At 52.6% G+C, this 115,343-nt stretch carries 94 protein-coding genes and 4 tRNA genes (1 of these 98 only partly in view); 31 read left to right on the top strand and 67 right to left on the bottom strand.

What is annotated here, in order from left to right; translation table 11 throughout:
• The 3 genes from K0H79_RS05080 to K0H79_RS05070 all read right to left on the bottom strand — a co-directional run.
• Window positions 1-32, bottom strand: the 5' portion of a protein-coding gene (locus tag K0H79_RS05080; protein WP_220077534.1) for a DUF2955 domain-containing protein. It extends 1,045 nt beyond the left edge of the window; only the first 32 of its 1,077 coding nucleotides appear in the window; the start codon lies at window positions 30-32; its stop codon lies beyond the left edge, outside the window.
• Window positions 22-1,086, bottom strand: coding sequence for an HlyD family secretion protein (locus K0H79_RS05075; RefSeq protein ID WP_220077533.1), 1,065 nt, complete (start codon window positions 1,084-1,086; stop codon window positions 22-24). The genes K0H79_RS05080 and K0H79_RS05075 overlap by 11 nt, the downstream gene beginning before the upstream one ends.
• A gap of 141 nt (window positions 1,087-1,227) precedes the next feature.
• On the bottom strand, window positions 1,228-1,740 hold the full coding sequence (locus tag K0H79_RS05070; RefSeq protein ID WP_220077532.1) for an SCP2 domain-containing protein: 513 nt from the start codon (window positions 1,738-1,740) through the stop codon (window positions 1,228-1,230).
• Between the two features lie 143 nt (window positions 1,741-1,883).
• Here K0H79_RS05070 and K0H79_RS05065 point away from each other — a divergent pair, with 143 nt between their 5' ends.
• Together K0H79_RS05065 and K0H79_RS05060 are read left to right on the top strand one after the other, a co-directional pair.
• Window positions 1,884-2,885: a peptidase U32 family protein gene (locus tag K0H79_RS05065; RefSeq protein ID WP_220067057.1), complete on the top strand. Its 1,002-nt coding sequence runs from the start codon at window positions 1,884-1,886 to the stop codon at window positions 2,883-2,885.
• Window positions 2,886-2,896: 11 nt separating this feature from the next.
• Window positions 2,897-3,733: a U32 family peptidase gene (locus tag K0H79_RS05060; RefSeq protein ID WP_220077531.1), complete on the top strand. Its 837-nt coding sequence runs from the start codon at window positions 2,897-2,899 to the stop codon at window positions 3,731-3,733.
• On the opposite strand, the gene K0H79_RS05055 is transcribed toward K0H79_RS05060, so the two are convergent.
• Window positions 3,717-4,421, bottom strand: a complete 705-nt coding sequence (locus tag K0H79_RS05055; RefSeq protein ID WP_220077530.1) for a DUF998 domain-containing protein — start codon at window positions 4,419-4,421, stop codon at window positions 3,717-3,719. The genes K0H79_RS05060 and K0H79_RS05055 overlap by 17 nt on opposite strands.
• A 319-nt stretch (window positions 4,422-4,740) precedes the next feature.
• On the opposite strand from K0H79_RS05055, the gene K0H79_RS05050 reads away from it, so the two are divergent.
• The 10 genes from K0H79_RS05050 (at window position 4,741) to torD (ending at window position 19,775) form a co-directional block, all read left to right on the top strand.
• Window positions 4,741-6,294, top strand: coding sequence for a methyl-accepting chemotaxis protein (locus tag K0H79_RS05050; RefSeq protein WP_220077529.1), 1,554 nt, complete (start codon window positions 4,741-4,743; stop codon window positions 6,292-6,294).
• Window positions 6,295-6,675: 381 nt separating this feature from the next.
• A complete protein-coding gene (locus K0H79_RS05045) occupies window positions 6,676-8,034 on the top strand; it encodes a YjiH family protein (protein WP_011759110.1) in 1,359 nt (452 codons plus the stop codon).
• 110 nt (window positions 8,035-8,144) lie between these two features.
• Complete coding sequence (locus tag K0H79_RS05040) at window positions 8,145-11,897, top strand: two-component regulator propeller domain-containing protein (RefSeq protein ID WP_220077528.1); 3,753 nt, start codon at window positions 8,145-8,147, stop codon at window positions 11,895-11,897.
• 100 nt (window positions 11,898-11,997) lie between these two features.
• Window positions 11,998-12,846 (top strand): UDP-2,3-diacylglucosamine diphosphatase, encoded by an 849-nt coding sequence (locus K0H79_RS05035; RefSeq protein ID WP_220067052.1) that lies wholly within the window; start codon window positions 11,998-12,000, stop codon window positions 12,844-12,846.
• Between the two features lie 13 nt (window positions 12,847-12,859).
• Entirely contained in the window at window positions 12,860-14,620 is a 1,761-nt protein-coding gene (locus K0H79_RS05030; RefSeq protein WP_220077527.1) for a GNAT family N-acyltransferase, read from the top strand.
• A gap of 36 nt (window positions 14,621-14,656) precedes the next feature.
• Window positions 14,657-15,079 carry a CBS domain-containing protein gene (locus K0H79_RS05025; protein ID WP_220067050.1) on the top strand — a complete coding sequence of 141 codons (423 nt, stop codon included), beginning with the start codon at window positions 14,657-14,659 and terminating at the stop codon, window positions 15,077-15,079.
• A gap of 111 nt (window positions 15,080-15,190) precedes the next feature.
• Window positions 15,191-15,355, top strand: coding sequence for a periplasmic nitrate reductase, NapE protein (locus tag K0H79_RS05020; RefSeq protein WP_220077526.1), 165 nt, complete (start codon window positions 15,191-15,193; stop codon window positions 15,353-15,355).
• An 18-nt stretch (window positions 15,356-15,373) separates the two neighbouring features.
• The gene (gene torC / locus K0H79_RS05015) at window positions 15,374-16,549 is read left to right on the top strand and encodes a pentaheme c-type cytochrome TorC (protein WP_220077525.1); all 1,176 of its coding nucleotides are present in this window, start codon (window positions 15,374-15,376) and stop codon (window positions 16,547-16,549) included.
• A 14-nt stretch (window positions 16,550-16,563) separates the two neighbouring features.
• Window positions 16,564-19,050 carry a trimethylamine-N-oxide reductase TorA gene (torA, locus tag K0H79_RS05010; protein WP_220077524.1) on the top strand — a complete coding sequence of 829 codons (2,487 nt, stop codon included), beginning with the start codon at window positions 16,564-16,566 and terminating at the stop codon, window positions 19,048-19,050.
• 41 nt (window positions 19,051-19,091) lie between these two features.
• Window positions 19,092-19,775, top strand: coding sequence for a molecular chaperone TorD (torD, locus tag K0H79_RS05005; protein WP_220077523.1), 684 nt, complete (start codon window positions 19,092-19,094; stop codon window positions 19,773-19,775).
• 82 nt (window positions 19,776-19,857) lie between these two features.
• Here the strand turns inward: torD and torS are convergent, their stop codons facing one another.
• Entirely contained in the window at window positions 19,858-22,806 is a 2,949-nt protein-coding gene (gene torS / locus K0H79_RS05000; protein ID WP_220077522.1) for a TMAO reductase system sensor histidine kinase/response regulator TorS, read from the bottom strand.
• Window positions 22,807-22,861: 55 nt separating this feature from the next.
• Here torS and torT point away from each other — a divergent pair, with 55 nt between their 5' ends.
• Entirely contained in the window at window positions 22,862-23,899 is a 1,038-nt protein-coding gene (gene torT, locus K0H79_RS04995) for a TMAO reductase system periplasmic protein TorT (protein ID WP_220077521.1), read from the top strand.
• On the opposite strand, the gene torR is transcribed toward torT, so the two are convergent.
• Window positions 23,889-24,599, bottom strand: a complete 711-nt coding sequence (gene torR / locus K0H79_RS04990) for a two-component system response regulator TorR (RefSeq protein ID WP_220067043.1) — start codon at window positions 24,597-24,599, stop codon at window positions 23,889-23,891. The two genes, torT and torR, sit on opposite strands and share 11 nt — an antisense overlap.
• A gap of 204 nt (window positions 24,600-24,803) precedes the next feature.
• Between torR and K0H79_RS04985 the strand changes: the two genes are divergently transcribed.
• Window positions 24,804-25,175, top strand: a complete 372-nt coding sequence (locus K0H79_RS04985) for a PilZ domain-containing protein (RefSeq protein ID WP_220067042.1) — start codon at window positions 24,804-24,806, stop codon at window positions 25,173-25,175.
• Between the two features lie 32 nt (window positions 25,176-25,207).
• Here the strand turns inward: K0H79_RS04985 and radA are convergent, their stop codons facing one another.
• On the bottom strand, window positions 25,208-26,572 hold the full coding sequence (gene radA, locus K0H79_RS04980) for a DNA repair protein RadA (RefSeq protein ID WP_220067041.1): 1,365 nt from the start codon (window positions 26,570-26,572) through the stop codon (window positions 25,208-25,210).
• A 104-nt stretch (window positions 26,573-26,676) separates the two neighbouring features.
• On the opposite strand from radA, the gene K0H79_RS04975 reads away from it, so the two are divergent.
• A complete protein-coding gene (locus K0H79_RS04975; protein ID WP_220077520.1) occupies window positions 26,677-29,055 on the top strand; it encodes a PilZ domain-containing protein in 2,379 nt (792 codons plus the stop codon).
• An 8-nt stretch (window positions 29,056-29,063) separates the two neighbouring features.
• Here K0H79_RS04975 and K0H79_RS04970 read toward each other — a convergent pair whose 3' ends face one another.
• Entirely contained in the window at window positions 29,064-30,041 is a 978-nt protein-coding gene (locus K0H79_RS04970) for an alpha/beta fold hydrolase (protein ID WP_220078093.1), read from the bottom strand.
• A gap of 92 nt (window positions 30,042-30,133) precedes the next feature.
• Entirely contained in the window at window positions 30,134-31,084 is a 951-nt protein-coding gene (serB, locus tag K0H79_RS04965; protein ID WP_220077519.1) for a phosphoserine phosphatase SerB, read from the bottom strand.
• A 78-nt stretch (window positions 31,085-31,162) separates the two neighbouring features.
• On the opposite strand from serB, the gene K0H79_RS04960 reads away from it, so the two are divergent.
• Window positions 31,163-31,978, top strand: a complete 816-nt coding sequence (locus K0H79_RS04960; protein ID WP_220077518.1) for an AhpA/YtjB family protein — start codon at window positions 31,163-31,165, stop codon at window positions 31,976-31,978.
• A gap of 138 nt (window positions 31,979-32,116) precedes the next feature.
• Here the strand turns inward: K0H79_RS04960 and deoD are convergent, their stop codons facing one another.
• The 10 genes from deoD to pnp form a co-directional block, all read right to left on the bottom strand.
• Window positions 32,117-32,827 (bottom strand): purine-nucleoside phosphorylase, encoded by a 711-nt coding sequence (gene deoD, locus K0H79_RS04955; RefSeq protein ID WP_126166104.1) that lies wholly within the window; start codon window positions 32,825-32,827, stop codon window positions 32,117-32,119.
• Window positions 32,828-32,919: 92 nt separating this feature from the next.
• The gene (locus tag K0H79_RS04950; RefSeq protein ID WP_220077517.1) at window positions 32,920-34,143 is read right to left on the bottom strand and encodes a phosphopentomutase; all 1,224 of its coding nucleotides are present in this window, start codon (window positions 34,141-34,143) and stop codon (window positions 32,920-32,922) included.
• 11 nt (window positions 34,144-34,154) lie between these two features.
• The gene (gene deoA / locus K0H79_RS04945) at window positions 34,155-35,486 is read right to left on the bottom strand and encodes a thymidine phosphorylase (protein WP_220067036.1); all 1,332 of its coding nucleotides are present in this window, start codon (window positions 35,484-35,486) and stop codon (window positions 34,155-34,157) included.
• Window positions 35,487-35,632: 146 nt separating this feature from the next.
• Window positions 35,633-36,406 (bottom strand): deoxyribose-phosphate aldolase, encoded by a 774-nt coding sequence (gene deoC, locus K0H79_RS04940; RefSeq protein ID WP_220077516.1) that lies wholly within the window; start codon window positions 36,404-36,406, stop codon window positions 35,633-35,635.
• Window positions 36,407-36,751: 345 nt separating this feature from the next.
• Window positions 36,752-37,561, bottom strand: coding sequence for an outer membrane protein OmpK (locus K0H79_RS04935; protein WP_220067034.1), 810 nt, complete (start codon window positions 37,559-37,561; stop codon window positions 36,752-36,754).
• A 288-nt stretch (window positions 37,562-37,849) separates the two neighbouring features.
• Window positions 37,850-39,109 (bottom strand): NupC/NupG family nucleoside CNT transporter, encoded by a 1,260-nt coding sequence (locus K0H79_RS04930; RefSeq protein ID WP_011759087.1) that lies wholly within the window; start codon window positions 39,107-39,109, stop codon window positions 37,850-37,852.
• A gap of 176 nt (window positions 39,110-39,285) precedes the next feature.
• The gene (locus K0H79_RS04925; protein ID WP_220077515.1) at window positions 39,286-40,068 is read right to left on the bottom strand and encodes a TatD family hydrolase; all 783 of its coding nucleotides are present in this window, start codon (window positions 40,066-40,068) and stop codon (window positions 39,286-39,288) included.
• Window positions 40,069-40,435: 367 nt separating this feature from the next.
• Window positions 40,436-42,022: a peptide chain release factor 3 gene (prfC, locus tag K0H79_RS04920; protein WP_220067031.1), complete on the bottom strand. Its 1,587-nt coding sequence runs from the start codon at window positions 42,020-42,022 to the stop codon at window positions 40,436-40,438.
• A gap of 106 nt (window positions 42,023-42,128) precedes the next feature.
• Window positions 42,129-43,034, bottom strand: a complete 906-nt coding sequence (gene nlpI / locus K0H79_RS04915; protein ID WP_220077514.1) for a lipoprotein NlpI — start codon at window positions 43,032-43,034, stop codon at window positions 42,129-42,131.
• Between the two features lie 180 nt (window positions 43,035-43,214).
• Complete coding sequence (pnp, locus tag K0H79_RS04910; RefSeq protein ID WP_220077513.1) at window positions 43,215-45,314, bottom strand: polyribonucleotide nucleotidyltransferase; 2,100 nt, start codon at window positions 45,312-45,314, stop codon at window positions 43,215-43,217.
• Window positions 45,315-45,501: 187 nt separating this feature from the next.
• Here pnp and K0H79_RS04905 point away from each other — a divergent pair, with 187 nt between their 5' ends.
• Window positions 45,502-47,544 carry a bifunctional diguanylate cyclase/phosphodiesterase gene (locus K0H79_RS04905; protein ID WP_220067028.1) on the top strand — a complete coding sequence of 681 codons (2,043 nt, stop codon included), beginning with the start codon at window positions 45,502-45,504 and terminating at the stop codon, window positions 47,542-47,544.
• 67 nt (window positions 47,545-47,611) lie between these two features.
• Here K0H79_RS04905 and rpsO read toward each other — a convergent pair whose 3' ends face one another.
• The 14 genes from rpsO to rlmE form a co-directional block, all read right to left on the bottom strand.
• Window positions 47,612-47,881, bottom strand: coding sequence for a 30S ribosomal protein S15 (gene rpsO / locus K0H79_RS04900; RefSeq protein WP_011759080.1), 270 nt, complete (start codon window positions 47,879-47,881; stop codon window positions 47,612-47,614).
• A 98-nt stretch (window positions 47,882-47,979) separates the two neighbouring features.
• Window positions 47,980-48,927 (bottom strand): tRNA pseudouridine(55) synthase TruB, encoded by a 948-nt coding sequence (truB, locus tag K0H79_RS04895; protein ID WP_220077512.1) that lies wholly within the window; start codon window positions 48,925-48,927, stop codon window positions 47,980-47,982.
• On the bottom strand, window positions 48,927-49,340 hold the full coding sequence (gene rbfA / locus K0H79_RS04890) for a 30S ribosome-binding factor RbfA (protein WP_220067026.1): 414 nt from the start codon (window positions 49,338-49,340) through the stop codon (window positions 48,927-48,929). The genes truB and rbfA overlap by 1 nt, the downstream gene beginning before the upstream one ends.
• Before the next feature lie 53 nt (window positions 49,341-49,393).
• Complete coding sequence (gene infB, locus K0H79_RS04885; protein WP_220077511.1) at window positions 49,394-52,054, bottom strand: translation initiation factor IF-2; 2,661 nt, start codon at window positions 52,052-52,054, stop codon at window positions 49,394-49,396.
• A gap of 24 nt (window positions 52,055-52,078) precedes the next feature.
• Window positions 52,079-53,578: a transcription termination factor NusA gene (nusA, locus tag K0H79_RS04880; RefSeq protein ID WP_220077510.1), complete on the bottom strand. Its 1,500-nt coding sequence runs from the start codon at window positions 53,576-53,578 to the stop codon at window positions 52,079-52,081.
• A gap of 27 nt (window positions 53,579-53,605) precedes the next feature.
• Window positions 53,606-54,061, bottom strand: coding sequence for a ribosome maturation factor RimP (gene rimP / locus K0H79_RS04875; protein WP_220077509.1), 456 nt, complete (start codon window positions 54,059-54,061; stop codon window positions 53,606-53,608).
• Between the two features lie 170 nt (window positions 54,062-54,231).
• A tRNA-Met gene (locus K0H79_RS04870) sits at window positions 54,232-54,308 on the bottom strand.
• A gap of 80 nt (window positions 54,309-54,388) precedes the next feature.
• Window positions 54,389-54,475 (bottom strand) — tRNA-Leu (locus K0H79_RS04865).
• Between the two features lie 12 nt (window positions 54,476-54,487).
• Complete coding sequence (gene secG, locus K0H79_RS04860) at window positions 54,488-54,814, bottom strand: preprotein translocase subunit SecG (RefSeq protein ID WP_220077508.1); 327 nt, start codon at window positions 54,812-54,814, stop codon at window positions 54,488-54,490.
• A gap of 1 nt (window position 54,815) precedes the next feature.
• Window positions 54,816-55,598 (bottom strand): triose-phosphate isomerase, encoded by a 783-nt coding sequence (tpiA, locus tag K0H79_RS04855; protein ID WP_220067022.1) that lies wholly within the window; start codon window positions 55,596-55,598, stop codon window positions 54,816-54,818.
• A gap of 169 nt (window positions 55,599-55,767) precedes the next feature.
• Complete coding sequence (gene glmM, locus K0H79_RS04850) at window positions 55,768-57,105, bottom strand: phosphoglucosamine mutase (protein ID WP_220067021.1); 1,338 nt, start codon at window positions 57,103-57,105, stop codon at window positions 55,768-55,770.
• Window positions 57,106-57,167: 62 nt separating this feature from the next.
• The gene (folP, locus tag K0H79_RS04845) at window positions 57,168-58,007 is read right to left on the bottom strand and encodes a dihydropteroate synthase (RefSeq protein ID WP_220077507.1); all 840 of its coding nucleotides are present in this window, start codon (window positions 58,005-58,007) and stop codon (window positions 57,168-57,170) included.
• A 67-nt stretch (window positions 58,008-58,074) separates the two neighbouring features.
• Window positions 58,075-60,027, bottom strand: coding sequence for an ATP-dependent zinc metalloprotease FtsH (ftsH, locus tag K0H79_RS04840; protein ID WP_220077506.1), 1,953 nt, complete (start codon window positions 60,025-60,027; stop codon window positions 58,075-58,077).
• Between the two features lie 45 nt (window positions 60,028-60,072).
• Complete coding sequence (rlmE, locus tag K0H79_RS04835; RefSeq protein WP_011759069.1) at window positions 60,073-60,702, bottom strand: 23S rRNA (uridine(2552)-2'-O)-methyltransferase RlmE; 630 nt, start codon at window positions 60,700-60,702, stop codon at window positions 60,073-60,075.
• A gap of 89 nt (window positions 60,703-60,791) precedes the next feature.
• Between rlmE and yhbY the strand changes: the two genes are divergently transcribed.
• A complete protein-coding gene (gene yhbY, locus K0H79_RS04830) occupies window positions 60,792-61,091 on the top strand; it encodes a ribosome assembly RNA-binding protein YhbY (protein ID WP_011759068.1) in 300 nt (99 codons plus the stop codon).
• 83 nt (window positions 61,092-61,174) lie between these two features.
• On the opposite strand, the gene greA is transcribed toward yhbY, so the two are convergent.
• From greA to K0H79_RS04815, 3 genes are all read right to left on the bottom strand, one after another.
• On the bottom strand, window positions 61,175-61,651 hold the full coding sequence (gene greA / locus K0H79_RS04825; protein ID WP_203326288.1) for a transcription elongation factor GreA: 477 nt from the start codon (window positions 61,649-61,651) through the stop codon (window positions 61,175-61,177).
• A gap of 169 nt (window positions 61,652-61,820) precedes the next feature.
• Window positions 61,821-62,393: a YceI family protein gene (locus K0H79_RS04820; protein WP_220077505.1), complete on the bottom strand. Its 573-nt coding sequence runs from the start codon at window positions 62,391-62,393 to the stop codon at window positions 61,821-61,823.
• Between the two features lie 2 nt (window positions 62,394-62,395).
• Window positions 62,396-62,941 carry a cytochrome b gene (locus tag K0H79_RS04815; RefSeq protein WP_220077504.1) on the bottom strand — a complete coding sequence of 182 codons (546 nt, stop codon included), beginning with the start codon at window positions 62,939-62,941 and terminating at the stop codon, window positions 62,396-62,398.
• Window positions 62,942-63,311: 370 nt separating this feature from the next.
• Between K0H79_RS04815 and K0H79_RS04810 the strand changes: the two genes are divergently transcribed.
• Window positions 63,312-63,387: transfer RNA gene (locus K0H79_RS04810), tRNA-Phe, on the top strand.
• A gap of 8 nt (window positions 63,388-63,395) precedes the next feature.
• Window positions 63,396-63,471: transfer RNA gene (locus K0H79_RS04805), tRNA-Thr, on the top strand.
• 186 nt (window positions 63,472-63,657) lie between these two features.
• Here K0H79_RS04805 and K0H79_RS04800 read toward each other — a convergent pair.
• The 8 genes from K0H79_RS04800 to K0H79_RS04765 form a co-directional block, all read right to left on the bottom strand.
• Complete coding sequence (locus tag K0H79_RS04800; protein ID WP_408733369.1) at window positions 63,658-64,983, bottom strand: sugar MFS transporter; 1,326 nt, start codon at window positions 64,981-64,983, stop codon at window positions 63,658-63,660.
• A 234-nt stretch (window positions 64,984-65,217) separates the two neighbouring features.
• A complete protein-coding gene (gene nagX, locus K0H79_RS04795; protein WP_220077503.1) occupies window positions 65,218-66,354 on the bottom strand; it encodes a transmembrane glucosamine N-acetyltransferase NagX in 1,137 nt (378 codons plus the stop codon).
• A 109-nt stretch (window positions 66,355-66,463) separates the two neighbouring features.
• Window positions 66,464-67,597, bottom strand: coding sequence for an N-acetylglucosamine-6-phosphate deacetylase (nagA, locus tag K0H79_RS04790; RefSeq protein ID WP_220077502.1), 1,134 nt, complete (start codon window positions 67,595-67,597; stop codon window positions 66,464-66,466).
• A gap of 19 nt (window positions 67,598-67,616) precedes the next feature.
• Window positions 67,617-68,615, bottom strand: coding sequence for a glucosamine-6-phosphate deaminase NagB-II (gene nagB-II / locus K0H79_RS04785; protein ID WP_220077501.1), 999 nt, complete (start codon window positions 68,613-68,615; stop codon window positions 67,617-67,619).
• 44 nt (window positions 68,616-68,659) lie between these two features.
• Window positions 68,660-69,565, bottom strand: coding sequence for an N-acetylglucosamine kinase (gene nagK / locus K0H79_RS04780; protein ID WP_220077500.1), 906 nt, complete (start codon window positions 69,563-69,565; stop codon window positions 68,660-68,662).
• A gap of 219 nt (window positions 69,566-69,784) precedes the next feature.
• Window positions 69,785-72,439, bottom strand: a complete 2,655-nt coding sequence (locus K0H79_RS04775) for a family 20 glycosylhydrolase (RefSeq protein ID WP_220077499.1) — start codon at window positions 72,437-72,439, stop codon at window positions 69,785-69,787.
• 30 nt (window positions 72,440-72,469) lie between these two features.
• Window positions 72,470-73,957: a methyl-accepting chemotaxis protein gene (locus tag K0H79_RS04770; protein WP_220077498.1), complete on the bottom strand. Its 1,488-nt coding sequence runs from the start codon at window positions 73,955-73,957 to the stop codon at window positions 72,470-72,472.
• A complete protein-coding gene (locus K0H79_RS04765) occupies window positions 73,954-74,817 on the bottom strand; it encodes an ABC transporter substrate-binding protein (protein WP_220077497.1) in 864 nt (287 codons plus the stop codon). The genes K0H79_RS04770 and K0H79_RS04765 overlap by 4 nt, the downstream gene beginning before the upstream one ends.
• 1,046 nt (window positions 74,818-75,863) lie before the next feature.
• Between K0H79_RS04765 and K0H79_RS04760 the strand changes: the two genes are divergently transcribed.
• Window positions 75,864-76,556, top strand: coding sequence for a SapC family protein (locus K0H79_RS04760; RefSeq protein ID WP_220077496.1), 693 nt, complete (start codon window positions 75,864-75,866; stop codon window positions 76,554-76,556).
• An 80-nt stretch (window positions 76,557-76,636) separates the two neighbouring features.
• Here the strand turns inward: K0H79_RS04760 and K0H79_RS04755 are convergent, their stop codons facing one another.
• Both K0H79_RS04755 and K0H79_RS04750 read right to left on the bottom strand, forming a co-directional pair.
• Entirely contained in the window at window positions 76,637-78,160 is a 1,524-nt protein-coding gene (locus K0H79_RS04755) for a tryptophan halogenase family protein (RefSeq protein ID WP_220077495.1), read from the bottom strand.
• A gap of 63 nt (window positions 78,161-78,223) precedes the next feature.
• Window positions 78,224-80,869, bottom strand: coding sequence for a TonB-dependent receptor (locus K0H79_RS04750; protein WP_220077494.1), 2,646 nt, complete (start codon window positions 80,867-80,869; stop codon window positions 78,224-78,226).
• A gap of 416 nt (window positions 80,870-81,285) precedes the next feature.
• On the opposite strand from K0H79_RS04750, the gene K0H79_RS04745 reads away from it, so the two are divergent.
• Window positions 81,286-82,299, top strand: a complete 1,014-nt coding sequence (locus K0H79_RS04745) for a LacI family DNA-binding transcriptional regulator (RefSeq protein ID WP_220077493.1) — start codon at window positions 81,286-81,288, stop codon at window positions 82,297-82,299.
• Between the two features lie 11 nt (window positions 82,300-82,310).
• On the opposite strand, the gene K0H79_RS04740 is transcribed toward K0H79_RS04745, so the two are convergent.
• The gene (locus tag K0H79_RS04740; RefSeq protein WP_220077492.1) at window positions 82,311-83,600 is read right to left on the bottom strand and encodes an NAD(P)/FAD-dependent oxidoreductase; all 1,290 of its coding nucleotides are present in this window, start codon (window positions 83,598-83,600) and stop codon (window positions 82,311-82,313) included.
• A gap of 219 nt (window positions 83,601-83,819) precedes the next feature.
• A complete protein-coding gene (gene glnB, locus K0H79_RS04735; protein WP_214505691.1) occupies window positions 83,820-84,158 on the bottom strand; it encodes a nitrogen regulatory protein P-II in 339 nt (112 codons plus the stop codon).
• 219 nt (window positions 84,159-84,377) lie between these two features.
• Here glnB and K0H79_RS04730 point away from each other — a divergent pair, with 219 nt between their 5' ends.
• Together K0H79_RS04730 and K0H79_RS04725 are read left to right on the top strand one after the other, a co-directional pair.
• Window positions 84,378-84,890 (top strand): GspH/FimT family pseudopilin, encoded by a 513-nt coding sequence (locus K0H79_RS04730; protein WP_220077491.1) that lies wholly within the window; start codon window positions 84,378-84,380, stop codon window positions 84,888-84,890.
• Between the two features lie 116 nt (window positions 84,891-85,006).
• The gene (locus tag K0H79_RS04725; protein ID WP_220077490.1) at window positions 85,007-85,498 is read left to right on the top strand and encodes a GspH/FimT family pseudopilin; all 492 of its coding nucleotides are present in this window, start codon (window positions 85,007-85,009) and stop codon (window positions 85,496-85,498) included.
• Between the two features lie 58 nt (window positions 85,499-85,556).
• On the opposite strand, the gene K0H79_RS04720 is transcribed toward K0H79_RS04725, so the two are convergent.
• From K0H79_RS04720 to murJ, 12 genes are all read right to left on the bottom strand, one after another.
• Entirely contained in the window at window positions 85,557-85,859 is a 303-nt protein-coding gene (locus tag K0H79_RS04720; protein WP_220077489.1) for a TapY2 family type IVa secretion system protein, read from the bottom strand.
• The gene (locus tag K0H79_RS04715) at window positions 85,856-86,254 is read right to left on the bottom strand and encodes a type IV pilin protein (RefSeq protein WP_220077488.1); all 399 of its coding nucleotides are present in this window, start codon (window positions 86,252-86,254) and stop codon (window positions 85,856-85,858) included. Before K0H79_RS04715 ends, K0H79_RS04720 begins: the two co-directional genes overlap by 4 nt.
• A gap of 7 nt (window positions 86,255-86,261) precedes the next feature.
• Window positions 86,262-89,834 carry a pilus assembly protein gene (locus tag K0H79_RS04710; protein ID WP_220077487.1) on the bottom strand — a complete coding sequence of 1,191 codons (3,573 nt, stop codon included), beginning with the start codon at window positions 89,832-89,834 and terminating at the stop codon, window positions 86,262-86,264.
• Complete coding sequence (locus tag K0H79_RS04705; RefSeq protein WP_220078091.1) at window positions 89,831-90,301, bottom strand: PilX N-terminal domain-containing pilus assembly protein; 471 nt, start codon at window positions 90,299-90,301, stop codon at window positions 89,831-89,833. The genes K0H79_RS04710 and K0H79_RS04705 overlap by 4 nt, the downstream gene beginning before the upstream one ends.
• Window positions 90,302-90,313: 12 nt before the next feature.
• Complete coding sequence (locus K0H79_RS04700) at window positions 90,314-91,273, bottom strand: PilW family protein (protein ID WP_258405475.1); 960 nt, start codon at window positions 91,271-91,273, stop codon at window positions 90,314-90,316.
• Between the two features lie 20 nt (window positions 91,274-91,293).
• Entirely contained in the window at window positions 91,294-91,812 is a 519-nt protein-coding gene (gene pilV / locus K0H79_RS04695; RefSeq protein ID WP_220067816.1) for a type IV pilus modification protein PilV, read from the bottom strand.
• 229 nt (window positions 91,813-92,041) lie between these two features.
• Window positions 92,042-92,971, bottom strand: a complete 930-nt coding sequence (gene ispH / locus K0H79_RS04690) for a 4-hydroxy-3-methylbut-2-enyl diphosphate reductase (RefSeq protein WP_220078090.1) — start codon at window positions 92,969-92,971, stop codon at window positions 92,042-92,044.
• 11 nt (window positions 92,972-92,982) lie between these two features.
• Window positions 92,983-93,402 carry an FKBP-type peptidyl-prolyl cis-trans isomerase gene (fkpB, locus tag K0H79_RS04685; RefSeq protein WP_220077485.1) on the bottom strand — a complete coding sequence of 140 codons (420 nt, stop codon included), beginning with the start codon at window positions 93,400-93,402 and terminating at the stop codon, window positions 92,983-92,985.
• 3 nt (window positions 93,403-93,405) lie between these two features.
• On the bottom strand, window positions 93,406-93,912 hold the full coding sequence (gene lspA, locus K0H79_RS04680; protein ID WP_011759041.1) for a signal peptidase II: 507 nt from the start codon (window positions 93,910-93,912) through the stop codon (window positions 93,406-93,408).
• Window positions 93,913-93,920: 8 nt separating this feature from the next.
• On the bottom strand, window positions 93,921-96,743 hold the full coding sequence (gene ileS, locus K0H79_RS04675) for an isoleucine--tRNA ligase (RefSeq protein WP_220077484.1): 2,823 nt from the start codon (window positions 96,741-96,743) through the stop codon (window positions 93,921-93,923).
• A gap of 42 nt (window positions 96,744-96,785) precedes the next feature.
• Entirely contained in the window at window positions 96,786-97,721 is a 936-nt protein-coding gene (gene ribF / locus K0H79_RS04670) for a bifunctional riboflavin kinase/FAD synthetase (RefSeq protein WP_220077483.1), read from the bottom strand.
• Window positions 97,722-97,779: 58 nt separating this feature from the next.
• On the bottom strand, window positions 97,780-99,345 hold the full coding sequence (gene murJ / locus K0H79_RS04665) for a murein biosynthesis integral membrane protein MurJ (RefSeq protein WP_220077482.1): 1,566 nt from the start codon (window positions 99,343-99,345) through the stop codon (window positions 97,780-97,782).
• 253 nt (window positions 99,346-99,598) lie between these two features.
• On the opposite strand from murJ, the gene rpsT reads away from it, so the two are divergent.
• Complete coding sequence (gene rpsT, locus K0H79_RS04660) at window positions 99,599-99,865, top strand: 30S ribosomal protein S20 (RefSeq protein ID WP_011759037.1); 267 nt, start codon at window positions 99,599-99,601, stop codon at window positions 99,863-99,865.
• Window positions 99,866-99,919: 54 nt separating this feature from the next.
• On the opposite strand, the gene K0H79_RS04655 is transcribed toward rpsT, so the two are convergent.
• Complete coding sequence (locus tag K0H79_RS04655) at window positions 99,920-100,216, bottom strand: metalloregulator ArsR/SmtB family transcription factor (protein WP_203326260.1); 297 nt, start codon at window positions 100,214-100,216, stop codon at window positions 99,920-99,922.
• Between the two features lie 135 nt (window positions 100,217-100,351).
• On the opposite strand from K0H79_RS04655, the gene K0H79_RS04650 reads away from it, so the two are divergent.
• A complete protein-coding gene (locus K0H79_RS04650) occupies window positions 100,352-101,755 on the top strand; it encodes a M28 family metallopeptidase (RefSeq protein ID WP_220077481.1) in 1,404 nt (467 codons plus the stop codon).
• A gap of 78 nt (window positions 101,756-101,833) precedes the next feature.
• On the opposite strand, the gene yaaA is transcribed toward K0H79_RS04650, so the two are convergent.
• Both yaaA and K0H79_RS04640 read right to left on the bottom strand, forming a co-directional pair.
• A complete protein-coding gene (gene yaaA, locus K0H79_RS04645) occupies window positions 101,834-102,607 on the bottom strand; it encodes a peroxide stress protein YaaA (RefSeq protein WP_220077480.1) in 774 nt (257 codons plus the stop codon).
• Between the two features lie 98 nt (window positions 102,608-102,705).
• A complete protein-coding gene (locus tag K0H79_RS04640; protein ID WP_220077479.1) occupies window positions 102,706-104,148 on the bottom strand; it encodes a sodium:alanine symporter family protein in 1,443 nt (480 codons plus the stop codon).
• A 441-nt stretch (window positions 104,149-104,589) separates the two neighbouring features.
• Here K0H79_RS04640 and K0H79_RS04635 point away from each other — a divergent pair, with 441 nt between their 5' ends.
• Together K0H79_RS04635 and K0H79_RS04630 are read left to right on the top strand one after the other, a co-directional pair.
• A complete protein-coding gene (locus K0H79_RS04635) occupies window positions 104,590-106,956 on the top strand; it encodes a phosphoketolase family protein (protein WP_220067814.1) in 2,367 nt (788 codons plus the stop codon).
• Between the two features lie 218 nt (window positions 106,957-107,174).
• Window positions 107,175-108,281, top strand: a complete 1,107-nt coding sequence (locus tag K0H79_RS04630; protein WP_220077478.1) for an OmpA family protein — start codon at window positions 107,175-107,177, stop codon at window positions 108,279-108,281.
• An 11-nt stretch (window positions 108,282-108,292) separates the two neighbouring features.
• Here the strand turns inward: K0H79_RS04630 and K0H79_RS04625 are convergent, their stop codons facing one another.
• The gene (locus K0H79_RS04625) at window positions 108,293-108,493 is read right to left on the bottom strand and encodes a hypothetical protein (protein ID WP_220077477.1); all 201 of its coding nucleotides are present in this window, start codon (window positions 108,491-108,493) and stop codon (window positions 108,293-108,295) included.
• Here K0H79_RS04625 and tal point away from each other — a divergent pair.
• The 3 genes from tal to K0H79_RS04610 all read left to right on the top strand — a co-directional run bounded on the left by tal (window position 108,492) and on the right by K0H79_RS04610 (window position 111,485).
• Window positions 108,492-109,445, top strand: a complete 954-nt coding sequence (tal, locus tag K0H79_RS04620) for a transaldolase (RefSeq protein ID WP_220066990.1) — start codon at window positions 108,492-108,494, stop codon at window positions 109,443-109,445. The two genes, K0H79_RS04625 and tal, sit on opposite strands and share 2 nt — an antisense overlap.
• A gap of 19 nt (window positions 109,446-109,464) precedes the next feature.
• On the top strand, window positions 109,465-111,102 hold the full coding sequence (pgi, locus tag K0H79_RS04615) for a glucose-6-phosphate isomerase (protein ID WP_220077476.1): 1,638 nt from the start codon (window positions 109,465-109,467) through the stop codon (window positions 111,100-111,102).
• 197 nt (window positions 111,103-111,299) lie between these two features.
• A complete protein-coding gene (locus K0H79_RS04610) occupies window positions 111,300-111,485 on the top strand; it encodes a DUF3545 family protein (RefSeq protein WP_011759028.1) in 186 nt (61 codons plus the stop codon).
• Window positions 111,486-111,543: 58 nt separating this feature from the next.
• On the opposite strand, the gene K0H79_RS04605 is transcribed toward K0H79_RS04610, so the two are convergent.
• From K0H79_RS04605 to K0H79_RS04595, 3 genes are all read right to left on the bottom strand, one after another.
• On the bottom strand, window positions 111,544-112,083 hold the full coding sequence (locus tag K0H79_RS04605; protein ID WP_220077475.1) for a hemerythrin domain-containing protein: 540 nt from the start codon (window positions 112,081-112,083) through the stop codon (window positions 111,544-111,546).
• Window positions 112,084-112,197: 114 nt separating this feature from the next.
• Entirely contained in the window at window positions 112,198-113,400 is a 1,203-nt protein-coding gene (locus K0H79_RS04600) for a response regulator (protein WP_309304486.1), read from the bottom strand.
• Window positions 113,297-115,339 carry a PAS domain-containing hybrid sensor histidine kinase/response regulator gene (locus K0H79_RS04595; RefSeq protein WP_220077474.1) on the bottom strand — a complete coding sequence of 681 codons (2,043 nt, stop codon included), beginning with the start codon at window positions 115,337-115,339 and terminating at the stop codon, window positions 113,297-113,299. Before K0H79_RS04595 ends, K0H79_RS04600 begins: the two co-directional genes overlap by 104 nt.
• Between the last annotated feature and the right edge of the window lie 4 nt (window positions 115,340-115,343).

Genomic DNA, 115,343 nt, shown 5'->3' with positions numbered 1-115,343 from the left:
AGGCGAACTCCCAATGCGCGATTAGGAGACATAAGTCAGCTTACTCCAGCACCACAGCCACAGCTGAGCAAGAACTTCTCCCACGCTGCTTTCTCCTGTGTAAAAAGCCACTGTCACCTGGGAGCCAAAGCGCAGCTCGTTCGCCATTGGCGCCGTATCGAAGCGAATATGCACCGGGAATCGCTTGGCCTGCTGCTTGCCGGTTTGGGCGGTTTCGAAGCCCGTAGTTTGATCGATGTTATTGGCCCCGCCACTGCCCCAGCCGATGCTGTCGACCACACCTTCAAATACCCGCCCCGGCAGGGCGTCAAACACCAGTCCAACCTTCACCCCTTCGCGGATATGCTCCAGTGAATTTTCCCGCATCATGGCTGAAATCCATACTTCGCGAGGATCGATAAAGGTCAGCGCCGGTTGCCCGGGCGCCATGTATTGACCGGGCGATAGCTGCACATTGGTGACCACACCCCGAGACGGTGCCACTACACGGGTACGTTTGAGGTCCAGCTCTGCCTTCGCCAATGCAGCCATGGCCGCTTTAAGCTCAGGGTTATTCTCCCCTACTGGGCCAAGATTCTGTTTTGCCTGCAATAAAGACGCCTCGGCCGCCGCTAAACTGGCCTGGGCACGCTGCTCAGCCTCCCTTGCGTTATCCAGCTCTGCCTGGCTGAGCACCCCTCGTTCGGCGAGGGTTTCGACCCGAGCGGCCTGCGCCTTGGCGTTATCCAGCGCGGCACGGGCATCGCCCACCTTGGCCTGTGCGACCTGCACCGCGGCGGTGCTTGCCCCGAGGCTTTGCCCTACCCGCTCCAAATCGGCCTGGGCCTTTTCACGGGCAATTTGATACTGGGATGCATCAATCTCAAACAGCAGCTCACCGGCTTCAACCCGCTTATCGTTACCCACGTTCACCTGCACTATATTGCCCGCTACTTCGGGGGTAATGCGTACCAGATAAGCGTGCACAAAGGCCTGGGTGGTCATGGGTGTCACCCGGTCGGCCCAGAGGCTGTATAGCCAGATGCCGAGCACGGTTAGAAAGAGGTAGGTACTGATTTTTTTGGACGCATTGACAGAATCGGGCATGACAGATTTACCTCCATTTCAATCACATCATGCTAGCGCGCTTCCCCCTGTTCCGCCAACAGCAAACGAGAGTAAGGTCTCAAAGACAAAAGAAAAACGCCCGGTAAAGACCGGGCGCTGACCACATGCGTATCGACACACTCAGGCCCAGGCTGGCTCGGCCTTTTGCTCCAAAACCACCAGGGCATTGGCCAGCTGGCTGAGGCTGGTCTGTACCGGCGCAGGCAAACGGCCCAGGTCGATGGCAAGCAGCATATTTTTTACCATCAACCCCAGCTCAGTATCCCCTTCAATGGAGAGCCTGCGCTGAAAAAACAGCGTATCCGGATCTTCTTTACCCGCGGCAATCAGCAAAAGCTCCCGGGAATTGGCACTGAACTGCACCTGCGGCGCGCCGGGCGGTTGTACTTTAATGGCGCCATCGAAGCTCACCTCAAAACACAGTCCCAAATCTTTTACCTCAATACCCACCCACTTACCGGAGAGAAAATCCAGCTCACCGGCCTTGGCTTCGTCGGCCATAAGCAGCGACAGCAGGGGTTTAATCAGGGCGGCTTTGGCCGCAAAAGGTACCTTGGACAGGGGCAAACGCACCAATGCAGGCGCGGTTTCCAGCAAATCTTTGGCAAGGCGTGCCGCAAAAGGATAAGGCATGAAGGCTCCTCTATTTTCAGGCCAAACGGGTTCAGGGCATCATAAGCGGCTTTTAGTTTCAGCCTCTTGTCTTACATCAAGTCCCGGGCCGACAAACATGGGTACACTGCGGGCGTTTTTGGATATTTGAAGAGTGTCACACTATGGAGTTGTTGTGTCCGGCCGGCAATCTGGCCGCGCTCAAGGTCGCCCTTAATGCCGGGGCCGATGCGATTTATCTGGGGCTGAAAGATGATACCAATGCCCGCTCCTTTGCCGGGCTGAACTTTACCCCGGAACAGTTAACCGAGGCCAGACGGCTCACCGCGGCGGCGGGGAAGAAGCTCTACCTCACCCTGAATACCTTTCCCAAACCCGGTGAAGAGCAGCGTTGGTATCAGGCGGTGGATTTGGCGGCACGTCTGAAGGCCGATGCGCTGATCGTTGCCGATATCTCGCTGCTGGATTATGCCCACAATCGTTACCCCGACCTGCCGCTGCATCTGTCGGTGCAGGCAAGCGCCACCAACCTCGGGGCGCTCACCCTCTATAAGGACGCTTTCAACATCGAGCGCGTGGTGTTGCCTCGGGTGCTGTCGATGAAACAGGTTCGGGATCTCGCCGCCGACACCCCGGTGGACTTGGAGGTTTTTGCCTTCGGCAGCCTGTGCATCATGGCCGAAGGGCGCTGCCACCTGTCATCCTACGTTACGGGCCAGTCCCCAAATACCGGCGGTTCCTGCTCACCGGCCAAACACGTACGCTGGCAGCAAGAGGGCGATCAGAGCCTGACCCGCCTCAACGAAGTCCTGATTGATAAGGCCTCCCGGCATGAGCAAATGGGCTACCCGGTGGTATGCAAGGGGCGCTTTATCGCCGAAGACAGCGATACCCCGGATTACCTGCTCGAGTCCCCCACCAGCCTTAACACCCTGAGCCTGCTGCCAGAGCTGGCACGTGCCGGAGTAGTATCGCTCAAGATTGAAGGACGACAGCGCAGTCCGGCCTACGTAGAGCAGGTTACCCGGGTGTGGCGCGCCGCCATCGATACCTTTAAGCGCAATCCTGAGCAATATCAGGTTCAGGCCGACTGGGACAGGGCGCTGGGTAAGTTATCCGAAGGCCAAATCACCACCCTGGGCGCCTATGAGCGCCGCTGGCAGTAAGGAGCAAGCACATGAAAACCAGTCTGGGCCCCCTGCTCTATTGCTGGGACAAAACCAAAGTTTTTGAGTTTTACCGGGCAATAGCCGAAAGCGGAATCGAATTGGTGTATCTGGGTGAGGCCGTCTGCAGTCGCAGGCGCGAGCTCAAGACCAGCGACTACCTGACATTGGCCCGCGAGCTGCGGGATGCCGGTAAAGAGGTGGTGCTCACCAGCCTGGCATTGATTGAAGCCGCTGGAGAATTGACCGAGCTTAAAAAACTGGTCAGTAATGGCGAGTTTATCATCGAAGCCAACGACATGGCCGCAGTTCACCATGCCCGCGAAGCCGCTGTACCCTTTGTGTGTGGCCCCCATATCAACCTCTACAATGCCGCCAGCATCCGCAAACTGGCCGACTGGGGAATGCAGCGCTTTGTCATGCCGGTGGAGCTTTCCCGTGAATGGCTGGCCGAGGTGCTGAGCCAACTGGGTGCGTCGCGGCCCGAAGTAGAGGTATTGGGCTACGGGCACATACCACTTGCCCACTCGGCTCGCTGTTTTACGGCCCGTCACCATGGTCTGGCCAAAGATGGTTGTCAGATAATCTGCAAGAGCCACAGCAAGGGGCTGTTGGTGCAAACCCAGGAATCTCAGCCGCTGCTCAGACTCAACGGCATCCAGACCCAGTCGGCGGCCTGCGTGAATCTGGCCAGCGAATGGCACAATATGGCCGCGATGGGTGTAGATTGGTTCAGGATTTCCCCGAGTGGCATGTCACTGCCGAACCTGGAAACCTCAACCCCACTGTCGGGGAATGAATGTAATGGATACTGGTTTGGGGAAGCGGGATTTAATCAGGCCGTCTGAAGAGCTCGGCTTGCCACAACAGCATGGTGACCAGACTTAACCATTGCAGTGTGGCGGGCCACCAAAACGCTGGCCTTGGATAGGGGGAATAGGCCTCTTCATAAAAGGGCCTGCTGAAGGGCAGGCTCTCCAGCGCCAGACTGGGCAACAGCAAAAAAGCGCTGTTTGCCACCAAGGCCATCAAACAAAGACTCAAAGCCCAAAAGCCGGTTACCGGCGCCTGACGTAGCGCAAGATAGAGGCAGTAACACAGGCTTGCTGCCAGCCCCAGGATAAAAAACCATTTCAGGGCAAGGGTATGCAGATGATACACGTTCGATGGAAAGAGTCCTGTCAGGGCCAGAGACAGCCAGGTGAACGCCAGCAGCAGCCATGCCAGCATGCCGCCACCGCGTTGGGTGCGCATCCCCTGCAGGCAGCCCAGACTCAGCAGCAAGCCACCGAAGAAGACACCGCCATTGGCGAGCACGGCAAGGGGCGACAGCCCATAGGTGCCAAGCTCTGAAAGGTTGTGATTGAAGGGGCTGAACAACCCCGGATTATCTGCCGAGCTGAAACCCAGCGCCCCCCCAAGTAAACACGCGCACAGCAACAGCATACCGACGGCAAACATTTGCCTGGCGAGCCGGAATATCTTGTGACACTTGTTGCCAGATCCCCTTGGGGTATCGCTAAAGCTCTGGGGCACCTTGTCTCCAATCCTTGGGCAGAATAGTAAAATCACTTTGTTTACCATACAGATAAAAACCGGGCTTTACAGCTAACCGTATGACATTTTTTTAGCTGTCTCACATCCGTATTTCGGTCTGCATGTCTGGAGAAAGTAAAACATATCCCCCTGAGCCCAGTTTCATGTCTGCCAAGGCGTTGGCATCAAACCACAACAACAAGTGACTAATACTTATACCTAAATCGGAGTAAAACCCTGATCAAATTATGGATTACTTATGCTACATTGATCGCCTTTTACCGAACCATAATAACCTCCAGAGCCGACGGCCGTACCTATGTCGAATATGTCGAAACATCGCCCCATCAACCAACGTGAAATTCGCCTCAAACAGGATGACGAGCTGATTTCCACCACGGATTTGCGTGGTGTCATCACCTACGCCAACCCACGCTTTATTCAAATCAGCGGTTATACCGAGCAGGAACTTGTGGGGCACTCCCACAATATCGTGCGCCATCCGGATATGCCGGCAGACGCCTTTGCTGAACTCTGGAGTAAGCTCAAAGCCGGACAGTCCTGGCGGGGCCTGGTGAAAAACCGCGCCAAAGACGGCAGCTTTTATTGGGTGGATGCCTTTGTGTCGCCCATCTTTGAAGCGGGCAAAATCGTCGGCTATCAGTCGGTGCGCCGCATGCCGCAGACACAGTGGATCAATCGCGCAACCCGTATTTATCAGCGTCTGCAGCAGGGAAAGGGCCTGCCACGCCATCTTTCCCTCGGGCAAAAGCGCATTATTTCCGCCCTGGTTGCCACCACGGGCTTAGGCGTGTGTGGCTTGCTGTGGGGCCCCGGCGTGATGGTGGCCGGCGCACTCTTGATGGGGATTAATCTTGCCATTTTCTACGATGAGGCGTTTCGCATTCCTGCCCGCCTGATGGCGTTGCAACAGGAGTTCGACTCGGTCAGCCGCCACGTCTATTGCGGCTATGACACCTCCTCGATTCTGGACTTTCAGCTGTTGCTCCAGCAGGCACGCATGCAGGGCGTACTTGGTCGCAGTCAGGATCAGGCGCTGCAATTACAGCGCATCGCCGAAAACCTGGTGGTCGCCAGCGGACAAACCGAGGCCAGCCTCGATATGCAGCAAAGGCAGTTGGAGCAACTGGCCTGCGCCATGGAAGAAATGACAGCTACCATAGGCGAAGTGGCACTCAACAGTCGCCAAACTTCCGAAAAAATTCGTGGTGCCCAGCAGTTGTGTCAGCACAATGCCCATGCCATGTCTGAAAAACGTGTCCGGATTGCAAGCCTTGCCAATGCCGTGGCAGAAGCGGCCAGCAACGCCGAACGGCTTAATCGTGAAGCCGAGAAAGTCGCCAGCGCCATGTCCGAAATCGATGCCATCGCCGAGCAAACCAACCTGCTGGCATTGAATGCGGCCATTGAAGCCGCCAGAGCCGGCGAGCAGGGGCGCGGTTTTGCCGTGGTTGCCGATGAAGTGCGTGCACTGTCGTCCCGCACCCAGCAGTCCACCATGAGTATTTCACGCAGTGTCGAGCAGATGTTCACCATGCTGGGGAACTGGGCCGAAGAGATGGGCCGCAGCCAGCAGGAGGCAGAAGCCTGTGCCCATGCCATTGCCCAAAGCGTTGATGACATTCAGGATATTCATGTGCAGATAAGCGAAATCCACGACTTCGCGGAACAAAACGCCGTAGCCTCGGCCCAGCAGGAAGCCGTGGTGGCCGACATGAACCAAAACCTGCAGCAGATTGCCCACAGCGCCAGTGACAACCTCGCCGCCATGAGTCTGGTGGGCAAGGCCACCCTGGAACTGCAATCCAGCGCCGATAAGGCCAGCAGCCTTCGTCAAACCTTTGGCCACTGAGGCATTTGCCATCCACTGAGTGGCACACCCAAGGGTTCACGGGCAGGCGACAAACGCCTGCCCATTTTCAAGAAACCTGCTTTAAACATTTCAAAAACACATTGGCAACACACTGATTAATATCGATTTAGTACGTGATGTTTCCAATACTCCAGAGTAAGCTATATCCAGTCATTCACCGTCAATAACTATGCTCAAGCTCAAACTTGAACAATATCGGCGGCGAATCGTTTTACAGCGCAGGTCTTAGAGAGTAATCTTGCCCCTCGCCAAATTCCGGCCTGCATGGACATGCACCGGCCGCAAAACAGTTAAACTGCGACTCGACCACGGAATGTGGGGAACAGAGCTTTATTCGCAACAGCTTAAGGTGCCAATACCGTGGCTTCAGAAAAACAAAATCACAACATCAAGACGATACTGACCTTTATCGTCCCCTCCCTGATAGGGCTGCTGCTGTTTATGACGCCGGTCAGCTATCAGGATGCCATCACCATCCCCATCGCCATTATTTCAAAAGCCCTGCAACATGCGCTGAGTGATAAGGCGACGGCCATAGTGACGGCGGTGGTGGTTCTGACTACCCTGGTGTCGCTCATCACCAAGGTGGCAAAACCCAAATTCATTACCGAAAACGGTTTTTTGAATGCGCTGTTCAACGTCAGCCCCATGTGGTTTTTCATCCGTATGCTGGGTGCAGCCTTTATCCTGATGACCTTTGCCGGTGTAGGCCCTGAAGCCATTACATCCGGCAATACCGGGGGGCTGGTACTCAACGACCTTTTGCCCGTGCTGCTCAGCGTGTTTATTTTTGCCGGTATGCTGCTGCCACTGCTGCTGAATTTTGGCCTGCTGGAGCTCTTTGGTGCACTGCTAACCAAAATTATGCGCCCTGTGTTCAACCTGCCCGGCCGCTGTGCCATCGACTGTATGGCCTCCTGGCTTGGTGATGGCAGCGTGGGGATTCTGCTCACCAGCAAACAGTACGAAGGCCGTTTTTACACAGCCCGCGAAGCGGCGGTCATTGGCACCACCTTCTCGGCGGTATCCATTACCTTTTCTCTGGTGGTGATCTCCCAGGTGAAGCTTGAGGCCCTGTTTGTACCCTTCTACCTGACCGTGTGTCTGGCCGGTATTGTGGCCGCCATTGTAGTGCCCAAGCTGCCACCGCTTTGCTGGAAAAAAGACAACTACATCGACGGCACCCCAAGACATCCCGATGATGAAGTGGTTCCCGCCGGTCACAGTGTGTTTTCCTGGGGCTATGACATGGCACTCGCCAAGGCAGCCGCCAGTGGTGGCGTCAAAGAGACCTTTACCGAAGGCGTGAAAAACGTCGCCGATATGGTGCTGGGGATTTTGCCTGTGGTCATGGCCATCGGCACTGTGGCGCTGATGATTGCCGAATACACACCGATTTTTGATTACCTCGGCATGCCTTTTATTCCGCTGCTTGAACTGCTGCAAATCCCGGAAGCCACCGCTGCCTCCAAAACTATCGTGGTGGGCTTTGCCGACATGTTTATCCCATCGATTCTGGCAGCCAGTATCGAATCGGATATGACCCGCTTTGTGATTGCAGCTCTGTCTGTGACTCAGCTGATTTACATGAGCGAAGTGGGCGCCCTGCTGATCGGTTCACGCATTCCGGTCAACCTGCCGGAGCTGTTCGTGATTTTCGTTCTGCGTACTCTGGTCACCCTGCCGGTCATCGCCGGTGTGGCTCACCTGATATTCTGAGCCCGAACCTGAGCATAACAAACCGGCGCCTGGCGCCGGTTTTTGTTTTCAGGCTCGCAACTTTGTCTTCAGCTTCTACACTTTAACTACTTAATCAAAGGGTTTTGTAAGTGAAGCTGATTCTTTCCTCCCTCATTCTCCTGTGTTGCTCACTGCTTTGCGCCGGTGCATACGGCTATAAACCCGCCTTTCAAACCCTGGAAGCCGAACACGGCTTGTCCATGAATACCGTCAATGATCTGGTCACAGACTCTCGGGGGTATCTGTGGATTGCCACCCAGGCAGGGCTCAACAGATACGACGGTAAACACTTTAAAATTTATACCCAGAGCGATGCACCGAGCGGACCATCAGCAAACGATATTTCCTTTTTACATCTCTCCGCCAAGGGGGAACTCTGGCTACTGACCGAAAACGCGGGGATTAACCTCTATCAGCCACTCACAGATACCTTCAGGGTGTTCGGCGCCGAGGCGGGTATTCCCAATGTCCGTTTCACTGGCATCAGCGAAGATACTTCGGGCGCGTTGTGGTTGGCCACCGATAAACTGGGCGTACTGGAGTTTTCTCCGGATGCAGGTCGGGTAGTCAAGACCCATAAGATAGCGGGCAGCGGTAACGTATTGGGTATCACGGCCGATGGGCGGGGCGGATTTTGGCTTGCCATGTCTGGCGGTGTCTCCCACCTGAAACCGGATGGGCAAACCTCGAGCCCGGATAAGCTTAAAGGCTTAACGGTTTCTGCCATGACAACCGACCCCGCAGGAAACCTGTGGCTTGGCACCGAAAAAATGGAGCTGCTGCGATACCGTCAGGAGGATGACTCCCTGGAGGACTTCAGCAATCTCTTTCCATCAGACATCACCCGGGTTGCCATTGCCGATCTCTTACTGGATGAGCACAGCCACAGTAATCACCGCCACAGCGGGGAAACAGCAAACGCCCCCTCAACCACAGACACCCAGGGACACCTGTGGATTTCAACCGCTGGTGCAGGCCTCGCCGAGCTGGATATTGGCAACCGGCGGCTTGAGCGCTACGAACATTCCCCCGCAGATTACCGCAGCCTCAGCAACCAAACGCTCACCCGCCTGTGGCTGGATGAGGATCAACAATTGTGGATTGGCTCCCGCAGTGCCGGAATTGCCCGTCTGTCGTTACCATCAAGGCAACTCAGGCACATCCATGGCCAGAGCTTTGAGAATGATAATCTGCAAAACAGCGACATCCGCAGCTTCTTTCGCGACAGTCAGGGACAACTCTGGGTGGGCTCAACCGGGGGTCTACTGAGGGCAAAAGAGTCTGTCGAAGGCGAAATATTGGGGTTTCTTCCCCATGATTTGCCTCTGCCTGAGCTGACACAGGCCTTTATCAGTTTTATCAGGGAAGATGACGACGGCCAGCTGTGGATAGGCACCCGTGGCCTCGGCCTGGTGATTATCAGTAAAGACCGGCAGAGTTTCCGGCAATATCGCCACGCCCCCGGCAACAACGCCAGCCTGCCAAGCAACACCCTGTACAGCCTGTTTCGCGATGCTGACCAGCAATTTTGGATAACCACCCTGGATGGCGGCGTGGCGCGCATGGACGTAAACAGTGGCCAGTTCAGCGCCATCGACAGAAGCAATAATAATGTGCTGCCGGAAGATCAGGTGACAGGTATGGCCCAAAGCAAAGATGGCACGCTTTGGATAGCCACCTACGGCGGCGGCCTCGCTATGCTGGATACCCAAGGCCAATACCGGCACTTCAACACGGATTCAACCCCTGCTTTACCCAGTAACCATCTGTTTTCCATTTATATGGAGGATGATGGCAAGCTATGGCTGGCATCAGACAACGGAGTATTTTCCCTCGATACCCAAACCATGGCCGTAGACAGAATCGACAAATCCAGGGGGTTAATAGGCGATGTGGTCTATCTGATGATACTGGATAATCATCACAGGCTTTGGGCCGGTACCGCCAGTGGGTTGAGTGTTATCGACACCCGTACTGGCAAGGTACGCAGTTTTACCAAAGAAGATGGCCTGCAGGACAACGAATTCAACTTTGGTGCCGCCTTTCTCGACCGAGACAACAGCCTGTACCTTGGCGGGATTAACGGATTCAACCATATACACCCGGAGGATCTGCCAAGACGAGCCCCTCCGAGGGCACCATCGATTCAGAGCCTGATGTTAATGAACCAACCGGCCGCCTTGCCCCAATCCCCCGCAGGCAAGGGTGAACCGGCCTCACTGAGGGTCAGTCACACAGACAGCCTGTTTGCCCTTGGCTATCAATCGGCGGCACTCACCGATGCCGACCAACTCAGCTACGAGTACCGCATGCTCGGCCTGGATGACAACTGGTTTAATGACAACAACCTGCAACAGGCCACCTTTACCGGCCTGAGCCCCGGGCAGTACCAATTTGAAGTCAGGGCCAGGAATATCGACGGCGCCCAAAGCCCCATCACGGCCATGGGTATCACCATCGAAGCCGCGCCATGGCAAACCTGGTGGGCCTATGGTCTGTATTTACTTATGGCAACAGGTATTTTGGGGCTACTGCTGTACATGAAATTGTCGAAATACCGCGCCAAAATGGCACTCATGGACAAGATAGCCGTCAGTGAACAGCGTTTGCAGCAGGCGCTCTCCAGCAGTGGCGATGAGTTCTGGGATTGGGAGATTGCCGCCCAGCGGCTCACCCGCTCCAATACGTATTTAAGCTACCCACCTCAGGAACTGAATCTGGCCAACACCCTGTTGGCGGTTATTCATCCCGATGATGTCGCCAACGCCAGAACTGTGATGGATGAGTGCCTCTACCACGGGTTGGATGAATTTGAAGTGAGCTACCGTGGCCGAACAAGTGAAGACCAGTGGCTATGGGTGCTCAATCACGGCAAAGTCATTTCCCGCGACCAGACCGGCCGCCCCGAGCGGATTATGGGCACCATCAAAAACATTCAACGGCTCAAGGAAGCCGAAGAGGCGCTACGACAGCTCAATGCCGGGCTGGAACAAAGGGTTACCGAGAGAACTCAGGAACTGCAGGCCAAAAATGAAGAGCTCAATACTTTGCTTGAGGAACTTCGCCAAACCCGTGACGACCTCTTGGATAAAGAAAAAATGGCCACCCTCGGCGGTCTGGTGGCCAGTATTACCCACGAAGTAAACACCCCCATCGGCATTTCGGTTACGGCGGCCTCCCACCTGCAGGACAGGGTGAGAGAATTTACCGCCGCCTTTGAAAAGGGGGAAGTGGATGAAGATGACTTCGTGCTGTACCAGAGTGAAGTGAATGACTGCTGCAAGCTGATGCTCACCAATCTGGAGCGGGCGGCCAAGCTCATCAGCAGCTTCAAAAAGGTATCGGTCGACCAGTCCCATGAAGAGCTGCGGGAGTTCGACTTAAGCCAATACGTGGATGAGATATTTCTGTCCCTCAATCCCTTGTTATCCCGTACCCCTCACAACTACAGCTACGAGTGCGATCCTCAGTTATTGGTGAACAGCAACCCCGGCATTTTCTATCAAATTATCAGCAACTTGTTTAACAACTCCATTGTTCACGCCTACCCGGATGGCCGCAGCGGTACCCTGCGGCTTACCATCAAGCGAACCCTTGAGGGCATAGTGCTGGATTACCGTGATGATGGCTGCGGTATGAGTCAGGAAATCCAGGACAATATCTTCACACCATTCTTCACCACCAAACGCGGCAAGGGCGGCAGCGGCCTTGGCATGAATATCGTTTACAACCTGGTTCATCAGGTGCTTGAAGGCGACATCGAACTGATTACCGCCCCCAATCAGGGTGCCCATTTCATCATTCGCCTGCCCAAAAGCATGGAGCTGACCCGCCCTCAGTGAGCTGTCAGCAGATAGCCTGTCATCAGAAAGTCACAGGGCTGTCATTTGTCGGTCAAACCCTTTCCTTAGGCTGTAAGCATCCCAAGGGTTTGGAGCCGATATGGACACCAATAAAGCCGCTTCTGCCACACAGCGCCGCGGAGCACTGGGACACTTTCGCTGCCTGTGGATTTCGGATGTACACCTGGGTACACCCGACTGCCAGGCCGGTCCCCTCCTTAGCCTGCTTTCATCCTACCATTACGACAAACTCATTCTCGCCGGCGATATCGTCGATCTCTGGGCCCTCAAGCGCCGCAGTTTTTGGCCAGAAAGCCACAGACAATTGCTGGAGCTGCTGCTGTCACTGGCTGAGCAAGGCACAGATATCGTCTACGTGCCCGGAAATCATGACGAGTGGTTTCGCCGCTTTCATGGCATCAGCTTTCGTGGCATTCACATCGAGCGCAGTCACAGACACCACAGCCGCACCGGGCTGGACGTACTGACTATTCACGGCGACGATTTTGATGCCGAGATAGCCATAGGCCGTTTCCACGCCCGTCTCGGCGACAACCTCTATGACCTGCTGCTGTGGCTCAACCGGGCACTGCACCGCTGTCGCAAATTGCTGGGTTACCCCTATTGGTCCCTGGCCGGTTACATCAAAGCCAGGGTCAGCAAGGCACAGGCCGCCATCAGCAAGTACCGTGAAGTCGCCCTCAAGCACTGTGCCCGCCAGGGAGCAGACATGCTGGTGTGTGGCCATATCCACCAGCCTGCGCTTATCGAGCAGGGACCATTGATTTATGCCAACACAGGTGACTGGGTGGAAAACACCACCCTGATTGCCGAAACACCCCAGGGAAACTTCCAACTGCTCAGGTGGAACCACGCCGAACACCGGCTGGAGCTGGAGCAGGAAGTGCTGCTCAACAACACAAGCAAGGCCCGCGTAAGGGTTGCCTGAAACAGGACCTGATATGATTTTTACCGTAGATAATCTGATAGACACCCGCTTGCCCGGTATCTCGGCAAGCCGCTGGTTGAAACGCCCTGTATCGGCGGCCCTGCGTTTTTTACTCCACGAAGAAGAATGCAACCGCATTGCCGCCGAATTTGCCTTTATGCAGGGTGTCGATTTTGCCGGTGCCGTGCTGGAAACCCTCAACTTCAGCTTTACCGTGCCCGACAGCGACCTGGATAATATTCCGGCCAAAGGCCGGGTGGTGATTTTTGCCAATCACCCCATCGGCTCACTGGACGCGCTGGCGATGATAAAGCTCGTTGGTGAAATTCGCCCCGACATCAAGGTGGTGGCCAACGAAATCCTGATGGCCATCGAGCCACTCCATCCCATACTGTTGCCAGTGCGCAACATGGGCGGTGGCACCCCAAAACAGCACTTGGAAGCCATTCATCGCCACCTGCAAAACGACGGCGCCCTGCTTATTTTCCCCGCTGGCGAAGTCTCCCGACTGCGCCCCAATGGCGTCAGGGACACCCAGTGGCAAAGCGGATTTTTGAAAATCGCCCAGGCCTGTGATGCGCCGCTGCTTCCCATGTTTGCCGATGCCCGCAACTCGGCCACTTTCTACGGCACCTCCATGATTTACAAACCCCTTTCCACCCTACTGCTGGTGAAAGAAATGTTCCGCCAAAAACAGCGCACCATGCCCATCCGCATTGGTGAACTCATCGCCCTGGACGCGCTCAAGGCAAAGGACTTTGACCTCAAAACCAAAGTCACGCTGCTGAAAAACCACCTGTATCGCATCGGTAAAAACCGCCCGCCACTGTTCAAAACCCAAAGTCCCATTGCCCGCCCCGAGTGCCGCGCCGAGTTAAAAGCGGCGCTTGGCGCCTGCGAGCATTTGGGGTCCACCCAGGATGGAAAAGCCATTTACCTGTACCAGCATCAGGGCTCAAACCCCATCATGCGCGAGATTGGCCGTTTGCGGGAGCAGGCCTTCAGGGCCGTGGGCGAAGGTACAGGCAAGCGCCGTGACATAGATGCCTTCGACAGCCACTACCTGCATCTGGTGCTGTGGGACAAAGAGGCGCTGGAAGTGGTGGGCGCGTACCGTTTTGCCAGTGCCGGCAAGCTGCATCAAGAGCTGGGCGTCAACAGCCTCTACAGCCAAAGCCTGTTTGATTACACGGATGCCTTTGCCCCCTGCTTTGCCGAGGGGCTGGAGCTGGGCCGCAGTTTCGTGCAGCCAAGGTACTGGGGCAAACGCAGTCTGGACTACCTCTGGTTTGGTATCGGCGCCTTCCTCGCCCGCAACCCGCAATATCGCTATTTGTTCGGCCCGGTTTCCATCAGTGGCCAGTTACCCCTGGCAGCCAGAGAAATGCTGGTGGATTTTTATGGCCGTTATTACGGTGCCAACACCCAACTGGCAACCCCGAAACAGGCATTCAGACTGTCTGATGAGCGTCGGCGCGAGCTTGACGAGCTGTATGAGGGATTGCCCATTGAGGATGCCTTTAAACGCCTGAAGCATACGCTGTCTGGCATGGGCGTAGCCGTGCCCACCCTCTACAAACAGTACACAGAACTCTGCCATGAAGGCGGCGTTTCCTTTGCCGCATTCAGTGTTGACCCGGACTTTGGTCACTGTGTCGATGGGCTGGTGACAGTGGATCTGACCCGCCTGAAAGATAAAAAACGCGAGCGATATTTGGGCGTACACAGGCCAGAAAATGCCCAGCCGGTGCTCGCAGAGGACGAAGGAGTCTGATATACCTAGAGAAACAGGATTTCTCTGGGGCAGGTTATGGAACTCTTGATTGCCGATATTATGATCACCCGCCTGGTGACCATCGAAATGGACGACCGTCTGGTGCTGGCAAAGGAAATCTTTGATCAGGCGAGTTTTCATCACCTGCCTGTGGTGGATGAGGACGGCAGCCTCAGCGGCATGCTGTCGGAGCGGGATCTGCTGCGGGCCATCAGTCCCCATCTCGGCGCTATTGGCGAAACCACCCGCGATCAGGAAACCCTGCAAAAGCGGGTGCATCAGGTCATGACCCGCGATCCTGTGACCATAGCCCCCCATAAATCATTGGATGACGCCAGTTTACTGATGCTGGAGTTCGGCATTGGTTCGCTGCCGGTGCTGGAAGACGGCAAGCTCGTCGGCATCATCACCTGGAGGGATTTGCTCAGGGCCTACAGCCACCTTGGTCACCGCCCCTGAGCATTCTGTTCATATTTTTACATAATTTATCAAAAGCCATTCACGCCCGCCCGCAAGGCCATTCACATCCTTTTTTTATATTGGACGCATCAAAGAAACGGAGATGCGTCCATGTCACACCCCACTCAATCCCCCAAGGAGAGCAGAAGCCGGGAGCTTAAGGGCTTAGGCTTTATTGTTTTTCTGCTTTTTCCGGCACTTACCGTCACCTTCATCAGCCTCTACGGTTTGGCGCTCTGGATTTACCAGGCCGTCACCGGCGTTGCGCCCCACTGATTTTCGAGGATATTGCATATGAAATGGTTCTCTTCTATCCGGCAAACCCTCGGTAAGCCCGCACTCAGCCTGAGTCTGGGCTTTATTGCCATCAGCGCCTTTATCATGGGTATCGTGTTCTGGGGCGGCTTTAACACCGCACTGGAAGCCACCAACACCGAAGAGTTTTGTATCAGCTGCCACAGCATGGAAAGCAAGCCCTATCAGGAGCTGCAACAGACTGTGCATTGGTCAAATCACTCCGGCGTGCGTGCCACCTGCCCCGACTGCCACGTGCCCCACGACTGGAGCCGTAAAATCGCCCGCAAGATGGAAGCATCCCACGATGTGTGGGGCTGGCTGTTCCAGACCGTGAATACCGACGAAAAGTTTGAGGCCAAGCGTCTTGAGATGGCGAGCCGTGAGTGGAAACGTTTCGATAGAGACAACAGCCTTGCCTGTAAAAACTGCCACGACTACAAGTCGATGAAGTGGAACACCATGTCACCGCTGGCGCAAAAGCAAATGAAACGCGCCGCCGAAATCGACCAGTCCTGTATCGATTGCCACAAGGGCATTGCCCACAAGCTGCCAGATATGGGCACCGCCCGCGCCCCTGAGCTGATTGCCGAAGTGGGCAGCGGCGTCACCCCAAACGTGGGCGAAAGCTACTTCAGCGCCCTGACCAAGCCTTTGTATCTTGATGCCACCACCGCCGAAGAAGCGGGCACTCTGAACGTGGCCACCAGGGTCAAGGTGCTGGAAACCAGCGGCAAGCGCGTAAAAGTGGCCATCGAAGGCTGGCGCAAGCGCGTGGGCGCAGGCCGGGTGATTTACTTCGACTTTGGGGTGAATATCCTCTCGGCTCAGCTGTCGCTGGATGCCGCCAAAACGCCAGACCTTATCCGCACCTTTGAAGAAAAACAGGACCCCATGACGGGCCTGATGTGGGAGCGGGTTGAAGCCGACATCTGGACAGACGCCGACTACCTGCTTGGCGACATTGCCCCGCTGTGGAGCTACGCCAAAACCACCTACAGCAGCAGCTGCAGCGTGTGCCACACCCAGCCAGACGAAGCGCACTTCGATGCCAACACCTGGCCGGGTATGTTCCAGGGCATGTTGGCCTTCGTCAACATGGATCAGGACACCCAGGCACTGGTACAGAAGTACCTGCAGGAACACTCAGCCACCTTTAACAAAGATGCCCACTAAGGGGAGACAGTCAGATGAAAAGACGTGATTTTTTGAAAGGCCTGATGTCAGCCTCCTGTATGGCCATTGGCGGCACCAGCCTGCTGAGCCCATTGAACGCGCTGGCCGCGCCCCGCGGCCGTGACGAGTGGCTTACTACCGGCAGTCACTTCGGCGCCTTTAAAATTCGCCGTAAAAACGGCGTGATTGCCGAGGTCAAACCCTTCGAGCTCGACAAGTATCCAACAGATATGATTAAGGGTATCAAGGGCCTGGTATACAACCCATCCCGTATTCGCTACCCCATGGTCAGGCTCGACTTTTACAAGAACGGCCGCAAGAGCAATACCGCCGAGCGAGGCGACTTCCGCTTTGTGCGGGTGACATGGGATGAAGCGCTGCAGCTCTTTAAAGAGTCGCTGGATGAAATCCAGACCAAATACGGCCCAAGCGGCCTGCATGCCGGTCAAACTGGCTGGCGCGCCACCGGCCAGCTGCACTCGTCCACCAGCCATATGCAGCGCGCGGTGAGCATGCACGGCAACTTCGTCAAAAAGGTGGGCGACTACTCCACCGGCGCAGGCCAAACCATTCTGCCTTATGTGCTGGGCTCCACCGAGGTGTATGCCCAGGGTACCTCCTGGCCGCTTATCCTTAAAAACACCAAGACCCTGATTTTGTGGTCAAACGATCCTGTGAAAAACCTGCAGGTGGGCTGGAACGCCGAGACCCACGAGTCCTTCGGCTATCTGGCTGAGCTGAAAGAAAAAGTCGCCAAAGGGGAAATCCGGGTTATCAGTATCGACCCTGTTGAAACCAAGACTCAGGCTTACCTTGGCTGCGAGCGGCTGTATATCAACCCCCAGACCGACGTGGCCATGATGCTCGCCATCGCTTACGAGCTGTATCAGCAAAAGCTGTACGATGCCGAATTTGTGAAGAGCTACAGCCTGGGCTTTGAGGACTTTTTGCCTTACCTGCTTGGCAAAACCGACAACACCCCCAAGACACCTGAGTGGGCCGAAGCCATTTGCGGCGTGGGCGCGGCAACCATTCGCGACCTCGCCAAAGTGATGGCCAAAGACAGAACCCAAATCATGATGGGCTGGTGTATCCAGCGCCAGCAGCACGGCGAGCAGCCTTACTGGATGGCGGCGGTGCTCGCCACCATGATAGGTCAGATTGGTCTGCCCGGCGGTGGCATCAGCTATGGCCACCACTACTCCAGCATCGGCGTGCCAGCCACCTCGGCGGCGGCCCCCGGCGCCTTCCCCCGTAACCTCGATGAAGGCAAAAAGCCGCTGTTTGACAGCAACGACTTCAAAGGCGCCAGCAGCACCATTCCGGTGGCGCGCTGGGTGGATGCCATCCTTGAGCCCGGCAAAACCATCGACGCCAACGGCAGCCGGGTGACCTTCCCCGATATCAAGATGATGGTGTTCTCGGGCAACAACCCCTGGAACCACCATCAGGACAGAAACCGCATGAAGCAGGCGTTCCAGAAACTGGAAGCAGTGGTCACAGTCGATGTTAACTGGACCGCCACCGCCCGCTTCAGTGATATAGTGCTGCCCGCCTGCACCACGCTTGAGCGCAACGATATCGACGTGTACGGCAGCTACGCCAACCGCGGCATTCTGGCGATGCACAAGATGGTGGAGCCGCTGTTCGACAGTCTGTCCGATTTTGAAATATTCACCCGTTTTGCCGCCATCCTCGGCCGCGAGCAGGAGTACACCCGCGGCATGAACGAAATGCAGTGGATTGAGCACCTGTACAACGAGTGCCGTGAGGCCAATAAAGCCAAGTACCCAATGCCGGATTTCGCTACCTTCTGGAAAGAAGGTTATGTGCACTTTGGTGAGGGTGAAGAGTGGACCCGCCATGCGGATTTCCGTGCCGACCCAGAAATCAATCCGCTGGGCACCCCATCGGGCCTGATTGAGATTTTCAGCCGCAAGATTGCTGCCTTTAACTACGATGACTGCCCCGGCCACCCCATGTGGATGGAGAAAAAGGAGCGCAGCCACGGTGGGCCCGGCAGCGACAAGCACCCACTTTGGCTGCAATCCTGCCACCCGGATCAGCGCCTGCACTCACAGATGTGCGAAAGCGAAGCGTACCGTGCCACTTACACAGTCAAGGGCCGCGAGCCGGTGTACATCAGCCCCGAGGATGCCAGGGCCCGTGGCGTAAAAGACGGTGATATTGTTCGGGTATTCAATGACCGCGGGCAGCTCTTGGCCGGTGCGGTGATTTCCAAGCGCTTCCCCAAAGGGGTTATCCGTATCCACGAAGGCGCCTGGTACGGCCCGGTGGGTAAGGATGGCAGTAAAGAAGGCGGCAGCGAAATCGGCGCCCTTTGCTCCTACGGTGACCCAAACACCCTGACCATGGACATTGGCACTTCCAAACTGGCCCAGGCCTGTGCGGCCTACACCTGTCTGGTGGACTTTGAGAAGTTTGAAGGCAAACTGCCCGAAGTCAGTTCGTTCACAGGCCCTGTGGAGGTAACACTGTAATGAAAACGTCTCACTCTTCGCTTGTAGAAACAGATTACGGCATGGCCGCGCACGACATGAACGCTGGCGACATGAATGCCGTGCGCGCCTCTGTGTGGCAGCTCTTAAGCTCACTCTTTGCCAAAGAGTTAAGCGCTGAGCGCATCACTGAACTTGCAGGCTCAGATCTTTGGCAGGCATTTGCCGGGGACGCCGAGCTTGAGGCGGCCGCCGCGCAAATCCAGAAGGCCCTGATTGAAGCCAGCCAGGCTCAGGACAACAATGCCCGCCTCGAGCTTGCCGCGGATTTCTGCAGCGCCTTTTTGCAAAATGCCGAGCACTGCGCCGCGCCCTACGCAAGCCTGTATCTTGGTGATGCTGGCGAAAAAGCGGAGAATGAGACGGATGGTCATGATAAAGCTGCCCAGGATAAAACCGAGCGCAGCCTCTACGGCGAGAAGCATCAGCTGATGAGTGATTATCTGCGCTCGGCAGGTCTTGGGCTTGCGGATGATTTTCGTGAGCCAAGCGACCACCTAGCGGTGATCCTTGCCTTAATGGCGCACCTTTGTGAGCAGGCAAGCGCTGAGAGTCAGCGGGCGTTTCTTGAAAGCGCCATTTTAAGCTGGCTGCCAGAGTTTAATGCAAGGCTTGGCAGGCTTAAGCTTGCCAGCCCACTCTACGGTGCCCTTGGCGACTTTACCCTCGCGTGGGCAAAGCTCGATGCTGAGATATTGCGGGGCTGACCCGCATATCTCTGTTCAGTCGCGATGGTCTGCCGCGGGTCTGCCGCTGACCATTGAGTCAGTCGCTGATCACTGAGCTTAATCAATCGATGGCGTTGAGCCAATCCGTCAGCGCCTGCAACGACGCCTGCCAAAGTTCCCTGAGTTCTGGCAGGCGTTTTTCTTGCCACTCACTTTCCGTTATCTCGCTGCGCTGGAGCGCCTTTTCCAGCTCAGCCGCTGCCTGTGCCAGCGCCTCCAAACCCATGCTGGCACTGGCGCCTTTTAGCGCATGCAGGCGTGTTTGACACTCATGCCAGTCCACGCCCCGTTCAAAGGCCGCAAACTGCTCTTCACTTGATGAGTGAAACTGCTGCGCCATTTCATCCAGGGTCTCGCGGCCGAGAATATCCAAATCGAGCTTAAGCTGCGCGGTGTTTAGCAAATCGCAGCTCAACGCCTCAGAGCCAGTGGTCAAGGCTTGCGCCCCGCTGACAGATGGCGCTTGTATCTGTTTCACTTGTGTCTGCTTCACTTGTGTCAGCGACGCTTGCGTCTGTGAGGCATCCCCCAGCCAATTGCCCAGCGCCGCCAGATTAAGCGGCTTGGCAAGCACTGTCTCTATGCCCGCCTGCTGATAGCCTGCCACCGCATCAATATCAACCTGAGCGGTAAAAGCCGCGACCAAAATGCCCTCTGGCAGCGATGGTAACAGGCTCTGACCATCACCATCGGGAAGTTGCATATCCAGCATCAGGGCATCGAAACGCTCCGATGCAAGCAGTCGCCGCGCCTCGGCCAAATCCCACGCCCAGCATGCCTCGTGGCCCAGGGTAGCGAGATAGCCACGGGCCACCAGCGCATTCACCTGATTGTCTTCCACCAGCAGCACCCGCCTGGGCGGCACGGCAACGAAGGATTGCGCTTCAGGCTCGGTCGGGGCATTGCAGTGAACCAGCGGCAGACTGAAACTGAAGCAACTGCCAACGCCCAGCTCACTTTCAACCCGAATACCGCCCTCATTGCCGCAGCAAGGCTCCTGGTCCGCTGCGGACATCAGCCACACCAGTTCACGGCTGATGGCAAGTCCAAGGCCGGTACCTCGGACCCTGCCCTGCACATCACCGGTTTCATAGGGGATAAAAAGCCGTTGCCGGGTCGCATCATCCATCCCCACACCTGTGTCGGTCACACTGAAATGAAGCCTTTGCCCCTCGGTGCTCACCCGTAACACAACAGTTCCACGCTGAGTAAACTTAATGGCATTGCCAAGCAGGTTTAACAGCACCTGCCTGAGTTTTGGGCCATCGAGGCTCACGTATTGCGGCACATCGGGCGCCAACAACTCGAGCCTGAGCCCGGCAAGGCTGGCACCGGCCAGCATCACACTCATCACCTCATCCAGCAGCCGGGGGAAATCCACAGGCGAGGGCTGAGCCTTAAGCTCACCTTTTTCAAGCCGCGAGAAATCGAGAATGTCTGATAATAGGGTCTGCAGCAGCACCGCGCTGTAACGCGACAGCCCCAGTAACTGATGCTGTGGCTCGGTAAGGCTTTTATCCTTATCGAGCAGCTCCAGAGTGCCCATTAACCCATTAAGCGGCGTGCGAATTTCATGGCTCATGGTGGCAAGGAAGCGGCTCTTGGCCTGACTAGCGCTCTCCGCCGCCTCCCGGGCACTGGCAAGCTCGGCGGTGCGCTCTATCACCTTCACTTCCAGCGCCGCCTTATGGCTGGCAAGCTCACGGGCACTTTCCCGCAGTTCGCCCGCCAGTTCCTGATTACGAATGGTTTTGGCTTTAAAGGCCTCAATGGCTTCTGCCATGGCGGTCAGCTCATCGTCGCCCTGGGGGTCGAGACTGATATCGGTATTGCCCCTCGCCAAACTGTGCATGGCGGCAGTGGCTTCCCCGAGGCGCACTGCTATGCCTTTGTAAATCACCCGGTACGACACCAGCAGAATAAGCAGCAACATGGCAAGGCCGGTTCCCCACAGCCCAATGCCCGCCCAGGAGAGCTGACGCAGATAGTCTTGGCGGGCCTCCAGCGCTTTGGCACTCTGGGTTTGCAGCGCCCTGTCGAGGCGCTGACTGAGACCAAACAGCTTATCCTGCAGCAGCTGTTGCAAGGAGTTAACCGAGCGGCTGGCGGTCAGAAACTCGGCTCTGAGTTTCAGCATCTCACCCACCCCCAGCAAACGCCGGGTTTCTTCTTCGAGGGAGGCCTGACGCACAGGATCACGCACCAGCTGGCTGACGCGCTTGAGTGGCCAAAGGCCGCTTTCCAGCGCGCCATCAGCTGAGCTATCCGCAGCGCCCTCACCGAGAATATCACCCAGGGGCAGCCCCGAGTCTGTGCCTTCATCGGCGAGCTCGGCCACCAGCGCAATACGGTTGATAAGTGACAGAGCGCGCTGCAACTGGCTTTGAATATCAAGCTCTGTTTCTATGATGTCATCGAGCAAACGGGCGCTGCGGCCCTGACCTGCCTGCTGCGGGTACGCCTGGCTGAGTTTCGCCAGAATGGCGGCATCCACCACCGCCAGCTCTGCCTGTACCAGCTCACGGGCATGGGCGCTGGCAAGGGCGAGGGTCTTGGCCTGCAGGGTCAGGGTGTCGTGCAGCTCAAGCTTTCGCCCGACCCTGTTGCCAAGCTCGGCAAGGGCCGACACAATTTCACCCGAGTCACGCCCCAGGGTACTGGGGGCGTCCACGGCGGTATCTACCCCAAGGCTTTTAAGCGTCTCGGCGGCGCTCAGCAGATTGCTGGTCTCAATGGACAGCTTACGGCCAATTAACTCCCGCTGATTTTCTTCGCTGACTCTGGCCAGCAGCTGGGTGTTTTCGGTGAGCGCCGCGGCAGACTGTACCAACTCCCTCGCCGCGTCTGATGCAGGTAACGATCGCTCGTAGAGCATATGGTCGGCCTGTTTTACCCATTGCAGGCTCACCGAACCTAAGCTCACCAGTAACAGCAACAAGGCGGCCAGCAGCACGAAGGCCAGAATGAGGCGTCCGGACAGACTGGAGAAGGACAATGAAGGAGGGGTCACAGGCTCACCTATAGCTGGTACACTTCGGCTGTGATCATCTTACGGAACTCTTGCCGTGAACATAAGCCCCAGGATCTTTTTACTCTTGATAGCGCTGGGAATTTCAACCGCCAAGGCCACCCCATGGCCACTTGAGCAGCGCACGCCCTTCAACGCCATCGAGCAGCAAAGCAAGGCGCTGATGCTGACGCCCCTTGACCGCGCCCAAACGCCCTGGAAGCTGTGTGTGCTGGTGCCCCACTTAAAGGATGCTTATTGGATTGGCATTAACTATGGCCTCGCGACTCAGGCCAAGAAACTCGGTGTCAGCTTTGAGATGTTCGAAGCCGGTGGCTATCCCAATCACGACCGCCAGCAGGCCCAGTTGGCGCATTGTTTACGTGGCGAGTTTGATGCTGTGCTGCTGGGCGCCGTTACCCCTCATTTGCTCAAAGACTTACCCGGTGAACTGAATAAGCCGGTACTGGCACTGGTGAACAAGCTGGATGATCCCCGGGTGGGCACTCATATCGGCGTGAACTGGTATCAAATGGGCAGCCTTATCGGCAATGCCATCAAAAGCCAGTTCACATCAGAGGCCAGTCTGGCGCTGCTCGCCGGCCCCGAGTCTGTGGGCGGAACCGACCTGGTTGAGCAGGGCATTGGGCAGAGTATCAGTGGCAGCAAGCTCAGTATCGGCGCCATTCGCCACGCCGACAACAACCGCCATCTGCAGCGGGAACAACTGCAGCAACTGCTGGAATCGAGCCGTCCCGACGCCATTGTGGGCAGCGCCGTGGCCATTGAAGTAGCGGTCAATCAGTTCGGCCAATCCCCGCCATCCTATCCCATAGTGCTGGGAGCTAGTTACTTCTCTCCGGCCATTGCCCGCGCGCTGCAGCGCAGCAAAATCGTTGCGGCCTGTGACGACAAGGTGGTATTGCAGGGCATGGTGGCGGTGGAATTGGCGGTTAGGCAATTGCAGGGCGAATCTGCCTTTGGCGATATAGGGCCGGCGATTGTGGTCAGAACCGCCGACAACAGCGATGCAGCAGCGCTGACGGATTCATTGCCCCCTGCCGAGTTCTATCCGGTTTACCGCTTTAATCCCTGACACTGGCAGCAAAGAGATAGCCTTCACCGTGAACAGTCACAAACAGCTCTGGGGTCAGCTTGCCACGCAGGCGGCGGATAATCACATCTATGGTGCGGTCGTTGGCATCCTCGCTGCGATGGCTGGTTTGCTGCATTAAACGCTCCCGCGACAACACCTGCCGTGGGTGCAGCGCAAAGGCCACCAGCAGCTCGAATTCCGCCTTGGTGAGCTTGATAACTTCGTCTCCCCGGGACAACTTGCGACTGCCAAGCTCAAGCACATAATCGTCGAACTCGATTCTGTCGTCGCCCTCATCCATGGCGGCCACTGCCTGCTGTTTTGCCTTGGTGACCAGGGAAATACGCCACAGCAGATTTTTCACCCGCACCAACAATTCTCTCAGCTCAAAGGGCTTGGTGACATAGTCATCGGCGCCCATTTCAAGGCCCACGATTCTATCGACGGTTTCATCCCGGCCACTCACCAGAATGATGCCCACCTCAGAGCGACTTCTCAGCTCCCGGGTCAGCGACAGACCGTCGGTTCCCGGCAGATTGATATCCAGCATAATCAAATCCACATGGGCCAGCGCCAGTTGCTGCCACATGTCATCGCCATCGGCGGCCTCCAGCACCCGATAACCTTCCTTGCTGAAATAGCCTTTGAGGCGGGTGCGAATAACCGCCTCATCATCGACGACCAAAACTGTGTAGGCCATGGGGTATCTCCGGGAACTTGAATGGCACCAGTATATTCATAATTTTTCATATTTCACATTCAGGGCGAAAGAACTGAGATCCCGCTTGCAACCCCAATGCTGAAATAACGGATATCATACGTAAAAGTGGGCTTGCACTTTTACAGCAAGTACCGCATGTTTTATGCTTAAACAAGTTTCAGCGGCCAGCCAAAAGGACACACCATGGACGAGAGGCGTAAGTTCTCCCGAATTCTGTTTGATACCGAGGCCCGGCTGTTTACCGATTCCCAGGTCTGGAAAACCCGTATTCTGGACTTGAGTCTCAATGGTGCTCTGGTCGTGTCACCCGATGATTTCTCCCCTCCGGGTAACAGTCTTTCACTGGCATTCTCGCTCCCAGAGTCAGATGTGGAAGTGCAGATGCAAACCCTTATAGCCCATCGAAAACCCGGGATGATTGGGCTTAAATGCGAACATATCGATGTGGAGAGTATCAGCCACCTAAGACGCATGGTGGAGCTGAATCTGGGGGATGCATCCCTGCTTAACCGGGAGTTGGAACACTTTATCGAAAGCCATGAAAAAGGGGACTGATGTCCCCTTTTTCATATGATTTGCACTTTGGTTTAAAGGGCTGCCAAGGCTTCAGCGAGCTTTGACACGCCTATCACTTCCATGCCCTCTGGCGGCTTTTTCGGCATATTGGCTTTGGGCACTATCGCCCGTTTAAAGCCGTGTTTGGCCGCTTCCACCAATCGTTCCTGGCCGTTGGGCACGGGCCGAATTTCGCCCGAGAGCCCCACTTCACCAAAGGCCACCAGATCCCGAGGCAAGACTTCTCCACGGAAACTGGACACCATGGCCAGCAGCAAAGTCAGGTCGGCACTGGTTTCAGTCACCTTCACACCGCCAACCACGTTCACAAACACGTCCTGATCCGACATCTGCAGGCCGCCATGGCGATGCATGACCGCCAATAACATGGCCAGACGGTTGGCATCCATCCCCACCGCCACCCGCCGCGGATTGGAGAGTGCCGAGTTGTCCACCAGCACCTGCAGTTCCACCAGCAGTGGCCGTGTGCCTTCCCAGACCACCATGACCAGAGAGCCACTGGAAGCCTCTTCTCCGCGAGAGAGGAAAATCGCCGATGGGTTAGCCACTTCTTTAAGGCCCCGCTCAGTCATGGCGAATACCCCAAGCTCGTTGATGGCACCAAAGCGGTTTTTATGGGATCGCAGGGTGCGGTAGCGGCTGTCGGAGTCACCTTCAAACATGACTGAGCAGTCGATACAGTGCTCCAGCACCTTGGGGCCAGCGAGGCTGCCATCCTTGGTAACATGGCCGACCATGATAACGGCGATACCGTTTTGCTTGGCAAACCGGGTAAGGAATGAAGCTGATTCACGCACCTGTGCCACACTGCCCGGGGAGGACTGCACATCACTCATGTGCATCACCTGAATGGAGTCCACCACTATCAGCTTTGGCTGTTCTTTAAGGGCGATGTCACAGAGGGTTTCGACACTGGTTTCTGAGAGCATCTTTAATTTGGAGGTCGGCAGCCCCAGGCGATGGGCCCGCATGGCCACCTGCTGCAGCGACTCTTCGCCGGTAACATAGAGCGCCGGCATGACTTCCGCCAACTGACACAGGGTCTGCAATAACAACGTGCTCTTACCCGCCCCCGGATGGCCACCAATCAGGATGGCGCTGCCGGGCACTATGCCGCCGCCCAGAACCCGGTCAAATTCGGTAAAGGAGCTCGGGATTCGGGGCAGCTCATTCAAATCGATTTGGTCAAGGGTTTTAACCTCAGATGCCCCGGCGCCTGCATATCCGCTGAAACGGCTGCTGCGGGTCGTAGTGGCGGCGCCAAGTCGCACTTCGGTAATGGAATTCCATTCCAGACAGGCGCTGCACTGCCCCTGCCAGCGGGGAAAATCCTGACCACACTCATTGCATACGTACGCGGTTTTATTTTTTGCCATAACTGCCTAAATTCTGTATAAAATTGAGTATAGAACCCAGAAAAGCTGCCGATAATAGACTAGCAATTCCTCTCTCCGATGGCACGGCAAAAAGACAAATACCCATGAGCCTGACCGAACATTCAGCACTGATAGAACAGCTCAAACCCCTGATGTTGGAACCCAACTTCCCGCAGGTGTTCGAGCAATTGACTGCGGGAGAGTCCAACTCGACCCGCTTTTTGCTGAAGATGGAATTAAATCGCCTCGGCTCAGAGTGCACCCGTCTGATTGATTTGCGTGACAAGTCTGAACTCCCCTGCGAAGAGTTGCGTGCAGGGCGTCAAACCCATTTCCTCGACGAGCCTGCCAAACAGATTTTCCAGCAGACTCTGGCCCTGTATCAGGGTAAATACACTCTGGGCGTGTATGAAGAGGTGATGAATGCCCATCGTAAGCGCCGGCAAAAATCCCAGGAAAATCCGTCAGCCGTTTCCTCTGCAGAATCTCAGCCTTTTACTGTGCCCGGTATAGTACTCGGCAACTATTTCAGCCGCACCGAAGAGCGGATGAATTACAGCATGAAAATTCTGGTATCGCAGCCGGGGCGAGGTGAAATCCCCGGGATCACGGCTGACCTGTCGGTGGGTGGTGCCCGCATACGATTGCCATCGAGACACCCGTTTTCCCTCGATATCCCCTTGAAGGTAAAACTGGTTGAACTGAGCCAGGAGTTTTATTACGAGGATCTGCAGCACGGGGTGGAATATCAGATAGTCAGTGCCGAAGGCAATGGCGAATTTACCTGGATGCGACTCAAGCGCCTTGGCGGCTCGGAAGGGCTGTCGGAGATGCTCGCCAATCTCATTCGTGGTTATAAGTTTCGCTATAAGGTCGATATCAACGACGTGCTGGTCACGGCCACAGGTCTCGGGTTTGAGCGCCATTACCTGCCTCATTTGCCACACTTGCCGCTGTTTCTGGACAACAGGGGCGATAAGCCCAGGTTAAGCCATCTACTGTTAAGCCCTGATAATCAGGCAATTTTGCATTACTTCCAGGATGAGAACGACATCAGCCAATTGGAAGGCATGTTGACCCCCGGCAGGCTTGCCATGGCCCTTCGCAATGCCGATGACGCCGAACACCGCACCTTTTTTTGCTTCACCCATAACGCCAACGGCAAACTGTTTTTCTATTCAGCGACCCTGGCTGAGCTTAAACACCGTAAAGAGCGGGAGCTCTTTTTTGGCTTCGGTGCGGGCAAACCCAGTTGGCGGGTGTTTAAGTTAACCCTGGATACCATAGATCACGGCAAGCGATACAAAAGTTCGGTGATCCCCGGAGACCCGGAAAACTATTCCGCCCTGACCGAGCAACAGCTCGCCAGCTTCAGCCACGTACTGCAGCTGATGGACCTGACCCATGACCCCGCGAAGTCGCAATATAAAGGCTGGTACAACAATGCCAACGCCAACGCGCTTAAAGTCTATGGCCAGAAGAAAGCGGTTCAAAGCAGCATTAAACAGGTATCACTGGAATTCAGTGAGAGGCGCAGGGAGGCCAGGTTTGCCTTTAAAACCCTGGCAGAAATTCACCAGGGTGGTTTGAAGGTACAGGGACTGACCAACGACATTTCCAGTCGTGGGCTACAGGTGGTGTTGGATAATGCCAGTGCCTTTGAAGAAGGCAAACCCGTGACCCTCTCACTGCCAAAGCTGCAGGCCATTGCCGGTAAAAGCCGCTTGGTTGACCTGCCCTATCGCCTGGTGAAATCCCGCAAGGACGGCATGGTACTGCACCTTGCAGCCATCATTGGCCATGAAGTACATCCCGGGGTCGAATTTCTCAACAAGCTGATTGTCCATAATCGGGAGAAGCTTACCCAGCTCAGCGAAAACAACAGTGACATTAAAGAGCTGTCGGACGGCCTGAAAAACCTGGTGATGCGCAAGCTTTACGGCGTGCCTTTCTTTATCGAAAAAACCGCCAAGACGCAGGTTGTCAGCTTCCTCGGCACCAGCGTGCAGGGCCATGACATTACCGACATGTTTGCTGCGCTGAGCAGCGAGCCTCAGCATTATAATCTGTCACCACTGCTTGGAAATGGCATACTGAAACAGGCGGTCCTGGACCCCATACGAAACCTGCGCCCCAACGATGAAATGAGCTACGTAGAGCTGTTTGTGCAGGTGATGCGGCAATCCAGAGGCGGCATACTGCTGAAGTTTGTACCTTCCGAAGAGCTGGGGTCAGTCGACACACAACTGAACTTTATCAACCAGAGTAATCAGGTGGGTAAGTTTATGGCTATCCGTCTTTACCGCGGCGCCACAGGTAAACCAGACAACAGCTGCATTCGCCGGGAACTCGAATACATACATATACACGCGCAGCACAAGGCCAAGCAACTTGAAGAACAGTTGTGGCGCATCGTTGGCGTGGGAGAGTTACTGGATGTCACGGACGAAGTTGTGCTTCGTTTCCCGGCGCTTGCTCAGTAAAAAGCGGCCTAGTTAAGCGGGTCTTTCAGCGCCGTCACATCAAAGCCAAGCAACCAGTCAGCCACCTGTATAAAATGATCCGACGGGGCATCAAGGTGTGTCAGCATGCCTGCATGGTCGTAGTCGTGGCGATATCCACTTTCCCGTGACAGCAAGGTATAGCGGGCATCGGCTGCGCAGCATTCTGCCATCATGTCTTTCACATCACTGGGGTTACCCAGCACAGTATCCCGGGCACCCGCAATAAACCAGGCCGGTGGCAGGCCATTGGCCCTGGCCGCGTTGGCATAGTCAAAACCGTCATCATGATCTATCCAGTCACCACGCACCCAGTCGATGCTCTCGCTGAGGGATCTGATACTCTCGTTATCCATCCCGAGTTTCAGGCTATCGGCCGGTAAATATCCGCGCTGTGTGGCGATGGCTGGGGCGAGCCGGTTCCAGAACATGTCCACCATCCACCATTTTTTAAGCGAGCGGGTTCGGATGGTTCTTTTGCTGCCAAAGGTCAGCAAAGACCGCACCCTGGCTGCCATGTCCGGGTATCTCACCAGGCTGCTTGCCATCAGAACTCCGCCCCAAGAGTGGCCACACCAGTGTACACCCTGCGTTAACGGATGGCGCTCGAGAATGAATGCCTGCACCAGAGGTAACTGCTCGCGGATAACCTTGCCCTGCCCCGGGTCAATACCTTTGGACAGCTTTGGGGTACTCAGGCCCCGTCCCGCCGTGTCCAGTACATACACTTCAAACCCCTGCCGGGCCAAAAAGCTCGCCAGTCCCCGCCCAGAGTCGCTGTAAAACACCCGGCCATTGGACATGGCACCGTGAAGCATCAGCAAGGGTGAGCGCGCAGTAGAAGGGGAAGCAGGACTGATATGCCTAAGGTGCAACTGACCGCCGTCGTAAGGTAAAAACAACGATTGCTGGGAAATAGTGTCTTTTTGCTGGGGGCTGGAAGAAGTTTGGGTCGAAAGCGCTGTCATGGTTATCAAGGTCTGTGCCTGGGCCTATATTCAATCAGGCTAAACCAGAGCACAGACAAAACTCAAGAGCAATTACTCAAACCTTCGGGATTTCAGGCTTGTAGCAAGAAGGGAAGCACCCTCAAATCCAGGGTTTGAATACGGGCATCGGCAGCTGCAGCCAGTTTGGGCTTGGCATGATAAGCGATGCCAAAGTCGGCTCGCTGCACCATGGGAATATCGTTGGCACCATCACCAATGGCGAGGCGTTGACCGTCTTTAATACCGTATTCATCGCCGAGTCGACTGATTACATCGGCCTTGAAGTCGGCATCGACCACGGTGCCTGTCACTTCGCCCACCAGCTTGCCATCGGCAATGACCAGCTCGTTGGCAAAGGCAGCGTCCAACCCAAGCGTGGCCTTGAGATGCCCCACAAACGGCGTGAAGCCGCCAGAAGCGACCACCAGCTTCCAGCCATGGGCTTTAAGCTCGGCCAGCATCTCGGTCAACCCGTCCATCAGCGGCAGGCGGGCGCACAGGGTATCGATAATGCCTGAATCGGCACCGGCCAACTTTGCCACCCGTTGACGCAGGCTCTGCTCGAAATCAAGCTCTCCCTGCATGGCTCGCTCGGTAACTTCGGCGACGGCTTCACCAACACCCGCCATGGCAGCAAGTTCATCGATACACTCAATCTTGATAGCTGTAGAGTCCATATCCATCACCAGCAGTCCCGGATGACGCAGTGAAGGCAGAGATTCGGTGACGGGAAAAACTTCCAGGCTGGCTACGCCATCAAATGCTGCCGGCAGATTGTCCTGTCCTTTGGATACCAACTCTAACCCTTTGAGGGCATTGCTTCTCACCAAGGGGGCGACCGCACAGTTAAGCACTGCCAGGCGAGTAAAAATCAGCTCCTCGGTGGCTTGAGTTTCCCATACCAATCTCACCCGCTCTCCTTGTGGCGCTTGCCCTTCTTCATACAGGCTCAATTTGCCCTGACGGGAAGCCGCCAAAGCGTGAAGACGGGTTTGCAGCACATACTCAGAGGTGTTTTCCATGGGTGAGAGTTCTCCGGCTATCCGCTTGATGCCTTATCCTTTATGATTAGCTCAAAGCGTCAATTTTTAAGGGTCAAGGTGTTGTATCTTAAAGGACTAAAGAAAAGCCAGAAAATCAGCCGACTGCTGCAGATTGCCATTGCACTGGCGCTGCTGGCGGGGCTTGTCCAGCTGTGGCAGTCAAGCCTACTACAAGGCCAGCAGCTTCTGAAGTCCCAAACCGAAAAGATGGCAAGATTGTTGGTACAACAGACGGCCTATGGCGCTGCACCGGCGTTGCTGTTACAGAACGATGAACAGTTGCAGTGGCTAGCCACGGCCTTGGTGGAGGATCCCAAGGTAATGGCAGCGGCCATCTATGGCGAACAGGGCACTCGCCTCTCCTTCGCCCAAAGCTTGTCATCCGAATGGCTGGAGGCCGATTCTGAGGAGCTGAAAGACCTGCTCGCCCCCTTTCCGCCCTATGTAGAACCCGTAATGCAGGGAGACAGAAACCTGGGTTATGTTGAGGTTCGCCTGGAACCCAAGTTATTTTTGGCCGAGATTGAAGAAGCCCACAAACTCAATATGGAGCAGCAGCAAATCATGCTGTTGGTGGCGGGTTTGATTGGCATGCTGTTGTCTCGCTCTATGTCATTTAAGCGTGCCCACTTTGACCGACGTAAGTTCAAAGCCAAACGACTGCTTGCCACCATGACGGGTGAAAAACCAGAAGAAGTGATGAGCCCGGTTGAGACACAGCCGGAGCAAGGTAAGTCAAAAACGGAGCAAGGTGAGTCAAAGACGGATAAAGCGCTTCAGGCCCCAGACTCAGCTGAGATGATGAATTCAGAAATCCGCAACGCGGTTAATACCGATGCAGATAAAGAGCATGATCGCGGTAAAGGCAACTGAGAATAGCCGCCCACGCTGGAAACATGTCGATGCTGCAATCCAGCCAGATGCAAAAGCATAAAAAGCACCGATAACAAAAAGGCTCCCTAGGGAGCCTTTTTCGTACCTGACAGGCCAAGGCCTGTCACAGATTCAGCATCAGAGGTTGATGGCCGCATCCAGGGTCATGATGATCATATCGTTGAAGGTAGTCTGACGCTCATCAGAGGTGGTCTTCTCACCGGTACGGATATGATCAGAGACAGTTACCACACACAGGGCGCGGGCACCGAACTCGTGGGCTACACCGTACAGACCAGCGGCTTCCATTTCTACGCCGAGCACGCCCATCTTTTCCATCACGTCGAACATTTCAGGATCGGGAGTGTAGAAAAGGTCGGCAGAGAATACGTTACCAACGCGGGTCTGGATACCGTGGGTCTTGGCAGACTCAACCACGGCACTCAGCAGGCTGTAGTCGGCGATAGCGGCAAAGTCCTGGCCCTTGAAGCGCAGACGGTTAACCTGAGAATCGGTACAGGCGCCCATACCGATGATCACGTCACGAACCTTAACGTCAGTGCTGATGGCACCACAGGTACCTACGCGAATAAGGTTCTTCACGCCGTAATCTTTTACCAGCTCAGTGGCGTAGATAGAGCAACTTGGGATACCCATGCCAGAGCCCATCACAGAGATGCGCTTGCCTTTATAAGTACCGGTGAAGCCCAGCATGTTACGCACATCGGTAACCTGCTCAACGTTTTCCAGGAAGGTTTCGGCAATGTACTTGGCACGCAGCGGATCGCCCGGGAAAAGTACGGTTTCAGCAAATGCACCTTCTACAGCATTAATGTGTGGTGTAGCCATCTGTATAACCCCTGTATTTTTGATTAAGACTTAAGTCTTTGATAATAGGCGACTCAAAGGAAGCCGCCAAAACGAAACTTTTTCAGCCACCCTTAGCGGGCTGGCATGAATGACTCACCGTATTCCATTGCCGCCAAACCAAAGTAGCTGGCAATAGACTGACCTATATCCGCAAAGCTACCGCGCTTCCCCAGGGACCCCGCCTTGAGACCGGCACCATAAGCCAGCACAGGCACGAACTCACGGGTGTGGTCGGTACCTTGCCAGGTTGGGTCGCAGCCGTGGTCGGCAGTGAGCAGCAGCAGATCGCCTTCTTCCAGCAGCCCCATCAGCTCTGGCAGACGGGCATCGAAGTATTCCAGTGCCTTGGCATAACCGGATACGTCGCGGCGATGGCCGTAGTGGGAGTCAAAATCGACAAAGTTGGTGAACACTATAGTGTTGTCACCCGCCTGTTTGATTTGCTCAAGGGTGGCATCGAACAGGTCTTCCAGGCCTGATGCCTTTACCTTCTTGGTGATACCGCAGTGGGCGTAAATATCGGAAATTTTACCCACACTCACCACTTCACCACCGGCTTCTTTGAGCTTATCCAGCACGGTTTTTGATGGCGGCTCAACCGCGTAGTCGCGACGGTTGCCGGTGCGGGCAAAGTCGCTTGGACCTGTGCCTACAAATGGACGGGCAATCACACGGCCGATGTTGTACGGCTCCAGCTCTTCGCGGGCGATTTCACACAGGCGATAGAGATTCTCAAGCCCGAAGGTTTCTTCGTGGCAGGCAATCTGGAATACGCTGTCGGCAGAGGTGTAGAAAATCGGCTTGCCGGTTTTCATGTGCTCTTCGCCAAGCTCTTCCAAAATGGTGGTGCCAGAGGCGTGGCAGTTACCCAGGAACTCGGTTAAGCCCGCACGCTCAAGAATTTTATCGGTGAGCTCTTTTGGGAATGAGTTTTGATGCTCGCTGAAGTAACCCCACTCAAACAGCACGGGCACACCAGCCATTTCCCAGTGCCCACTGGGGGTGTCTTTACCTGAGCTCAGCTCCTGACAGTGACCGTAAGCGCCGATGATATCGACGTTGCCACCAAAGCCTGGGGCAAATGCACCGGTCGCTTCTTTGGCTGCATGGGCGAGACCCAGACGGCTTAAGTTTGGCAGCTTGAGTTCACCTTCACGGCCGTTGTTGGCTTTACCATCGGCGCACATTTGTGCGATATGACCAAAGGTGTCTGAACCTACGTCGCCGAATTTGTCTGCATCATCTGCAGCACCTATGCCGAAGGAGTCCAGCATCAAAATAATGGTACGTTTCATAACTCTTCCCCTTACAGATCTTCAGCACGGACGTACTGATAGATCTCAGGTGTTTTTTCAGGTTGCTTATCGCTGACCGTGATAGCCCCACGAACGGCCTTGGCGGCTTCTTCGAAAGCGGCCTCAGACTGCGCATGGATTACGGCAAGCGGCGTGTCTTTGTTTATCGACTGGCCAAGGGCGCACACGTTGGACAAGCCCACACTGTAATCCAGCGCATCACCGGGCTTACGACGACCACCACCCAGAGTGACCACCGCAAGACCCAGCTCACGGGTCACCATACTATAGGCAAAGCCGTCACGTTCTGCGTACACGGGGCGTACTATGGATGCCTTGGGCAGATACTTATCGTAACTTTCAACAAAATCTGCAGGACCACCCAGACCAGACACCATCTTGCCGAAAATCTCGGCAGCGCGGCCGTTATCCAGCACTGTGTTGAGCTTGACTCGGGCGTCGGCTTCATTGGCCGCCAGACCTCCCAGCACTAACATCTCGGCACACAGGCCCATGGTGACTTCATAGAGGCGGGGATTACGGTATTTACCGGTCAGGAAATCCACGGCTTCTTTCACTTCCAGCGCGTTACCGGCGCAGGAGGCCAGCACCTGATTCATGTCGGTGAGCAGCGCTGTGGTTTTGGTGCCAGCACCGTTAGCCACGGCGGTAATAGAGCGCGCCAGTTCCAACGAGGCTTCGTAAGTAGGCATAAAGGCGCCGCTGCCTACTTTCACGTCCATCGCCAGCGCATCCAGGCCAGCGGCCAGCTTCTTCGACAGAATCGATGCAGTGATAAGAGAGATAGACTCGACAGTGGCCGTGTTGTCGCGGATGGAATAGAAACGCTTGTCGGCAGGAACCAGATCGCCTGTTTGGCCAATAATGGCAACCCCGGCTTCTTTTACCACTTTGCGAAACAGCTCGCTGGAGGGCTCCGTTTGGTAACCGGGAATGGCGTCAAACTTGTCCAGTGTGCCACCGGTATGACCCAGCCCGCGACCTGAAATCATGGGCACATAACCACCACAGGCTGCGGCCATGGGGCCAAGCATCAGCGAAATCACATCGCCGACACCGCCTGTGCTGTGCTTGTCGATGACAGGGCCGTTCAACCCCAGACTATCCCAGTTGAGGACGGTACCTGAATCACGCATGGCCGTGGTCAGCGCTATACGCTCGTCCATGGTCATGTCATTGAAATATACCGCCATACCCAGCGCGGCAATCTGTCCTTCGGATACGCTGTTGTCGGTAATCCCTTTCACAAAGAATTGAATTTCTTCTTTGCTGAGAGCCTCTGCGTTGCGCTTTTTGCGAATAATCTCTTGTGCCAGAAACATACTGCTGTCTCCAAGAATGTCGGTAGCCTTCAGTTTCTACCGACAATTCGTCCTCTGGAACGTCGAAACTGTAAAAATATTACAGACTCATATTAGCCAAAGATGAAGCTGACCGTTTCGACGCGGATCACAAATCAGACCCGGGCTCAGTAGCCTTGGGCGCCTTTTGGTGCTTCTGCCAGCTCCAGGGTGTGCAGCAGGCTGCTAAGCAAGCTGGAAGCACCGAAGCGGAAGGTACGTGGAGTCACCCAATCTTCACCGAGGATGCGAGCCGCAGTGCCAAGGAACTCGGCTGCCGCTGCGGCATCACGCACACCACCGGCAGGCTTGAAGCCTACAGCGCGGTTCTTATCGGCGATCACGGTCAGCATGATTTCAGCGGCTTCCAGAGTGGCGTTAACTGGTACTTTACCGGTGGAGGTCTTGATGAAATCAGCACCTGCATCGATAGAAATTTCAGAGGCCTTACGGATAAGGGCTGGATCTTTCAGCTCGCCGGACTCGATGATGACTTTAAGGAGCACATCGTCACCACAGGCTTCTTTACAGGCTTTAACCAGCTCGAAGCCCACGGTTTCATCGCCTTCCATCAGGGCGCGGTATGGGAATACTACGTCCACCTCGTCAGCACCGTAAGCCACGGCCGCACGGGTTTCGAGCACAGCAATCGCGATATCGTCGTTACCGTGAGGGAAGTTGGTCACAGTGGCGATTTGGATATCTTCAGCATCAAGTTCAATCAGCGTCTTGCGGGCGATGGGAATAAAACGGGGATAGATGCAGATAGCGGCGGTATGACCGGCTGGAGTAACGGCTTTTTTGCAAAGCTCAATCACTTTTTCGGCGGTATCGTCGTCGTTCAGCGTAGTGAGGTCCATCAACTCAATGGCACGCTGGGCTGCTTTTTTAAGATCGCTCATAGTTGTTCTCCGAGACGTAATTCAAATGAAACAGAAATCTAGTCCTGGGCAACGCCGTGAGGTGGCAGGTTGTTGGAATAATTATGGCCGGGCCTTCAGGCGATGCCAGATGTCATGACGACATAGCTACAGGTATTCAGTGTCGATAATGTTTACCACGACTTGAATCCTTGAAGACCGGAAAGGGGAAACAGTGAGTTTCTGCTTTCCGCGAAAAATCCCTTTTAACGCGAGAGCTCACAAACCTTACTTAAACATGCTCTTTGGGATAAAACCATGCTTGAGTAAAGATTAAGACCTAAGCATTAAGCATGGAGCCGTGCAACGCACGGCTCCACAGTACAATTAGAAGTTGTACTTGGCAGTGAAGATAGCCGCATCGTGGTAAGCAGCAGTGCCCAGCTTGTGATCAGCATAGCGATACTGCAGACCGAAGGTCAGCTCTTGAGTGGCGTTCCACCACAGAGATACTGCACCGTTCTGACCGGTAGACTTCAGAGTGTACTGAGTACCGTTGCCACGGAACTGGTCTTCACGGGCGAATTCAGTTTCGTGCCAGTTGGTAACCATGAACTTCTGGCCACCCAGTTCGAAGTTGTAACCCAGAACCCAACCAGCCATGTAGCCGTTGAAGCCTGAACCAGCGAAGGTTTGGTTTTCGTAGTGTACGCCCAGGAATGGCTTGATCCAGAAACCTGAATCAGTGAATACGTCGTAGCTCACACCCACAACCAGGTTCTGGTCGAAGAAACCTTCGCCGGCAACAGTCAGGCTGTACAGGTGAGAGTAAACGTTCCAGTTGCTGCTACCGATGTTGGCAGCGATAGAACCTTTGGCAGCGATACGGAAAGAGTCAGTAACTGGGTTACCGCTGAAGTCACGCTCGCTCTTGTTGATGTTTTCTGGGTTTTCCAGATCGACGAAGCCGTATACGTCACCCCAAGAGTAACCAGCACCGCCTTCGATTTCGAGGTATACGAAATCTTCTTTAGCACCACCGTAACCGTTGTTAGAACGATCTTCTGCTTTAGCGGTCCAGTCCAGGTAGTTCACGGACATGTTAGAGAAGCCGTAGAACTGTTCAGCTTGAGCAGCACCGGTAGACAGAGCAGCAAAAGTAGCGGCGGCAACAGCCATCATTTTAACGTTTTTCATCATCAACCCCATTTATCTAGGTTTGCTGCTCGAGGCAGCGTTTTTATTTTGCCCGTGTATTCTACCTTGCCCGTGCGAAAGCACAATATTGGCGGCAGAAAACACGAACATTAAATTCTTATTTGTGAACAACGTCGTGAAACGACCCCTTAGCCCAATTAACCATTTTTACAATTGGTTTACATTAAGCCCCATCGCCGATTGTCTCAGTGATGGATAAGTTTCAGACGATTCGTTGGAAAATGGTTGTATTAACAGGGGCCCCGATATCAGGGCCCCTCTGCGCGATTAAATCGCCAGGAACAGACCTGCGAGAGTCGCACTCATCAGGTTCGCCAGAGAGCCGGCGATAACAGCACGGATACCCAGCTTGGCCAGATCGTGGCGACGGTTAGGCGCCATGGCACCCAGACCACCCAGCAGAATGGCGATAGAAGACAGGTTAGCGAATCCACACAGAGCGAAAGATACGATAGCCTTGGTACGGTCTGACATAGCAGCACCAGTCTCAGCTACTACGATACCGCCGTCAGCGATGTCCTTCAGGTAAGGAGCAAAGTTCAGGTAGGCTACGAATTCGTTCACAACGATCTTCTGACCGATGAAAGAACCGGCAACCAGGGCTTCGTTCCATGGAACACCGATAAGGAATGCCAGTGGCATGAAGATGTAACCGAGGATCAGCTCGAGGGTCAGACCTTCAACACCGAACCAGCCACCTACACCACCGATGATACCGTTGATCATGGCAATCAGACCCACGAAGGCAATCAGCATCGCGCCTACGTTCAGGGCCAGGTGCATACCAGAAGAAGCACCGGCAGCGGCAGCGTCCAGAACGTTGGCTGGCTTGTCAGGATCTTCTGGCAGCTCATCCATTTCGTTCTTGGTGTTTTCAGTTTCTGGGTGCATCAGTTTGGCCATCAACAGACCACCTGGAGCGGCCATGAATGACGCAGCTACCAGATACTCAATCTTAACGCCCATAGAAGCGTAACCAGCCAGAACAGAACCCGCGATAGAAGCCAGACCGCCCACCATGATGGCGAACAGTTCAGACTGAGTCATGGTTGGGATGAATGGACGCACTACCAGAGGTGCTTCAGTCTGACCTACGAAGATGTTCGCAGTAGCAGACATAGACTCGGTACGGCTGGTACCCAGGGCTTTTTGCAGACCGCCACCGATGATACGGATGACCCACTGCATGATGCCCAGGTAGTACAGTACGGCAATCAAAGAAGAGAAGAAAATGATAACTGGCAGTACGTTGATGGCGAAAATGAAGCCAACTTTGAACTGAGCCAGATCACCGAACAGGAAGTTGATACCATTCTGACCGTAACCGATAACGGCAGATACACCGTCAGACACAGTCTTCAGGATGTCTTTACCCCAAGGTACATACAGAACGAAGCCACCAAAGGCAGCCTGAATAGCCAGCGCACCGCCAACGGCACGTACACTGATCGCCTTTTTGTTATTGGAAAGGAGGAAACCTATTCCAAGTAGGACTGCAACGCCTACCAAGCTCATTAATATACTCATTAACCATCACCCTTTTGTTAACACTTTTTAGTTATGTTGTTAACCAACCTATTTCCGAGCAAGATTATACCTTAGCCCTTGCTGAAAATCGTCGTTTTGATCAAATTTTTGAACTTAAATTTCAACCGCTTAGCAACAACAAACATTGCGACAAACACCTGTTTAAGTGAAAAAACCTATAGCTCAAACAGTTGCGTTACATTGCTTAACAGTCGTTCTGATATTAGAACATTGGATTTTTTTTGCAAATGGGCCATTTTGGTGACAATTTGACCAATTAAGAGGGGGGAATTACGACTTCCTCTAGCACTTTTGGGTGCCATTGCGGGCGAATCTGTCTCGCAAATGAAACTTTCTATCGGTAATGTCTCAACAACTTTATGCAGCTTTTTCGCATCATCATTCAATAACAGGCCGCCGATACCCAAAAGATATCCCAGCTCAATATAGCGCTTGGCTACTTCAACGCTGCCATAAAAACCATGTATCACCCCTCTGCGAGGTAACGAATGACTGGAAAGCAGGGAAATCAGGGGTTCGTGGGATTTAACACTGTGAAGAATAACCGGCAATTGATGTTTGCTGGCAAGCAACAACTGGGCTTCTAACGCCTGCAGCTGCCAGTGCCAGTTCCCATCCCGGATCCTATCCAGACCACATTCACCCACAGCAACCAACTTCTTATCACTGCGGTGGCTGTCCAATCGTTCGGATAATTCATCTATGGCACTCTGCCAATTGGCGTCCACATACCAGGGATGCAGACCCAGCCCATAGGGACAGGCATATTGGTGGGCAACCTGAAGCTGCCTGTCCCAATGGGCAGGAGAAACGCCGGGAATAATGCACGTCGAGATGTTAACCTCTGCCATGGCCGCAAACACTGCGTCTCGGTCGGGGTCAAACTCAGGAAAATCCAGATGTGCATGGCTGTCAATGAGCCTCAGGGATGCCGACAAAGGTTTTTCCTCCGATACTCATGATGAAGAGTTGCTTGTATTCAGGATAAATGCACTAAATCAGCCCATCGAGCCTCATTGTCTGTGTTTGTCGCTCTCTGGGGAATTTGTTGTCAGGCGCTCGTAAGATGCGACCGTTGCGGGGGGCATCCCTGAATGATCTGCCCCGGTATGCCTTGAGCACTTTGACTCGAGCTCGGGCTCTTCCAACCTGGGGGCACAGCAGCGTCGATTTTCCGGTGCCAGTCCCATGCGGTCACACCAATCCGTGTAGGCTTTCCAACCACGCTTTATCCAGGACAACATGCTTCACCTCCGTACAACAGGCAATAAAAAAGGCGGGTATCCCCGCCTTTTGGCTCCGCGATTAATGCTCGCGGGTCTTGGCAAACTGAATGTCGGGATAACGTTCCATCGACAGATTCAGATTAACCATGGTGGGGGCAATGTAAGTGAGGTTGTCACCACCATCCAATGCCAGGTTGGTGGAACACTTACGTTTGAATTCTTCCAGTTTACGCCCATCTTCACAATAGACCCAACGTGCCGTCGCCACGTTGACCGCCTCATAGATGGCTTCAACGTTATATTCGGACTTAAGGCGGGCAACTACCACCTCAAACTGCAGCACGCCCACAGCGCCCACGATAAGATCGTTGGTGTCCAGCGGGCGGAATACCTGCACAGCACCTTCTTCTGAAAGCTGTACCAGGCCCTTAAGCAGCTGCTTTTGCTTTAGAGGGTCTTTCAGGCGAATACGGCGGAACATTTCAGGTGCAAAGTTGGGAATACCGGTGAACTTGAGATCCTCACCCTGGGTGAAGGTATCACCAATCTGGATAGTACCGTGGTTATGCAGACCGATAATATCGCCCGCAAAGGCTTCTTCGGCGCGCTCACGGTCACCGGCCATAAAGGTCACGGCATCTGAGATGTTCACGGTTTTACCGATGCGCACGTGCTTCATCTTCATGCCCTGGGTGTACTTACCCGAGACTATACGCATAAAGGCGATACGGTCACGGTGCTTGGGATCCATGTTGGCCTGAATTTTAAACACGAAGCCGGAGAACTTGTCTTCACCCGCTTCCACGGTGCGCTCGCTGGTCTCTCGTGGCATAGGAGCAGGTGCCCACTGCGTCAGGCCATCGAGCATATGGTCTACACCAAAGTTCCCCAGAGCTGTACCAAAATAGACAGGTGTCAACTCACCACTCAAAAACAATTCCTTGTCGAACTCGTTGGAGGCGCCGCGTACCAGCTCCAACTCTTCACGCAGTTGCTCGGCAAAGTCACTGCCGACAGCAGCATCCAGCTCAGGATTATCCAGGCCTTTTACAATGCGCAGTTCCTGAATGGTGTGACCATGACCTGTCTGATACAGGATGGTTTCATCACGATGCAGATGATAAACGCCCTTGAACAGCTTACCGCAGCCAATGGGCCAGGTGATGGGAGCGCAGAGGATGTTGAGCTCGGTCTCTACCTCGTCGAGCAGCTCCATAGGATCGCGAATATCACGGTCGAGCTTGTTCATAAAGGTCACGATAGGGGTATCGCGCAGACGGGTGACTTCCATCAGCTTACGGGTACGGTCTTCCACACCCTTTGCGGCGTCAATCACCATCAAACAGGAATCCACCGCCGTGAGGGTGCGGTAGGTATCTTCCGAGAAGTCTTCGTGACCGGGGGTATCGAGCAGGTTCACCAGACAGCTGTTGTAAGGAAACTGCATCACAGAGGTGGTAACCGAAATACCACGCTCTTTTTCCATCTCCATCCAGTCAGACTTGGCATGCTGACCGCTGCCCCGCCCCTTTACAGTACCGGCGCTTTGGATAGCGCGGCCGTGCAACAGCACCTTTTCGGTAATGGTGGTTTTACCGGCGTCCGGGTGAGAAATAATGGCGAAGGTGCGGCGTGAAGCCACTTCGGCAAGCAATGTATTTGACATGGATAGCTTTCTTTCAAGTAGCGTCGCCGCCCTAAGGCGGCGACTCGAATGGCACTAAATTGGGGGGTATTTTCGCCTAAATTGGCCTTGAGTACAACGACAGCGCTTAAGGCTTGTCGATTGTTGCCTGAGCTTGTTCTGCCATACGGGCCAGTTCGACCCTGGCATACCTGTGCTCAACAAAGTCGTAGATGTTGGTGGCCAGCGCCAAACGGAAGTAGTTGGCAGCAGCATCTTTGTTGCCCAGCGACTCTTCCGCCTTGGCAACATAGAAGTAAGCCTCACACAGCCGTTCGGCGTATTCACGGGGATGATTAAGGCCAAGTTTCGCCTTTTCAAACAGGGCTTTTTTGCTCACAATCCCCAGATAAAAATCGGCAATGGCGGCCGCCCAGTCGTCTTTCAGCAACTGCCTGTGCTCGGCCAGATTCTTCAGCGCATTCTGTCGGTCAAGCTTGGTATCGATTAAATAATACCAAAGCGCCCGATAACCATCGGAGGGGTCGCGTCTGAGGAACATGTCCATATCGCTGACAGCCAAATCGCTGCGCTCACCGTAGTAAAGGGCGATACCACGGTTCAGATAGGCATAGTCATAATTGGGTTCAAGCTCGAGGACGGCATCAAAGGCTTCGTAAGCGTTATCGAAATCGCCTTCCTGGGTGTAATAAATGCCCAGAAAATTATAAGCATCGGCGATATTAGGCAGGATTTTCAGCGCTTGATGGAAATCGAGTCGCGCCATCAATCTCAGCCCCAGGGTGTCGTAAAGCACACCGCGCTCGTAATAGACCCGCGCCAATTGCTCTTCGTTGAGGTCCATGGTGGCAAGCACTTCGTTAAGCCGCGCCAGGCTAACTTCGTGCTTGTAGTCCGGCAATAGTGGCGCCACAACCAAGCGACCATCTGCATCATTGAGCGAGGTGTTGCCACTGGTCGACGCACAGCCGCCAGACATCATACTTGCCCCAATCAGGACCGACACCAACAATGTTCTGAGTTTTAGCTCCATCCAACTCTCACCTTTCGACCTGCGAAACCCTAATGGGCCCTGTGTCGCTCCATCATAGCAATCCATACTGTCACCCGCCATCAGCCATTGATATTTATTATAAATTGTCGGCCTGGTTTTCACTGTTCAATAAAAAAGGAGACCCAAAGGTCTCCTTTTATTAACCGTTATGGCTATCTGTTATTCGGCAGCAGGTTCTTTAACCTGAGCTTCTTTGATAGACAGACGCACACGACCCTGACGATCCACTTCCATTACCTTCACGGTCACTTCCTGGTTCAGTTGCAGGTGGTCAGATACGTTGGCTACACGCTCATCGCTGATTTGCGAGATGTGTACCAGACCATCTTTGCCAGGCAGGATGTTCACGAAGGCACCGAAGTCAACGATACGGATAACCTTACCAGTGTACAGACGGCCCACTTCCACTTCAGAGGTGATTTCCTCGATGCGGCGGATAGCTTCGCGGGTCGCGTCGCCATTGTTGGAGGCAATCTTCACAGTACCGTCGTCTTCCAGCTCGATGGTGGTACCGGTTTCTTCGGTCAGCGCACGGATAACGGCGCCGCCTTTACCGATAACATCACGGATCTTCTCTGGGTTGATCTTGATGGTGGTGATGCGAGGAGCGAAGTCAGAGATATCTGGACGGGCGCTGCCGATGGCCTGGTCCATTACGTTCAGGATGTGAACGCGGGCGCCATAAGCCTGCTGCAGAGCGATTTCCATGATTTCTTTGGTTATACCTTCGATTTTGATGTCCATCTGCAGGGCAGTAACACCATCACGGGTACCGGCCACTTTGAAGTCCATGTCGCCCAGGTGGTCTTCGTCACCCAGGATGTCTGACAGAACCACGAAGTTGTCGCCTTCTTTAACCAGGCCCATGGCAATACCGGCCACGGAAGTCTTGATAGGCACACCGGCATCCATCAGCGCCAGAGAGGTACCGCACACAGAGGCCATGGAAGAAGAACCGTTGGACTCGGTGATTTCAGATACCACACGTACAGAGTATGGGAACTCTTCGGCAGACGGCATTACGGCGTTGATACCACGCCATGCCAGCTTGCCGTGACCGATTTCGCGGCGCTTTGGCGAGCCAACCATACCGGTTTCACCCACAGAGTATGGAGGGAAGTTGTAGTGCAGCATGAAGCGGTTGGTGCGCTCGCCCATGATGGAGTCAATCTTCTGTGCATCACGCTCGGTACCCAGAGTACAGGTTACCAGCGCCTGGGTTTCACCGCGGGTGAACAGCGCACTGCCGTGGGTACGTGGCAGTACACCGGCCATAACTGACAGGGCACGGATCATGTCTGGCTCACGGCCATCAATACGTGGCATGCCAGCGATGATGCGGCTGCGAACCACGTTCTTCTCGAGGCTACCCAGCAGATCGGCCGCTTCACGTACGTTCACTTCAGGATTGGCTTCCTGCAGCTTGGCGATGGTGGCTTTCTTCACTTCACCAACGGCTTCGTAACGCTCTTGCTTGGCCATGATCTGGTAAGCGGCTGTCAGGCCTTCTTCGGCCAGCTCTTTGATTTGTGCAACCAGAGTTTCGTTCTTAACAGGTGCAGTCCAATTCCAACGTGGCTTGCCCGCTTCGGCAGCAAACTCGTTGATGGCATTGATAACAACCTGCTGCTGGTCGTGGCCGTAAACCACGGCGCCCAGCATCACTTCTTCTGGCAGAGATTTAGCTTCAGATTCAACCATCAGTACGGCGCTCTGGGTACCTGCAACCACCAGGTCCAGTTCGCTGCCAGCCAGTTCAGCGGCACCTGGGTTCAGCACGTATTCGCCATTCACATAACCTACGCGGGCAGCGCCCAGTGGACCATTGAATGGAATACCTGAAATCGCCAGGGCAGCAGAAGTACCGATCATAGAAACAATGTCCGGCTCAATCTGAGGGTCTACCGATACCACTGTGATGATGACCTGTACTTCGTTGGTAAAGTCATCAGGGAACAGGGGGCGGATTGGACGATCGATCAATCGGGCAATCAGAGTTTCGTCTTCAGATGGACGGCCTTCACGCTTAAAGAAGCCACCGGGGATCTTACCGGCTGCGTAAGTTTTTTCCTGGTAGTTTACGGTAAGTGGGAAGAAGTCACGGCCTGGATCTGCTTCCTTCTTGCCCACAACGGTAACCAGTACAGTTGTGTCGCCCATGCTTGCCATTACGGCACCATCGGCTTGACGAGCGATTACGCCTGTTTCCAGAGTGACTGTATGCTGACCATACTCAAAACTTTTTACGATAGGATTCACGTGACCCATTCCTTAATTAATGACCTTGAAATACGCGCGTAAGTATACTGCAAGTCAAGTAGATAGTTAAAGAGTGGAATCTGGTGACAAATCTTTAACTTTTCACTACAGTGGCTTTTATCGGACTGGCGAAATCCGTCCCGGAACGGACCTGCCCTAACGCTTCTATTAGCCCGGAAACTGATTGATGGCGATTCGGTTCAAATCACTTACCTGGAAACAAACCAACCTCGTTGTCTTCACAGCGCTGTTTTTTGCTGTTGCGATTTTTATCATCGAGCTGGCTCTGATGGTAATGTCAACCCGGGAAGCCTTGACTTCCAGCCAGCAGGAACTGCTTGATTCGGTTGAACAACCTGCTGCCAATGCGGTGTGGGCTCTGGATGATAACCTCGCCCGTCAAACCCTTGAAGGAGTGCTTAAAGTCGAGCATGTAGGCGCCTCGGTTATCGAGCTGGATGATGGTTCGCTGTTTGTCTCGGTCACCAACGGCAAAAACACCTACTCAAATTTTTTTAATAGTTTAAGTGAAGAACTCTTCGGGGATTTACGTGAAATCTCCCGTCCTTTGTACCGCCCTTTTTACTTTGAAGGCTCCAGACAACAGCAGCTGATTGGCAGCCTGACTATTTTTTATGATACCCAGGAACTGGCAAATACCCTCTTCGGCCAGCTAAAAGTGGGTTTTATGGCGACCCTGGCGCGGGCGCTGTTTCTGACGCTGGTGTTGTCCATCGTGTTTCACCGCTTTCTCACTCAGCCGATTGCCCGCATAAGTGAAGCCATCGACAAGATTGAGCCAGAGTCACCGGATGAAAACCTGCTCCCCATTTCCGATGCCCATAAAGACGATGAATTGGGCTTGGTAACCACCAAACTTAATCAAATCCTGCTGCAATTTGGCCAGACCCAGAGCAAACTGCGCAAGATGGCCACCAGAGACCCTCTCACCGGCCTGCCAAACCGTACCTTGCTGCTCGAAACCATTGCTGTGACAATACAGCGCGCCCGGGTTCACAAGCGTTCTTTTACCCTGCTGTTTATCGACCTCGACCGTTTTAAAAACGTCAACGACTCCCTGGGCCATGCTCTGGGCGATCAATTCCTTGCCCGTATCGCGCGGCTGCTGGAGCGGGTAGTGGGTGATAAAGGCACGGTTGCCCGCCTCGGCGGTGATGAGTTCGTTATCCTGGCGGACGAAATCCACTGTGCCGACATGGCAGCAGACTTTGTCGATAAACTATTGGTACAGCTGAACAATCCCATTCAGCTTGGGGACCACTCTATCCATCCCGCAGCCTCTGTGGGCATCTCCCTCTACCCAGAGGATGGCAACAGCGCCGAAGATCTTATCCGACACGCCGATATCGCCATGTACAGCGCCAAGGCCTCCGGCTCGAACCAGTGGGCCTTCTTTAAGCAGCAAATGACAGAGCGCGCGGCTGTGCGTTTACGCACCGAAGCGTCTTTGCATGATGCGCTCAAAAACGACGAGTTCGTACTGCACTTTCAGCCCAAGCTGGATTTGACCACAGGCAAGGTCATGGGCTGCGAGGCGTTAATCCGCTGGCAAAAAGATGGCCGTCTGATAAGCCCCATGTCTTTTATTCCGGTCGCAGAAGAAACCGGCATCATAGTTCCCATCGGCCGCTGGGTATTGGAGCAAAGCTGTAAAACACTGCGCCACTGGCAAAAGCAGTACAACTTCGCCATTCCCATTGCGGTCAATGTGGCATCACAGCAATTTGCCGATGCCAGCCTGGTGCCTGATATCAAGCAGATGGCGCTGCGCTATCAGATATCGCCGGATTTATTGGAAGTCGAAATCACCGAAACTTCATTGATGAGCGACGTAGAAACGGCCATCAGCAAACTGGAACAGCTTAAAAATGCCGGTTTTGGTATTGCGGTAGATGACTTTGGTACCGGCTATTCCTCGCTGTCTTATCTGCGACATCTGCCGATTACCACCATGAAAATTGACCGCTGTTTCGTGACTGACCTGCCCAACGACAGCGCCATCGCATCGACCATTCTGATGTTGGGGAAACAGCTGGATCTGCGGATTGTCGCGGAAGGTATTGAGAATGAGCAGCAGCTGCAGTGGCTCAAAAATGCAGGTTGCGGTATTGGTCAGGGCTTTTACTTCAGTCCGCCGTTACCCATGGAAGAGTTTGAAGAGAAATACATCCGTTCACAGACAGCTGAAATACAAAACCTCCACGGTTAACCAATAAAAGCCGATTCCAGAAACGAAAAAAGGAGGCAAATGCCTCCTTTTTTCTTGCTTCGCTGGATTAGCGACGCAGACCCAGCTTTTGGATCAGAGCGTTGTAACGCTCATTCTCGGTACGCTGCAGGTAAGACAGCAGCTTACGACGAGAGCTAACCATACGCAGCAGACCACGACGTGAGTGGTGATCGTGAATATGAGTCTTGAAGTGATCCTGCAGGTGGTTGATCTGAGCAGTCAGCAGAGCTACCTGAACTTCAGTTGAACCAGTGTCGTTTTCACCACGGCCAAACTCAGCCAGGATTTTTGCTTTAGCTTCAGTACTTAGTGACATGAATATCTCCAAAATATCAGTAAATTGTCTCAGCCGATCACTAACTCAGCCAAGAAGACGCGATATTTTAGCCACATTCGACTGCCGTAGCAACCGCTTTAGGCTTCATCATCGTAAAAGACAACAAGGCGCTTGGGCGCCAGCTGGCCATCTTCATTGATGGCACCCACACCAACAAACCGTCTGGCTTCACCAAGGGTAATGCGCATCAGGGTGTCGCAGGCCACACCAGCAACGCGCACCGGGTTTCCGTTCATCAGATAAGGGGCAACCGCATCCGGAATATTGACCTCCGGAAAATCGGCCACCGCAGTATCCATCGGCAGCAACAGCGAGTCGAGCAAGGTCCTCGGCTCAACGCCCTCCTGCTCTGCCTGCGAGAGCAATGCTTCGAGAGCTTCAATGGTCACCATGCGCTCATAAGGATAACCGGCGACAGCGGTACGCCTGAGCATAATCACATGGGCGCCACAGCCAAGCTTTTCACCGAGGTCGTCGATGATGGTACGGATATAGGTGCCCTTGGAGCAGTGAATATCCAACGTCAGCTCATCGCCTTCAAGCTTGATAAAGTTAAGCTCGAATACTGTGATGGGCCTGGCTTCACGTGGTACTTCCTTACCTTCACGGGCATACTTGTACAGGGGCTGGCCCTGATACTTGAGCGCCGAAAACATCGAAGGTACCTGCAGGGTATCGCCACGGAAACTGTCCAGGGCTGAATCCAATTGCTCCTGAGTGAAGTTCAGGGGTCTTTCGCTGACCACTTCGCCGTCGGAATCACTGGTATCAGTACGCTGACCAAGCTTGGCGGTAACCAGATAACGCTTATCCGCATCCAGCAGGTGCTGGGAAAACTTGGTCGCCTCACCGAGGCACACTGGCAACATGCCAGTCGCCAAAGGATCGAGCGCGCCTGTATGGCCGGCTTTGGACGCATTGTAAATGCGCTTGACCCGCTGCAGGGCATGATTGGAACTCATGCCTGTGGGCTTGTCCAGCAGGACGATACCGTCGATATTGCGCCCTTTGGTGCGTCTTGCCATCAGTCTTCCTCGCGCTGTCCTTCCTGGGGTTCATCGCCGCTGTGACCTTTCTTGGCCTCATCGTCTCGAATGACCTTACTCACCAGGTTTGACATGCGCATACCTTCAACCAGAGACGCATCGTAGATAAAGCGCAGCTCAGGCATCACCCTAAGCTTCATGCGACCGGCCACCAGGGTACGGGCATAAGGTGCAGCGGTATTGAGGGCAGCCAGTTTGGCTTCGATAACTTGAGGATCTTCCTCGAAAAAGGTCACGTACACTTTGGCGTGGCTCAGATCGCGGGATACATCCACGTCATTGACGGTTACCATGCCGATGCGAGGATCTTTCATGTCCCGCTGCAGTACAAAGGCCAGCTCCTGTTGCAGCTGCTGACCGATGCGGCGGGTACGACTAAATTCTCTTGCCATGATTACTTACCATAAAATCAACAAGGGCGGCCTGAGCCGCCCTTTTTTGGTTGTTAGAGTGTCCGTGCGACTTCGATAGTTTCGAACACTTCAATTTGATCGCCTACGCGAACATCATTGTAGTTCTTAACGCCGATACCACACTCCATGCCGTTGCGGACTTCGTTCACGTCGTCCTTGAAGCGGCGCAGAGACTCCAGCTCACCTTCATAGATTACCACGTTCTCACGCAGTACACGGATTGGCGCGCTGCGCTTCACGATACCTTCAATCACCATACAGCCGGCGATAGCGCCAAGCTTAGGCGACTTGAACACGTCACGCACTTCGGCCAGACCAATGATCTGCTGCTTGAACTCAGGTGACAGCATACCGCTCATGGCAGACTTCACTTCGTCAATCAGGTCGTAGATCACACTGTAGTAGCGCAGATCAACGGCTTCAGATTCGATGGTCTTACGGGCCTGGGCGTCGGCACGTACGTTAAAGCCAACCATGATGGCGTTGGAAGCGGCAGCCAGAGTCGCGTCGGTTTCGGTCAGAGCACCTACACCGGAAGCGATGATGTTCACCTTCACTTCATCGGTAGACAGCTTACGCAGCGAGTCGGTGATGGCTTCCAGAGAACCCTGTACGTCGGCCTTGAGGACGATGTTGAGTTCCTGTACTTCGCCTTCGGTCATGTTGGCAAACATGTTCTCGAGCTTGGACTTCTGCTGACGCGCCAGTTTCACATCACGGAACTTGCCTTGACGATACAGGGCCACTTCACGGGCTTTACGCTCGTCACGCACCACAGTCGCTTCGTCACCGGCAGAAGGCACACCTGACAGACCAAGGATCTCTACAGGAATAGATGGACCGGCTTCCATAATTGGGCGACCGTTTTCATCTTTCATGGCACGAATTTTACCGTACTCGAGACCACACAGAACGATGTCGCCCTGACGCAGCGTACCTTCCTGAACCAGAACGGTCGCTACCGGACCACGGCCCTTGTCGAGCTGAGATTCGATAACCACACCGGCGGCCATACCATCACGTACAGCTTTGAGTTCCAGAACTTCAGCCTGAAGCAGGATAGCTTCCAGCAGTTCATCAACGCCCTGACCAGTCTTGGCAGACACGTAACAGAACATGTTCTCGCCACCCCAGTCTTCTGACATTACGCCATGCTGAGACAGTTCGTTCTTCACACGGTCGATATCGGCTTCTGGCTTGTCCATCTTGTTCACAGCCACAATCAAAGGCACGTTACCGGCCTTGGCGTGCTGGATAGCTTCGATGGTCTGTGGCATTACGCCGTCGTCGGCGGCCACAACCAGAATAACGATGTCAGTTGCCTTGGCGCCACGGGCACGCATTGCGGTAAAGGCCGCGTGACCAGGGGTATCCAGGAAGGTGATCATGCCGTTGTCGGTTTCTACGTGGTAGGCACCGATGTGCTGGGTAATACCACCGGCTTCACCAGCCGCCACCTTGGTGCGACGGATGTAGTCGAGCAAGGAAGTCTTACCATGGTCAACGTGACCCATGATGGTTACCACAGGAGCGCGAGGCTCAAGCTTGGTGGTGCCTTCATCGTCACGATCCGCAAGAACCTGATGCTCCAGCTCGTTTTCACGCAGCAGTACAACCTTGTGGCCCATTTCCTCAGCAACCAGCTGGGCAGTTTCCTGATCCAGTACTTGGTTGATGGTTACCATGGATCCCATCTTCATCATGGCTTTGATGATTTCAGTGGCTTTAACTGCCATCTTCTGTGCCAGCTCGGCCACAGTCACAGTCTCGCCAATGCGCACGTCACGGGTCACAGCTGCCACGGGCTTGTTAAAGCCGTGTGCCATGGACTCGGGAGTGCTCTTGTACTTCATATGCTTCTCACGACCTTCGCGAGCGTCTTTACCACCACGCTTGCTCTTGGTCTGAGTCTTGTTGCGGTTGCGACGACCGCGTTTTTCATCATCCAGATCGGCACTGTCTTCGGCAGCACGGGCTACCTTGGACGTGGTCACATGGTGATCGCCATAACGCTCAGCCTCGATACGACGGCGCTCTTCTTCAGCCCAACGAGCGGCGTTTTCTTCAGCCAGCAGACGCGCTTTTTCTTTGGCAGCGGCTTCTTCCTGAGTAGCCTTGCTCTTGGCAGCTTCTTCCTGCTGCGCCTTCAGGCGAGCAGCTTCAGCCTTGGCTTCTTCAGACTCAACAGGCTTTGGCTGTTCTTTGGCAGCACTGACGCTGGCTTTTGCTTTGGCTTTGGCTTCCGCTTCGGCCTTGGCTTTTGCCTTGGCTTCAGCTTCGGCTTTTGCCTTGGCTTCGGCTTCTGCTCTCGCTTTGGCTTCTGCTTCAGCTTTTGCCTTGGCTTCTGCTTCAGCCTGAGCACGGGCCTCTTCTTCGGCCTTCAGGGCTGCTTCGTTGCCGTCACGCTTCACGAAAGTACGCTTCTTACGCACTTCGACTTTCACGTCTTTAGACTGACCACCACCGCTGGACACGCTCAGCGTAGACACAGTCTTACGCTGCAGTGTCATTTTGGTTGGCTGAGCGTCGCCGCCGTGTTGCTTCTTCAAAAAGTCCAGCAGTTGCTGTTTTTCTGATTCAGACACAGTGTCAACTTTAGCCTTCTTGATACCGGCCTGGGCAAACTGTTCGATAAGTCTATCAACAGTTTTACCGACTTCTGTGGCTAGTTTCTCTACCGTAATTTCCGTCATAGGTTACCTCCCCTGTTGATCGACTTAAGACTCTTCGCCAAACCAACAGATGTTACGGGCAGCCATGATCAGCGCACCGGCTTTCTCTTCTGTCAATTCTTCTATTTCGATCAAATCATCAATGCCTTGTTCGGCCAAATCTTCCAGCGTCACTACACCACGGCTTGCAAGTACAAACGCGAGGTGGCGCTCCATGCCTTCCAGATTCAGCAATTCTTCACTCGGCTCTGCACCGTCCAGCGCTTCTTCAGACGCCAACGCACGGGTAGAAATGGCCGCTTTGGCGCGCTCACGCAGCGCTTCAACGATATCCTCGTCAAAGCCATCGATTGCCAAGAGTTCGGCAACCGGTACATAAGCCACTTCTTCCAGTGAGGTGAAGCCTTCATCGGCCAGCACCTGAGCAAAATCTTCATCTACATCCAGTGACGCCATAAACAGCGCAACCACCTTGGCACTTTCGGCCTGGTGCTTGGCATTCATGTCTGCCACTGTCATCACGTTCAGCTCCCAACCGGTCAGTTGAGTGGCCAAACGCACGTTCTGACCGTTACGGCCAATGGCCTGGGCCAGAGAATCAGCTTCCACGGCGATATCCATGGAGTGGTTATCTTCATCCACGATGATAGAAGCCACATCGGCTGGTGCCATGGCGTTGATAACAAATTGCGCTGGGTTATCGTCCCACAGCACAATATCCACGCGCTCACCACCGAGTTCGTTGGACACGGCCTGAACACGGGCACCACGCATACCCACACAGGCGCCGATTGGATCGATGCGACGGTCGTTAGACTTCACAGCAATCTTGGCGCGGCTGCCTGGGTCACGGGCAGCACCCATCACCTGGATCATCTCGTCCGCAATTTCAGGCACTTCCACGCGGAAGAGCTCGATCAGCATTTCAGGCTTGGTGCGGGTCAGGTACAACTGAGCACCACGGGCCTCGGGACGTACTGCGTAGAGCAGTGCGCGAACGCGATCGCCTGGGCGGAAGGATTCGCGGGCAATCAGGTCTTCTTTGTACAACACGCCATCGGCGTTGTTACCAAGGTCAACGATGACACTGTCACGATTGCTCTTCTTCACCACACCAGTGATGATTTCGCCTTCTTTATCGTAAAACTGTTCAACTACCTGAGCACGCTCGGCCTCGCGCACTTTTTGCACGATAACCTGCTTGGCAGTTTGGGTTGTGATACGGTCGAAAACCACGGACTCGATTTCGTCCTCGATAAACTCACCCACCTGAATTTCAGGTTCTTCATAGCGGGCAGCTTCGAGCGTGATCTCGCGGTAAGGGTTTTCCAGCGCTTCGCCGTTGTCCTCAACCACCATCCAGCGACGGAAGGTTTCATAGTCACCGGTCTTGCGATCGATGGCCACACGAACGTCGATATCACCTTCGTACTTTTTCTTGGTTGCCGTGGCCAGAGCTGTCTCCAGCGCCTCGAAAATCTTTTCACGCGGAACGGCTTTCTCGTTTGAAACCGCCTCAGCGACCAGCAGAATCTCTTTATTCATCGTCTTGCCTCGTTCACCTTGAAACCATCAAAACTTCGCAATAATGTTGCCTTTGCGGATATTGTCCAGGGCAACGACCAATGTCTTGCCATCGACTATGATGGTCAGCATCTGGCCTTCAACCTTGTCGATAACACCTTTCAAGTTCCGACTGCCTTCCACAGGCATGGTCAGTTGTACTTTTACATCCTCACCCACATAACGGGCGTATTGGGCTGCGTTGAACAGCGGTCTGTCCAGCCCAGGCGAAGACACTTCGAGAGTGTATTCGTTGGAAATTGGGTCTTCCACATCGAGGATTGCACTGATTTGGCGACTGGCTTCAGCACAGTCGTCAACGGAAATACCCTGCTCGCTGTCGATATAAACACGCAGGATTGAATGCTTTCCTGCCTGCACGTATTCAATGCCCCACACCACATAGCCAGCGGCTTCGACAGCCGGTGTCAGCATTTCTGCCAGTCTGGTTTCCAATGTCGCCAAAGTGACCCCCGAAAAAACAAAAAAGGGCTATAAAGCCCCAGTAACTGTACCGCAAAACACTGCGGTGGATCTGAAAGTCCATATAACAAAAAACCCCGTAATAACGAGGCCATTGCTTATAAGAACCTGTTTACAGTAGCGAATTCTTCCATAAACTCGAAACTGGGAGCTGGTTGCGGGGGCCGGATTTGAACCGACGACCTTCGGGTTATGAGCCCGACGAGCTACCATGCTGCTCCACCCCGCGTCAACTGCTGCAAGTATATTGACTTAACAACTTACTTGCAATGATTGCTACCTGTTTGACTTGGTTACAATCATTTTAATTGGTGCCGAGAGCGGGACTTGAACCCGCACGTCCGTTAGGACACAGCCACCTCAAGGCTGCGCGTCTACCAATTTCACCACCTCGGCTAATCTTGCTTTTTAGTCAGGAATTTTGGTTTCTGACTTTTCGGTTTGCTGAACTTCCTCTGCGGCAGGTTCAGAACCGATGTTGTTCCATTTATCTTCCTGCTTGATGTGGTTCGCACTCAGGTTGCCAATGATCAGGCTCAGAGTGAAGAAAGCCACAGCCAGGATTGCAGTGGAACGGGTCAAAAAGTTGCCTGAACCACTCGAACCAAACAGGGTGCCTGATGCGCCTGCGCCAAATGACGCACCCATGTCGGCTCCTTTACCTTGCTGGATGAGAACCAGGCCAATCAGACCCAATGCAACCAACAAGTAGATAACTATCAGTACTTCGTACATATTATGCGCTCATTGCTATGGAACACAGAGTTAAAAACTCGGACGAGTTTAAACTGGCTCCGCCAATCAGTCCACCGTCAACATCAGGTTGGGCGAATAAATCTGCCGCGTTGCTTGGCGTTACACTTCCGCCATACAGAATCCTGACATTCTCCCCGATGAAGGGGGAAACTTCAGAGAGCCTTCTGCGAATAAACGCATGAACTTCCTGGGCTTGCTCTGGTGTAGCGCTTTTACCTGTCCCTACTGCCCAAAGGGGCTCATAGGCGATAATGGCGTTATCAAAAGCCATGGTACCGTTCTTTTCGATTACCACGTCCAGCTCTTCTGCTATCACCTCGAAGGTTCTTCTAGCTTCTCGAGCTGGGCCTGATTCACCAACACAGAGTATTGGCGTCAAGCCGTGCTTTTGGGCGGCGGCGAACTTTTCTGCGACTATGTCGCTGGTTTCACCATACATTCTTCGCCGCTCTGAATGCCCGACAATTACATATCGGCATCCGGAATCTTTCAGCATCTGCCCGGAAATCTCTCCGGTATACGCACCGAAGTCATGTTGACTCAAGTTTTGAGCCCCCATTCGAACGAGGCTACCATTTAAGGCTTCCTTATTCGCTTCGAGCAACTGCCTGACGCTCTCGAGGTAAATTGTCGGCGGACACAAGACAACTTCCGCTGAATCATTTTGGAGCTTAACGGCAAACTTTTTGAAGAGTTCCTGTGCCAGCGCTGCGCTGCCATTCATCTTCCAGTTGCCTGCTACCATTGGACGTCTGAGTGCCATCTCCATCTCCTCTGAAAGCGGAGCGAATAATAGCGAACCGCGTTTTAAGTTACAACACCTATTTTCGACTTTTTGGCAAAAACAGGCCCGACTGTTGCTTTTTTATTCCAGCGAGCCCATTTTTGCTTAAAATGCGCGCTAAGCCACTAAAATTTATACATTAACTCTTTTAAGCGGCCGCTTTTACTGCATCGGCAATGGCGTTGGCGAGACGCGTCACTGTCTCTTTATCTTCACCCTCAACCATCACCCTCAGCAGCGGCTCTGTACCGGATTTACGAAGCAACACCCGGCCCCGTTCACCGAGCTCGCGTTCCACTTCAGCTACCTTGGCAGTAACACTTTCCGCTTCCAGCGGATTTTTATCGCCTTCAAAGCGCACATTCACAAGCACCTGTGGGAACATCTTGAGCTTGGCAATCAGCTGTTGCAGATCTTTTCCGCTGCGACGCATTGCCGCAAGCACCAGAATGCCGGCCACAATACCGTCACCGGTAGTCCCGTGGTCGAGGTTGAGAATGTGCCCGGAATTTTCTCCACCGATGCGCCAACCCAGCTCTTTGAGAAGTTCCATCACATAGCGGTCGCCCACCTTGGAGCGGGCGAAGGGAATATCCTCGTCTTTAAGTGCCAGTTCAAGGCCCAGGTTTGCCATTTGGGTGCCCACGACACCGCCCTTTAACAGACCGCGCTCTTTTGCATCCAGTGCCAGTATGTAGAGAATTTGGTCGCCATCTATGATGTCACCGTCTCCGGTTACCATCATGATCCGGTCACCATCACCATCCAGGGCAATCCCAAGGTCGGCGTTGACTTCGAGTACCTTCTCACGGATGGCCCCCATCGAGGTCGCACCGCACTTATCGTTGATGTTCATGCCATTAGGCTCAACGCCAATAGCTACTACCTCAGCACCGAGCTCACGAAATACTGCCGGGGCTATGTGGTAAGTTGCACCATGGGCACAATCCACCACAATTTTCAGGCCACTCAAAGTTTGGTCTGCCGGGAAGTTCCCTTTGCAATATTCGATATAACGGCCACGTGCATCATCGATGCGGGATACCTTGCCCAAAAACTGGGACTCGGCGCAGATCAGCGGTTTTTCCAATTCGGCTTCAATGGCAAGCTCAATTTCATCATCCAGCTTACTGCCATCATTGGAAAAGAACTTAATACCATTGTCGTAATATGGGTTATGGGAAGCGCTGATAACGACACCGGCTTCTGCCCGGAAAGTACGGGTAAGATAAGCGACTGCAGGTGTAGGCATGGGCCCCATTAACAACACGTTAAGCCCAGCGGAAGAAAAGCCAGCCTCCAACGCCGACTCGAACATGTACCCCGAGATACGGGTATCTTTTCCGATGATGACCTTTTTGGTGCCAGTTCTTGCCAGCACCCTGCCTGCGGCCCACCCGAGTTTCAATGCCAATTCGGGCGTCATCTGATCCGCGCCCACTTTGCCGCGGATCCCATCGGTTCCAAAAAATTTACGTTGTGACACTCTCTACCCCATTCACATCCACGCTCAATGATGAGCGTTTGTTGGTCCCTGCTCCAATTACATTACAGGTTTTTATATTCCCGGTTGGCCTCAAGCACCTTGAGGACATCTATGGTCTCTGCAACATCATGCACCCTGATTATGTTTGCGCCCTGCTGCGCCGACAATAAGGCACCAGCTAGACTGCCTGCAAGGCGTGAAGTTGCATCACGGCCAAGCAAATTGCCAAGCATACTCTTTCGGGACAAGCCTGCCAGCAGCGGCAAATCAAATCGCTCAAACTCTGCAAATCGGGCAAGCAGCTCATAGTTGTGCGAAAGTGTTTTACCGAATCCAAATCCGGGATCAAGGATAATCTGCGCCTGTGGGATCCCCGCGTCAACACAAGCAGCGATGCGATGTTCAAAAAACGTGCAAACATCTTCTATTAAATTGTCATATTCCGGGCTTTGTTGCATGGTGCGCGGCTGCCCCTGCATATGCATTAAGCATACGGCTAATCCCGAAGCCGCCGCGGCTTCGAGCGCCCCCGGCTCCATCAGTGCACGCACATCATTGATCAAGTGGGCACCGGCCTTGGCGGCTTCACTCATCACACCGGCTTTACTGGTATCCACCGAAATCCATACGTCGTGGGTCTTGCTGACATACTCTACCAGTGGGATCACACGGCTGAGCTCTTCATCCAGCGATACCTCGGCAGCACCGGGGCGGGTAGACTCGCCACCTATATCAATAATGGCCGCACCTTCTGTTACCAACTGGTCAGCATGTTCACAGGCACGCTCAAACGCGGTGAACTGGCCTCCGTCAGAAAACGAATCCGGAGTCACGTTCAAAATTCCCATCACCACGGGGCAGCTAAGGTCGAGAGTTTTCTCTCTGGCAGTCAGCGTAAACACGGGTACTCCTTAAACAAGAAAACCCCGGGTGCGGGGTTTTCTCAGTGACATCAATCGTTAAGCACTATCAATGTTTGGTCACAGGTTCATCTGGGTTCAGGTCTGTAGGCTCTGCTGACTCATTGTCTTGTGCAGCAGCTTCCACGCTTTTATTACCCTTATCACCTTTATCACCATTTTGTTCATCCTTCTGCCAGTCAGCTGGCAGACGGACTTCCCGGCGCTCCATCAAATCTTCAATCTGACGGGCGTCAATGGTTTCGTACTTCATCAGAGCGTCTTTCATGGCATGCAGGATGTCCATGTTTTCAACCAGCAACTGATTGGCACGCTCGTAGTTACGGTCAATGATGACTTTCACTTCAGCATCAATCAGCGCAGCTGTCTCATCAGACATATGCTTGGCCTTGGCCATGGAGCGACCGAGGAATACCTCACCCTCTTCATCGGCATAAAGCAGGGGACCGAGCTTTTCGGAGAAGCCCCACTGAGTCACCATGTTACGGGCAATGGATGTTGCATATTTGATGTCCTGCGACGCCCCGGTGGATACCTGTTCGGTACCATAAATCAGCTCTTCGGCCAGGCGACCACCGTAGGCAACCGAGATTTTACTCTCAAGCTTACGACGACTCTGGCTGATGGCATCAGCCTCAGGCAGGAAGAAGGTTACACCAAGCGCGCGGCCACGGGGTATGATGGTAACCTTGTGCACTGGGTCGTGCTCAGGTACCAGATAACCCACAATGGCGTGACCTGCTTCATGGTATGCGGTCATTTCCTTTTCGGCTTCCGACATCACCATGGACCGGCGCTCGGCGCCCATCATGATCTTGTCTTTGGCGCGTTCAAACTCTTCCATACTCACCACGCGGCGGTTGCCACGGGCGGCAAAGAGGGCTGCTTCGTTTACCAGGTTGGCCAAGTCAGCACCGGAGAAACCGGGCGTACCACGAGCGATAACACTGGCTTTTACATCTTCAGCCAAAGGCACTTTGCGCATATGCACTTTAAGGATTTGCTCACGACCACGTACGTCTGGCAAACCGACTACCACCTGGCGGTCGAAACGGCCGGGACGCAGCAGCGCCGCATCCAGTACGTCAGGACGGTTGGTAGCGGCAATCACGATAATACCTTCGTTGCCTTCGAAACCATCCATCTCAACCAACATCTGGTTCAGGGTTTGCTCACGCTCATCATGACCACCACCGAGACCGGCGCCGCGCTGGCGACCTACTGCATCGATTTCGTCGATAAAGATGATACAAGGGGCTGACTTTTTGGCTTGGTCGAACATGTCGCGCACACGGGACGCGCCCACACCCACAAACATTTCGACGAAGTCTGAACCTGAAATGGTAAAGAAAGGTACCTTGGCTTCACCGGCAATGGCTTTTGCCAGCAGTGTCTTACCCGTACCTGGAGGGCCAACCATCAGTACACCGGTAGGAATGCGGCCACCCAATTTCTGGAACTTGGTAGGGTCGCGCAGATAGTCCACCATTTCCTTCACTTCTTCTTTGGCTTCATCACAGCCGGCCACATCGGCGAAGGTGGTTTTAATCTGATCTTCACTCATCAGCTTGGCTTTACTCTTGCCAAAGGACATAGCGCCCTTGCCGCCACCGCCCTGCATCTGACGCATGAAGAAAATCCACACGCCGATAAGCAACAGCATGGGGAACCAGGAGATGAAAATTTGAGTCAGGAAACTGGATTCCTGCGCTTCTTCCCCTTTGATGACAACACCTTTACGCACCAGGTCATTGATCAGGTCCTGGTCGTACATGGGCATGATAGTCGTGAACTTTTCACCACTGCGCTTTTGCCCTTCAATGGTGCGTTGGTCGCTCTTGAACTCAACCGCCAGGATCTGATCGGCTTTGTTTTCTTCGAGGAACGTGGAGTATTCCATCTTCTGCGATGAGGAAGAAGAGGGGGAGTAACCCTGGAATACCGACATCAGCACAACGGCGATGACGACCCAGAGAATAAGATTTTTTGCCATATCACTCAAATTAATAGACCTCTTTAAAGTCTGTCGAAGCTAAGCGTTAGGGTACTACAACTTATACCCGGTCGCCACCAGATAGACCTCACGGGAACGCGCCCGTGATGAGTCCGGTTTACGGGTCTTAACGACCTTAAACGCCTCTCTGACCGCTTTCATGTACTCGTCAAAGCCCTCCCCCTGAAAGACTTTGACGGCAAAGCTGCCATTGGGCGCTAATACCTGATGACACATATCCAGTGCCAATTCCACCAGATACATGGCTCGGGGCTGATCGACCCCATCAGAACCACTCATATTGGGTGCCATATCAGAGAGCACCACATCTACCTTCTCATCGCCAACCCGCTCGAGCAGTGCATTAAGCACGGCGTCTTCGCGGAAGTCACCCTGCAGAAAATCAACGCCAACTATGGGGTCCATAGGCAGGATATCACAGGCTATCACTTTACCCCTATCACCCACGAGTTTGACCGCAACCTGAGACCAGCCACCCGGTGCCGCTCCCAAATCCACCACCGTCATGCCGGGCTTTATCAGATGATCCTTTTCCTGCAATTCTTCGAGCTTGAAGGCGGCGCGGGAGCGTAAGCCCCGTTTTTGTGCCAATTTCACATAGTGATCATCAAAATGCTCCTGCATCCAACGGGTGGAGCTGGCCGAACGTTTTTTAGCTGTCATTAAAAATCCGCGACAATGAGAGTTACACAAGGGCTATATAAGGGTAGAATACCCAACTTTCAACAGTAACTCAGCAAAAGTTGGTACAAATGAATCTGACCACCAAACAAAAACAGCATCTCAAAGGACTGGCGCACGATTTAAAGCCGGTGGTGCTGCTCGGGGCCAATGGCCTTACCGAGGGAGTGCTGGCTGAAATCGACGGAGCCCTGAGTCACCATGAACTTATCAAGGTGAAAGTGGCCAGCAGCGATCGTGAAATGAAAAACGCCATCGTTGACGCCATTGTACGTGAAACCCAAGCCGCCAAGGTGCAGCTTATCGGTCACGTGCTGGTGCTGTATCGCCAGTCCGAAGAACAAAAGATTGCCCTGCCAAAGGCGCGATAATCTTTCGCTCTTTATTTGATGAAGAGCATCAACAAAAAAGCCGCTTAACAGCGGCTTTTTTGTTTGGTCGGCACCGAAAGCAATCAGATGTATTGCACTTCCACCACTTCATAAGCGGTCACGCCGGCAGGGGTGGTGATGTTAACTTCGTCACCAAGGTTTTTACCCACCAGACCACGGGCAATGGGGGAGTTCACTGAAATCAGGTTTTCTTTGATGTTGGCTTCATCGTCACCCACGATGCGATAGGTCACTTCAGCATCGGTATCCAGATTCAAGATAGTGACAGTAGCACCGAAGATAATGCGGCCATTGTTGGTCATCTTGGTGACATCAATGATTTGAGCATTGGACAGCTTGCCTTCGATATCACGAATACGGGCTTCGCAGATCCCCTGCTCTTCACGGGCAGCGTGATACTCGGCATTTTCCTTCAGGTCGCCAAGTTCTCTTGCCGCAGCAATGGCTTCAGTGATTTTAGGGCGGCGGTCAAACTTCAAAATGTCCAGTTCTTTGCGGAGCTGCTCGGCTCCAACCACCGTCATAGGCACCTTATTCATAGTGTCTTTCGTCTCCTTAAAACAAAAGCAACCTGATGCCGGTAATCTACCAGCACAGGAAAACGATGCGTGAAATTGGCGCTAGTGTACCCTGAAATCTGTGGCCGATGCACGACAATTCCCCATGAAAAACGCCCCTTTCGGGGCGTCTTAACAGGTGTATATCGCGTTATTTACGAATGCCTTCAACAACCAGATCCAGGGTAACATGGGTAGAGGCTGGTCCCAAGTCATAGTTGATGTTGTAATCCTTGAGGGCAAAGCTGGTGCTGCCGGTAAAGCCCGCGCGATAACCACCCCAGGGGTCGCTGCCCTCACCGATGGCAACGGCATCTATGGTTAACGGCTTGGTCACGCCGTTAAGGGTAAAGTTACCTTCGATAACCAAAGTGCCATCGCTGCCCGCCTTCACTGATGTAGACTCAAACACGGCCTCAGGATACTTACCCGCATTGATAAAGTCGGCACTCTTTAAGTGCTTATCGCGCTCGGCATGATTAGAGTCCAGGCTTTGGGTGTTCACAGTTACCTTTACTTTGGCAGCTTCAGGTGACTTGCCATCAAAGCTGAATTCGCCACCAAAGTCGTTAAAGCGGCCAACCACAAAGCTGTAGCCCAGATGATTTACTTTAAAGTTGATGGAAGCATGTGCTCCCTGAGTATCAATCACATAGTCTGCAGCCGAGGCTGGAACAGCGATAAATGACGTAACAAACAGGGTCGAAAGCAGAGTCTTTTTCATGTTCAGATTTCCTTTTGAGGTCTTAGAATTCGTAATAAAGTGGCGTTTCTATTAATAACGTGGTGTTTGATGGCAGCCAGCGCATGGGCACTCACCAGGGCGATTAAAAGCCATGCAATCACACTGTGGATTTGTCCGGCCAAGTCTTCCTGTCCGGGAAATGACACAAGCGATGGAATGGATACCAGCTCAAACAGCTCCAGGGCCCGGCCATCGGCTGTCGAAATAAGGTAGCCACTTATCACCAGTCCCAGTGGCAACAGGTAAAGCGCGACATGCACTATTTTGGCAAGTACCACTTCGGTGCCCTTGCCCAACGCGCTCGGCTGTTGATCCCCTAAGCGTATCGCCAGCCTCAGTAGCAGTAACGCAAACACCACGCCGCCCAAGCCTTTGTGCCAATATGGGGCGACGCGGTACCACTCGCTATAGTAGTTAAGTTCTACCATCCACAACCCCAAGGCGAAGAGTCCCAGGATAAGCACCGCCATCACCCAATGAATACCTATGGCAAACCAGCCATAACCTGACGCGCGATTTCGCCACATATCATCAACACACCGTCTAACGAGAGTGCTTTTCATCTTAATTGGTGGCCGAAATAATAAAATCGCTAAAAATCGCCCATATGGTTCGATTTTTTAGAAATAAGAAAGGAACAGACAAGCGTTTCAGAGGACCAAAGAGTTAAATAGCCGTACAGCAGCAAGAGAGTAGCGCAGCAACGCCGTCATTTTGTTGGTTAATTCGGCAATAATGTGCCTTTTTCATTAGCTTTGGTGATTATCTGGCCAGACACGTCGCAACTCAGGAAAAAGCGCTTGCAGGAAAAAAATGACCGCTATATTATACGCGCACTCCAGACGAGACGGGCACAACAACCCGGTCTGAAGTAGACGACTAACACTCAGCTTAGTTGCCCGAATAGCTCAGTTGGTAGAGCAGCGGATTGAAAATCCGCGTGTCCCTGGTTCGATTCCGGGTTCGGGCACCATCTTTCAGGCCGGCATAGCTCAGTTGGTAGAGCAACTGACTTGTAATCAGTAGGTCCCGAGTTCGACTCTTGGTGCCGGCACCATAAAAAGTTTAAAGCCACTCTTTGAGTGGCTTTTTTCGTTTTGGAACTCCCAATTCACCCAACTACACATATACCTATAAAATCATATACTTAGACTCAGGCGCTTTTCAGTTCCAGGGGAAAACTCACCCATAAAAAAGGAGGCTTTAGCCTCCTTTTAACCGACAAGATTTGGATACTCAGCTATTAATTCCAGCTGCGCATCTTATGCCCTTTCACCGCATAGAAGAGGATGAAGAGGTAGCATGGCAAACCAACCCAGTAACCGAGCTGAGTATCACCGCTGAAGTGGGCCACCTTGCCAAAGAGCAGCGGCAGAATAGCGCCACCGGAAATGCCCATGATCAGCAACGCCGAGCCCTGGGCGGTGAATTTGCCCAACCCATCCAGTGCCAACGGCCAAACCGCAGGCCACACCAGCGCGTGGGCCATCCCCATCATGGCAACAAATACCACTGAGTTTGGCACCAGAGGTACGCCCATCCATCCCCATAGGGCTGAGGCCAGGGCGGTGCTTTCGGTAGAGCCGAATACGGCACCGAGTACACACAGACCACCGGCAATCGCTGAGGCAAGCAAGGCCTTTTCCTGGCTGATAAAGCGAGGAATACAGAGCACACCTATGGCATAACCAATCACCATAAACACCATGGTGTAAGAGGTTAGCGATGCGAAGTTGGCTACGCCCAGGGACTGACCGTACAGACCAATGGTGTCACCGGCAATGACCTCAATACCCACATAGGCAAAGAGCGCGATGGCGCCCAGAATAACCTGGGGGAACTGGGTGATACTGCCCTTCTCACCTTCGGCGGATTCGGTTTCTTCAAACTCGATTTCCGGCAGACCTGAGAACTTCACCAGCGCAATCAGTGCAAGCAGCGCCACAGCCATATAAATGTAAGGCATCACCAGGCGGCTCGATAGCTCGGTTATCTGTATCGTGCGCTCGGCTTCGCTCAGGGCAGACAGGTGGGCTTCATCGAAGTTTTCAAGCCCGGAGAGAACCAGTGCAGTAAACAGCAGGGGTACCACTACACCGGCTAGCTTGTTGATGATCCCCATGATGGAGATACGCATAGCGGCACTCTCTTTCGGACCGATATGCACCACATAAGGGTTGGATGCCGTTTGCAGGATAGTCAGGCCAGTACCCAAAATAAACAGGGCGCCCAAAAACAGCAGGAAGTTGGCACTGTAAGCGGCAGGAATAAATGCCAGACTACCCACAACCATGATGGCCAAACCAATGGCCATTCCGTTGCGATAACCGGTACGGCGCAAGATGGACGACATGGGCAAGGCCATTACCGTGTAGGCTATGTAGAAGGCAAAAGTGACAAACAGTGCCTGAAACTCGTTCAGCTCACAGATAACCTTCAGAAAAGGGATCAGTGAACCATTCAGCCAGGTCACAAATCCAAAGATGAAGAAGAGTATGCCGATAATGGTCATCGGCAGTACGCTGCTTCTGCGGCTCACCTGAGCCTCGCTCGCAACTGTCATGTTCATATGCCTGCTTCTTTGTAATCGTTTGTTATCAAGATCAGGTTAAGCCCAATCCCATCCATCCAACGGCACTTGTTATATCACCCCACCATTGTGCCAAGCTGGTGTGGTTTTTCGCCTCATGTTTCACCGATGTTAAAACACAAAGCCCAAAAAGACAACGCTGTCATTTTATTAAAAAGCTTCTAACAGGGTCACCTGAAGCGCCCCTGAGCGCCGCAGGCTACCAGTTCTGACTTAAATCCGGATGAATATGCCTTTACGGTACATCCAATAAAGCAATGCCCACTGCACCACCAAAAAGCCGATGGCTGCCGCCAGTGCCTGAGCTGGCATGGGTAACGCATTGATAAGCCCACCAAAGAGACTCTTACTGAGGTAATCCCAGTTCATCAGGCTGGACGCCAGATAAATAATGATGGAGTTCACTCCAATCACCACAAAGGGGAATGCCAGTCGTTTGGCACCGAGCAAATCCACCAGCACATAAAAGAGGGCGAGGAATAGCAAGCTCCAGCCGGTGGTCACCAGTACAAAGCTTGAGGTCCACAAATCTTTGTTGACCGGCAGCACACTATCGAGGCCCCAGCCAAGCACCAGTGCCAACACCCCTGCCCCGGCCAATATGCCCGCTTTGGCCCAGTCGCCTTTGGCGTGAGGTTTCACAATAAAGCGCCCCACAAACACGCCTATCAGCGCATTCACTATGGCTGGCAGTGTGGAGAGAATGCCTTCAGGATCGTACGGACGATTTTGATAGGTGATCCCCGGCAGAAAATGGGTATCTACCCAGGCATTGATGGAACCGGCGGGTGTCAGCAAGCCAGCCTGACCACCGGGAACTGGCAGCCACAACTGAATAGCAGCGTATCCAAATAAAATAGCCACGGCGGCCACTATCTGAGTACGCAGGCTGGTATGCCACACCAAAAGTGCAGCAAAAAACCAGGCAAATGCAATGCGTCCCAGCACACTGGCATAACGTACTTCGTCTGGATGTGCCGGAATGCCAGTGCCCCAGCCGTGGTTATAGAGCACGCCCAGGGCCAGCAGCAAAAACAAGCGCTTTACTGCATGGCGATAAATCGGATTGCGCTCGTCAGGCGGCAGTTTATCGAGCCGCTTGGGCGACAACCCCAATGCCACGCCGGAGAGGAAAATAAACAGTGGGAAAATCAAATCGTAAAAAGTAAAACCATGCCACTGACTGTGGTGCATCTGGGCATCGGCGAGCTGCCAGAAAGACCATCCAGTGAGGGCAAAAAGCGCAATAAACAGCTTCTCGCCCCCCAAGATCCAGAACATGTCAAAGCCCCTCAGGGCATCCAGTGACATCAGCCTCGGCTTGTCGGCCTTGGTCTGTGTTGCTTGCATCGTTCTATCCTTTATTTTTGTTATGTTTTTAAGTGTTTCAGTTTTTTACAGATAAAAACAGGCCCCGGAGGAGCTGACTCTACCAGGGCCGGTGTTTGTTGTGGTTGGCTCACAGGCCAAACACCTGCTTGCCGCCAATCCAGGTACCACGGCAACGGCCGTTATCATCGAGCAGTACCATATCGGCTTGCTTACCGACAGCCAGAGTCCCCACCCTGTTGTCGATGCCAAGGAACGCGGCGGGATAGAGTGACGCCATGCGAATGGCTTCGGCCTGCGGCAACCCCAACATGTCTACAGTATTTTGCACCGCACCGGCCATATCCAGCACACAGCCGGCCAGCTCTCCGGTCATGGCATTGAGCTTGTCGCCCTGACGCACCACCTGGATACCAAACAGGTCAAAGCTGGCGTTCTCATCCATGCCCACAGGCGGCATGGCATCTGTCACCAACATCACCTTACCGCGGGGCTTGGCTTTGATGGCAATACGGGCCGCCGCTGAATGCACGTGGTGACCATCAACAATCAAACCACACCAGGCATCATCGCTGTCGATGGCGGCGCCAACCACGCCCGGCTCACGGGAAGTAAGCGCCGACATGGCATTATAAAGGTGGGTAAAACCGATGGCACCGGCTTCAAGCGCCGCGACAGTGGTGGCGTAATCAGCATTGGAGTGGCCCAAACAGACCTTAACCCCGACTTCCACCAAAGCGCGGATCACCTCGGGTGACACATTCTCTGGAGCCAGGGTTACAACCTTCAGTCCCAGATCCTGACGGGCAAAAATCTCCAGCTCGCGATCGCCGATGCGGCGAATGTGCGACTCGGGATGCACACCTTTTTTGGGTACCGACAGGTGCGGCCCCTCAAAGTGCACCCCAAGCACACCGGTGGAGCCTTTGGCGATAGCCGCTGCTGCCGCATCGGCGGCGCGGGCCATGGTCTCAACCCCATCGGTGATAAGCGTCGGCAAATAACCTGTGGTACCAAAGCGGGCATGGGCGGCACCAATGGCTTCAATAGCGGCCACAGTTGGGGTGTCATTAAAGAGCACACCGCCCCCACCATTGACCTGCACATCGATAAAACCAGGCACCAGGGTGCCCTGCAATTTAACCTCGGCGCTGCCAGCTACGGTGTCGAGGGCCAGCACCTGGCCATCTTCCACAGTCACAGGCACATTGTGGTGAAACTGCTCGCCATCAAACAGGCGCTCGGCGATAAGGGTCGTTTTCATGCGCGCTCCGGGCAATAAATTACAGGGTCTGGGTAACCTTTTTCAGGCCTGCAGGTGCATCCGGGTCAATGCCACGGGCAACGGCTACGGCGGCCACATCAATGTAGAAGCGTTGCAGCAGTGCAAGTGGCGCCACCCGTGGGTGGATGTCGGTGGAGGTTTGGTTCAGGTGAACCAAATCGGCACCGCGGCTGCTGACGTTCTCAATCTGCTCAATGTGGCTGGCATAAGACTCATCGCCCACGCACACATCCACAATGGTCAGCTTCTTCTCAACCAGGGCCACAGGACCATGGAGGAACTCGGCGCTGGAGAAGGCTTCTGCGTGAATAGAGCACACTTCTTTAAGCTTCAATGCAATCTCTTTGGAGACGGCATAGCCAAGACCACGGCCCAGTACCACCAGGTTACGCACGGCGCCAATGCCTTCGGCAGTGAGCTGAGGCTCAGCGTTTACTGCGGCGTCCAGCGCAGCCGGCATGGTATCAACGGCCTTGGCCAGCGACTCACTCTGGGTCCAGGCAGCTGCCAGTTGAATCAGAGCAGACAGAGTGCAAAGATAGCTCTTGGTGGCAGCAACGGCCTTTTCTTCACCGGCACGCAGCGGCAGCACAACATCCACGATATCTTTGATAGGCGCAGATTCATCGTTCACCAAGGCCACACAGAAGGCTCCGGCGTTTTTGGCCATACGGGCCTGGGCAAGGATATCAGGGCTGCGACCGGACTGGGAAATCACAATCACCAGCGCGCCTTCGAGTTTCAACGACTTCCCGTACACGCTGGCAACGGAAGGAGCGGCGGCAAAGGTAGGCACGCCTGTTTCGATTTCAAACAGATATTTACCGAATACACCGGCGTGATCTGAGCTGCCACGACCCACAATCATCACGAAGCGGGGGTTTAGCTCTCTCAGCTTTGCGCCGAGCTCGGCTGTGATCTGAGCGTTGGCAGCCAGCTGGGCCGCGATTTTGGCCGGAGCCGTACGGGCTTCCTGCTCCATGATGGTATTGGTCATCTGTGTCACCTTAAGTCTCGCAATTATGAATAACGTTGACCGCCTCAGGCAGCCGTTTGTTTGTTATGTTGCTGAATGGCGAATAGCACTGCGCCCATTTCTGGTGCCGCCAGGGAAGGCTCCAGACGCGCAACCACGTCTGCGTCGAGCCATTTTTGCAGCGGCTCGGCCAGCCCGCCAATCATGGAAAAACGTGCAGGAGTCAGGGTAAAGAGCTTGCGCGCCATCTCACTGATATAGGCCGCGCCCTCACGCAGTATGGCCTCGGCAACCTTATCCCCCTCATCGGCGGCAGCCAGCACCTCTCGGGCGAGGGTGGCGTAGCAGCTCGACGAGCGTCCGGCCAGGTTCTCTACAATACCCAGGGCATCTGATACACCGAGATTGGCAAAGAGGCGTTCGGTCAACGCAGTTGGCTCGGCAAAACCATCGAGCTGCAATAGCACATGTTCAGCGGCTCTGAGCCCAAGCCAGGCGCCACTGCCTTTGTCGCCAAGGGCAAAACCATGGCCACCCAGGCTCAGACTGTCATCACCCACATGGACATAACCACAAGAGCCGGTTCCCGTAATGATCACGGCGCCGTCTCCGCCCTGATGGGCACCTATGCATGCGGTATGTAGATCAGAGGTCACATACATGGACTTGAAGGGATGCTGCCAAGCCTGCACATCGGCAAGCAGGCGCGGCACATTGACACCCGCAAGGCCGAGACCGGCCACCAGCAAGGATGCGTCATTCAAACTCAAACCCGCATCCCTAAGCGCCAATTCGGTTGATGCCAGTATGGATTGGAAAGTTTGCTCCAGCCCAAACAAAGGGTTAGCGCGCCCGGCAACACCTGTGCCCAGCACGTCGAGTTTGTGGTTGTACAGGGTTGCTCGGCACTTACTGCCACCGCCATCTATACCCAGGTACAACTGTCCTTCCAGGGTCTGGTCAAATGCCATGACTTTCCTCTTTGCACATTTGGATTTGGCCTGGAACCCTTGCCCACGACCTATGCATTTTCTAAGTTAATCTCATGTTACAGTAAAAATGACAGCGTTGTCATTTAAATTTTAAACTTGAACAAAAATCAGCGTTCAAGCCCGAAAACACTGACCTGAGCGGAGAAAAAGAGGCCTGGTTTTTCACTTTGAAATCAGACCTCTTTTGTTATGTCTCGGTTATTTCACGTTCAAGGTTCTGCCCTTACGCTTACCATCTGCCGCCACACCACGCACTTCAACCGGCAAGCTGGTTACCTCAACCGGTCCCTGATAAGGCTGCCAGTTACCACCGGCCTCGCGGTATTCAACACCCAGGCCCGGAAAGGCGATATTGGCCGACAGCTTGCCATCTTCAATCCGGGCGCCAACTGTGGGCACACGGTAGTGCACACCGGCCAAATCCAGCTTGGCCAGCTCTTTATGACCAAGGGTGTTGGCCATCTGCTGCCAATCGGCGGCCTGCAGCGCGCGGGCTTCGGCGCTGAAGTTGCCACTACTCCGGTTATAGAGCGCGCCTTCGTGGTTGTAGGGCACTTCCCAACCCGGCTTGTGCCAGGCACGCTCCGCCAGCATCAGCAGGCGCGGGAAAATCATGTACTGGGCCTGCTCGTCACTGCGAATGGTCTCGCTCCACAATTGGCCCTGCACGCCATAAAAGGCCTTACCAGGCTGCATAGGCTCGCTGATAACCTTGCCAGCCTCATCCAGCTGTTTTGTGTCGTCGGCTTCGAAGGGGTTGTTCTCGATATCCAGCCACTGCTCGGCATTGGCCGGCAGGTTACCCGGCATAAAACCGAAAACCTTCTGGCTGTTGGTGGCGCGGCTCGCCCAGTAGTAGCCATGCTCCTTAGGGTCGGCCTCGTACGGGAAATCGAAATACAGCACCTCAGGGTTAGACAGTACGACTTCCCAACCGAGGTTAGCCTGCTTGTGGGCACGCTGATGACCCTTGTGAGCGACCACATCCCAGATGTTGCTCTGGTTCATGGCAGGCATTTTTTCCGGGCGGGTGTGACTCATGCCATCACTCCAACCAGCGGGCTCAATGCCCTTGTCGTGCAGCATGTTGGCCACCCGCTCGATAAAGTAAGCACCCAGCTCACTCTTGTCGGTCACGCCCTTGTCGTTATTGGCAATAAAGGCCTCACACTTGGGCGACTCGAGCCAGGCACCGGCAGTTTCATCGGCGCCAATGTGATAACGGGTCAGCGGCTGACCAGCTTCTTTGTGGAGCTTGGCAATTTCATCAATCACCTTGTCAACAAAGTGGTACGTCGACTCAATACACACGTTGAGGGTGTTGTCGTCGTAGTACTGAATAGAGCTGTAAACCGTCTTATCTTCCGGGTCGATAAGGCGAAATTCCTCGGCGCCCTTGATATCGCCCACTTCCGCCAGGCGGCGATACCTGGCTTCCATGGCTTTGACGGCAGCGCGGCTGTGGCCGGGCATGTCCATCGACGGGATCACCTGAATTTGTCTGGCTGAGGCGTATTTCAGGATCTCAATATAGTCAGCCTTGCTGTAGAAACCATTGACCTTCACATCGGCATCCGGACCACTGCCAAGCTGCGGCAACAGACAGGTGTTTTCGGCAAGGTCGTGACAACGTTTGCTGCCAATCTCAGTCAGCTCCGGCAGACCATCAATTTCGAGACGCCAGCCCTCATCATCGCCCATGTGCAGGTGCAACTTGTTGAGCTTATAGGCTGCCATCTGGTCAAGCAGGCTCAGCATAAACTCTTTGGAGTGGAAGTTACGGGACACATCCACGTGCATGCCGCGAAAGCCGTATCTTGGCGCATCTGTGATGGTTTGAGCGCTGATAACCGGCTTGCCTGGCTGCACAAGCGCTGCAAGTGACGACAGACCATAGGCAAAGCCGGCATCGGTGGCGGCTTTAATCTCGACGCCCTCAGGGCGAATTACCAGCTGATAGGCTTCTGCACCAAGTGAGTCATCACTTACCAGCTTAAGCCTGGCACCATTCGCAGCCTCCTCAATACCGAGGCGGGCAAGACGTGCCAGTGCAGCATCGATGGAAGCTTTATCCAGTCCCTGTGGCAGCTCAACGGCAATACCGCCGGACAAGTCCAGCGTGCCAATGCCTGCCTCCAAGGTTTGCGACAAAGGCGCAGGCACTATGCGCTGGGCCGCTGCGTCAGGGTCAGCAATAAGCGACTGATTGGCCTCAAACAGCACTGGCGCCGTTGCCCATGGCAGCTTGTCGTTGTCGGTACGACGATACTGCTTCTCGGCATCGGTAAAGGCTTCAACGTAAGGGCGCAGCTCAAGGCCCGTTTCGGCTTCGATGGCAAGCCTGGTGCTGGCAATTACCACAGGCTTAAGCCCTGGTGCGGTAATGTAATAATTGGGCATGGCATCGGTTTCAGACAGCTGCCACAGCTCACCGAGAAACGCCAGGGTCTGACTCTGGTTAGCCTTGAATCCACTGAAATGTTCGGTTGGCTTGATGCGGTGCAAATCGCCTTTTACATGCTCAATCACAAAGTCTGTACTTTGCACCGACTGCACCGGGCGCATCTGGCTGTAATAGATTTCAAAATCACGGCCATCGAAGTCGATGGGCGAAGTCAGCACAATTTCGGCCTGAAAGCAGCGACCTTCACCTGCGTCTTTTTTGCACTGGTCATCGGGTCTGTTGGTGATCACCCGATATTTCACGTCAAGTCCATCGGCAAAGGCCTGCAAACTGGCCTGGCTAAGTACCGAAGGTTCGGCGGCAACGGCAGCGGGCTCGACCGGGGCTTGTGAGCACCCACTGACACCGAGGGCGAGAAGAATCGCAGATGCGGCTAAGGAAAATTTCATTGTTGTCCTCATTTTTCCTGTTTTTCAGGGCTACAACCTGAATGAGTTTACAAGTGCCCGCAATCTTTCCCCCTGTTGGAACAGGCGCTCACCGGACTGTGCCAACGAGGCGCTGTCTGCTGAGGCCGAACCTGAGATGCCGGCGAGATCGTTCAAACTTCTGGAAATATTTTCGGTGACACTGGTTTGCTCTGATGCAGCATGGGCCACTTCGGTATTCATTGCGTTGATATTGGAAACCAGGCGGGTAACGCTGGCAAGCATGGATTTGATTTCCTCGGCCTGCGACAACGACTTATCCGACAGCTGCTGACTGGCGCCCATCACGGTAACCGTATCATTCACCCGGGTTTGCACCTGCTGGATCATCTTTTGAATTTCGCCGGTGGCTTGCTGGGTACGGCTTGCCAGGGTACGCACTTCATCGGCTACCACTGCAAAGCCCCTGCCCTGCTCTCCCGCCCGGGCTGCTTCAATGGCGGCATTCAGCGCCAGCAGATTGGTCTGCTCGGCAATGCTGTTAATCACCACCACTACTTCATCAATCTTTTGCGTTTCCTGCTGTAGCTGCTGGACCGATACAGCGCAGCGACTGAGCTCGTCCACCAGCTGCCGGGTGAGTCCCAGACTCTGGTCAAAGCGGCGCTGGCTCTCATCCACCTGGGCATCCGCTTCAGCCGCGGCTTCAGAGGTGCGCAGGGCATTGCCTGCCACCTCGGCGGCACTGGCCGACAGCTGGCTAACCGCAGTCACTGCGGCTTCGGTCTCCTGACGTTGCTCCTGTATCCTCAGATTATTGGCGCCGCTCAGGCTGCCCAGAGTACCCGCCCCTTCGATTAGCTGGGCAGCGGTTTCCTGCACTTTGGTTACAGTGGCATGAATTTGTTCAATAAAGGCATTAAAAGCCGATGCCAGACGGCCAATCTCATCCTGACTTTCCACCGGCAGCCGCCGGGTCAGGTCGCCATCACCACTGGCCACATCCTCCATCGCCGATACCACATGGGCCAGCGGAGTAATCACTAACTTTTTGAGAATAATGACGATGACAACCATAGACAGCAGCAAAATCAGTGCGCCCTGGGCCAGCAGCCCAAGCAGCAGTGCGCTGAGCCGCGCCTCGATGGGCGCCCGGGTAAAGGTCACGTCCATCTTGCCGGTGGGTTTGCCGTTGTCGCTGAAGCTGATGCTCTTTTGCTCAAGACCCGCATCTTCGCCGGTATTACTGCCAACACTGGCCATGGGCTTACCGCGATGGTCGAACACCTTAAGCGCGGCAATTTGCTCCTGTTCCAGCGTGACCGACAAAATCGCTTCTATCTGTTCAAAATCATAGGTAAACACCGGCTGAACCATGGTCACTGCCAGGCTGGCAAGGGTGTCTTTTTCATATTCGGCAAAGGCCTGTTCAAGCTTTTGCTTTTCAAACAAAAAGGTCGCACCAAACAGCAGCACCATCAAGCCGGACAGCGCCACCGCCAGGCCTATCTGCACCTTGAGAGCCAGATTATTACTCATTTCACCCCCTCCATACTGAACAGATCGAGCCATAACTCAGGCCGGTTTACCGGCGTCTGCGGGCTCAAATCCGGCGTATTCAAGCGGATGATGACCCGTTCATTGAATTTGGCGATGCGATAGAGCTCGTCGATTTTGAGCTCTTTATTGAACATGCGATCGAAACTGCCATCGGCAATCATGGCCTCAAGGCCAAGGTTCAAATCCTCGGCCAGCGCCTGACGTTTGGGGGAAACAAAGAAATACGCTGGACTGCGGTATTGCAATAAGACACGGCTGTCGACTTTCAGCGTCGGATCAGGATGTTTGGCCAGCTCATCCCAGATTTCCTGAGCGCCCAGCGCCAGATAATCGAAGCGACCGCCTTCGAGCATGGGGTAAAGGTTTTTGTATTTGTAACTGGTAATCAGCGGCAAACCGTTGGATTCAATAATGGTGGCGTCGGGCCAGTAACGGTTTTGGCCTGCGAGAAAAGTACTGAAATCCTGCTTGTTTTTAACGTTGGCAAAACGGCCCTGGTCCGCATCACGGATGATAAGCAGCCGGTTACCCAGCAGCCCTTTGAACAAGGGAACCCTAATGGGTAATACGGTGCGTTCGAGTTCGGCTGAGGTCATGCTCCAAAAGATATCAATGTTGCCCTCAAGCGCCTCTTCGACTTTGCGCTTTTGGTTCATCTCGGAGCTTAGTTGGGAAATCTGATAGTCAGTGCCCGAACGCTTCAGCGCCTCGGTAAGCAGAGTGAACTGCCAACTGTTGGGAATGGTAGTGACAAGAGATGCGTCGGCGGCTTGGCACGGCAAGGCGCCGGCAAGGGAGACCGAAATAAACAGTGCGTAAAACCAGGACCTTGTTTGCATTGTGCAGCCCTCTTTTATGGCTTTCGCCATGGGGGTTGTCGTTGTTTTAGTACCGCCAATACCCGGGCTTTACAGTCAATCACCCAAAAAAAAGCTGGGCACTGCGTACAGCACCCAGCCAACCATAGTTTCTGGGGAGAGACTATTAAAGATTAAATACAAGCGTATAGCCGCCCGACAGATATACGCTTGCCAATAAACATGAAACAGGAGACCTCATCCCTTTCATGCAGACCTTACAAGACAACAGAGCCACACAAGCAAATGACAACGCTGTCATCAACTACATTACACAATACGACTCAGGATTTCTACAATTTTTTGACATTTTTTCGGCGTCGATACGGTAGGCAACACTGCCGCTATTTTTCAGTGCAATTCAGAGTCTTTGATAAAAAGACGGGCACTGTATATCAAACCAATGTCGTGTGTGAGCCTTAGCAGGGAAAAACGAACAGAAGATGCTTTGTTATGTCGATGAAGTATGTACGCAAGTAATTGATATGAATAGCACCGTTGGATTGCTACCAGCCCTGGACTCCCTGCTGATACAAGGGCACTGTCTCGCCGCCGCTCCAATCACATAAAAGCCCTTTTCCGCAAATTGGCCGGATTTTAACTATGTAACCATTGAACTTCCGGATAGGTGCCCCCATGTCTTTAAAAGCGGTGATAGGTACTGGTGACATAAAGAGCCGTTACAGTGACTCGTTTGGGTAAGGAATTAACTTCCCAGCACTGTCATCAGGTAGCGCTTTAACCAGAACCGAGTGCGAAAGATGCCATGATACAGCCTGTGCCCCACTCTCTGTGCCAGAAGGCTACTGGTAATAAGGGGTTAACTGGCGACTTGTCATACTGAATATTTGAGCGCGCCACATCCCGAGACGATGCAACCACACACCAAGGTTAACCATGTGGTGACATATTGCAAAACCATTGATAACATCGGGCCTTTGGTGTCCGGTAGCATCAGCTTCAACGGCCCCTCTGTGATGTACAGATATGGCCAGGACCCTAGATTTATAAATAAAGGATAATAACAAATGACTGCGCAGTACGTTCCTCTCAATAATACCGCTCACAAAAACCTGAAAGTTAAGCAAACCCTTGAACTTGCTGAATTTGAAAAGCATCACATGCTGCCCTTGGTTGTTCAGGAATTTATGCCCGCAGCCACCAGTTTCCCTATCATTTTTGCCAAAAACACCGACAGCGGTGAGTATCAGCCAGTGGCTGTGACCTCTCTGAAGCCAGAGAGCAACAAATTTATCAAAGATGGTAAATGGACCCAGCGCTATGTGCCTATGCAGCTGCGCGTTGCGCCTTTCATCGCTGGCCCTGATGAAACTCAGGAAAAATTGCTGATTGGTATCAATCAAAACAGCACCCTACTGAGCGAAGAAGAAGGCGTGGCGCTGTTTAATGAAGACGGTGAACAAACTGAATTCCTGCAAGACCGCGTGAAATTTATCGGCCAGCTGTTCGACTTCCGCGAGTTGACCAAGCAGTTTGTAAAGACCCTGACTGACCATGACTTGCTGCAGCCTAAAACACTGACCGTGAATGGCAAAGACGGCGAGAAAGCCAACTACGACGGCATCTATATGGTTGATGAGAAGAAGCTGCACGAGCTGAGCGATGAAGCCAAGCTTGAACTGTTCAACAAGGGCGCTCTGTCAGCCATTTATGCTCACCTGGCATCACTGAATCAAATCGACCTGGTTATGGGCGAATAAGCTCAAAAGGGATAAAGAAAAGCCGGGTTTCCCCGGCTTTTTTATTTAACGCACATAGTATGAAGAAAGCATCATAAAGGCTATGATGCCCTTGCCATGGCCGCCTTCAGGCCAGCGAGCCACTTCCCATGCTCCATCAAAATCTCCTCCGCCCTTGCAGCCAGGGTATCGTTACTCTCCAATAGCAGCCTGCTCTGCTCTATTTCCCTCGGGTCAAGCGCCTTGATACGGCTTGAAAAGCCCATGCCATAGAGCACATACAGGAAGTTTTTATCATCGAATAAATCAAAACGGGTGAAAAAGTCCGATTGCTGAGGGGGTCTTACGGCAAACTTCGCCAGTCGTGACTTGAGGGTTTCGGACCAAGTGTCGGGATCGCGATTGGCCGCCCAAAAGCCGGTATCGTCCCTGTCTGAGAGACAGTAATGCAGCTTGATAAAATCGATGACTCTTTCCCACACGTAGGTAATGACATCATTGTAGTAAGGGCTAAGCGCCTCCATATCCGAGGTTTCCCTGGGGAAGTTTTTGGCCAGCAGTTCTGCAGAAAAGTCCGTCACCAATATCGAGGTGGCTTCCAGAGGTTCGACAAAGCCCTGAGCAAGCCCCAGGGTGGCGCAGTTTTTGGCCCAAAACTTCTCCCGATAGCCAATCTTCATCGGGATCTTTCTGGGCGATATTTCGCTCTCGTCCATGCCAAGGTATTGGGCGAAGGTGGTAACGGCCTCTTCATCGCTCATGTACTGGCTGCAATACACAAAACCAGTGCCCCGTCGGGTGGTCAGGGGAATATCCCAAATCCAACCCGCCTTATGGGCCGTAGCCCTGGTATAGGGGGACAGCGCCTCACCGCTCTTCAATGGCACCTGTTGCACTATCACCGAGTCGGTCAGCAATTCTTTGCCTTTATCGACAAAGGGTACCTTTAATACCTTGTCCAGAAGCACCGAGTGAAAACCGCTGCAATCGACATAAAAATCGAATGCCAGGTTGCCAACTTCTTTGGTATTCAGACTGGCAATGGCGCCATCATCATCCAGTGTTGCAGCCGTGACTGTGGCACTCAGATACTTGACCCCAAAGCGCTCCCTGGCGTTTTGCGAGAGCAAGGTGGCAAACTTCAGCGCATTGAAATGATAAGCGTAAGCCAGTTCGCCCTGATATTCGGGAGCACTGATACGTTTGGGAGCCAGGTTTTTTTCACAAATCCGGGCCTGTATGCCCACATCATCAAAGGGACGCTTATCCTTCTGGGTCAGCCAGTAATTGCTGATGTCCATGCCACCGGGATAGGGAGAGTCGAAAGGATGGTAATAGTGGTTATCGCCGTGACGTTCGGGGTCGAGCCAATTGACGAACTTAATGCCCTGTTTGAAGGTGGTGTCACAGTTTGCCAGCAGCTCGGCTTCTGATATGCCAAAGCGTTTGAGCCCTTTCATGATGTAGGGCACTGTGCCCTCCCCCACACCAATGGTTGGGATCTCCGGCGATTCAATAAGGGTGATCTCAACTTCCTTATCGGCGCACAGCTCAGCCCCCAAATGATTGGCGGCCAGCCAGCCGGCAGTTCCGCCACCCAGGATAGCAATTTTTGTTATTTTCATTTGCAGACCTGTCCTTCAATAAAAAAACCCAGCCGAGACTGGGTTTTTTATTACACATTTATCTTAGAAGTTGAAGCTTGCGCCCAGCTTATAAGTGGTTTCGCCTTTGAACGACCAGGTTGGGTAGCCATCCTGCAGGGCAGGCTTAACGGCAGTACCCACACCGGCTGCACCGTACTGAACGTCATCTTCTGCAGTCAGGTTGATGAGCTCAAGACGCAGTGCGATGTTCTCGGTCACGTTCCATCCCAGAGTCACGTCCAGAGTACCGAAGTCATCGTGCATGCGGTTACCGTAGTATTTACCGTATTCACGCACCATGTACTCACTCCGCCAGTTGTAGGCTGCACGGGCTGAGAAGGTATCATTTTCCCAGTAACCAACCAGGTTGGTGGTGTGCTTGGATGCTTCAGTGAATACGCCGATGTTATCGGTGTACACTTCTGCAGGGGCAGTGCCATCGGTGAAGGTATAGTTGGCGTTGATACCAAAGCCGTTATCCCAGGCGTGGTTCAACTGCAGTTCGATACCGTCGATGGAGCCACCACCGGCGTTCATGTAGCTGTCAACAATCCAGCTGTCCGCAGGCACTTCCAGGTCATTGTTGATTACACCAATCGCCTTGGTTTCCGGGGCAGTTGCCACGATAAAGTTGCTGATATCCTTGATGAAGTAGGTAGCAGCAAACAGGTTGCCATCGCCATAGTAGTACTCGATGCTGACATCAGCCTGAGACGACTTCATTGGCTCCAGACCTGGGTTACCGTAGGTGATTTGTTCGTTGCCACGACGGTCATCAGGATAGCCAGATGAAGTGGACAGGAACAGGTTGTCGTAGTTTGGACGGGTGATAGCCTGACCGGCAGCCAAACGCAGGATAAGGTCATCAGCCAGGTCGAATGCCACGTTTACGCTTGGCAGTACATCGTGATAGCTGTCGCTTACGCTGTGAACTTCTTCACTCCAACCGGCGTTGATCCCCAGGTTATCAGCCGGAGAGTTATCGATGACGTGGCCGCTTGAAGTCACGTCGGATTGGATATAACGCAGACCGAAGTTACCGCGGAAACCTTCACCCTCGAAAGAGAACATACCGTACAGAGACAGGTTTTCTTCATCGATTTTGCCGTAGGCAGGGCGGCTGTAGACAAACTCATCAACCAGAGACACGGTTGCATCTATCATGGCATCCAGGTTGGCTTTTGGAATGGTCCATTCGTCATAGCCCAACTTCATGGTGCCGCTGTAAAGATCGGTGCTGTTAAACACGTTTGGCAAGCTGCCATACACGGCACGATACTCTTTCTTCTCGAAGGTGTGCTCGGTATAACGGATACCAGTTTCAAACTTGTTGATAGCGCCCAAGTCCAGGTCGAAGTCCAGGTCAACCTGAACATAAGACTCTTCGTCGGTGTTCGGGCCCTGGATACCGGTCCACTGGGAAGTGCCCACTGTGGTGTCCAGATTGTCGATGCCGAAGCTCATGTCACGGCCATTGATATCAATTTGCTTTCCGGTGGCATCAACCACACCGGCCCACTTGATATCTTTAAAATTGTCGCCCCACCAGCCATAACCAAAGTTTGCACTCATCTGAGTACCACCTTCCGCCTTGGTTTTACCGGCCACGGCAGCAATGGCATAACCGTCGCCATCGTATTCCATGTTCAGTTCGAAGGTGTCTGAAGTCATTTCACCCTTGCGCGCCCAGTTCTGGAAGAACACGTCTGATGGGTCGCTTTCCGGGGTATCGCTGTAAGTACATACACCAGCATCGTTAAACTGCTGGCAGTGTGAATCACCGGCACCCCAGTTGGTATCGGTGTTGATGTACATGTTGGCGCCGATGCTGTCCGCGCCCAGTTTCAGTGACAGGATGTGGGCACCGAACTCCAGATTGTCGGTAGGGCGATATTGCAAAGTAGCGTCAAGAGCGGTGCGCTCCTGGCTTTGCAGGAAGCTTGAAGGCTGGATGGAAGAACGGCCACCCCAGTCGAGATCCGCTTCGGTACCAACACGCAGATATTCACGGTCTACGTATGCACCGGAAACCAGAATACCGAAGGTTTCGGCTTCGTTTTTCCAGCTGTAAAGACCTGATACTTCAGGGGCCCACTCTTCATTGATTGAACCGTACTCACCCTTTACTGAGCCAAAAATCGAGTTGGCTTCCATATCCAGAGGTTTACGGGTTTTAACAATAACAGTACCACCGATACCACCTTCAACGAGGTTGGCCTGAGTGGTTTTGTACACTTCCATACCGCCGATCAGTTCTGCCGGCAGCATAGAGTAGTTGAATGAACGGTCGATGTTCATCTGATCGTACCAACCGGTCGAGGCCACGTTTTGGCCATTCAGGGTGGTGAGCGTCATCAGAGGATCAGTACCACGGATAGACACTGAACTACCCTGGCCAAAAGCACGACCTACGGTCACACCTGGTACACGGCCAAGTGCTTGACCCACATCAGAATCAGGGAGTTTACCAATATCTTCGGCAGTAACGGCATCAACTACGGCGTTGGAAAAACGCTTTTCATTGATGTTGGCTTTGTTGGACGCGCGGATACCGCGCACTTCAATTTTTTCAATATTTGCAGTATCAACCGGAGCTTCGGCAGCCACTGCACCTACTGATACCGCACCACCGAGGAGGATTGCGATATTGGTAGCGAGGACACTCTTTTTAAAGGTAGATGGTCGCATCTCGTTTCCCTTCCATATTATTTTTTATGTTTTTGCATCCATAACCATTCCCGAAGGAATGACAACGCTGTCATGTCTAGCGCAAACATTACACAATAATTAACAGCGTTACCACAACAAAATAACTGGGAGTTGAAAAAAAGTGTGTCGCCATCAAGGCTGCAGCGAGTTCGTAAAACAAAAGATCTTTTGTTAACAGTATGTTGCTTTAAATACTTTTGGCGTACAGGTGTATCCTGTCATGCCTTGGATAACATCCTCAGGGAAAAGGCGATTGCCAATCAGGGCAAAAATCCGCACTATACGTGAAATATTCTCAACCGATACAAGTGCAATATTTGGTATTCCAAACGCCTGTCTTCTGCCAGTTCCCATCCAAATAGAGCCAATAATAGATTGAATTACTGAGTGTTTAGATGAAAGTCACAATTAATGACGTTGCCAAATACGCCGGCGTGTCTATCAAGACAGTTTCCCGGGTTACCAACAACGAGCCCTCGGTAAAACAGGCAACCATAGACAAGGTAAATGAGGCCATCAAGGCACTTAATTACCAGCCCAATCTGGCTGCGCGTAACCTCGCTGGCACCAAGTCTTATGTTATCGGTTTTATCTACGACAATCCCAACGCCTACTACATCATCGATATGCAAAACGGCATTTTATCGGCATGCCGAGACAAGGGTTATGAACTCCTGATCCACCCCTGCGATGCAACCGCCGCAAGTATCTGCGAAGAGTTAACTGCCTTGGTAAAGCACGCCAGACTGGCAGGACTGGTACTGACTCCGCCCCTGTCAGAAGACCCCAAAATATTGGCGGCGCTCGATAGCATTGATGCCCATTACGTACGCATCATTGCCGGAGACAAAACCAAAGAAAGTTGTGGCTTGACTGTATTGGTAAACGACAGGCACGGCGCAGTGTCTATTACCCAACATCTGATTGATTTGGGACACAAACATATCGCCTTTATCAGCGGTGACGAGCAGCACGAATCGACCAAAGAGCGCTTCGCCGGTTTTTGCGACGCCCTCTCGCTCAACAACATTGCCTTGAATCCGGCGTTTGTTGTTGAAGGGCAGTATTCGTTCGAATCGGGTGTTGATGGGGCTAAACGCCTGCTTTCAATGACACCAAGGCCAACAGCCATCGTCGCCTGTAACGATGAAATAGCGGCCGGCGCCTTGTTTGCTGCGCGTTTGCAGGGGGTTGATATTCCTCGCGATATATCAATCGTCGGCTTCGAAGACAGCCCGTTTTCACGCCAAACATGGCCCAAGCTGACCACGGTTCATCAACCGAATCAAAAGATAGCGCAGGTCGCCACAGAGCTACTCATTGCCAATCGTAAAGAGCAGCGCCTCGACACTGCCAGGGTATTTACCCCAGAGCCAGTCGTCCGCGACTCCAGCAGCAACCCGCTTTAAACAGGCCAGGCTCAATGCAACTTAAGCTTGGGCCGCTGCCATCTGAGCAGCTTTTGCGCCAGGCGATACACCAACGCTGAAAACCAGCCAAATAAACTGGAAAGATGGCGATGATAGAGGGAGAGGTACATAAAGCGAGCCACGTGCCCCTCAATGAAAAAGTCGCCTCGCCTTAAATTTCCCATCAGATTACCCACAGCCGAAAAACGGCTGAGTGACACCAGAGAGCCGTAATCGCGATATTCGAACGGCACTTCGGCCTGCGCTGCGAGGCGGTTGAGGATATTGTGGTACAGGGTTTCAGCCATTTGCGACGCCGCCTGTGCTCTGGGAGGCACCGGCTTCCCATCAGCCAATATTAGCTGTGCGCAGTCTCCCAAGGCATAAATATCTGTGTGCCCTTTAACCCGCATGCAGGCATCCACTTCAACCTGGTTTCTGGGGGTTATGGGTAACTTGCTGAGGTCTGAAAACACATTCGGGCCCTTAACTCCTGCGGCCCAAACCCTGATATCAGCCCTGATAAGGTTACCGTCCTGGGTGGTGAATCCTTCTTTGGTTACTTCCTTTACCTGCACGCCCAGATGTAAGTGAATGCCGATTTTATCGAGGACAGCCTGCGCACGCCCACTGACCCTGTCAGGTAGCTGTGGCAAAATTTTGGGTGCGGCTTCGATAAGATGAATGTCCAGGTGCTGCTTGGAAATATTCTGATAGCCAAATTCTCTGACGGATTCGACAACGTGATGAAGTTCAGCGGCAAGCTCAACTCCCGTCGCTCCGGCACCAACAATACCTATACTCAAGCGCGACTGGGTTTCATCGAGCAACATTAGACCATCGAGTAATTGTCCGTGAAACTGTTCTGCATTTTGCAGACTATCGAGAAAAATACAGTGAGACTCGGCGCCAGGCGTATTGAAACTGTTGGACACACCACCAAGGGCAAGCACCAGATAGTCATACTCTATGGTGCGGGGGCCCATCAGCAGTTCTTGCTGTTCATTATAAAGCGCTGACAATTGGATGTTTTTTGCATCCGGGTCCAGAGCTTCAAGAGTACCGCGCTGATAGCGATAGCCATTTTTTAACCCGTGGTCACGGTAGAGCAGGCCCTCAAACGATTTATCTATCGCCCCCACAGCCACTTCGTGCAGCTTAGGTTTCCAGATATGAATTGGACTTCTATCGACGAGCAAAATGTCGGCTTTGCTTTTCAGCCCCAGCTTTCTCCCCAATTTTGAGGCCAACGCAAGCCCACCCGCACCACCGCCTACTATGACTATTCGCTTTGTGCCCACAGCTATACTCCGTAGTACATTCCTTTTTGCTTTTATATCACAGCGATATAGCGAAACAAGCTGGCATTAACCACATGGAATAAGATGCGATTTAAAAAAGAAAAAAATAGCAGTGAATAAAACCAAATTTTCAAAAATTGACCGAACCATCGACCACAAGCTGACTTCGTCGCCAATTACCTCAGATGAACACGCTAAAAAGGGCCTTTCGGCCCTTTTTTACACTGCTTCTTCGTTTTCTTCGCCAGTACGGATCCGGATGACCCGTTCTACCTCGGTGACGAAAATTTTACCGTCGCCAATCTTACCAGTACGAGCTGTATCAACTATCACATCAAGCGCCTGGTCCAGAAGCTCATCCTGAATCACCAACTCAATCTTAACTTTGGGCAGAAAGTCGACCATATACTCTGCACCTCGGTATAACTCTGTGTGCCCCTTCTGACGACCAAAGCCTTTCACTTCAGATACTGTCATACCAGTTATGCCAATTTCAGCCAGTGCTTCACGCACATCATCCAGCTTAAAAGGCTTGATTATGGCTTCGACTTTTTTCATCAACTGCTCCCTAAATTTATGCTAACCCAAAATCTGTTAGCTAATAGCTTACCACTACAATGATTAGATCAAGAGGTAAAATGATTCAATCTTCATAGAGCAGAACAATATATACGAGCCACCCCAGTCTGAACCAACTCCTCTATACTGAATTGATTCGGTCGTAACCGAATTTAAGTCATTGCAGGACGCATTGACGACAAACGGCAAGGATTCGCTATGAAACATCAAACCGGCTTTACCCTCATTGAGCTAATGATAACAATCGCGATTGCAAGCATATTGCTTACTATCGGGCTCCCTCAACTTACTGAATTACATCAAGCTTACAGGGCCGATGCCGCGATAAAGGTCATTCAACAAACCTTGCAATACGCTAGAAATACAGCGATAAGTTATGGGCTTCGAGTGACCGTTTGCCCTTTGAAAGACAATCAATGCACGAATGACTGGCACCTGGGGCTAGCAGTCTTCACCGATTCAGGCGTTAGTAACCAGATAGATGGCAATGACAAATTACTGTTGCAAACAGGCTCTTTTGATAGAAATGACTTAATGTCCTACAACCGTTCCGCGGCACGTTTTCAGCCAGATGGGCTTGCATCGGGTAGCAACGGAACGTTCAAGTACTGCCCCGGTTCGGCAGACAGCCCTTATTCCAAAGCAGTGATAATTAACCAGGCAGGCAGAGTCCGCTTCTCGACAGAGAAAAATATCGAATGCACTCAATAATGCTACACCTACGCCAGCGTAACGGTTAAATCAACACTGAGCTGTTAGTGCTCTTTTCTACTGAAATTGGGCAACTTCTCGCTTATACTTTTAACAGTATCAGTGAGGAGTTATAGATGCATAAGAATAAGCAAGGATTTACATTAGTCGAACTCATGGTCACCATTGCCGTGGCAGCAATACTCTTAACTATTGGCGTACCATCGTTAACATCGATCTATGAGCAAGTGCGGGTTGATAACAATGTTAAGAAGATTCATGACCTGTTTGCTTTCGCGCGAAACCAAGCTGTGAGCTACGGCGCGACAGTTAAGATCTGCTCTTTTGCTTCAGCAACCTCCTGTGGGACAACAGCAGACTGGAGTGGCGGTATTAGAGTTTATATTACTGATGCAGCTAACACTGATCACGAACTAAGAGCTATAGACAGCTTTAATGGCCTGGACAAAGTTAAGGCTTCTGCAGTTTCAATGACTTTTTCCGCTGATGGACTGGCGTCTGGAGGCACAGTAACATATTGTCCGAATGGCAAAGCCAGCGATTCACAGACAGTTCTTATAAGCACTAGTGGACTTGTGTCTTATGGTACCAACGGCAATGCTTGTTAGGTTCATTATGTAAAAACCCGCTGATGCGGGTTTTTCTCTATTAACTAAAAAGCAGATATCATCGCAAAGTATGCTTATCTATATTCTGCGCCATAACACTCGAGAATGCTTTATTTAATGGAACGCACTCTTCGACACTCTTAATGTAATATTTCTTTCCTTTATTATCTGTCAACTGAGTTCCGGGCAAGCTTGCAACTCTCAGTTGCACATCTTTCTCATTCCAGCGGTAAAATATTACTCGTTCGCCTTTCGGCAGACTATCAACAAAACACTTGTAATCCTGTTTCGCAGCATATGTTGTACCTGTAATACAAGACAACGATACAGCCAAGAATACAGAAGCTAAGATCTTATTCATTTCCAACACTCCGATGAAGGCCCCTTAACACCAGCCGAGGTCAGTGTAATGGTACCGCATGTCGAATCTTTACTCGCCTGTGTCCCTGCTGCAGTTGCCGTAATAGTATAAGAGCTCGTCCCAGTCGAAGCCACACTATAATACCCATTCTCAGTAACAAAGGGATTTGCACCTAATCCTAACTTTGTCATATCGGTCGCATAAGCTCTATTATCTAAATAGTACTGCTCTTGTAAATTCGCAACACGCATAACTGCTGCGACACCTTCTGAGCGCCCACTTTTAGTCACATAGTTAATATACGATGGATAAGCTATTGCCGCCAATATGGAGGCAATAGCAACCACCATCATCAACTCTATTAACGTAAAACCAAACTTTCTCTTACCATTCATACCTATGCTACTCATCAATGTGGTAATAAATCTTATTAGTTGTCAGGCCTGACTCTATATCCACTGTTCCTGTACAATTCTCACCATTTTCATCACATTTACCTTTACCTATAATCAGTACTGGTGGAGGCGGATTTAATAAATCTTCAGGGGTACAATCTTCACCGGAGTCGCATGCAGGTGGAGTAATAATTTTTGGCGGCTGTGGGATACAGTTATCGCAAACATCTATAATATACGCCTCGGTATAACGTGCTCCTTTGTGTAAATCCAAGGTATATAAACGTCCAACTGAAGACACACTACACACATTCTGGCCTGCCGCCGGCTGAGTCGGAATAAAGGAAGTAAAATATACTTTTCCTTTTATAATCACAGACGGGGATAGGCTTTTTTCACCAGTAACCGCGAAATTATAATACCAGCCTAGCTTTGTCCCAAATGCAATGTTTTCATCCTCTGTTGAAGGTGCCGCTGAAGTCACGTCATAAAGATTGCTAAAAGTTATTGGAGATGGGATCGCAGTAGCACCATCTCCAAACTGTTGAGACACTACGTATCTGTCCTGTAATACAAAAAACATATCCTCAGCGTTTAAACTCAAAGGATCCGCCCGATTTCCTGAGCCTAGTGTAACTGCATCATAAGGCACATTTTGATACGCTACAGTAGTCGTGGTGCCTGACTCGTCAGTCACAGTTACTTCAGTTGTATTGGTGAAATAGGTTTGCGCTACGCTTGGCTCGTAGAAGAACCTGCGATCGATCGATGGCAGGTTTCCTCCTAACTCTGCAAACTTAAAGCCACTCCAGGTGCCCTTATCCGCAGAAGGCAAATCCATTCGCCACACGTTGCCGCCCAAATCAGCTGCATAAAGCCGGTCAGTGTAGCCGTCACTATTACTATCCAAGGTCGCAATAGAGCCAACTATAGAGTCTTCAATACCTGCAAGTGCAGTATTTCCATTGGCACCAAAGCTATGTATCAAGCTACCTGACTCGGCATCTACAAGATAAACCATTCTGCCAACAGAATTTGAACCATCACCGGAATCATAACCTTGGTTGTATCCCCCACCAAAAATCACCACTGGCTTGTCTGAGCCTGGTATTTTGGTGACCACGGGAGTAGACCAAGTTTGTCCCATGTTGCTGAATTCAGTAATGCTGTTGGATATTTGCCACATAATCTTTGGCGATTCAGGTTCGGTAATATCTATGGCGTAATAGGACTGCCCCCCACGACGCAAACCGACAAACAGCCAAGCTTTCGTTATCAAGCCAGAAGCATTGCGTTCAATATGAGCGACAGGCGAACCATCAATCCCATAGACACTGTGCCCGGCTAAATAACTATCTCGCCGAATGGTCGCCAAGTTAGGAAGAAGCTGGTAAGGCATAAACGCCCAGCTCTCGCTGACTGAAGAGCCAGAGTCTCTGAAAGAGTGCAATGCACCATGGTTTGTACCAACAAAAATCCGAACATTCGACCCATCACCACCGTAATCGATTGCCAAAGGTTGGGAGTGAAGTGGATCACCCATGATATCGCCTCTTACACCGGCGAAATCTTCAGATGTCAATGCTCCTTCAGAATCTCTATCAACATTTTTACCCTTGATCCAATCGAATGTTGCAGTCAATTCTGAATCAACAATCAATTTAGGTAATCCGAGATATGTCGCTAGCGCCTCGTCCCCCCCCGCATAAATAGAAGCATTTGAGCGTGTTAGCTCAGTAAATGCTCCACCAGTGCCTATATCACTTAAAATTGTTCTGCTATCAGGGACAATCGTCCTCGCCGCACCACCTAAGACCACGTCATTCCCGTCATTACCTTCCGTACAGTTACTCCACAAACTGCAAGAGCTTTCGGCAATACCACCTGAACTATCAATAGCCGGTTTACCTGTAGAATCAACCAAAGTTCCAGATGAATTAACTTTCAGCTTTTTCAGATTTCCGGCCCACTTAGGACTTTGCTGAGGACGAAATAGCGCATAGTAAGCTGAATCCAGAGTTCTGGTGGGGTCAGCATTACTGAATGCAACACCTGGTGCAGAAAATCGCTGGCCAGTTTGTGGAATAGAATCGATAATATTGCTGATAGCCTGTTGCAGTCCCGCTACATCATCGGCACTTCTGTAAGTTCCAAAAACCTTCTTACCATCAGAGGTCATTAAATAAGAGCGAGAGGCGGTTTCTACGAGCAATGGTTCTGCCTCTGAGTCTTCTCCCAAACTAAAGCCTATCGTATGAGTTACCACGCGTTGTTTATTCTCTACATCAGGCAACAAATCGTTGGCAAACATATATTCTGCCAAGGCGGGAAGGTAACTTACTTTCGCAGGAACATCGCCATTAGCAGCCTTATACTCATATGGTTCCCCACCCAAGTCTTTAATAAATGTGTTTGCACTATCATCCAGTACTGGTGCACCATCTGTGATATATATAATATGTGCAACCTTATTACACTCGGATAAAGGCGTAATATAATTACCATCCGACTCTACTGAGGTATCATATTCAGGCTTATTCGAGGTGTACTTGATATCTTTGCCATTATAGTCAGCATCGGCATGTCCAAATGTAATAGGTCCGCCAGAAAAATATCTATAGGCTTCAAATAAGGTTTCGCAAAGTGGCGTATTTGTTTGCGCAGGTAGGTTGCTGATAGTGCTAAGCATCGTATCTTTCTCGGCAGCGGATCTCTGTCGAATACCAGCGACAATACGTCCACCATCACTGTCACCTTCATTAGGAAAGTTAAGATTATAAACAGCCAATCCAAAATCTACTGAAGGAATAGAGCTAATAACACCGGATATCGCAGATTTCGCTATTTCTAAACGTGTCAGTCCTCCTGGAGGTGCAGGCAGTGATCCATTTTTATATAGGGTATACCAGCGCAAATAATTATCGGTATACAACGTCACTAACTCGCCATTATTCCAATTTAGATTTTTCGAGCTAGCCAGATCATCACTCCATGGACTGCTCACATCACCATCTTGGGGGAAGCCTGATGGATAACCAGTTTTAAAATCACTACCGTCATCATTGTTGCTGTCATAACCTAACTCAATATCTTCCCAGCAATCTATGGGATTATTTGTTTCTGCGCCACTATTTTCCTTTATTGGCTGCCAAGTGCCCTTACCCTTACCTTTGATTATAAATTCTCTGATGTAACCAGTGAAGCGGCCATACTGATTAAGCGCATCTCGAGCAGCTTTACAGCCATTCAAAAGGTCATTAAAACGTCTTGATTCGGAAGGACTGTCGGGCACTGGCAAAGAAGACTCATCCATACCGGTACCAACAGTAAAATAAATCATTCTACCCTGGTAGGAATTTGCACTTCCCACAGCCTCGTATTCTGTTTCTGGATCATACCCTCCGGGTACACCTTCCAGTATCGTATCCATACTGCCAGAGTTATCAAAAATAATAAGCACCTGGGGGCGCACATTGTTTGCTGCGGGATTGAGATAGAGATCCGTATCATCCGCAAAAGATTGCGCTGGCAAAACCGACGCTGTAACCAGGCCAGCAAATAGAATTTGATTGAACTTCATGATCCGCTCCCGCTGAGCACTTCCTGCTCAATACCTGTTACAACGATAACCTGACCTAGATTATCCCGGCCAAAATTCACTTGGCTTGAGATTTCAATGCGGCGGCATTTAAACAAGTCCGTGCCACTCGCCGCAGCACTTCTTTGGCATGACACGTTTTTAGGTTGAACCACCAAGTTGCCAGCGCCATCATCCACCAAAGGCAGTGGTGTCAGCACTTGCGCCCCACCTGAATAGGAGTTTGCACTATCAACTGCAGTCATAGTGGCCAAAAAAGCCGGTGTCTTATTTAGAAGTACCGCCGCAACCCCACCATCCGCTAATGCTTTAGCCTCTATGCGCTCGGCACCAGCCCCTGCCATTCTCAGAGACTGAGTAGAATTTACAGCCAGTGCGACACCAATAACCGTCATAATGATCAAAACGATTAATGCAAAAAATAGTACGATTCCTTTCTGCTTTTTCATCTGCATACTCGTTTAACTCCTAATCAACACGGGATTTTCAAGCATCACAGTGGTTGACATTACCTTACGTCTATAATTATCTTGAGGCGCTTCAATAGTCTTATCACCCAGCTGATACTGGGTTTCATTTTTATAGCTAGAGTCTTTTTCTACCGCACGAACAAGCAAAAACAGTTTTAACGCCACAATCCGTTGAAACGATTGGTTATCCCACATCACAGTATCTACACTACCCACGGGCACATATCGATTGGGAATATCATCACCATCATCATCGACACCATATAAAACTCGCAAATTCTCAATACCTTCTACGAGTTGCTCTTCATTGTTCATTCCATTTGCAACCGTTAGCGTTCTTCTTCTTAAAACGGGAACAGTGCCATCATCTTTTACATAGTAGATATGGTGCTGATACTCCCAAAATCGACTGTTAGTCAGTGTTGGAGTAGGCTGGTTACCCGTAAAAAAAATAGCTTCGCTTGATGTGGTTGCAACATAGTGATTGGATGCAACATTGGGCGTTAGTGTGTTGGGCCCAACCAAACGCTTAATCTGCAGTACATCCGTTTCTTCTTTTACCCCAGAAAGGCACGCGAAAACATCGCCGCTCACGCCAGCTTCGTAGCCCCAAATCCGCCTAAAATGTGATGTGGTGCCATTGGGAAGCGTTGCGTTATTAACTCCACCACCAACACAATCATTCGGCACAGCAGCAGATGAAATGGTTGTGTTACTCCCGACAATGAAATCTGTTCCTGTCATATCACCCATAAAAGCCAACTGACTAAGATCTCTTTCCATAATCGCTAAAGCGATACGACCATTTTCTTGCAACTGATTAAACTGACTTGTGGTTGTCACATTCGAAGCCGACATGCTGAACATAGTGAAAATGCCAGCAGACAAAAACAGGCTAATGACCAGTGCTACCATCAACTCGACGAGAGACATCCCTGACTGACTGCGCATAATTAGAACCTTCATTCCGATCAAATCACCGTTTGCACTGAATAGAGTCGTCGATTAGCGGTTGTTGAACCACAATCAGAAGCATTTGAATCAATTGACGTTTCGCGAATTCCTTTCCACGCCATAGTAACGGATACATTATTTCCATTTACCACAACACAGGCCGATGGTGTATCCAACCCACCCACATTCTGGGTTCCAACTGTCTCCGCAGCGCCATTGAATTGTGTTTGCCATTCATATAAATCCCAAGCGACCATCTCCGAAGATGAACAGATAGCAGCTCCCTGACACTGTTTACTGACCGAGCTTGGCGCTCCGCTGTATGTTCCGGCATAGTTAGCTATTTGTGTCGGGTTCAGCTTCATGCGATTGATAATATCGTTGGCGTAGTATGACGCCTGCGTCTGCTGAAAAGATTCGAAGCTACCGCGCTTGGAAACAATATGTAGATTAAAAATGCCAATAAGGCCGATCACCAGTATTACCAGTGCGACCATTACTTCGATTAAGGAAAATCCTTTCCCATACTTTTTCATTGGTGTCAAATCTCCGAAATCCGACATTTTATTGACTGCCAAACCTCAAATTAACCCTTTAAAATCTTAGATTTAAGCCAAAAGTATACTATACTGGTTAATCATAGTTGAGTCGATTGTTTGCTGCCAGTAACAATAGCATCTAAAAAATCGCAACATTATACCTAGAACTTTCTGGCAATAAAAAAAGAGGCTTAAGCCTCTTTTTTAACATTAACTTAGCAAACAATCACCTGAGTTCAACCGGAACGGCAAAAACTACGTCTTCCTTACGACCCTCAACTTCGGTCACCACGCTGGGGGCCAGATGGGTAATTGCATCGATAACCTGCTTTACAAGCACTTCCGGCGCTGATGCACCTGCTGTAACAGCCACCTTATCTACACCGGCAAACCACTCAGCCTTGACGTCGGCAGCGCTGTCGACCAGATAGGCCTGCGCACCCGACTTTTCGGCAAGCTCTCGCAAACGGTTGGAGTTAGAGCTGTTTTTCGAACCCACCACGATAAAGAGCTTGGCCTGAGTCGCCAGAATGCGCACCGCATCCTGGCGATTTTGAGTAGCGTAACAAATATCGTCCTTGCGTGGCCCCTCAATGGACGGAAACTTCGCCTGCAGCGCCGCGATAATGTCCAGAGTATCGTCAACCGACAGTGTGGTTTGGGTGACGAAGCACAGGTTGTCCGGGTCTTTCACCTGAAGCGCTTCGACGTCTTCCACCGACTCAATCAGATAAACGCCACCCTCCGGGTTATCGTACTGGCCCATAGTGCCTTCCACTTCCGGATGGCCTTCATGGCCAATCAGGATGCATTCAATCCCTTTGCGGCTGGCACGGGTTACCTGCAGGTGCACCTTGGTCACCAGCGGGCAAGTGGCATCGAATACCTTAAGGCCACGCTTTTTGGCCTCGGCCCGCACCGCCTGCGACACCCCGTGGGCAGAGAAGATCACTATGCTGTTGTCCGGCACCTGATCCAACTCTTCAACAAAGATGGCACCACGGTCTTTGAGGTTTTGCACCACATAACGGTTGTGTACCACTTCGTGACGCACATATATAGGTGGCGAAAACAGCTCAAGGGCGCGCTCAACGATGCTGATGGCACGGTCTACCCCGGCACAAAAGCCGCGTGGATTGGCGAGCAGAATGTTCATCTGTCCAGTCATCAGAGCTCCTCCAGCACTTCCAGCTCGAAGGTCACTGCCTGACCGGCCAGTGGATGGTTCAGATCGACCGTCACAGAATCGCCGGCCACATCACGGACAATGCCAGGAATTTCGCTGCCACCGGGGCCTGCAAAACTGACAATCACACCGGTTTCCAGCTGCATATCGGCAGGGAAGCGGCTGCGATCGAGATGATGAATCGCATCTGGATTCACATCACCAAAGGCTTCCTGTGGCTGCAGGGTGAACTTGTGCGAATCACCGACCTTCAGTGCGCCAAGCTCAGCTTCAAACGCCGGGCTCAGGCTGCCATCACCAATATTGAGGCGCGCAGGCTTACCCGACGCCTTGGTGCTGTCGGCGGTAGAGCCGTCAGACAAGAGAATATTCATATGGCACAGCAACGACTTTTGGCTCATGTGTTACTCCTTGATGGCCTTGTCATCCGAGCTGGACGCTTTAAAGCTGTCGATAATAATCAGCACGGCACCAATAAAGATGGCGGCATCGGCTATGTTGAACGCCGGATAATGGGCGGTGTTCCAATAGAAATCGAGGAAATCCACCACAAAGCCATGTTGCAGACGGTCAATCAGATTACCAAGCGCTCCGCCAATCACCAGGGTGTAGGCCAGATTCAGCCGCACCATATTGGCTGGCTGCTTACGCAGCCAAATGGTTAACAGCACGCTGAAGCCCACGGCCACCGCCGTAAACAGCCAGCGCTGCCAGCCCCCTGCATCATGCAGGAAGCTGAAAGCTGCGCCATAATTGCGCACATAGGTGAAGTTAAAAAACGGCAGCAGCTTGACCGACTCGTACAGGTCAAAGTTGGCCAGTACCCACTGCTTGGACAGCTGGTCGGCCAAAAACACCACCACTACTACCCAATACCAGCGCAGGCCACTTTCTTTCCAATTCAATTGCATGGCCATCCTTACGCGAAGGCGCGGGCTTCGCCGTCACCCTCAATGTTGGTCACACAGCGGCCACACAGGCTTGGGTGCGCTTCAACTGAACCCACATCCTCACGGTGATGCCAGCAGCGCTCACACTTGGCCGCGTCAGTCTTGGCAACCAACACCTTCAGACCGGCAAGCTCAGTCACAACTGCCGTCTCAGGCGCAGTATCAATTGGCTGCACCTTGGCATCCGAGGTCAACAGCACAAAGCGCAGCTCGTCACCAAGCACTGCCACCTTGGCGGCAAGTTCGGCATCGGCAAACAGGGTCACGGTTGCTTCCAGTGAACCACCCAGCACCTTGTCGCGACGTGCCTGCTCAAGCTCTTTGTTCACTTCGTTACGAACGCTGAGCAGCAACTCCCAGTGGCTGTCAGCCAGATCGCTTTCCAGGGTTACCGGCTTCAGGCCTTCGTACCATTCCTGGGTGAACACATAGGCTTCACGTTTGCCAGGCAACAGCTGCCAAATTTCATCGGCGGTAAAGCTCAGCACAGGTGCAATCCAGCGCACCATGGCTTCGGCGATGTGGAACAGTGCCGATTGACAGCTGCGACGGGCATGGCTTTCACGCTTGGCGGTGTACTGGCGGTCTTTGATGATGTCCAGATAGAAGCTACCGAGTTCTACCGAGCAGAACTGCATCAGCTTATGGGTCACCATGTGGAAGTTGTATTGCTCATACGCGGCGATGATTTCGCTCTGTAGCTTAGCGGCGCGGCGCACCATCCAGCGGTCCAGCGCCACCATGTCTTCTACGGCTACCATGTCGGTTTCAGGCTCAAAACCATTGAGGTTCGCCAGCAGGAAACGCCCTGTGTTACGGATACGGCGATAAGAGTCGGCGGCGCGATTCAAGATTTCATCGGATACGCTCATCTCACCGCTGTAATCGGTGGCTGCTACCCACAGACGCAGGATGTCTGCGCCAAGCTTGTTGGTCACTTCCTGAGGTGCAATCACGTTGCCGATAGACTTGGACATCTTGCGGCCCTTACCGTCCACGGTAAAGCCGTGGGTCAGCACCTGCTTGTATGGCGCCTTGGCATGCATGGCGGTAGACAGCATCAGTGATGACATAAACCAGCCGCGGTGCTGATCCGAGCCTTCCAGGTACAGATCCACGCCATGGCCCTGGAACTCAGGACGGGCAGCTACCACAGTTTCGAAGGTCGAACCTGAGTCATACCAAACGTCCAGCGTATCGGTCACTTTGCGATACTGGTCGGCTTCATCACCCAACAGCTCGGCCGCATCCAGATCCCACCAGGCCTGAATGCCCTGCTGCTCGATGCGGTGCGCCACGCGCTCCATCAGCGAAACAGAATCTGGGTGCAATTCTTCGGTTTCCTTGTTAACAAACAAGGTGATAGGCACGCCCCAGGTACGCTGCCGGGAGATACACCAGTCAGGACGGTTGGCTACCATGGTTTCGATGCGGCTCTGGCCCCAGTCAGGGATCCACTGGGTGTTTTGAATCTCACTCAGTGCAGTGCTGCGCAGGCCCTGGTTATCCATGGAGATAAACCACTGCGGGGTTGCACGGAAAATGATTGGGGTTTTGTGGCGCCAGCAATGTGGATAGCTGTGACGGTAAGCCACATGGTTCAGCAGCGCACCTTTTTCTTTCAAAAGCGCAACCACGTTGTCGTTGGCTTTAAATACGTGCTGACCGGCAAAGAAAGGGGTATCGGCCTTATACACGCCGTTATCGCCCACAGGGTTGGCCACTTCCAGACCATACTTCTGCCCTACCACGAAGTCGTCCTGACCATGGCCAGGGGCGGTGTGCACCACGCCGGTACCGGCATCGGTGGTCACGTGGTCACCCAAAATCACCGGCACGTCAAAGTCGAGGAAGGGGTGAGCAAAACGCATCAGCTCAAGCTCGCTGCCTTTTACGCGACCCAGCACTTCGAATGACTCGGCGCCAAAACGCTTCACGCAGTCTTCGTGCAGCACATCGGCCACCACAATGGCGCGGGTAACCTCGTCTTTGGTGAAGGATACCAGCACATATTCAAGGTCGCCGGATACGGCCAGCGCGCGGTTGGCAGGCAGGGTCCAGGGGGTGGTGGTCCAGATAACCATGGCGATATCATGGTCGTACTGAGCTACGCCAAATTTGGCCAGCAGCGCAGACTTATCAACCACATTGAAACCTACGTCGATGGCAGGCGAGGTCTTATCTTCGTACTCCACTTCGGCTTCGGCCAGTGCTGAGCCACAGTCGGTACACCAGTGCACCGGCTTCACACCTTTTTGCAGGTGGCCGTTGGAGATAACTTTGGCCAGAGAACGCACGATGTTGGCTTCAGTGGCAAAGTCCATGGTCAGGTATGGCTTGTCCCAATCACCCAGCACGCCCAGACGGATAAAGTCTTCGCGCTGGCCATCAACCTGAGCAGCAGCATACTTGCGGCACTCTTCACGGAATTCGGCGGCAGAGATCTTCTGACCCGGCTTACCCACCTTCTGCTCAACTTTGAGCTCGATAGGCAGACCATGGCAGTCCCAACCCGGCACATAAGGGGCATCGAAGCCCGCCATGGTTTTGGACTTGATAATGATGTCTTTGAGGATCTTGTTTACAGAGTGACCAATGTGAATGCTGCCGTTGGCGTAGGGAGGGCCATCGTGCAGGATAAATGGCTTGCGGCCAATGCGGCTGTCACGGATCTGCTGATACAGCTTGTCCTTGTTCCAGCGCTCAAGCATTGCGGGCTCGCGATTAGCCAGATTCCCACGCATCGGAAACTCAGTTTCCGGCAAATTCAAAGTAGATTTATAGTCGCTCATCGATCCTATACCGTTAATTGCCAAATAGTTTTAGCGTTTTGCTTAACCTGCATCGTCACCAAGCAGAGCCCGGGCTCTGTCGGCATCGTTCCAAATCTGTTTTTTCAGGGCATCAAGGGATTCAAAGGGCTGCTCGTCGCGAATTTTCGCCACCAGTTCCACTTCCACCCGTTTGCCATAGAGGTCGCCTTCAAAATCAAACAGATGCACCTCAAGCTGGCACACCTGTCCATTGACTGTGGGCCTGAAGCCCACATTGGCAACCCCTTCATATATATCACTTTCATCCCACCACAGCTTGACGGCGAAGACGCCGCGCACCGGCACCACCTTACGCTTAAGCGCAATATTGGCGGTGGGAAAGCCAATCGTCCGGCCAATCTTTTGCCCGTGGGCCACCCGGCCACAAAGGGTAAAAGGATGGCCGAGCAAGCGCCTTGCCTGCTCCAGATTACCCTTGGCGAGTTGCTCACGCACCGCGGTAGAGCTCACCCTCAGGTCACCCACCATAAAAGAGTGGGTATTGACCACGGCAAAGCCGAAACGCTCGCCGGCTTTTTTCAGCATCTCGAAGTTACCGGCGCGGCTCTTACCGAAGCAAAAATCGTCGCCAACCACCAGATACTTCACCCCGAGCTTTTTAACCAGCAGGTCTTCGATAAAGTGCTCAGGATCCATGGAGGCAAACTTGCGGTTGAAATTGACGCAAAGCAGACGGTCAATTCCCAGCTCGTCCAGCAGCACTATTTTATCCCGCAGCAAACTCAGGCGCGCCGGGGCATCATCACCACGGAACAGCTCCTGCGGCTGGGGCTCAAAAGTCATCAGGGTCGCGGGCAGACCAAAATGCTTGGCCCGCTCAACCAAACTGGCAATCACTTTGGCGTGCCCACGATGGACACCGTCAAAGTTGCCAATGGTTAGCACACATCCCCGATGGGCGGGCAAGATATTGTGAATTCCGCGGATTAATTCCATGTGACCTGACAACTGGCGTACGTAAATTGGCGGATTATATCTCAGCTGACGCCGAGAATCAGCCCTTGCGGGCGCGTTTCATTTGCCAGGGCTTAATCCCCAGCAGAATGAGCGACAAACCATAAACTAAAGCCCCCAGACCGATATAAGCGGCAAGGGCGCCGGCACGCTCGCCAATATGCCACTCGAGCCACACCGACTGTGTGGGCAACAGATACCACAGAAGCGCCCCCATAGCGAGGGTAGACACGGCCGCCTTGGCAAAAAACACCAGCGTCGACTTCGCCACTTTATATACACCGGCCTTATGCAGCCCCCGATAAAGCAGCGCAGCATTGAGCAGCGCCGACAAGGAGGTGGCAATCGCCAGTCCCACATAGCCAAAGGGCACCGCAAAGATAATGTTAAACACCATATTGCTGACCATGGCCACTATGCCGTAACGCACAGGGGTTTTGGTGTCCTGACGAGAGTAGTAACCGGGCGCCAACACTTTGATAAGCATGAAGTTAAGCAGGCCAGCGCCATAAGCCATCAAACTGTAAGACGCCATTTCCACATCGCTGATGTCAAAAGCGCCGCGCATAAAGAGCACTATCAGCATAGGCTGGGCCAGCACAATCAGCCCCAGCATGGCGGGCATACCCAGAAGCAAAATCGCCCTCACCCCCCAGTCCATGGTTTTGGCAAAGCCTTCGCCTTCATCGTTTACATGCTTTTTCGACAACGCGGGTAACACCACAGTGGCAATGGCAATACCAAATAGTCCCAGGGGGAACTCAAGCAAACGGTCGGAGTAATAGAGCCAACTGATGGAGCCAGTCATCAGGAAGCTGGCAATAAAGGTGTCAAACAGCAGGTTAATCTGCGACACAGATACGCCAAACAGCGCCGGGATCATCAGGGTGCGGATTTTAACAACACCAGGGTGGTGCCATCCCCAGGAGGGCTTAACCAGGGCACGCTCGCGGTACAAAAAGGGAATTTGGAACAGAAACTGAATAAGACCGCCGGCAAACACGCCCCAGGCCAAACCGATTTCCGGCTGCTCAAGCTGCGGCGACAACCACAGGGCAAAGGCGATAATGGCGATATTCAAAAATACCGGGGTAAAGGCCGACACCGCAAAACGGCCGCGGGTATTGAGGATGGAGCCAGCAAGCGCAGTAAAGGTGATAAACCATAAATAAGGAAAGGTAATCTTCAGCATCAGGGCCGCGAGTTCAAACTTGGCCCCGTTTTCACCGCCCTCGAGCCAGTCGAGAAACCAACCGCCACCGAACAGCGCGGCCAGTATGGGCGAACCAATCACCCCTAACAGAGTCACTATGGTCACCAGACCGCCCAGGGTTCCGGCCACTTTTGAAAGCAGTTCACGGGTTTCTTCGCTGCTGCGCTTTTCCTGATATTCGGTCAGCACAGGTACAAAAGCCTGGGAAAAAGCACCTTCGGCAAATAATCTACGCAGGAAATTGGGGATTTTATTGGCAAAAAAGAACACATCCGCGCTGGCCCCGGCCCCCATCAGGTTGGCCACCACCATATCCCGTACAAGGCCCAATACACGGGAGATGAAGGTCATGGCACTCACAACCAACCCCGACTTCAGTAATTTTTTACTCAATTTGCCCCCTGGGAAGGACCGGAAAATGCGGGTGATATCTTGGAAAAAAACGCTTCCGGCTCTGTCATACGCCAGTATTTGCTGGTAGAATTGCGCCACATTTTACACGAGTTGGGTTGAAGATAGCCAAGTCGGGTTGGATTTATTTGCCTTAATGGCGGATATTCCACCATTGCCATTGACAAAGTGGCAAAATACGGGCATATTCCTCGGCCTTTAAAAGTATTAATCCCAAGTTTTTAGGAGTTGCACCTTGGCTAACAGCAAGACTGCAAAGAAACGCGCTATTCAATCCGAAAAGCGTCGTCAGCACAACGCCAGCCGTCGCTCAATGCTGCGTACCTACGTGAAGAAAGTTATCGCCGCCATCAAAACCGGTGATCACAAAGCTGCTACTGAAGCCTTCGCCGTTGCTCAGCCTATCGTTGACCGCATGGCTACCAAAGGCCTGATCCACAAGAACAAGGCTGCCCGTCAAAAGGCTCGTCTGAACGCCCGTATCAAGGCTCTGGCTGCTTAATCGCTGCCAGCAAGACGTAAAAAAACCGGCTCAGGCCGGTTTTTTTATGTCTGTTCAATGGCAATAAATGTTATTGAGCAGCTTGATCATTTCTTTCACCTCGTCACTTTTCAACGAGTAGAATACCGTCTGAGCTTCCTTACGGGTAGAGACCAGATTATCCTTCCTGAGCCAGGCCAGGTGCTGCGACAGTGCCGACTGACTTAACCCAAGTTTTTTGTTCATTTCACCTACACACATCTCCCCTTCGTTGAGCAGATGGCACAAAATGAACAACCGACGCTCATTGGCCAGTGCCTTTAAAAGCACTACCGCATGATCAGCTCGCTCCTGCATTAATTCAATATTCATTACGAGCATATTCTCCTAATACAAACCCCGGGCCTAATATAGCCTTGGCTTACAGACTTCGTCGGGACACAGCCCACACTTTTTGTTAGATTGTTTTCAAAAATGAGATGTACCTAATAAAAATAGAGGAAACACATGAAAACCCTACCTAAGCTTCTGGCTGGAGTCGGCCTGATTGCGCTCACGGCCCCTTGGGGCGCATTTTCATCGGACGATATAAATCAGAAAGTTGCAGAGCAACTGGCACAAAAAGCCCAGTCTTCTTCCCTCGGCTATGACATCGTGGAGTCTTTGACAGTTGAAGTGGGCCCCCGGCTCGCAGGCAGTGAGCAGGATAAGGTGGCAGTGGACTGGGCAATCGCCAAGCTGCAAAGCCTGGGATTTGACCGGGTTTATAAGGAACCCGTAACGGTTCCCGTTTGGCACCGAGGTTTAGCTAAAGCCAGCATTCTAAGCCCTTTTCCACAACCCCTGGTGGTAACCGCACTGGGCGGCAGTGTTGCCACACCACCTCAGGGACTCAGCGCCGCCATTGTGCGGTTTGATAGCTTGCAAGACTTACAGAATGCCGAAGATGGCGGCCTGAATGGCAAAATCGCCTTTATTGATGCCAAAACAGAACGGCACCGGGATGGAAAGGGCTATGGCCAAACGGCTTCCGGACGTAGTCGCGGCGCCGTAGCCGCTGCGAAAAAAGGCGCTGTGGGTATCATCATCCGCTCCATCGGCACAGATCATGACCGTATGGCCCATACCGGCATGATGCGCTATGAGGAAGGTATCACCGCGATTCCTGCCGCCGCCATCTCCAACCCGGATGCCGACCTGATTAATGCCATGCTCAAGCGCGATAAAGAAGTCGTGATTTCACTTGAGCTTGGCTCTGAGCGCCGTGGTGAAACCACATCCTACAATGTGATAGCCGAAGTCAAAGGCAGCACCAAAGCCGATGAGATTGTACTGATAGGCGCACACCTTGACTCCTGGGACGAAGGAACCGGCGCCATCGATGATGGTGCCGGCGTTGCCATTGTGACTGCGGCCGCCAAACACATTCTCGACCTGCCACAAAAGCCGGCACGGACCGTTCGTGTAGTGCTGTATGCCGCAGAAGAGCTGGGATTATTAGGCGGAAAAACCTACGCCAAAGAACACGAAGCCGAACTGGATAAACACTATATCGCGGCCGAATCCGACTTCGGCGCAGGTCCTATTTATCAGATTGATTGGCGGGTGGCTGACACGGCTCACACTCCTGTAGTCAACACCATGAAGGTGGCAGAGTCTCTGGGCGTAGCGGCTGGCAATAACAAGGCTTCAGGAGGCCCGGACGTCTCCATGTTGCCCGCTCTTGGCGTACCTGTTGCTTCGCTTCGTCAGGATGGAAGTGATTACTTTGACTTTCACCACACGCCCAACGATACGCTGGACAAGATTAACCCAGAGGCACTGGCACAAAACGTGGCCGTGTATGCGCAATTTGCCTGGATGATGGCAAACAGCGAAGTCGAACTAAGACCCTTGCCTCCCAAGGAATAACACCTTGTCACCATATAATGAAAAACGCGGCCGTTGGCCGCGTTTTTATCACACTAAACAAAACTGCCTCAGCGAACTTTAGCGCTCTTCCCGTAAAAACACCGGCGTGTTGGGAGTCGACTGCTCAGGGCTGTAATAATAGCCATCGCAATCAAACCCTTTAAGATCCTCTATGGACTTTGGCCGGGTGGTCAGGATAAAACGCGCCATCAAGCCGCGGGCTTTCTTGGCGTAAAAACTGATGATTTTATACTGACCGTTTTTGGCATCCTTAAACACAGGGTTTACCAGTGTTCCTTCTATCCGCTTGGCTTTAACGGCCTTGAAGTATTCGTTGGACGCAAGATTGACCAAGATATCATCCCCTTGAGCGGCCAACGCCTCGTTCAGCTTATCCGTGATGATATTACCCCAAAACTCATACAGGTTTTTGCCACGGCCATTGCCAAGGGCTGTGCCCATTTCAAGACGGTAGGCGTGCATCAAATCCAGGGGTTTTAACACACCATACAAGCCGGAAAGCATGCGCAGATGGGACTGGGCATACTCAAGCTGTTCCGCGCTCAGGCTGTCTGCATCCAATCCTGTGTACACATCCCCGCGAAAGGCGAAAAGTGCCTGTTTGGCATTTTCCAATGAAAAGGACGGCGTCCAGGACGCAAATCTTGCCGCATTCAGCCCGGCAATTTTGTCGCTCACCGACATCAAAGAAGCAATATCGGCCGGCGTTAAACCCTTACAGACTTCTATCAGCTCAGCGCTGTGGCTGACCAGCTCAGGTAAGGTGTACAGCTCTGTGGGCGCAGGATGATCGTAATCCAATGTTTTGGCGGGGGAAATTACAACCAGCATGGGTTTCTCTCGTCAATTCAGTTAGCCCTTATGATACCCAAGAGAGATAAAAAAACCACGCAGCATTGGCGTGGTTTTTTTGGATTGCACTAATCGGCTCAGGCTTCGTTTGCCCTGGCTTTGGCATTCTCGGGCCAGATGTCGGTTTCTACCTGACCATCCAGCTCTGGAAACTTACTTCTATCGAATACCGGCATGTCGCCTTTTTTAAGTTGATCCCGATAGTCATCTATCACCCGGATAGCGAGACCAGACAGCAGCACCAGCGCGATAATATTCACTATTGCCATCAGCCCCATGGAAACATCCGCAAGATCCCAAACCAGGCTGATTTTTGCCATGGCGCCAAACATCACCATGCCCAGCACCAGTAACCGGAACAGCGGCAACGCAGTTTTGCGGTTACCGGACAGGAACATGACGTTGGTTTCAGCGTAAGAATAGTTAGCAATAATAGATGTAAAGCAGAACAGGAAAATCGCAAACGCGATGAATGCGCCGCCCCAATCTCCCACATGACTGGTCAAGGCATCGATGGTGAGTTTAATACCATCGCTTTCTGCGCCCATGTCGCCGGCAAGCAAAATGATGGCCGCGGTGGCGGTACAAATCACCAGGGTATCGACAAACACCCCCATCATCTGCACAAATCCCTGAGAAGCGGGATGATTGGGGTTGGGTGTAGCGCTGGCGGCTACGTTTGCGGCACTGCCCATACCGGCTTCGTTGGAAAACAGACCGCGGGCAATACCGGCCTGCATGGCCTGAGCCACACTGTACGCAACACCGCCGGCTACGGCTTCTTGCCAACCAAAGGCACTCTTGATTATCAGGCTGAATACTTCTGGCAATTTGTCGAGATTCACCACCACAACCACTGACGCTATGAGCAGGTATACCAGGGCCATAAAGGGCACAACGATTTCTGATACACGCGCCACTTTACGAAGGCCGCCCATAATGACGAATCCGCTGGCGACCACTATTCCAATGCCGACGTAGACGGCTTCGAATCCGAATACTCTTTCCAACGCACCAGTGATGGTATTGGCCTGAACTGCGTTAAACACCAAACCAAATGCCAGGATCAGAAAGACAGAGAACAATGCGCCCATCCAGCGCTGACCCAATCCCTTCTCCATATAGTAGGCAGGACCACCGCGGAACTGGCCGTCTTCATCTTTCACTTTGTAGACCTGTGCCAGGGTCGATTCAATCATGGCGGTTGCCATACCAAGTACCGCAATCGCCCACATCCAGAACACAGCTCCAGGCCCTGCGGTGCCAATGGCTACAGCAACACCGGCCATATTCCCCGCGCCAACACGCGCGGCCATACTGGTGCAGAACACCTGGAAAGAAGATAGGCCACCGTCGCCACCCTGACGGCTGATAGTCATGACCTTGATGCCATGTTTAAAGTGAGTCAATTGGATAAAGGCCAGTCGAACTGTAAAGTAAAGCCCCGCACCCACCAGTCCGTAAACCAGCAGCTTGCCCCATAGCAGGGCGTTAAGAAAATTAACAATAGTTTCTAACATAGTCTTGTTCTTCTTCCTTCCTGCAATGGCGATGCATCCCTTTCTCTCGCCGCTGCCGCAACATTGCTTAAGATTATCCCTAAGCGCATGAATAGCTGTAATTTTTCTAAAGAATTCCCTTAATGTGGCTGAGTTTCAGTACCACTTACAACAATTGGATGCCCGATGGACGCGGCAAAGTAGCACAGTATTTCAAAAAAAACTCGTGATCAAGCTCACGCTTGCGCATTTATACGACATGCGAATCACGAAGCAAATACGAGTATAAGATACTGTTAAAAGTCGATTAACAAACAAAACACAGCTATACAAGATGTGAACATTAGTGAGATCAACTTTGCGAATTTGGATGTGGGGCACATTTTTGTAAAAAAATTACAAATATAGTACTCACCAAGAAACAGATTCCACTTAACCATTTTAAGCATCGAGAGGCTTATGATGACTCAACAGCACGAGATTACCGCACTGAAAAAATTTGTGCGGGCCACTAACTTCCTGGCCACCTCACAGATTTATCTCAAGCAGAATGTGTTACACAAGCGACCACTGGTTCACGGAGATATCAAACCCAGACTGCTAGGCCACTGGGGCACCTGTCCCGGCATCAACTTTGTATACGCCAACGTCAACCGTCTCATCGTAAAACACAAGCGCCCCTTCCTCTATTTAGTTGGCCCAGGCCATGGCTTCCCAGCTGTTCAGGCCAACCTGTTTATCGAAGGCTCTCTGAGCCACTTCTACCCCGAAACCATCCCGTACAATGAAACCGGCATTGAAGATATCTGTAAGAAATTTTCAGCGGCCTATGGCTATCCTTCACATGCCAACCCAGAAGCACCCGGACAAATTCTGGAAGGTGGTGAGCTGGGTTATTCCTTGTCTGTTGGTTTTGGGGCCGTGCTGGACAACCCCGATCTGATTGCCACAGTGCTCGTTGGGGACGGAGAGTCAGAGACAGGCCCCCTGGCCGCGTCCTGGTATGCCAACCGTCTGGTCAACCCAGCCACTTGCGGTGCTGTGCTGCCAATCGTGCACATTAACGGTTACAAGATCTCGGGCCCAACCCGTATGGGTCGTATGAGCCACGAAGAACTGGATCTTGAGTTCCGCGGTCTGGGTTATCACCCCATCATTGTCGACGATCAACAGGAAGAAGATGTCTATGAGCAAATGGTCAAGGCCATGGATCTCTCCTATGAGATGATTAATGACATCCAAACCCGTGCCCGCAATGGTGAAGACGTTTGTAAGCCACGCTGGCCAGTGATCCTGATGCGCACTGCAAAAGGTTGGACTGGTGTTGCCGAAGACAAGGGTAAGAAACTTGAGGGTAACTGCGAATCGCACCAGGTTATCGTCAACAAGTGCGCCACTGATAAAGGCCACCTCGAAGCCTTGGATAACTGGCTGGCGAGCTATGGTTTTGCCGAGCTCTGCAGTGTGACTGATAAGGGCGAGCTCCAGTTTGACCCCGACATCAAGTCACTTATCCCGCCCAAAGAACTCAGCTGTGGTCGTCAACGCCTGTCCTACGGCGGCGAAGTTGTCCGTGCGCTGACCAATCCAGATCTGACTAAATTGGCCTATGGTGCAGAAGTGCCACGCGGTCATCGCGGCTACTCCATGAATAAAATGGGCGAGTGGATGCGTGAAGCCTTTAAGCTCAACCGCGATCAGCGCAACCTGCGCATCTTCAGTCCGGATGAAACCTACTCCAACCAGCTGCAAGCCGTGTTTGAAGAAACCGATCGCGCCTGGCAGTGGCCTATTGAAAGCTGGGATCAGGACATGAGCCGTGACGGCCGTGTGTTGGAACTGCTGTCTGAAAACCTGCTGTTTGGCATGATGCACGGATACACGGTTACGGGTCGTCACGGCATGTTCCCAACCTATGAGGCCTTCTCGCAGGTGGTGTCGTCCATGGCGGACCAATACTGTAAATACGTTTACGCAAGCCAGGGCGTCCATTTCCGTAAGCCACTGCCATCCTGTAACGTCGTGCTGTCTTCACTGTTGGAGCGTCAGGACCACAACGGCTATTCGCACCAGAACCCAAGCTTCCTCGGTGCCATGCTGGAAAAACACCCAGAGATTATTTCTGCGTACTTGCCTGCTGATGCCAACAGCACTCTGGTTTATACCGAGCGTGCTTACGCTGACCGCGACAAATTGAACATCATTGTTGCAGGTAAGAAAGAGCTGCCTCAATGGTTGACCCTGGATGAAGCCCGCCGCCAGGCCAAAGATGGTCTGATGATTTGGGACTTTGCCTCTGATGACAACCCGGATGTGGTCCTGGCGGGTTGCGGTGACTACGCCACCCAGGAGTGTATGGCCTCTTTGGTTCTCATCCGCGAATTGCTGCCACGGGTACGTGTGCGCTTCGTGAGTGTGTCTGAACTGAATTCCAATGGTCTGGGAAGCCGTAAGTTCCAGCAAAAGCCCTGGATGATGGACGAAATCTTCACCAAAGATAAAGGCGTGGTGTTCAACTACCACGGTTATCCAAACACCATCAAGAAACTGGTATTCGATTACAAAGGTAGCCACAGGTTCCGCATTAAAGGCTATGAAGAGGAAGGTTCAACCACCACACCATTCGATATGGGTGTGCGAAATGGGACTTCACGCTATCACCTGGTAATCGATATGGCTTATAAATTGTTCCAGCAAGGTATTATCGATGAAACCCAACATGTGGCCATCACCACAGATATGCTGCAACGTTTGGTTGACCATAAGAATTATATTAAAGCCAATGGCGTAGATCCTATTCACATCGAAAATTGGGTGTGGACTCGTTAAAAGCGTTATAATTCTGTGAATTAAAAGACACCCCTAGTGGGTGTCTTTTTATTTTTTAATTAAAAGGAACTTTGTACTGTAGAAATTCAATTATTTAGCACCGATAATATGTGTGGCTTGCTAAAACACAAAGGGAACACCACACGAAGCGCAAGCTATGCTCCAACTTCCCAAAGAGCATTATGGTGGACATCATCAAACAATGGACTTGGAGAATTATGATGAAAAACTCATTGAAAATTGCACTGCTCGCGTCGGCGCTGCCATTTGGTGTTATGGCGTCTGATGAAGGCATGAGCCCCTGGTATGTGGGTGGTGGTGTTGGTATCAACAACTATGAGCCAGCCTGCGACCAAAAAACCATGAAAAGCTGTGGTGAAGACAGCCCTTATGCTTGGGACGTATTCGCCGGCTACCTGTTCAACGACTACTTTGGTGTCGAGCTGGGTTACCGTGACCTGGGCCGCGCCGAGTGGACTGACTACGCCAATAACTTGAATGACGTGGGCGCCAAGGGTACCACACTGGGCCTGGTTGCCTTCTGGCCATTCGCGAGCAAGTGGAGCCTGTCGGCTGAAGCCGGTGCCATGAACTACCTGGTGTACAACAACAAGCAGTGGGGCTCTAAGTACTACAGCGACAGCGGCATTGCGCCGTTCGTAGGTGCTGGTATCGGTTATAACTTTACCGACAACCTGAAGCTGTCTGCCAAATACCGTCGCTACGAAAATCTCGATGAAGAGATGTGGAACACCCTGGAAATGGAAAGCAACTATTGGGGTCTGGAGCTGAGCTATCGCTTCGGCAGCAAGGCAGCTCCTGCAGTCGTCGCTCCCGTGGTTGTTGCACCTGTTGATTCAGATAACGACGGCGTAAACGACAATCTGGACAAGTGCCCTGCCACTCCAGCAGATCACAAGGTTGATGCATACGGCTGTACCGTTTACAAAGACGATGTGACCACCCATACCCTGGGCTCACTGCGTTTTGCCAACAACTCCTCTGTTATCAATCCATCTTCCTACGAGTCTGTTGAGAAGTTGGCCAACTACATGAACCAGCACCCAGGTTCAACTGTTGAAGTTGGTGGTCATGCTTCCAACGTTGGTAACCCAGACTACAACATGAAGCTGTCTGAGAAGCGCGCCAATGCCGCTGCCAAACTGCTGGTTGAAAAGTATGGTATCAGCGCCGAGCGCGTTACCGCCAAAGGTTACGGAATCACCCGTCCGGTAATGGATGGCAACACAGCTGAAGCTCATGCGGCCAACCGCCGTGTAGAAGCGGTTGTGACCGGTTCTGAAAAGGTACCAGTACTCAAGTAATCTGTGAGTTGTCACTGATAAAGCCACTGCCTTGCAGTGGCTTTTTTCTTTGTATAATGCGATTTAAAGACCTTGCCGGACTCATTTGGAAATTTTAAGTCTATTTTGTAATTTTTTTTCATAGTGCGGTTGGAAAAAAGCGCAAAATCGCTTCTAATATTGAGTCTATAAACCCGGCGCTCCGGCAGCATTTCGAAAAGGACAAGATCCATGGCCAATACCTTAGAGCAACTCAAATCCTTTACCACCATAGTCGCTGATACCGGCGATATTGAAGCCATCAAACGCTCTCAGCCTGAAGATGCCACCACCAACCCTTCATTGATCCTGAAAGCAGCGCAAATTCCCGAATATTCAGGCCTTATCGATAATGCCATTGCCTGGGCCAAAACCCAGAGCGACAATCTTGAAACCCAAATTGAAGACGCTGCCGATAAACTGGCTGTCAACATCGGTCTGGAAATCCTTAAACTGGTTCCCGGCCGCATCTCCACTGAAGTGGATGCCCGTCTGTCTTTTGATAAAACAGCTTCTATCGCCAAGGCCCACAAGCTTATCCGTCTGTATCAGGAAGCCGGTATCGACAAGAGCCGCATCCTGATCAAACTGGCATCCACTTGGGAAGGTATCTGCGCTGCAAAAGAGTTGGAGGCCGAAGGCATCAACTGTAACCTCACGCTGCTGTTCAGCTTTGCCCAGGCCCGCGCCTGTGCCGAAGCAGGCGTATTCCTGATCTCACCTTTCGTTGGCCGCATTCTCGACTGGTACAAGAAGTCTACCGGCAAAGATTACAGCGCCAGTGAAGACCCAGGCGTAGTGTCAGTAACGGATATCTACAACTACTATAAGCGCCACGGTTACAAGACTGTGGTGATGGGCGCAAGCTTCCGTAACACGGGTGAAATCATTGAGCTGGCCGGCTGTGACCGTCTGACCATTGGCCCGTCACTGCTCGAAGAAATGGCCGCCAGCAATACCCCTGTGGTACGTAAGTTGACCCCGACAACTGATACCGTTGCACCGGGTCCTGTGATGAGCGAAGCGGAGTTTCGCTGGGAAATGAACCAGGATGCCATGGCAGTTGAAAAGCTGGCCGAAGGGATCCGTAACTTCGCCATCGATCAAGGCAAACTGGAAGAGATGCTCAAGGCCAAACTGGCCTGATAACGCGGGGAAGCAACGAATGAGTCGAGTAACCAATACTCCTGAATGGCAGAAACTGAAAGAATATTCCAACAAACTGCCCCATATGCGTGAACTTTTTGCGACTGACAGCGCACGTTTCAACAAAATGTCGCTGAAAGCCTGTGGCCTGCTTCTGGATTACTCCAAAAACCGTGTGACAGAAGCCGTGCTGGGTGCCCTGTTTGATTTGGCAAAGCAAGCTCAGCTCGAAGCCCGCATCAAAGCCATGTTTGCCGGTGATGTCATCAACACCACCGAAAAGCGTGCCGTACTGCACACCGCCCTGCGTGCGCCAAAGGATGCCGTGGTTGAAGTGGATGGTGTTAATGTGGTGCCTGAAGTTCATGCAACACTGGATAAAATCGAATCCTTCGTTGCCTCTGTTACCTCTGGCGAATGGCGCGGTTACACGGGTAAAGCCATCACTGATATCGTCAGCATAGGTATTGGCGGCTCCTTCCTCGGCCCCAAGATTGTCACCCAGGCACTTCGTCCATACTGGACAGGCAAACTGAACTGTCACTTTGTTGCCAATGTGGATGCCACCTCACTGGTGGAAAAGCTCAAGCTGGTTGACCCGGAAACCACCCTGTTCCTGATGTCATCCAAATCGTTTGGCACCCAGGAAACCCTTACCAACACCCTGAGCGCCCGCGACTGGTTCCTGAAAAGCGGCGCTTCTCAGGCTGATGTTGCCAAACACTTTGCCGCTGTCACCTCCAACGTGGCCAAGGCGACCGATTTCGGTATCGATGAAGCCAATATCTTCCCGATGTGGGACTGGGTTGGCGGTCGCTACTCGCTCTGGTCTGCCATTGGCCTACCTATCGCGTTGATGGTGGGTATGGATAACTACCGTGCGCTGCTCGCCGGCGCCCGAAGCATGGACGAGCACTTCACCTCGGCGCCGTTGGCCGGGAACATGCCGGTTATTATGGGTCTGCTGTCAGTGTGGTATGGCAACTTTTTCAATGCCCAATCACACGTAGTGCTCACCTATGATCACTACCTTCGTGGTCTGCCCGCCTACTTCCAGCAGCTCGACATGGAAAGTAACGGCAAGTCCGTCATGATGGATGGCGAAACCGTGGATTTCAGCACTGGCCCGGTTATTTGGGGCGGTGAAGGTACCAACGGTCAGCATGCCTATCACCAGCTATTACATCAGGGCACAGCGCTCATCCCTGCCGACTTTATTATGCCGCTTCAAAGCCACAATCCGCTGGGTGAACACCATGTACAACTGGCATCCAACTGCTTTGGACAAACACAGGCTCTCATGCAGGGGCGTACCTTTGAAGAAGCCTTGGCAGAACTGGCAACAAGTAACCTCAGTGATGATGAGAAGACCCTGATCGCTCGTCATAAAGTTATGGAAGGTAACAAACCGAGTAACACACTGCTGATGGACAAACTGACGCCTTCTACATTGGGTGCTCTGATAGCGCTGTACGAGCACAGAACCTTTGTTCAGGGTGTGATTTGGGATATTAACTCTTTCGACCAATGGGGCGTGGAGCTTGGCAAAACGCTGGGCAATGATGTGCTGGCGCGCCTGACAGCCGATGAAGATGCCAGCGCACTGGACTCCTCCAGTAACGCGCTCATTAATTTGTTCCGCAAAGGACAAATCTAATCAGATGTTTTCTCTTTAATAATCAAAGGCCGATAATTTATCGGCCTTTTTATTGAAATTCAGTCAGTTATTTAATCCGCTGCGAAGATCATCCAAGTTTCATTTTTGCTTAACACAATTGAAACATTATTCTTGCACCCTGTTTGCGATGTGTGGTATTTAGTTGCTGAGAAAACATACAACAACAGGAGGTTGCCATGGATCGTTTAGATTATGGTAGTGCGCTAGATGAAGTCGTAGAAAGACCAGGTCGCTCTAAAGGCTCCAACAAAAAACGCAAGTGGAGGGAAATCGAGGCGCTGAAGGATAAGCATCGCCTGCTGAAGGAACTGCAGGATATTGACTCCAATCTCGCTTACGATATTGATTCCCTGATGGATTAACTTTCCTGTTGTAAAAAAGAGCGCTCAAGCGCTCTTTTTTATTGTCCACGTTTCGCTGTCAGTCTGACAGTGACAGGTAATTTCGCAGCTCATCAAACAGTTGGTTATCGTCATCACTGAAGAGCGGGTCATCCATCAGTTTGTTCAAACAACGTTCATTGATTTCATGCCAATCTTCGTCATTGAGATCCTTAGCCAGTATGGGAAAAAGCTCTCGCTCCTCAAACAGCATATGCGCTTCCTGTGCACTGACGTAACTGGATAGGTCGCCAATCAGCTTTTCTTTCGCAACCACAACGTCATTAAGAATAAGATTCAAGGTCGACATTAAAGAAGCTGACGACGCCACCAGATCCTGATGCTCTTCATTCAATCTGGCCAAGCGCGGCAATTCAGGGTATTTATCCAGACAGTACTCGTAAATCACATCCTCCAGAGGATGATGACTGTGCTCGGCATAGCTTTGCATATACTCCACAATGTCGCGAACCAGATTAAAATTAACGCTCTCACCGCTTTCCAGTAGAATGCGTTTTTTATTAAGGATCTTCAGCAATATCGCAATATGCTTGTGATCCCTCATCAATCGGTTGAGCATAACCCTCTCCCCTCGCCAATGCCTGCCTTATTCAATACTAGTAAAGCGTCAGACGCTTAACCACTATAACAAAGGGTCCTAAAAGACCAACGTGATAGAGATCAAGCTTTTAGCTTATGCAGTACTGCGCTCTAACACTGAAACAACAGACTTTAATGAGGTCTGCAAACGCAAAAAAGAAGTGCTTGCCGAGTTTGCTTCCCGCAAATTTCGCTCAACCAAGCCGGTGAAAAAGTGCTCCTGCTCCTCCGTCATGTCCAGTACATGAAAGCTTGCCCGGATTTCTGTAGTGATATTCGACAGCGCATGGCAAAACTGCTCATCACTCTCATGGATGCTGTCCGATAATCCTGCCAACAGGCGCCTGATATCCATCACCGCACGTTGCAACGTCTGTTGACGCTGAATATCAATAATACGGGCTTCCAATCCTTCAACCACAACGGCGATGACGTCCCTCAAACGACCGTACAACACCTCATCGTGCAACGGCATATTCTTAATTAAAAACGAAACATGTTTGTCGTTGCAGATGGTTCGGGAGCCGAAATCAAATAAGCGGCCCTGATGATCAAGCAGTTCAAAAATATTGGCCTCAATCGGGCTGATGGCCATGTGTTCGGGCACAAAGTACAGGGTTTCATCCACCCGAATCTCCAAACAGGTTTTTAAATCGAGCTGCATCATCAAACCAAAAAAGGCGTCAGCTAAGGCTCGATAGTCCTGGCACAGGAAGCACTGACGGAAAAACTGCAACACGGCCCCATATTGGGACGACTCATTCATCGACTGGAATGCCATATTGCGCGAGAAGCTTTCAGCCTCGGCAAGCGCCCTTTTTTTGTGTTGATAGTTAGCCACCGCATTGGTTTTCGCCATCAACTCTTTGAGTTCAAAAGGTTTGGCAATGAAGTCCACTCCCCCGGCCTCGTAGGCTTTAAGCCGTTCTTCCAGGGTATTCATTCCCGATACAAAAATAACTGCGCTGTCTATTCCCTGGGTCTGCAGCGATTTGCACAATTCAATTCCCGACACATCGGGCAAATTGATGTCCATCAGGATGATGTCCGGCTTTGCTGCCACCATGGCTTTTGAATAAGAGTCTGCATCCAGAAACAGTCGCACATCATAATCTTCCTGCAGTACTTCCCGCATCAAATGGCAGTAGTCATTGTCGTCATCCACAATCCACACTTTCAGTTGTTCCATCTGATTAACTCTCCCTATCCTTGAAACTGACACCCACTTCAGCCAATGCATTGGTAAATGCTTGTAAATCAAACGGCTTATGAAGCACTTTGAACGGCATTTCTTCATATCGGTTCACACCGATATCTTCAATAAACCCCGACACCAAAAGCACCGGCATGGGATGCTTTGCTATGACTTCGCTGGCCAATTCATAACCATTAATGCCTCCCGGCATCAGAACATCAGTAATGAGTAGCCCGGCATCACAGGCCTTACTTTGGAAGCTATTTCGAAAAGTGACGCCATCGCTGAAGGTTTCAACCTCCATACCCATGAGCTCACAATAGTCCCGCATCACCTTAAGAAGCTCTGGTTCATCGTCCACCAACAGGGCTTTCAGAGGAGTTTTCACTCTGGGGATGCTCGTTTCGGTAGCCAAAGCCTTTATAGAGGCCGCCTGTTTTATGGTTACCGCCGGAAACCAAAGCCGTATCTCAGTACCTTGAGGCCCGGTATTCAGCACATTCATATAGCCACGGGATCGTTTTACAAAACCATAGACCATGGAGAGCCCAAGACCGGTCCCCTTGCTCTTATCCTTAGTGGTAAAAAAAGGTTCGAAGATTTTATCAAGCAGCTGAATCGGGATACCGTGGCCTGCATCGGTAACAGAAATCCACACATAGCAGCCTGGCTCAACCAATACCCGCTCACCCACCCCGGGGAGATAGCCGGCAAGCTCAGACTCACCGGTGGCTATGGTTAATGCTCCCTCTCCATTCATGGCATCCTTGGCATTGATAACAAGATTCAAGAGTGCATCTTCCAAATCTCCCTTATCGACCATCACATCCTGTGTAAAGGGGGCAAGCTGCACATTCAGGCACACCTGGCTGGTAAGGGATTTCGCAAAGAGGTCTCTTAAGCCCTCTATCACCTCATTCACCTGACAATGCTGAGCGTTAAACTGCTCTTGCCGGGAAAACTGTAACAGCCGCCTGGTGAGTTCCGTGCCCCTTTGACAGGATTTAAGGGCTGTGGTCAGGTAGTTTTCCAACCGTTCGTCTTTATTTTTAAGCTGTATCAGCTCGAGATTCCCCTTAAGAACCCCCAGAATATTGTTGAAGTCATGGGCGATCCCCCCCACCAGTTGGCCTATGGCCTGCATCTTCTGTGCCCGACTGACCGTTTTTTCCATGGCCTTGAACTCGGTGTAATCGCGGCCAATTAGTGCATAGAGCCCGCCTTTACTATCCTGCTCCAGTGCAATCACGTGTAAGTGTAAAATCGCCAATTCCCCATTGGCCTTGGTACAGTAAACTTCGCCATTGAAGTCCTTTCCGGAGCAGAGGATGTCGTAAAGGTCGACCTCGTTACCGGATGCCTGAACGCCTTTAGGAAAAAGTTTACCCAGCGACATGCCTTTGAGTTCGCTGCGAGGATAGAGGCTGATGCAGGTAACCGCGGCATTGACATAGACAATCTCACTGTTGCCATCGTGAAACTGCTTAACCACCATGATGAAATCATCGCTGTTTCTGACAATGGAGCGGAACATAATGTTGTCTATGTCCCCTCTGACCTCCCTGCCCCCGTCCTCACGCCAATCCTCAACATGCAGGGTCAGTATTCCCATCAAAATATCGGCAAGCAACTCACTGAAACTCAGTAAAAAACCAAACCAGGCATCTTTAGGTGTGTGGAAAAACACCAACAAATCTGTGTGCTTTACCGGCCAAACCACAAACTTATGCCAGCAATGCACCAAGGGTTCCTGATGTGAGAAGGGCCAGTCACGAACATCTTTCCAAAGGGTGAGGTAACGCACTGGATCGCGGCACCAGCATGCGGCGGACTCAGGCATATCTTGCGCGTTGCTTGAGGAGGCATCTATCACCAATACGGCCTGTGCACCACTATGTTCAGCCAATATGCGGCACAGCGGCAATATCACATCCTCCCCGCGAATAAAGCGCGCCTGGATCTTACCCAGTTCGGCAAGAAAGAGTGGATCAAGTAAGGCGTGGCGGGCATCGAAAAGCATGTTTGCAGAACCAGATTCCATTCCA

The sequence above is a fragment of the Shewanella sp. FJAT-52076 genome (genome assembly GCF_019457455.1).
Classification (GTDB): domain Bacteria; phylum Pseudomonadota; class Gammaproteobacteria; order Enterobacterales; family Shewanellaceae; genus Shewanella; species Shewanella zhangzhouensis.
The sequence above is the reverse complement of the archived record's forward strand: the minus strand, read 5'-3'. Positions and strand labels throughout refer to the sequence as shown.

Excerpts from the sequence above, each read along its gene's own strand:
- K0H79_RS04815 (WP_220077504.1), bottom strand. The coding sequence starts at position 62,941 with ATGTGGCGAAATCGCGCGTCAGGTTATGGCTGGTTTGCCATAGGTATT.
- deoC (WP_220077516.1), bottom strand. The coding sequence starts at position 36,406 with ATGAGCGATCTTAAAAAAGCAGCCCAGCGTGCCATTGAGTTGATGGAC.
- secG (WP_220077508.1), bottom strand. The coding sequence starts at position 54,814 with ATGTACGAAGTACTGATAGTTATCTACTTGTTGGTTGCATTGGGTCTG.
- nlpI (WP_220077514.1), bottom strand. The coding sequence starts at position 43,034 with ATGGAGCTAAAACTCAGAACATTGTTGGTGTCGGTCCTGATTGGGGCA.
- K0H79_RS04610 (WP_011759028.1), top strand. The coding sequence starts at position 111,300 with ATGGATCGTTTAGATTATGGTAGTGCGCTAGATGAAGTCGTAGAAAGA.
- rbfA (WP_220067026.1), bottom strand. The coding sequence starts at position 49,340 with ATGGCAAGAGAATTTAGTCGTACCCGCCGCATCGGTCAGCAGCTGCAA.
- radA (WP_220067041.1), bottom strand. The coding sequence starts at position 26,572 with ATGGCAAAAAATAAAACCGCGTACGTATGCAATGAGTGTGGTCAGGAT.
- pilV (WP_220067816.1), bottom strand. The coding sequence starts at position 91,812 with ATGAAAAAGTATGGGAAAGGATTTTCCTTAATCGAAGTAATGGTCGCA.
- K0H79_RS04600 (WP_309304486.1), bottom strand. The coding sequence starts at position 113,400 with ATGAAGAAATGCCGTTCAAAGTGCTTCATAAGCCGTTTGATTTACAAG.
- K0H79_RS04700 (WP_258405475.1), bottom strand. The coding sequence starts at position 91,273 with ATGCGCAGTCAGTCAGGGATGTCTCTCGTCGAGTTGATGGTAGCACTG.
- nusA (WP_220077510.1), bottom strand. The coding sequence starts at position 53,578 with ATGAATAAAGAGATTCTGCTGGTCGCTGAGGCGGTTTCAAACGAGAAA.
- ispH (WP_220078090.1), bottom strand. The coding sequence starts at position 92,971 with ATGAACATTCTGCTCGCCAATCCACGCGGCTTTTGTGCCGGGGTAGAC.
- torR (WP_220067043.1), bottom strand. The coding sequence starts at position 24,599 with ATGGCCTACACAGTTTTGGTCGTCGATGATGAGGCGGTTATTCGCACC.
- K0H79_RS04935 (WP_220067034.1), bottom strand. The coding sequence starts at position 37,561 with ATGAAAAACGTTAAAATGATGGCTGTTGCCGCCGCTACTTTTGCTGCT.
- K0H79_RS04820 (WP_220077505.1), bottom strand. The coding sequence starts at position 62,393 with ATGAAAAAGACTCTGCTTTCGACCCTGTTTGTTACGTCATTTATCGCT.
- K0H79_RS04975 (WP_220077520.1), top strand. The coding sequence starts at position 26,677 with ATGAGCCTGACCGAACATTCAGCACTGATAGAACAGCTCAAACCCCTG.
- nagK (WP_220077500.1), bottom strand. The coding sequence starts at position 69,565 with ATGGCATTTGACCAGACCCTGGAAGGACAGTTGTACCTGGGTATAGAT.
- K0H79_RS05070 (WP_220077532.1), bottom strand. The coding sequence starts at position 1,740 with ATGCCTTATCCTTTTGCGGCACGCCTTGCCAAAGATTTGCTGGAAACC.
- yaaA (WP_220077480.1), bottom strand. The coding sequence starts at position 102,607 with ATGCTGGTTGTAATTTCCCCCGCCAAAACATTGGATTACGATCATCCT.
- K0H79_RS04950 (WP_220077517.1), bottom strand. The coding sequence starts at position 34,143 with ATGAAACGTACCATTATTTTGATGCTGGACTCCTTCGGCATAGGTGCT.
- K0H79_RS05060 (WP_220077531.1), top strand. The coding sequence starts at position 2,897 with ATGAAAACCAGTCTGGGCCCCCTGCTCTATTGCTGGGACAAAACCAAA.
- K0H79_RS04985 (WP_220067042.1), top strand. The coding sequence starts at position 24,804 with ATGGACGAGAGGCGTAAGTTCTCCCGAATTCTGTTTGATACCGAGGCC.
- torA (WP_220077524.1), top strand. The coding sequence starts at position 16,564 with ATGAAAAGACGTGATTTTTTGAAAGGCCTGATGTCAGCCTCCTGTATG.
- K0H79_RS04765 (WP_220077497.1), bottom strand. The coding sequence starts at position 74,817 with ATGCAAACAAGGTCCTGGTTTTACGCACTGTTTATTTCGGTCTCCCTT.
- tal (WP_220066990.1), top strand. The coding sequence starts at position 108,492 with ATGGCCAATACCTTAGAGCAACTCAAATCCTTTACCACCATAGTCGCT.
- prfC (WP_220067031.1), bottom strand. The coding sequence starts at position 42,022 with ATGTCAAATACATTGCTTGCCGAAGTGGCTTCACGCCGCACCTTCGCC.
- K0H79_RS05065 (WP_220067057.1), top strand. The coding sequence starts at position 1,884 with ATGGAGTTGTTGTGTCCGGCCGGCAATCTGGCCGCGCTCAAGGTCGCC.
- infB (WP_220077511.1), bottom strand. The coding sequence starts at position 52,054 with ATGACGGAAATTACGGTAGAGAAACTAGCCACAGAAGTCGGTAAAACT.
- K0H79_RS04720 (WP_220077489.1), bottom strand. The coding sequence starts at position 85,859 with ATGAATAAGATCTTAGCTTCTGTATTCTTGGCTGTATCGTTGTCTTGT.
- glnB (WP_214505691.1), bottom strand. The coding sequence starts at position 84,158 with ATGAAAAAAGTCGAAGCCATAATCAAGCCTTTTAAGCTGGATGATGTG.
- K0H79_RS04635 (WP_220067814.1), top strand. The coding sequence starts at position 104,590 with ATGACTCAACAGCACGAGATTACCGCACTGAAAAAATTTGTGCGGGCC.
- K0H79_RS04655 (WP_203326260.1), bottom strand. The coding sequence starts at position 100,216 with ATGAATATTGAATTAATGCAGGAGCGAGCTGATCATGCGGTAGTGCTT.
- truB (WP_220077512.1), bottom strand. The coding sequence starts at position 48,927 with ATGGCAAGACGCACCAAAGGGCGCAATATCGACGGTATCGTCCTGCTG.
- yhbY (WP_011759068.1), top strand. The coding sequence starts at position 60,792 with ATGAATCTGACCACCAAACAAAAACAGCATCTCAAAGGACTGGCGCAC.
- K0H79_RS04595 (WP_220077474.1), bottom strand. The coding sequence starts at position 115,339 with ATGGAATCTGGTTCTGCAAACATGCTTTTCGATGCCCGCCACGCCTTA.
- serB (WP_220077519.1), bottom strand. The coding sequence starts at position 31,084 with ATGGAAAACACCTCTGAGTATGTGCTGCAAACCCGTCTTCACGCTTTG.
- tpiA (WP_220067022.1), bottom strand. The coding sequence starts at position 55,598 with ATGGCACTCAGACGTCCAATGGTAGCAGGCAACTGGAAGATGAATGGC.
- torD (WP_220077523.1), top strand. The coding sequence starts at position 19,092 with ATGGCCGCGCACGACATGAACGCTGGCGACATGAATGCCGTGCGCGCC.
- K0H79_RS05050 (WP_220077529.1), top strand. The coding sequence starts at position 4,741 with ATGTCGAATATGTCGAAACATCGCCCCATCAACCAACGTGAAATTCGC.
- K0H79_RS05030 (WP_220077527.1), top strand. The coding sequence starts at position 12,860 with ATGATTTTTACCGTAGATAATCTGATAGACACCCGCTTGCCCGGTATC.
- nagB-II (WP_220077501.1), bottom strand. The coding sequence starts at position 68,615 with ATGACCAATACCATCATGGAGCAGGAAGCCCGTACGGCTCCGGCCAAA.
- rpsO (WP_011759080.1), bottom strand. The coding sequence starts at position 47,881 with ATGTCACTAAGTACTGAAGCTAAAGCAAAAATCCTGGCTGAGTTTGGC.
- K0H79_RS04725 (WP_220077490.1), top strand. The coding sequence starts at position 85,007 with ATGCATAAGAATAAGCAAGGATTTACATTAGTCGAACTCATGGTCACC.
- K0H79_RS04750 (WP_220077494.1), bottom strand. The coding sequence starts at position 80,869 with ATGCGACCATCTACCTTTAAAAAGAGTGTCCTCGCTACCAATATCGCA.
- nagX (WP_220077503.1), bottom strand. The coding sequence starts at position 66,354 with ATGCAAGCAACACAGACCAAGGCCGACAAGCCGAGGCTGATGTCACTG.
- K0H79_RS04625 (WP_220077477.1), bottom strand. The coding sequence starts at position 108,493 with ATGGATCTTGTCCTTTTCGAAATGCTGCCGGAGCGCCGGGTTTATAGA.
- K0H79_RS04755 (WP_220077495.1), bottom strand. The coding sequence starts at position 78,160 with ATGAAAATAACAAAAATTGCTATCCTGGGTGGCGGAACTGCCGGCTGG.
- nagA (WP_220077502.1), bottom strand. The coding sequence starts at position 67,597 with ATGAAAACGACCCTTATCGCCGAGCGCCTGTTTGATGGCGAGCAGTTT.
- deoA (WP_220067036.1), bottom strand. The coding sequence starts at position 35,486 with ATGTTTCTGGCACAAGAGATTATTCGCAAAAAGCGCAACGCAGAGGCT.
- K0H79_RS05075 (WP_220077533.1), bottom strand. The coding sequence starts at position 1,086 with ATGCCCGATTCTGTCAATGCGTCCAAAAAAATCAGTACCTACCTCTTT.
- K0H79_RS04715 (WP_220077488.1), bottom strand. The coding sequence starts at position 86,254 with ATGAATGGTAAGAGAAAGTTTGGTTTTACGTTAATAGAGTTGATGATG.
- K0H79_RS04760 (WP_220077496.1), top strand. The coding sequence starts at position 75,864 with ATGACTGCGCAGTACGTTCCTCTCAATAATACCGCTCACAAAAACCTG.
- K0H79_RS04705 (WP_220078091.1), bottom strand. The coding sequence starts at position 90,301 with ATGAAAAAGCAGAAAGGAATCGTACTATTTTTTGCATTAATCGTTTTG.
- K0H79_RS04770 (WP_220077498.1), bottom strand. The coding sequence starts at position 73,957 with ATGAGTAATAATCTGGCTCTCAAGGTGCAGATAGGCCTGGCGGTGGCG.
- K0H79_RS04970 (WP_220078093.1), bottom strand. The coding sequence starts at position 30,041 with ATGACAGCGCTTTCGACCCAAACTTCTTCCAGCCCCCAGCAAAAAGAC.
- greA (WP_203326288.1), bottom strand. The coding sequence starts at position 61,651 with ATGAATAAGGTGCCTATGACGGTGGTTGGAGCCGAGCAGCTCCGCAAA.
- K0H79_RS05035 (WP_220067052.1), top strand. The coding sequence starts at position 11,998 with ATGGACACCAATAAAGCCGCTTCTGCCACACAGCGCCGCGGAGCACTG.
- lspA (WP_011759041.1), bottom strand. The coding sequence starts at position 93,912 with ATGCAATTGAATTGGAAAGAAAGTGGCCTGCGCTGGTATTGGGTAGTA.
- K0H79_RS04640 (WP_220077479.1), bottom strand. The coding sequence starts at position 104,148 with ATGTTAGAAACTATTGTTAATTTTCTTAACGCCCTGCTATGGGGCAAG.
- deoD (WP_126166104.1), bottom strand. The coding sequence starts at position 32,827 with ATGGCTACACCACACATTAATGCTGTAGAAGGTGCATTTGCTGAAACC.
- K0H79_RS04650 (WP_220077481.1), top strand. The coding sequence starts at position 100,352 with ATGAAAACCCTACCTAAGCTTCTGGCTGGAGTCGGCCTGATTGCGCTC.
- fkpB (WP_220077485.1), bottom strand. The coding sequence starts at position 93,402 with ATGAGCCAAAAGTCGTTGCTGTGCCATATGAATATTCTCTTGTCTGAC.
- ileS (WP_220077484.1), bottom strand. The coding sequence starts at position 96,743 with ATGAGCGACTATAAATCTACTTTGAATTTGCCGGAAACTGAGTTTCCG.
- K0H79_RS05025 (WP_220067050.1), top strand. The coding sequence starts at position 14,657 with ATGGAACTCTTGATTGCCGATATTATGATCACCCGCCTGGTGACCATC.
- K0H79_RS04930 (WP_011759087.1), bottom strand. The coding sequence starts at position 39,109 with ATGAGTATATTAATGAGCTTGGTAGGCGTTGCAGTCCTACTTGGAATA.
- K0H79_RS04710 (WP_220077487.1), bottom strand. The coding sequence starts at position 89,834 with ATGAAGTTCAATCAAATTCTATTTGCTGGCCTGGTTACAGCGTCGGTT.
- K0H79_RS04730 (WP_220077491.1), top strand. The coding sequence starts at position 84,378 with ATGAAACATCAAACCGGCTTTACCCTCATTGAGCTAATGATAACAATC.
- pgi (WP_220077476.1), top strand. The coding sequence starts at position 109,465 with ATGAGTCGAGTAACCAATACTCCTGAATGGCAGAAACTGAAAGAATAT.
- K0H79_RS04630 (WP_220077478.1), top strand. The coding sequence starts at position 107,175 with ATGATGAAAAACTCATTGAAAATTGCACTGCTCGCGTCGGCGCTGCCA.
- ribF (WP_220077483.1), bottom strand. The coding sequence starts at position 97,721 with ATGGAATTAATCCGCGGAATTCACAATATCTTGCCCGCCCATCGGGGA.
- torC (WP_220077525.1), top strand. The coding sequence starts at position 15,374 with ATGAAATGGTTCTCTTCTATCCGGCAAACCCTCGGTAAGCCCGCACTC.
- K0H79_RS04775 (WP_220077499.1), bottom strand. The coding sequence starts at position 72,439 with ATGAAATTTTCCTTAGCCGCATCTGCGATTCTTCTCGCCCTCGGTGTC.
- K0H79_RS04605 (WP_220077475.1), bottom strand. The coding sequence starts at position 112,083 with ATGCTCAACCGATTGATGAGGGATCACAAGCATATTGCGATATTGCTG.
- rlmE (WP_011759069.1), bottom strand. The coding sequence starts at position 60,702 with ATGACAGCTAAAAAACGTTCGGCCAGCTCCACCCGTTGGATGCAGGAG.
- K0H79_RS04745 (WP_220077493.1), top strand. The coding sequence starts at position 81,286 with ATGAAAGTCACAATTAATGACGTTGCCAAATACGCCGGCGTGTCTATC.
- K0H79_RS04905 (WP_220067028.1), top strand. The coding sequence starts at position 45,502 with ATGGCGATTCGGTTCAAATCACTTACCTGGAAACAAACCAACCTCGTT.
- K0H79_RS04800 (WP_408733369.1), bottom strand. The coding sequence starts at position 64,983 with ATGAACATGACAGTTGCGAGCGAGGCTCAGGTGAGCCGCAGAAGCAGC.
- K0H79_RS05020 (WP_220077526.1), top strand. The coding sequence starts at position 15,191 with ATGTCACACCCCACTCAATCCCCCAAGGAGAGCAGAAGCCGGGAGCTT.